Annotated in this window: 110 protein-coding genes and 2 pseudogenes; 17 read left to right on the forward strand and 95 right to left on the reverse strand. The window is 34.1% G+C overall.

Annotation, left to right across the window (positions count from 1 at the left end):
* The 12 genes from BCR25_RS04785 to BCR25_RS04840 all read right to left on the reverse strand — a co-directional run.
* The coding region (locus BCR25_RS04785) for an InlB B-repeat-containing protein (RefSeq protein WP_211272484.1) at positions 1-889 on the reverse strand (889 nt) is incomplete at its 3' end.
* Positions 886-1,782, reverse strand: a complete 897-nt coding sequence (locus tag BCR25_RS04790) for an HNH endonuclease (RefSeq protein WP_139243113.1) — start codon at positions 1,780-1,782, stop codon at positions 886-888. The genes BCR25_RS04790 and BCR25_RS04785, both read right to left, overlap by 4 nt.
* A 306-nt stretch (positions 1,783-2,088) precedes the next feature.
* On the reverse strand, positions 2,089-4,725 hold the full coding sequence (locus BCR25_RS04795; RefSeq protein ID WP_069662481.1) for a YfhO family protein: 2,637 nt from the start codon (positions 4,723-4,725) through the stop codon (positions 2,089-2,091).
* Positions 4,726-4,757: 32 nt separating this feature from the next.
* A complete protein-coding gene (gene lepB, locus BCR25_RS04800) occupies positions 4,758-5,312 on the reverse strand; it encodes a signal peptidase I (protein ID WP_069662482.1) in 555 nt (184 codons plus the stop codon).
* Between the two features lie 44 nt (positions 5,313-5,356).
* Positions 5,357-6,013 (reverse strand): hypothetical protein, encoded by a 657-nt coding sequence (locus BCR25_RS04805; protein WP_069662483.1) that lies wholly within the window; start codon positions 6,011-6,013, stop codon positions 5,357-5,359.
* Between the two features lie 21 nt (positions 6,014-6,034).
* Positions 6,035-7,138, reverse strand: coding sequence for a WxLIP family cell surface protein (locus BCR25_RS04810; protein WP_069662484.1), 1,104 nt, complete (start codon positions 7,136-7,138; stop codon positions 6,035-6,037).
* Positions 7,139-7,342: 204 nt separating this feature from the next.
* Positions 7,343-8,119, reverse strand: coding sequence for a WxL domain-containing protein (locus tag BCR25_RS04815; protein ID WP_069662485.1), 777 nt, complete (start codon positions 8,117-8,119; stop codon positions 7,343-7,345).
* A 72-nt stretch (positions 8,120-8,191) separates the two neighbouring features.
* Positions 8,192-8,977 carry a WxL domain-containing protein gene (locus BCR25_RS04820; RefSeq protein WP_069662486.1) on the reverse strand — a complete coding sequence of 262 codons (786 nt, stop codon included), beginning with the start codon at positions 8,975-8,977 and terminating at the stop codon, positions 8,192-8,194.
* Positions 8,977-9,381 (reverse strand): LPXTG cell wall anchor domain-containing protein, encoded by a 405-nt coding sequence (locus BCR25_RS04825; protein WP_069662487.1) that lies wholly within the window; start codon positions 9,379-9,381, stop codon positions 8,977-8,979. Before BCR25_RS04825 ends, BCR25_RS04820 begins: the two co-directional genes overlap by 1 nt.
* Before the next feature lie 28 nt (positions 9,382-9,409).
* Positions 9,410-10,060: a helix-turn-helix domain-containing protein gene (locus BCR25_RS04830; RefSeq protein WP_069662488.1), complete on the reverse strand. Its 651-nt coding sequence runs from the start codon at positions 10,058-10,060 to the stop codon at positions 9,410-9,412.
* 399 nt (positions 10,061-10,459) lie between these two features.
* Positions 10,460-12,283, reverse strand: a complete 1,824-nt coding sequence (locus tag BCR25_RS04835; RefSeq protein ID WP_069662489.1) for an Ig-like domain-containing protein — start codon at positions 12,281-12,283, stop codon at positions 10,460-10,462.
* A 67-nt stretch (positions 12,284-12,350) separates the two neighbouring features.
* Positions 12,351-13,040 (reverse strand): winged helix-turn-helix domain-containing protein, encoded by a 690-nt coding sequence (locus BCR25_RS04840; protein ID WP_069662490.1) that lies wholly within the window; start codon positions 13,038-13,040, stop codon positions 12,351-12,353.
* A gap of 273 nt (positions 13,041-13,313) precedes the next feature.
* Here BCR25_RS04840 and BCR25_RS04845 point away from each other — a divergent pair, with 273 nt between their 5' ends.
* On the forward strand, positions 13,314-14,186 hold the full coding sequence (locus tag BCR25_RS04845) for a helix-turn-helix domain-containing protein (protein WP_069662491.1): 873 nt from the start codon (positions 13,314-13,316) through the stop codon (positions 14,184-14,186).
* Positions 14,187-14,421: 235 nt separating this feature from the next.
* Here BCR25_RS04845 and BCR25_RS20785 read toward each other — a convergent pair whose 3' ends face one another.
* The 4 genes from BCR25_RS20785 to BCR25_RS04865 all read right to left on the reverse strand — a co-directional run bounded on the left by BCR25_RS20785 (position 14,422) and on the right by BCR25_RS04865 (position 22,691).
* Positions 14,422-17,460, reverse strand: coding sequence for an LPXTG cell wall anchor domain-containing protein (locus tag BCR25_RS20785; RefSeq protein WP_069662492.1), 3,039 nt, complete (start codon positions 17,458-17,460; stop codon positions 14,422-14,424).
* A complete protein-coding gene (locus BCR25_RS04855) occupies positions 17,457-18,875 on the reverse strand; it encodes an FAD-dependent oxidoreductase (protein ID WP_069662493.1) in 1,419 nt (472 codons plus the stop codon). The genes BCR25_RS20785 and BCR25_RS04855 overlap by 4 nt, the downstream gene beginning before the upstream one ends.
* A gap of 481 nt (positions 18,876-19,356) precedes the next feature.
* Positions 19,357-21,009 carry a peptide ABC transporter substrate-binding protein gene (locus BCR25_RS04860; RefSeq protein ID WP_069662494.1) on the reverse strand — a complete coding sequence of 551 codons (1,653 nt, stop codon included), beginning with the start codon at positions 21,007-21,009 and terminating at the stop codon, positions 19,357-19,359.
* Between the two features lie 737 nt (positions 21,010-21,746).
* Positions 21,747-22,691: an LPXTG cell wall anchor domain-containing protein gene (locus BCR25_RS04865; RefSeq protein ID WP_069662495.1), complete on the reverse strand. Its 945-nt coding sequence runs from the start codon at positions 22,689-22,691 to the stop codon at positions 21,747-21,749.
* 546 nt (positions 22,692-23,237) lie between these two features.
* Here BCR25_RS04865 and BCR25_RS04870 point away from each other — a divergent pair.
* Complete coding sequence (locus BCR25_RS04870) at positions 23,238-23,750, forward strand: DUF6933 domain-containing protein (RefSeq protein ID WP_069662496.1); 513 nt, start codon at positions 23,238-23,240, stop codon at positions 23,748-23,750.
* Between the two features lie 62 nt (positions 23,751-23,812).
* Positions 23,813-24,631 (forward strand): annotated as a pseudogene (locus BCR25_RS19785) (transposase); the annotation flags it as partial.
* A 30-nt stretch (positions 24,632-24,661) separates the two neighbouring features.
* On the opposite strand, the gene BCR25_RS04880 reads toward BCR25_RS19785, so the two are convergent.
* The 10 genes from BCR25_RS04880 to BCR25_RS20290 form a co-directional block, all read right to left on the reverse strand.
* Complete coding sequence (locus tag BCR25_RS04880) at positions 24,662-25,063, reverse strand: hypothetical protein (RefSeq protein WP_069662498.1); 402 nt, start codon at positions 25,061-25,063, stop codon at positions 24,662-24,664.
* Between the two features lie 783 nt (positions 25,064-25,846).
* A complete protein-coding gene (locus tag BCR25_RS20930) occupies positions 25,847-26,029 on the reverse strand; it encodes a DUF2568 domain-containing protein (RefSeq protein WP_083242584.1) in 183 nt (60 codons plus the stop codon).
* A 35-nt stretch (positions 26,030-26,064) separates the two neighbouring features.
* On the reverse strand, positions 26,065-26,412 hold the full coding sequence (locus BCR25_RS04885) for a type II toxin-antitoxin system PemK/MazF family toxin (RefSeq protein ID WP_069662499.1): 348 nt from the start codon (positions 26,410-26,412) through the stop codon (positions 26,065-26,067).
* Positions 26,405-26,638, reverse strand: coding sequence for a type II toxin-antitoxin system PemI/MazE family antitoxin (mazE, locus tag BCR25_RS04890; RefSeq protein WP_069662500.1), 234 nt, complete (start codon positions 26,636-26,638; stop codon positions 26,405-26,407). Before mazE ends, BCR25_RS04885 begins: the two co-directional genes overlap by 8 nt.
* Before the next feature lie 556 nt (positions 26,639-27,194).
* Positions 27,195-27,305, reverse strand: coding sequence for a putative holin-like toxin (locus BCR25_RS20935; protein ID WP_379975229.1), 111 nt, complete (start codon positions 27,303-27,305; stop codon positions 27,195-27,197).
* Positions 27,306-27,731: 426 nt separating this feature from the next.
* The gene (locus tag BCR25_RS04895) at positions 27,732-28,511 is read right to left on the reverse strand and encodes a glycerophosphodiester phosphodiesterase (RefSeq protein WP_211272488.1); all 780 of its coding nucleotides are present in this window, start codon (positions 28,509-28,511) and stop codon (positions 27,732-27,734) included.
* A gap of 205 nt (positions 28,512-28,716) precedes the next feature.
* Positions 28,717-30,714 (reverse strand): trypsin-like serine peptidase, encoded by a 1,998-nt coding sequence (locus tag BCR25_RS04900; protein WP_069662502.1) that lies wholly within the window; start codon positions 30,712-30,714, stop codon positions 28,717-28,719.
* 27 nt (positions 30,715-30,741) lie between these two features.
* Positions 30,742-32,010 carry an LPXTG cell wall anchor domain-containing protein gene (locus BCR25_RS04905; protein WP_069662503.1) on the reverse strand — a complete coding sequence of 423 codons (1,269 nt, stop codon included), beginning with the start codon at positions 32,008-32,010 and terminating at the stop codon, positions 30,742-30,744.
* Positions 32,011-32,403: 393 nt separating this feature from the next.
* Positions 32,404-32,910, reverse strand: coding sequence for an Abi-alpha family protein (locus BCR25_RS04910; RefSeq protein WP_069662504.1), 507 nt, complete (start codon positions 32,908-32,910; stop codon positions 32,404-32,406).
* Positions 32,911-33,504: 594 nt separating this feature from the next.
* The gene (locus tag BCR25_RS20290; protein WP_139243112.1) at positions 33,505-33,702 is read right to left on the reverse strand and encodes a hypothetical protein; all 198 of its coding nucleotides are present in this window, start codon (positions 33,700-33,702) and stop codon (positions 33,505-33,507) included.
* 99 nt (positions 33,703-33,801) lie between these two features.
* Here BCR25_RS20290 and BCR25_RS20940 point away from each other — a divergent pair, with 99 nt between their 5' ends.
* Positions 33,802-33,888: a type I toxin-antitoxin system Fst family toxin gene (locus tag BCR25_RS20940; RefSeq protein ID WP_139124527.1), complete on the forward strand. Its 87-nt coding sequence runs from the start codon at positions 33,802-33,804 to the stop codon at positions 33,886-33,888.
* A gap of 131 nt (positions 33,889-34,019) precedes the next feature.
* On the opposite strand, the pseudogene BCR25_RS04920 reads toward BCR25_RS20940, so the two are convergent.
* The 10 genes and pseudogenes from BCR25_RS04920 to BCR25_RS04960 all read right to left on the reverse strand — a co-directional run.
* Positions 34,020-34,394, reverse strand: a pseudogene (locus tag BCR25_RS04920) (recombinase family protein); the annotation flags it as partial.
* Positions 34,395-34,546: 152 nt separating this feature from the next.
* Positions 34,547-35,140, reverse strand: coding sequence for a PBECR4 domain-containing protein (locus BCR25_RS04925; RefSeq protein ID WP_069662506.1), 594 nt, complete (start codon positions 35,138-35,140; stop codon positions 34,547-34,549).
* A 546-nt stretch (positions 35,141-35,686) separates the two neighbouring features.
* Positions 35,687-36,328, reverse strand: a complete 642-nt coding sequence (locus tag BCR25_RS04930; protein ID WP_069662507.1) for a hypothetical protein — start codon at positions 36,326-36,328, stop codon at positions 35,687-35,689.
* 462 nt (positions 36,329-36,790) lie between these two features.
* On the reverse strand, positions 36,791-36,913 hold the full coding sequence (locus BCR25_RS20790) for a hypothetical protein (protein WP_281247198.1): 123 nt from the start codon (positions 36,911-36,913) through the stop codon (positions 36,791-36,793).
* Positions 36,914-36,942: 29 nt separating this feature from the next.
* Positions 36,943-37,476, reverse strand: a complete 534-nt coding sequence (locus tag BCR25_RS04935; protein WP_069662508.1) for a GNAT family N-acetyltransferase — start codon at positions 37,474-37,476, stop codon at positions 36,943-36,945.
* Between the two features lie 107 nt (positions 37,477-37,583).
* Complete coding sequence (locus BCR25_RS04940; protein WP_069662509.1) at positions 37,584-37,763, reverse strand: hypothetical protein; 180 nt, start codon at positions 37,761-37,763, stop codon at positions 37,584-37,586.
* A 98-nt stretch (positions 37,764-37,861) separates the two neighbouring features.
* Positions 37,862-38,044 (reverse strand): hypothetical protein, encoded by a 183-nt coding sequence (locus BCR25_RS04945; protein ID WP_069662510.1) that lies wholly within the window; start codon positions 38,042-38,044, stop codon positions 37,862-37,864.
* A 37-nt stretch (positions 38,045-38,081) separates the two neighbouring features.
* On the reverse strand, positions 38,082-38,765 hold the full coding sequence (locus BCR25_RS04950; RefSeq protein WP_169818984.1) for a hypothetical protein: 684 nt from the start codon (positions 38,763-38,765) through the stop codon (positions 38,082-38,084).
* Between the two features lie 156 nt (positions 38,766-38,921).
* Complete coding sequence (locus BCR25_RS04955) at positions 38,922-39,299, reverse strand: hypothetical protein (RefSeq protein WP_069662512.1); 378 nt, start codon at positions 39,297-39,299, stop codon at positions 38,922-38,924.
* Positions 39,300-39,566: 267 nt separating this feature from the next.
* Positions 39,567-39,836 (reverse strand): hypothetical protein, encoded by a 270-nt coding sequence (locus BCR25_RS04960; RefSeq protein WP_069662513.1) that lies wholly within the window; start codon positions 39,834-39,836, stop codon positions 39,567-39,569.
* 131 nt (positions 39,837-39,967) lie between these two features.
* On the opposite strand from BCR25_RS04960, the gene BCR25_RS04965 reads away from it, so the two are divergent.
* On the forward strand, positions 39,968-40,165 hold the full coding sequence (locus BCR25_RS04965) for a hypothetical protein (protein ID WP_069662514.1): 198 nt from the start codon (positions 39,968-39,970) through the stop codon (positions 40,163-40,165).
* 44 nt (positions 40,166-40,209) lie between these two features.
* Here the strand turns inward: BCR25_RS04965 and BCR25_RS04970 are convergent, their stop codons facing one another.
* From BCR25_RS04970 to BCR25_RS05050, 18 genes are all read right to left on the reverse strand, one after another.
* Positions 40,210-40,563: a hypothetical protein gene (locus BCR25_RS04970; protein WP_069662515.1), complete on the reverse strand. Its 354-nt coding sequence runs from the start codon at positions 40,561-40,563 to the stop codon at positions 40,210-40,212.
* A gap of 51 nt (positions 40,564-40,614) precedes the next feature.
* A complete protein-coding gene (locus BCR25_RS04975) occupies positions 40,615-41,097 on the reverse strand; it encodes a hypothetical protein (RefSeq protein WP_069662516.1) in 483 nt (160 codons plus the stop codon).
* Between the two features lie 242 nt (positions 41,098-41,339).
* Complete coding sequence (locus BCR25_RS04980; RefSeq protein ID WP_069662517.1) at positions 41,340-41,666, reverse strand: hypothetical protein; 327 nt, start codon at positions 41,664-41,666, stop codon at positions 41,340-41,342.
* On the reverse strand, positions 41,663-42,166 hold the full coding sequence (locus BCR25_RS04985) for a hypothetical protein (protein ID WP_069662518.1): 504 nt from the start codon (positions 42,164-42,166) through the stop codon (positions 41,663-41,665). Before BCR25_RS04985 ends, BCR25_RS04980 begins: the two co-directional genes overlap by 4 nt.
* A 40-nt stretch (positions 42,167-42,206) precedes the next feature.
* Positions 42,207-42,776: a hypothetical protein gene (locus tag BCR25_RS04990; RefSeq protein WP_069662519.1), complete on the reverse strand. Its 570-nt coding sequence runs from the start codon at positions 42,774-42,776 to the stop codon at positions 42,207-42,209.
* 29 nt (positions 42,777-42,805) lie between these two features.
* Complete coding sequence (locus BCR25_RS04995; protein ID WP_069662520.1) at positions 42,806-43,417, reverse strand: hypothetical protein; 612 nt, start codon at positions 43,415-43,417, stop codon at positions 42,806-42,808.
* A gap of 31 nt (positions 43,418-43,448) precedes the next feature.
* On the reverse strand, positions 43,449-43,616 hold the full coding sequence (locus BCR25_RS20295) for a hypothetical protein (RefSeq protein WP_169818985.1): 168 nt from the start codon (positions 43,614-43,616) through the stop codon (positions 43,449-43,451).
* Positions 43,617-43,657: 41 nt separating this feature from the next.
* Positions 43,658-44,188 carry a hypothetical protein gene (locus BCR25_RS05000; protein ID WP_069662521.1) on the reverse strand — a complete coding sequence of 177 codons (531 nt, stop codon included), beginning with the start codon at positions 44,186-44,188 and terminating at the stop codon, positions 43,658-43,660.
* Between the two features lie 45 nt (positions 44,189-44,233).
* Positions 44,234-44,887 (reverse strand): hypothetical protein, encoded by a 654-nt coding sequence (locus BCR25_RS05005; protein WP_069662522.1) that lies wholly within the window; start codon positions 44,885-44,887, stop codon positions 44,234-44,236.
* Complete coding sequence (locus BCR25_RS05010) at positions 44,880-45,080, reverse strand: hypothetical protein (RefSeq protein ID WP_069662523.1); 201 nt, start codon at positions 45,078-45,080, stop codon at positions 44,880-44,882. The genes BCR25_RS05005 and BCR25_RS05010 overlap by 8 nt, the downstream gene beginning before the upstream one ends.
* A 37-nt stretch (positions 45,081-45,117) precedes the next feature.
* Positions 45,118-45,645, reverse strand: coding sequence for a hypothetical protein (locus tag BCR25_RS05015; RefSeq protein ID WP_069662524.1), 528 nt, complete (start codon positions 45,643-45,645; stop codon positions 45,118-45,120).
* Positions 45,646-45,708: 63 nt separating this feature from the next.
* A complete protein-coding gene (locus tag BCR25_RS20535; RefSeq protein WP_211272485.1) occupies positions 45,709-45,993 on the reverse strand; it encodes a hypothetical protein in 285 nt (94 codons plus the stop codon).
* A gap of 595 nt (positions 45,994-46,588) precedes the next feature.
* Positions 46,589-48,454 (reverse strand): DNA cytosine methyltransferase, encoded by a 1,866-nt coding sequence (locus BCR25_RS05025; protein WP_069662525.1) that lies wholly within the window; start codon positions 48,452-48,454, stop codon positions 46,589-46,591.
* Positions 48,451-48,693: a hypothetical protein gene (locus BCR25_RS05030; RefSeq protein WP_069662526.1), complete on the reverse strand. Its 243-nt coding sequence runs from the start codon at positions 48,691-48,693 to the stop codon at positions 48,451-48,453. Before BCR25_RS05030 ends, BCR25_RS05025 begins: the two co-directional genes overlap by 4 nt.
* Positions 48,694-48,784: 91 nt before the next feature.
* Complete coding sequence (locus BCR25_RS05035) at positions 48,785-49,045, reverse strand: helix-turn-helix transcriptional regulator (protein WP_211272486.1); 261 nt, start codon at positions 49,043-49,045, stop codon at positions 48,785-48,787.
* Positions 49,046-49,132: 87 nt separating this feature from the next.
* Complete coding sequence (locus tag BCR25_RS05040) at positions 49,133-49,753, reverse strand: hypothetical protein (RefSeq protein WP_069662527.1); 621 nt, start codon at positions 49,751-49,753, stop codon at positions 49,133-49,135.
* 3 nt (positions 49,754-49,756) lie between these two features.
* Positions 49,757-50,362, reverse strand: coding sequence for a thermonuclease family protein (locus tag BCR25_RS05045; protein ID WP_069662528.1), 606 nt, complete (start codon positions 50,360-50,362; stop codon positions 49,757-49,759).
* On the reverse strand, positions 50,359-50,688 hold the full coding sequence (locus BCR25_RS05050) for a hypothetical protein (protein ID WP_069662529.1): 330 nt from the start codon (positions 50,686-50,688) through the stop codon (positions 50,359-50,361). The genes BCR25_RS05045 and BCR25_RS05050 overlap by 4 nt, the downstream gene beginning before the upstream one ends.
* 141 nt (positions 50,689-50,829) lie before the next feature.
* Between BCR25_RS05050 and BCR25_RS05055 the strand changes: the two genes are divergently transcribed.
* Positions 50,830-51,147, forward strand: a complete 318-nt coding sequence (locus BCR25_RS05055) for a hypothetical protein (protein WP_245792215.1) — start codon at positions 50,830-50,832, stop codon at positions 51,145-51,147.
* A 13-nt stretch (positions 51,148-51,160) separates the two neighbouring features.
* Here BCR25_RS05055 and BCR25_RS05060 read toward each other — a convergent pair whose 3' ends face one another.
* The 36 genes from BCR25_RS05060 to BCR25_RS05230 form a co-directional block, all read right to left on the reverse strand.
* Positions 51,161-58,354, reverse strand: coding sequence for a helicase-related protein (locus BCR25_RS05060; protein WP_071879554.1), 7,194 nt, complete (start codon positions 58,352-58,354; stop codon positions 51,161-51,163).
* A 53-nt stretch (positions 58,355-58,407) separates the two neighbouring features.
* Entirely contained in the window at positions 58,408-58,815 is a 408-nt protein-coding gene (locus BCR25_RS20945) for a TnpV protein (protein WP_071879553.1), read from the reverse strand.
* A gap of 743 nt (positions 58,816-59,558) precedes the next feature.
* Positions 59,559-60,509 carry a hypothetical protein gene (locus tag BCR25_RS05065; RefSeq protein WP_069662531.1) on the reverse strand — a complete coding sequence of 317 codons (951 nt, stop codon included), beginning with the start codon at positions 60,507-60,509 and terminating at the stop codon, positions 59,559-59,561.
* Positions 60,510-60,626: 117 nt separating this feature from the next.
* Positions 60,627-61,232 (reverse strand): hypothetical protein, encoded by a 606-nt coding sequence (locus tag BCR25_RS05070; RefSeq protein WP_069662532.1) that lies wholly within the window; start codon positions 61,230-61,232, stop codon positions 60,627-60,629.
* Positions 61,233-61,255: 23 nt separating this feature from the next.
* Entirely contained in the window at positions 61,256-62,296 is a 1,041-nt protein-coding gene (locus tag BCR25_RS05075; RefSeq protein ID WP_069662533.1) for a peptidoglycan amidohydrolase family protein, read from the reverse strand.
* Complete coding sequence (locus BCR25_RS05080) at positions 62,296-63,384, reverse strand: DUF3991 domain-containing protein (RefSeq protein ID WP_069662534.1); 1,089 nt, start codon at positions 63,382-63,384, stop codon at positions 62,296-62,298. The genes BCR25_RS05075 and BCR25_RS05080 overlap by 1 nt, the downstream gene beginning before the upstream one ends.
* Before the next feature lie 50 nt (positions 63,385-63,434).
* Positions 63,435-65,162: a MobP2 family relaxase gene (gene mobP2, locus BCR25_RS05085; protein ID WP_069662535.1), complete on the reverse strand. Its 1,728-nt coding sequence runs from the start codon at positions 65,160-65,162 to the stop codon at positions 63,435-63,437.
* Positions 65,162-65,545, reverse strand: coding sequence for a hypothetical protein (locus BCR25_RS05090; RefSeq protein ID WP_069662536.1), 384 nt, complete (start codon positions 65,543-65,545; stop codon positions 65,162-65,164). The genes mobP2 and BCR25_RS05090 overlap by 1 nt, the downstream gene beginning before the upstream one ends.
* Positions 65,546-65,585: 40 nt before the next feature.
* Entirely contained in the window at positions 65,586-65,867 is a 282-nt protein-coding gene (locus BCR25_RS05095) for a ribbon-helix-helix domain-containing protein (RefSeq protein WP_069662537.1), read from the reverse strand.
* Positions 65,848-66,054 carry a hypothetical protein gene (locus tag BCR25_RS05100; protein ID WP_069662538.1) on the reverse strand — a complete coding sequence of 69 codons (207 nt, stop codon included), beginning with the start codon at positions 66,052-66,054 and terminating at the stop codon, positions 65,848-65,850. The genes BCR25_RS05095 and BCR25_RS05100 overlap by 20 nt, the downstream gene beginning before the upstream one ends.
* Positions 66,055-66,265: 211 nt before the next feature.
* Positions 66,266-67,174, reverse strand: a complete 909-nt coding sequence (locus tag BCR25_RS05105; RefSeq protein ID WP_069662539.1) for a hypothetical protein — start codon at positions 67,172-67,174, stop codon at positions 66,266-66,268.
* Positions 67,175-67,195: 21 nt separating this feature from the next.
* Positions 67,196-69,694: a VirB4 family type IV secretion system protein gene (locus BCR25_RS05110; protein WP_069662540.1), complete on the reverse strand. Its 2,499-nt coding sequence runs from the start codon at positions 69,692-69,694 to the stop codon at positions 67,196-67,198.
* On the reverse strand, positions 69,684-69,992 hold the full coding sequence (locus BCR25_RS05115; protein WP_069662541.1) for a DUF5592 family protein: 309 nt from the start codon (positions 69,990-69,992) through the stop codon (positions 69,684-69,686). Before BCR25_RS05115 ends, BCR25_RS05110 begins: the two co-directional genes overlap by 11 nt.
* Positions 69,993-70,007: 15 nt before the next feature.
* The gene (locus BCR25_RS05120; protein WP_069662542.1) at positions 70,008-71,933 is read right to left on the reverse strand and encodes a pLS20_p028 family conjugation system transmembrane protein; all 1,926 of its coding nucleotides are present in this window, start codon (positions 71,931-71,933) and stop codon (positions 70,008-70,010) included.
* 4 nt (positions 71,934-71,937) lie between these two features.
* Complete coding sequence (locus BCR25_RS05125; RefSeq protein WP_083242586.1) at positions 71,938-74,529, reverse strand: type IV secretory system conjugative DNA transfer family protein; 2,592 nt, start codon at positions 74,527-74,529, stop codon at positions 71,938-71,940.
* The gene (locus BCR25_RS05130) at positions 74,522-74,965 is read right to left on the reverse strand and encodes a hypothetical protein (protein WP_069662544.1); all 444 of its coding nucleotides are present in this window, start codon (positions 74,963-74,965) and stop codon (positions 74,522-74,524) included. Before BCR25_RS05130 ends, BCR25_RS05125 begins: the two co-directional genes overlap by 8 nt.
* Positions 74,966-75,007: 42 nt before the next feature.
* Positions 75,008-75,415: a hypothetical protein gene (locus BCR25_RS05135; protein ID WP_069662545.1), complete on the reverse strand. Its 408-nt coding sequence runs from the start codon at positions 75,413-75,415 to the stop codon at positions 75,008-75,010.
* Positions 75,415-75,951 (reverse strand): hypothetical protein, encoded by a 537-nt coding sequence (locus tag BCR25_RS05140; RefSeq protein WP_069662546.1) that lies wholly within the window; start codon positions 75,949-75,951, stop codon positions 75,415-75,417. Before BCR25_RS05140 ends, BCR25_RS05135 begins: the two co-directional genes overlap by 1 nt.
* Positions 75,952-76,008: 57 nt before the next feature.
* Positions 76,009-78,261, reverse strand: a complete 2,253-nt coding sequence (locus tag BCR25_RS05145; RefSeq protein ID WP_069662547.1) for a hypothetical protein — start codon at positions 78,259-78,261, stop codon at positions 76,009-76,011.
* Entirely contained in the window at positions 78,261-79,355 is a 1,095-nt protein-coding gene (locus BCR25_RS05150; RefSeq protein WP_069662548.1) for a hypothetical protein, read from the reverse strand. Before BCR25_RS05150 ends, BCR25_RS05145 begins: the two co-directional genes overlap by 1 nt.
* Positions 79,356-79,427: 72 nt before the next feature.
* The gene (locus BCR25_RS05155) at positions 79,428-81,284 is read right to left on the reverse strand and encodes an immunoglobulin-like domain-containing protein (RefSeq protein ID WP_069662549.1); all 1,857 of its coding nucleotides are present in this window, start codon (positions 81,282-81,284) and stop codon (positions 79,428-79,430) included.
* The gene (locus tag BCR25_RS05160; RefSeq protein WP_139124524.1) at positions 81,259-82,293 is read right to left on the reverse strand and encodes a hypothetical protein; all 1,035 of its coding nucleotides are present in this window, start codon (positions 82,291-82,293) and stop codon (positions 81,259-81,261) included. Before BCR25_RS05160 ends, BCR25_RS05155 begins: the two co-directional genes overlap by 26 nt.
* A gap of 119 nt (positions 82,294-82,412) precedes the next feature.
* Complete coding sequence (locus BCR25_RS05165; protein ID WP_069662551.1) at positions 82,413-82,793, reverse strand: hypothetical protein; 381 nt, start codon at positions 82,791-82,793, stop codon at positions 82,413-82,415.
* Entirely contained in the window at positions 82,777-82,983 is a 207-nt protein-coding gene (locus BCR25_RS05170; RefSeq protein WP_069662552.1) for a hypothetical protein, read from the reverse strand. Before BCR25_RS05170 ends, BCR25_RS05165 begins: the two co-directional genes overlap by 17 nt.
* 41 nt (positions 82,984-83,024) lie before the next feature.
* Positions 83,025-83,354 (reverse strand): hypothetical protein, encoded by a 330-nt coding sequence (locus BCR25_RS05175; RefSeq protein ID WP_069662553.1) that lies wholly within the window; start codon positions 83,352-83,354, stop codon positions 83,025-83,027.
* 35 nt (positions 83,355-83,389) lie between these two features.
* The gene (locus BCR25_RS05180) at positions 83,390-84,211 is read right to left on the reverse strand and encodes a hypothetical protein (RefSeq protein ID WP_069662554.1); all 822 of its coding nucleotides are present in this window, start codon (positions 84,209-84,211) and stop codon (positions 83,390-83,392) included.
* 71 nt (positions 84,212-84,282) lie between these two features.
* A complete protein-coding gene (locus BCR25_RS05185; RefSeq protein ID WP_069662555.1) occupies positions 84,283-84,786 on the reverse strand; it encodes a hypothetical protein in 504 nt (167 codons plus the stop codon).
* 14 nt (positions 84,787-84,800) lie between these two features.
* Complete coding sequence (locus tag BCR25_RS05190; RefSeq protein ID WP_069662556.1) at positions 84,801-86,069, reverse strand: glucosaminidase domain-containing protein; 1,269 nt, start codon at positions 86,067-86,069, stop codon at positions 84,801-84,803.
* 152 nt (positions 86,070-86,221) lie between these two features.
* Positions 86,222-87,319: a hypothetical protein gene (locus BCR25_RS05195; RefSeq protein WP_069662557.1), complete on the reverse strand. Its 1,098-nt coding sequence runs from the start codon at positions 87,317-87,319 to the stop codon at positions 86,222-86,224.
* Positions 87,320-87,373: 54 nt separating this feature from the next.
* Positions 87,374-87,922: a hypothetical protein gene (locus BCR25_RS05200; RefSeq protein WP_069662558.1), complete on the reverse strand. Its 549-nt coding sequence runs from the start codon at positions 87,920-87,922 to the stop codon at positions 87,374-87,376.
* Positions 87,923-87,943: 21 nt separating this feature from the next.
* Complete coding sequence (locus BCR25_RS05205) at positions 87,944-88,258, reverse strand: hypothetical protein (RefSeq protein ID WP_069662559.1); 315 nt, start codon at positions 88,256-88,258, stop codon at positions 87,944-87,946.
* Between the two features lie 76 nt (positions 88,259-88,334).
* Complete coding sequence (locus tag BCR25_RS05210; RefSeq protein ID WP_069662560.1) at positions 88,335-91,304, reverse strand: SpaA isopeptide-forming pilin-related protein; 2,970 nt, start codon at positions 91,302-91,304, stop codon at positions 88,335-88,337.
* Between the two features lie 162 nt (positions 91,305-91,466).
* The gene (locus BCR25_RS05215) at positions 91,467-92,606 is read right to left on the reverse strand and encodes a V-type ATP synthase subunit I domain-containing protein (protein ID WP_069662561.1); all 1,140 of its coding nucleotides are present in this window, start codon (positions 92,604-92,606) and stop codon (positions 91,467-91,469) included.
* 22 nt (positions 92,607-92,628) lie between these two features.
* Positions 92,629-92,913: a hypothetical protein gene (locus BCR25_RS05220; RefSeq protein ID WP_069662562.1), complete on the reverse strand. Its 285-nt coding sequence runs from the start codon at positions 92,911-92,913 to the stop codon at positions 92,629-92,631.
* Between the two features lie 78 nt (positions 92,914-92,991).
* Positions 92,992-93,243: a helix-turn-helix transcriptional regulator gene (locus BCR25_RS05225; protein ID WP_069662563.1), complete on the reverse strand. Its 252-nt coding sequence runs from the start codon at positions 93,241-93,243 to the stop codon at positions 92,992-92,994.
* A gap of 416 nt (positions 93,244-93,659) precedes the next feature.
* Complete coding sequence (locus BCR25_RS05230) at positions 93,660-94,091, reverse strand: hypothetical protein (RefSeq protein WP_069662564.1); 432 nt, start codon at positions 94,089-94,091, stop codon at positions 93,660-93,662.
* 756 nt (positions 94,092-94,847) lie between these two features.
* On the opposite strand from BCR25_RS05230, the gene BCR25_RS05235 reads away from it, so the two are divergent.
* A complete protein-coding gene (locus tag BCR25_RS05235; RefSeq protein ID WP_069662565.1) occupies positions 94,848-95,789 on the forward strand; it encodes a helix-turn-helix domain-containing protein in 942 nt (313 codons plus the stop codon).
* Between the two features lie 349 nt (positions 95,790-96,138).
* Here BCR25_RS05235 and BCR25_RS05240 read toward each other — a convergent pair whose 3' ends face one another.
* Both BCR25_RS05240 and BCR25_RS05245 read right to left on the reverse strand, forming a co-directional pair.
* The gene (locus BCR25_RS05240) at positions 96,139-97,671 is read right to left on the reverse strand and encodes a primase C-terminal domain-containing protein (protein WP_069662566.1); all 1,533 of its coding nucleotides are present in this window, start codon (positions 97,669-97,671) and stop codon (positions 96,139-96,141) included.
* A 352-nt stretch (positions 97,672-98,023) separates the two neighbouring features.
* Positions 98,024-98,350, reverse strand: coding sequence for a helix-turn-helix domain-containing protein (locus BCR25_RS05245; protein WP_069662567.1), 327 nt, complete (start codon positions 98,348-98,350; stop codon positions 98,024-98,026).
* 376 nt (positions 98,351-98,726) lie between these two features.
* Between BCR25_RS05245 and BCR25_RS05250 the strand changes: the two genes are divergently transcribed.
* On the forward strand, positions 98,727-99,692 hold the full coding sequence (locus BCR25_RS05250; RefSeq protein WP_069662568.1) for a ParA family protein: 966 nt from the start codon (positions 98,727-98,729) through the stop codon (positions 99,690-99,692).
* Positions 99,692-100,213: a hypothetical protein gene (locus BCR25_RS05255; protein ID WP_069662569.1), complete on the forward strand. Its 522-nt coding sequence runs from the start codon at positions 99,692-99,694 to the stop codon at positions 100,211-100,213. The genes BCR25_RS05250 and BCR25_RS05255 overlap by 1 nt, the downstream gene beginning before the upstream one ends.
* 448 nt (positions 100,214-100,661) lie before the next feature.
* Here the strand turns inward: BCR25_RS05255 and BCR25_RS05260 are convergent, their stop codons facing one another.
* The 3 genes from BCR25_RS05260 to BCR25_RS05270 all read right to left on the reverse strand — a co-directional run bounded on the left by BCR25_RS05260 (position 100,662) and on the right by BCR25_RS05270 (position 103,183).
* Positions 100,662-101,168 (reverse strand): hypothetical protein, encoded by a 507-nt coding sequence (locus BCR25_RS05260; protein WP_069662570.1) that lies wholly within the window; start codon positions 101,166-101,168, stop codon positions 100,662-100,664.
* The gene (locus BCR25_RS05265) at positions 101,168-102,481 is read right to left on the reverse strand and encodes a Y-family DNA polymerase (protein WP_069662571.1); all 1,314 of its coding nucleotides are present in this window, start codon (positions 102,479-102,481) and stop codon (positions 101,168-101,170) included. Before BCR25_RS05265 ends, BCR25_RS05260 begins: the two co-directional genes overlap by 1 nt.
* 138 nt (positions 102,482-102,619) lie before the next feature.
* Entirely contained in the window at positions 102,620-103,183 is a 564-nt protein-coding gene (locus BCR25_RS05270) for an SOS response-associated peptidase (protein ID WP_069662572.1), read from the reverse strand.
* A 1,139-nt stretch (positions 103,184-104,322) separates the two neighbouring features.
* Here BCR25_RS05270 and BCR25_RS05275 point away from each other — a divergent pair.
* From BCR25_RS05275 to BCR25_RS05310, 8 genes are all read left to right on the forward strand, one after another.
* Positions 104,323-105,768, forward strand: coding sequence for a hypothetical protein (locus BCR25_RS05275; RefSeq protein WP_069662573.1), 1,446 nt, complete (start codon positions 104,323-104,325; stop codon positions 105,766-105,768).
* Between the two features lie 86 nt (positions 105,769-105,854).
* A complete protein-coding gene (locus BCR25_RS05280; RefSeq protein WP_069662574.1) occupies positions 105,855-106,109 on the forward strand; it encodes a hypothetical protein in 255 nt (84 codons plus the stop codon).
* Positions 106,110-106,405: 296 nt separating this feature from the next.
* A complete protein-coding gene (locus BCR25_RS05285; RefSeq protein WP_069662575.1) occupies positions 106,406-108,643 on the forward strand; it encodes an FAD-dependent oxidoreductase in 2,238 nt (745 codons plus the stop codon).
* 362 nt (positions 108,644-109,005) lie between these two features.
* Positions 109,006-109,464, forward strand: a complete 459-nt coding sequence (locus BCR25_RS05290; RefSeq protein ID WP_069662576.1) for a LytTR family DNA-binding domain-containing protein — start codon at positions 109,006-109,008, stop codon at positions 109,462-109,464.
* A gap of 11 nt (positions 109,465-109,475) precedes the next feature.
* Positions 109,476-109,838 carry a DUF3021 family protein gene (locus tag BCR25_RS20950; protein ID WP_379975251.1) on the forward strand — a complete coding sequence of 121 codons (363 nt, stop codon included), beginning with the start codon at positions 109,476-109,478 and terminating at the stop codon, positions 109,836-109,838.
* A 238-nt stretch (positions 109,839-110,076) separates the two neighbouring features.
* Positions 110,077-110,538 carry a DUF5680 domain-containing protein gene (locus tag BCR25_RS05300; protein WP_069662578.1) on the forward strand — a complete coding sequence of 154 codons (462 nt, stop codon included), beginning with the start codon at positions 110,077-110,079 and terminating at the stop codon, positions 110,536-110,538.
* A 741-nt stretch (positions 110,539-111,279) separates the two neighbouring features.
* Positions 111,280-111,912, forward strand: a complete 633-nt coding sequence (locus BCR25_RS05305) for an InlB B-repeat-containing protein (protein WP_069662579.1) — start codon at positions 111,280-111,282, stop codon at positions 111,910-111,912.
* Positions 111,894-112,852: InlB B-repeat-containing protein (locus tag BCR25_RS05310; protein ID WP_211272487.1), on the forward strand; the 959-nt coding region annotated here is incomplete at its 3' end. The genes BCR25_RS05305 and BCR25_RS05310, both read left to right, overlap by 19 nt.

The raw sequence follows: 112,852 nt of genomic DNA on the forward strand, positions 1-112,852 counted from the left end.
CTGTAGCTGCATTCGTGTCATACCACCCGGCAAATGTGTACCCAGTTCTGGTTGGTCCGGCTGGAACTGTACTGGTGGCGTCATACTCGACTGTTCTGCTTACTGGTAGCAATGCACCAGTTTGTCCGTTTCCATTGAATCTTTGGGTATATGAGTTGCGTTGCCATTGCGCGTATAAGTCTGTGTTGAATATTGGGGCATAGTAGTCATTGATTCTTCCCATCCCGTTTGGACTTGTGCTCCAATATGTAAATGTGTGACCTCTGCGGTTTACTTGAATGCCGAAATTATCCGGATATTGTGTTCCTCTGGGAGCAATTATTGGTTGTGGGTCCTGTCCGTTATCGGCACCGTTGCCGTGGAAGGTTATCTCGGCCGTGGTGTTGAGTGTGGTTTGGATTGTTGTGGTCGTTCCGACTAGTTCATCAGTGAAGTGAAATATATCAGGATTATTCCCCCTCAGTTTTGTGTTTAGATATATGGTGTAGGTAATTATCCCAGGTGGTGATTGTGACACGTTGTATCCATACGCATACCCGCCGGTTTCTAATCTTGTGAACTTTAATCGTGAAGATACTTCGAAGTACATTGCTGCTTGTGCGTACTCGTTTCCCACCCTGTACAATGTTGCTCGTTTGATGAGTGGATTGGCACTGACGTCGATATCGATTTTGTTTCCGTCCCCAGTATCCCGCAGTTGTCTATAAGTGCTCGGCTGATACGGATTTAGGGGTGGTGGTGCCCCTTTCTTGTCCATCGGGTCGCTGATAACTATACTCGCCGATACGTTGTTCTCGTTTGCTAAGATATTTCTTGAATTCTTGATATATCCGATGCCTGCTACTATTAAGCTCACTAGAACTACTCCTATAAGGATACTTTTTTTCATATTATATTTTTCCTTTTTGTTTTTTTATGCTCTCTTTTATGACAATTTTCACACAACCAAATTAGATTTTGTTTATCATTTATATTTCCAAGCGCTCGTCTCGAGTTTATATGATGACAATGTGCTTGAACATTCGATGAAATCAGATTTACATTGCAGCGCTGACACGTATTCTTATCTCGAATATATGCTTGTTCTCGATTAATATAATACAAAAAATTATATTTAGTCCGACTACGAGACGATAATCTAATTTGAGTTTCACTATTTATTGATTGAATATCTTTCAGAGCTGTCTCATACTTTTCTTGGTAATATTTATACGCTTGTCTCCCACACTTTGTGTATGGGGTCATCTCCTGATAAAATGGCTTTTGCTCATATGTTGATCGTGTTAAGCTAGCTTTAGTTATTCCATACCATAGTCCTTCAACTCTAATTCCAAACGTTTTTTCAGTACTATTTGAGTGTCGATGTTTTAAGTTACACAGTTCTGCTAATAAAATTTTGCCTTTTTCAGTCTTTGGACATCTTAGCTTTTTCCATGTATAATATGCACTTCTATTCAGTTGATAATCCATTCGTCGAAAAGCATCTGAACATATGCTTACTTTGTAATAAGAAGTTATTCCTATTATTTTTTGATTAATCAAATGTATTTTCGCTGCCATATCATTAGTTGTAGAGCAATAAATCAATCCTCTTATTTCTTGACACAGCTCTTTCACTTTTTGGTCCATGCGATCTCTTCTTGGATAAGCTTTCCCCACAAAATATGCCCTTTTCCTTCCGGGTTCTTTACGCGGTTTTTCTAACACTAACCCAAATCCTAAAAAATTAATTTTTGTTCTCTTTAAATTTACAAGTTCTGTTTTCTTTTCGGAAATAGTCATTTTCAACCGAAAATGCAAATATTTTAGGAAGTCTTGTATGTCTTTACCACGCGTTGTACAAAGAAAGTTGTAGCTTTCTTTGATACAGTGGAGATCAATTTCGCGCACTATTTCAAAAGAAATCCTTCTTCAATATTAGCTCAGTGCGGCAAAGGAAACGCTCCTTTGAATTCAAGAAAAAAGTTGTCAAATCTTACCGATTTGCATGTGTTTCGACTAACGTTAATAACGCTAACTTATACATAACGTTTCTGCTCCTCGATACATCCTTTAACATAAATGAAAAAATAGTTCCTACTTTTAAATTTAGCCTTTGTTTGTTTTTTTCCTTCTCTCAATAAATAGATAGCTCACAAATAATATAAGAGATCCTAAACCTATAATTTCTCCTAAAAGTAATCCTTGTGGTATAAATACAAACTCAATATTATGCTTTCCTTCAGGAACTTTTACAGTAAGCATCGCTTCCTTGAATGTTGGAATCTCCACTTTTTCACCATCAACATACGCTACCCAGCCTTTATCGTATGGAATAGTTGTTAAAATGACTTTTTCCTCATCTAACTCCACATTTGCACTTGCTTTTCTTCCATCAATTGTGAAATCTACACCTTGCTTCATGACCTTTTTCATAACGTTCGCATAACGGTCTGTATCTAACAATAAAACATCTGGTTGAACAATTGTAAAATCTTGCTTCCCTGATCCTTCTCCATAATCGACCTCAGCTGTTACATCGATTTCCGTTGCGTCTTTATAATATCCAAGATTGTAATACTGCCCCGTCTCAGATACAGAATGACTGTAATCTGTTCCGTTCACGTATAATTTCAAAGAAGGACTTCCTAATTCACGATAATTCACAGGGAATATACTCAAATATGCTTGTTTATTGGCCGGAACTTTCACTTTCCAACGCAAAATCATTCCTTCTTTTTTCTTTTTAGGCTTATATGTAACTAATGTCGTGGCATTGATTTGTTCTTTAGTTTCTTTTACATTTTCAAACAAGTCTTTCTGTAAACTAGTTACGTCAAACAAACCTTCCAAATCTTCTTTTGCCAGTTGGCTTAATAACGTTGTCTGCGTTTCTACTGCACCTTTTTCAAATATACCTTCATCGGTGATAAATCCCAATGGCATAACATAGTCATTTTTATATAGCGTATAGTCCCCTGATTTCCTGATTCCCTTATAACCAAACTTCAATGGATCCTGTTTTGATATATTATATTTGACTCCTAATAACGCATCCATGAGCAACGTGTTATTCGCATAACGAATATTTAGATTTGTTCCAAGAGACCGGAAACCGAGTCCATTTAGGTATTCGGAAGAATGACGATTTCTTATAGAAGAGAAGAACGACACCCCATGATAATCAAAATTCATATTCTCATTGACCGATACAGGTGTCAGATTTTCCATTCGATAAAAGGTAGATTTATTCTCTTCCTTCGTCTGATCTACCAGCGTTTGAATATCTTCATGTGGTTCAGTATAATGTTTCCTTGCTGGATAAACCCACTCGATTGCAATCCCTCTAACAATGCCAAAAGTATTGATCCCCAATTCTAATGATACTGTTATAAGAAATAGAATCGGTATCACATATTTTCCAAATCTTTTCAGATTACGATTCTTCAACGCAAGTAATACAAAATACCCTATTAAAAATACTGCTGTCCATAAAAAACAATTCGTATAAAGATACTCATAATCACCTTGATCTGTCACATATTTTACTAGAAGAAATACAGCACCCAATCCCATAAATACATTTGTTAATTTAGGCAGGTCTTCTTTCGTATAAACATTCCAACCGTATCCAGCTAACAGTAAAACCATGAAAGAAAAGAGAAAGCTAAAACGGAATAAGAACATGTTGGGAGAATGAAATCCATGCCATGCCAAATTTAATGGCTGGAAATAGAAACTGATAAAAATAAATACTCCCAATAAACCATACGCAATCTTTTCTATCCTTGGGATTTTCTTAGTAACAAAGAAAAATATACATCCAATAAGTGGAAGCAATCCAACATATATAAAAGGTGTTGAATACACTTTTGTACTATCATAAACACCTACCATATTTTTAATCACTATATCCCATATACCAGTTGTACTCGTGAATAATCCATTTACCTTTTCAAATGACTCTCCGTTGTTTTTCAAGTCTAAATACACAGGTAATGTGATAAATAACGATCCCCCCACACTTAGCGCTGAAGTCAATACATAACGAACAACTTGATGTCTATATTTCCTATAATCTGTCATAAAACGAGCCATAAAATACAGGAACGAAAAAATACCCGCCATATATGCCATATAAAAATTTGAAACCAACAATAGACTCGTACTAATAAACAGCAATACTATTTTCCCAGAATCCATAACTCGGTGAATACTGACAATTACAACTGGCAGCCAAATCAAAACATCTAACCACATTAAGATCTCTGAATGAGCTACAACAAAACTCATTAACGCATAGGAGATAGCCAAAATCACCTTCCCCCACTTAGGAATTTTGACAAACAATTGATTTGATAAAAAGTAAAAACTGATACCTAAGCTCCCGATTTTTAATAAGGTTAAAAAATAAAGAAAATCTGGTAGCTGAAGATTATTAAAAAACAATACCAGCGGAGTAAATATACCTCCTAAATAATAAGCCATAAATGTCCAATAATTTAGTCCTAACGAGCCTCCCCAAGTATAAAGAAAACTGTCTCCTTCTTTCACCGTGTTATTGAAACTTGCAAAAAAGTTTACATATTGAGAATATGCATCACTTGCTAGTACTGTTCGAATTTCACTTCCCGGATAAATATCTATTCGGGCATAAACAAGGGCCATAATAGCTACGGGCAATATAAAACTTGCACCATACCCTATACCATTCTGTTTAAAAAAATTTATTATTTTCTCTTTCACTATTCTGCCTCCATATTTCTTCAGAATATCTCTTAAAACAAGCCATAGCTTACGACCCCATCAATCATAGAATTAGAAATCAATCCGAACGTACGACTATCTTTTGAATTTCTATGGTTATCCCCTAAAACAAAATATTTTCCTTTTGGAATTTTATTTATCTTTGAAAAATAATCTCTACCTGAATCCGATAAATCTAATATTGTCGCATTATTAGGCAAGTTCTCAAGTGTTACCTCTTTTTGAGAAAAATCCCAAGAACCTTCCGGCATAATAACTAGACGTCCATCAATACTAATTACATAGTCTCCTGGTATACCTACTACACGCTTCACATAAGATTCCTCATTTGACTTCCCTCGGTGTACAGTTAACGTTACTATGTCATATTTCTTCGGGGATACTGACTTATTCACCAATAAATATTCTCCATTTTTCAGCGTTGGATCCATAGATTCTCCTTGAACTACGTACACATGAAATTGTAAAAGGAATAAGATAGCTCCCCCCATAACAATATAAAAACAGGCTGCTTTCATCCATCTCCACAGATTTTTGATTTCTTTTTGATTCTTCTTCTTTTCCACATCTTCTCTCTTTTCTTTACTACGTTCATATACACTCACAGCTCTTACTTAATAGACGATTCCTGAATATTAAATTGCTTGAATATCTTCTTTTGAATATTTTTCATTGCATTAAGATCACTCTTATATGAATCATAGTTCTCTGCATTCTTTAGGGAGTCAAATGGTTGTCCAGTTGTATTTACTCCAAATTCTTTCATTTTTTGGTATAACCTATTCAATGAGCTTTGTGCCTCTTCCCCTAATCGAGAACTAGCTATACGTACACCATAACTCGCCAACCGACCAGAAAGATCATCAATCGTTGCACCTACTTTTTCTGAATTATCTGTTTCAGGAATTTTATCAAACTGAACTTCTAATTCTTTGACTAACACATATCCTTGAAGCAAAGCAGTCGAATCATCTTGATTCAAATGCGTCGATTGATAATATTGACTATAAAACGCACCTCCACCAAGTAAAGCTATAAACATCATACACGCTAAAAAACGAACAATGGATTTTTTTCTTAATTTCTCTATATTTTTACACCGACGCATCCATTGTTTTCTCTTTTTTTTATTTTTAGGCCTCTTTTTCTTTAATGTCCTCAATTGACTATTAAATCGAATAAAGACCACACCATTAACTAGAAAAAATAAGACTAACAGAATAATAACAGCTATACTTACTATGAAAAACCAATCTAAAATTGCCATTCTATTCCTCCAACAGTCTCTTTATTGTTTTTCTTTTGTTTTCTTTCTTTTTCTTCTAGCCTTCCTTTTTGCTTCTTTCTTTTTCTTCCGCAAATTTAAGAAAACCACTATAAATCCTACTACAAACAATACTACTCCTACAATAGCTCCAATAATCAACCAATTAATACCCGTTGACTGAACTAGACTTAAATCTTTCTTATTATATTTTTCTGCATCTGCGTCTGTAATCTTAAACTCTTGAGTCCATGCCCATTTGCCACCTGCTTTTGTTGTAACAACAATGTTCGCTACATAACTTCCTGAAACCATCTTTTCTCCATTTAAACTAACTGGAAAATCAATCATTGAATTAGGCGCCATACGCATTTTAGATTTCTTGGTCTCATATAATACCTCTTTAGATCCCTTTTTGTTGATTTGAACGTTCACCGTCATATCTTCTGTATACACAGGAGATATATTTGAAAAGTTTACAAATACTGCATTTTGAAAATTCTGTAATTCAGGATATACTTTGTTTAGCACCATATCCGGATTTATTCCCTTAAAATCTTCCTCACTAAGTAACATTCCCGTTAAATAAGCAAACTTGTTAACAATCATTCCTTTTTCGGAAGCCGTCTTTTGGCCTTCACTTGTTACTTCTTGTAATTCAATTCCTCCTGATATAACTCCTTTAAACGGTGTCTTAGGTATTTTAAGTACAATATCTAACAGTTGTTCACTTTTAGGCGCCAATGTTACCTCTTTAGGTGCCGTAGCAATGTCCACAAAATCATTAATTAAAGACTCATCTCTCTTTAATTCATTTGGGCTATATTCAATTACGCCGTTTCCATTCGTTTTCGCACCATTTAAGTTGACTGAAATTTTAATTTCTTTCTCTGACGAGTTCATTAACTTCATTTGAACAATCTGTTCTTGTCCTGGAGTAACTCTTAAGTCATAATACCCTACATCTTTATTTTGTTGATTTTCCGGTTGAATGACTTCATAAGAAAAGCCGCCAGCCGCACCTTTGTTTTCTTCTGCTAAAGATACAAGACTGGTACTAAGTGTAATTATAAAGGCAAGTACTATGTAAATTATGTAGAAATTTCTTTTTTTTATTTTTTTATTCATGATTGTCCTCTCTTTTACTTGAAAATTTTATGTCTTTTGACTTCTCTAAAATACATCATTCAACTTTATAACCCATGATGGGCTTAATTAATAATAATCAAGCCCATCATATGGTTAATTTAGGTATAATAATGGGTAGTTTGGGTATCACACTTATTTTAATTTGGGGACATAGTTTATCAATCTCTCTATAAAATATCCTACTTAAATTGCATCTTCAATAGTCCAAGTAATCTCGGCTTGGTATTCTCCACTTTTAAGTCTAGTCGTACCTAATACATTCAAATCAACACTGTCATAGTTACTAGATGCTGCATCCGCATTTGTACCAAATACAATATCTTGAACACCATAACCTTTACCAGCTTCTTTATTGTTTACAAATACCTCTGGTTGGTTTAATGATAATGTTTGTGTTGAAGCCGGTAATGCAGTTGCAGTTGTTGGCAATGTCCCTGGATTAAATCCAGATTGTAAACTGATGTTTTTGTACGTTAAAGTAGCTCCATTAAGTTCTCCCCCAACAGATGAATTCGTAAATTGTTTGGTCAGTTCAGCTTTCACTGAATAATGATTTTCGGCTACAGTTGAGCGAATATCTTGGTAACGCACAAAGTGAGCGATTTTCACATCTTTACCTGTTGCTACCTCAGTTGTTTCAAATGGTACCGCTTTGTAAGTTTTATTTGCAGTATCAGTAGCTACAATACTATGCACATCAAAATCTAAATCTGTTACAGAAATAATTTTACGTGCTGAAGGTGTAGTGTTTTGCGACGGTGATGTGATTGACGGAGCCTGACTTGAAGCACCACCAGGCACATTTGATGGTAACGTAGTTAAATCTTCAGTAAACGTAATTTTCCCTTTCCCTACTACTTCATCTCCTGGTGCCGCCTTAGTGGTTGTTGCTGTTTGTGCTAAAGTTAAAACTGTAGCGGCAACTAATACTCCTCCAAATACTTTGTGTGCTAATTTCATACGTGTTTCCTCCTAAAATTTTTATAATAATCTATATATAACTATCTCAAAAAGATAGATTATATCCTTAATTTATGGTAATTCTGATAAAATCCAAGTGAACGTCGTCTGATAAGACCCCGGAGATTTTTTAGTCCCTCCCGGAACAAACAACTTTAAGCCTCTATTTTGGTGAACTTCCTTGTCATTAAACGTAGAATCAACTATCGGCTTACCGTTCTTATCTACTCTTTTAGATAAAGTATCTTCTACTCCCGCTTCATTTTGATTTGATGCTCCAAAATTAATCAGCCAGGTTCCTTCTCCAGCCCCCTTTGAAGCTGAAGCCAAATTATAAACCTCACCAATATTTTTAATTTCGATTACATCTTTTGAAACTGTCGGTGAATTACTTTTATTATTCCATGAGTTCGTCCATGAATAATCCAATGAAACCATCGCACCATCTAATTCTATATTCTTAGTTTCTTCTTTCAACTGATGTTCTTGACGAACTTGTAGTAACCAACCCGATCCGGTCTCTCTATTATCCGTTATCTGAATAAAATTCCCTCTAGCGGACGTATCATCTAAGAATAACTGAGCATTTCCATAATACGTTTCATTCTTATTACTGATTTTATTTTCAAAGAAGTCAAATTTAGAAATAAAATCTATTCTAAGAGGACCTTCGGTAGCTGGTCCCGGACCGGGATTCACACTTCTATCAGGGAATTCTGGGTCAACAATATCTTGTACATCTTTCACCTTGAACTCCACTTTCCCTTTCTGTACCGAACTATCGTCTGCGTAAACACTGTTTGCAACAGTACAACTAACCAGCCCTACAAAAACAAATCCCAATACTAGTCTCTTCATTAGCGATTTTCTCCCTCTTCATTCTTACGACGCTTCCTATACAAGAAAAACAGACCAGATACGATCAATCCTAATCCACCAATAACAAAACCAGCTCGAACCATTTCACCAGTTGATGGCAATCGGCCTATTGGCTTTCCAACACTACCACTATCGAATGGTTCCGTACTAGCTGAAGAAGTTGGTTCCGTACTAGCTGAAGAAGTTGGTTCCGTACTAGCTGAAGAAGTTGGTTCCGTACTAGCTGAAGAAGTTGGTTCCGTACTAGCTGATTCCTCATAAAATGTTATTCTTCCTTTTGTTTGAACTACCCCGCCATTTGTTGCGAAAGCTGAGCTATGTCCTACAAAAAGGACAACTATTGTCATCAAAAAAGTAATTCCCAAAATAAACTTTCTTTTCATCTTATATCTCGCCTTTCAAATATACTTCTCAACACCTTAATCGGTATCCTTTGGATCTAATTGTTTCAATCAAATGACCAAAACCTGCCCTTCTCAATTTATTTCTCAAGAGAAAAGTAATATTATTAGCATAAAACTCTGTTTTTTCCTTATCCTTCCAAAGAGTCTCTCTAATTTCCTGATATACTACGACCGTATTTCTTTTTTTATACAGCAATTCAAAATACTTATACTCAATCTGTGTTAACATTATACTTACACCATCTATTTCAACAGAAAGACCATCTTCTTCTAACTTTACTTGGTGTGCTCCTTTGTAATTTTCATACTTCTGCTTTCCTTTCTCCAATTTGAATGCATTAGAGATAATCAACGCTACTTCTTCTGGCACATGATTTCGATCAAACAAAAAATGTGTACCCAACTGCAACAAGGCGAGTCTTTGTTCAATGTTCATTTGATTAATGACTACACTAACGCAAACAAATGGATTAATTTTTTTTGTTTTTATTATGTACTCACAAACACTTCCAAAACTAAGTTCATCCGCTCTGATTACAATCGCATCAGTATCAAGCTGATCTTCTGTTGCCACTACACTAAACCCAATATTTTCAAGCGCTGTTACATACGAATAATCTTCACCTCTAATATTTCCACAAACACCTATACTATACACTTCACCTTCACCTCATTCTCTCTTCACAAGAACAATATACATCTTTTCCACAAAATTTATACAAAAAAACAAGTATAAAAATGCGCATTCCTCTATGATGGTTATCGAAGAAAATTAAACACTCTTTAAGTAATATATATTACGCCACATTTTAAGCGTTTCCCACAAATATAAAACACAAAACTAAAGAAAAACATTCATATAAAAAAATATCTTAGTTATAGAAAATATATCTTGGTGTGATTTATCAAAATCTCGAAAAGAAATCCGTTCCCTAGCTACAGGAAACGGATTTCTTTTCGCTCTAACTTCTATTACAATCTCGTGTATTCATAAGTCTTCCTTACACTCAAATTTATCATTTAAAAAAATTAAGGCTCTTATTTGACACTTGTAACATTAAGTGTAACGTCCTCCAATAAACACGTGACCCAAACATTCCTTACCTTCGATTTCCTTAAACGCTAGTCCTAGTGTTTCTCTATCCTTGTCCAAAAATCGTATTGAATTTGGTGTATTATTTCCATTTAAATCAGTCGTTTGACCTAAATAGGTTGCATCAAATAGTTTTTTAGCTAGTTCTTGATCGGTATCATTACCCGTATTCGTCAGTTTTACCGGATATGCTAGCGTCCCATATCTAAACGAATGTCCAGAACTTAATGAAATAGCTGTAGATGCAGGTTGTCCATTCGGTCTTACATAGCTAAACTTTGTAACCAACTCATCTACTCTAACTGCTGATCCAGCTTCTAATAGAGTATTAACTGATATTGGGTTAACTCCATTTTTTTGTCTTTCTACATTTACTAATCGTAAGTATTCCTGTCTAACTTTATTTGCATCACGCTTCCGCGCTAACACTTTTATAGTTACTGGTGGGAACCCACTAACCTTGGGATGTCCGAATGCAACAGTCTGATATCCAAATTTAGAAGTATCGACTGTTCCTAAAATCGTAATCTCATTGAGCGGGATAGGCTGCCCATATTCATCTACAGCCTTCACTATATTATCTAAATAATTCCATGAGCTTCCCCAAGCAATTTCAGTATTTTTCGTAAATATCTGACCTCTACCAAGAACTTCAATCTCAATCGTATCTGTCTTTTTCCCATCCACAGTTTCAGCTGTAATCACTGTCTTTCCAGTACTTTTACCGGTTACTAGACCTGAATTACTTACTTCAGCAACCGCCGAATTACTACTAATAAAACGTACTCTTTGATCGGTCGAATTACTTGGTAAAATAGATGTATTCAGCTGAATTTGACTTTCTCCTATTTTCATATCAATTTTATTCTTCGAAGAATTTAAAGATATACTAGTAACAGGAATCGGTTTTTCTACCAACTTAACTTCAATTGCTTCAAGCTTTTTCTTCTGTCCAATAGTACCAGCTAATTCAGTATTTTTTTTCCAAGATTGCCAGCCGTAATCTTGTCCATGTACACGATAATAAATATCATGCGTTTGTTTTAAGTTTCCAGTCAAATCGATCTTGATAGCTTCAACCTGTTTCTTATTCCCTAAAGTACCACCAAGAGCTCCATCGCTTCTCCAAGTCTGCCAACCATAATCTTGTCCATGTAACTGATAAGTAATACCACCTCCACCAACTACATTAATTTTTAAAGCCTCCATACGTTTATTTTTCCCTATAGTCCCTGCTGTGATCCCATCCGCAACTTGACTTTGCCAACCATAGTCTTGCCCATGAACAGAATAATAGACCTGCGGGGACTTAGCTACTAATCGAATTTCTATTGCTTCTATTTTTTTCTTCTGTCCAGTCGTACCAGCAAGCTCTCCATTTCGTTTCCAATTTTGCCAACCATAATCTTGCCCATGAACGCGGTACAGTATATCGTATTTATTTTTAATGTTTCCGGTTAACTGGATTTTGAGCGCTTCGACTCTTTTTCCAGTACCTATACTTCCACCAATTTCGCCATCTTTTTTCCAACTTTGCCAGCCATAATCTTGTCCATGCAACTGATAAGTAATACCACCATCACCAACTACATTTAGCTTCATTGCTTCTAAGCGCTTATTTTTTCCAGTTGATCCTGCCATTGCACCATTATCCACCTGTTTTTGCCAACCATAATCTTGTCCATGGACAGAATAAGTCACACTATCCGCTGTAGCTGCGTTTGCTTCACCGATTGAACCGACGCTAAATATTAGCATGAATCCAAAGAAGATCCCTATCTTTCTCATAATCATCATTCCTTCTTAATTTTTATGTCTATTGATTTACAGATTTATTTCCAAAACATTCACAATACTACTGTTCTTTCCAAACTACATTATCTGATAGCTTATAACCTTTTGATCTAGTAGTCTTAATTAACTGACCTTCTACCACATTCCTTTGAGCTATCTTGTTTCGAAGCATATGGACAACATTTGCTACCCGTATGGAGGAATCTTTCTTCACTTCCCCCCATAATTCAACTGCCAACTTCTCACTTGAAACTGTTTTAGAGAATTCATTAAATAGACAACTTACAAGTTTACATTCTAATTTAGTTAACTGAATTCTCTGATCTCTAACCTTAAGTTCAAATTCTTCTTTATTAAAAATAATATCAGAATCTCCAGGGTGCCTATCATAACTTTTTATGCTGTTCATTTTTTTTAGTACATTATTTACCGTTGATACAATTTCATCAAAAGACACGTCACCTGAAAAGCAACCCATAGCTCCCAAATTCAGGTACAAATTCTTTTGAGAAAAATCATTATTTTGTGAAACAACCCACGCACATGTATTAGTATTTAACCCAAGTTCTAATAATACCCTAGCTGTAAAATACCCTACATCTCCATCGCCGTCTAATAACACCGCCTTGTATTCAACGATATCCATATCATTTTGATCGTTAATTATCCCTGTAGTATACCCTCTGTCCAAAAAATATTTTTCACTTATATACCCTTTTTCTAGTAGGGTTTTATATACACCTATGTTCATAAATCACCTCTCAGTCTCCAAACTTTAATTAGAATAAACTATAAATAAAAGAAAATAAAAAAAAACAGTATATATATTAACTTGTTATTGTATACTTCATCATTTTTTTCTAAACACTGAATTTTAACTGTATACTCACAAAATTCATTCCAAATTCCTAATGAAAACAGATTAATAATTAATTATCCTCATATTAAATTTATAAAATACTTGATTATTAATTAATTTTATTTATAATTTAATTGAAATAACATAAAAGAAGGGAGTCTAAAAATGAATATTGGTGAAACATTAAAATATTTACGCGAAAATAAAAACTATACAAAAAAAGCTCTTGCAGAAGGTATTGTTTCCGTAAGTTTCTACAGCCAAGTAGAGAGCGGAAAGAGTTCGATTACCATAGAATTATTTTTTAAACTGCTAAAAAAACTAAATGTTACCTTTGATGAATTTTTCCTTATATCAAATGGGTTCAATCTTCCTATTGAAACACAATTATGGAACAACTTCACTACTGCATATTACGAAGAAGATCTAAATAAGTTATATCAGGCAAAGGAAAATATAGAGTTTGAATTACAGAGACAACCCGATCCAGAACATTCTGCATTAAAAATTTATCTACTAACAGCTAATCTTGCTATAAGCCGAACAAAATACGAAACTCCAAAAAAAATTTTTACTGATGAATTATTCCATACTCTGTTTTCTGTAGATACATGGACTCGTTTTGAATTGGTGTTATTCATAAATACTGTTCATTTTTTTGATATAGAATTGATTACTTTACTTTCTCGTAAACTACTAGAGTATGCAAAACAGTATAGCACTGCTCAAGAATATTCCCAGTTATTTAATAGTGCGTTAATTAATTTGATTGGCGCACTATTAAAACATCGCTCTATGGATGACGCAGCATATTTTATCACACTGTTAAATAAACAAAGCAGCAGCCCGAAAAATCTTTACGAACGAAATATGGTTATTTATCTTGACGGTATGAGGCTAATCATATTAGGATCCTTGGATGAAGGAACAAAAAAAGTTACCCAATCTATAGAAATATTTTCCTCTTTAGGTATGACTGGTAGAGCAGAACGATATAGAGCAGAAATGAAAAAATTTTTCGATATTGAAATCCCTTAGGATTTTGAATAGTATTATAAAAAAGCAACCTTACAGAATTTTCAATGTAAGATTGCTTTTTTTATCGATTGATGTGTTAATCCTCACTAACAATTATACTCATCACTGCTAACATTAGTTTTATAATTATTTAGCTTCTTTAGTCCACACCACTTTACTATTTTAATCTATACCTCTACGATATCTAATTCTTCCAAAAATGTTTCACTTCTAAAAATACATAACTCAATAAAAATTATTCTCTCTTCTCTTGTTCATCATCTTCATCTTTAAGGACTTTCTCTATCCTATCTTCTTCATTGATAATATTTTGATTCCTTTTCTTAAATATTCCAATAAATCCTGTAAAAATAATTAGTAGTACTCCAAAAATACGACCAAGCATATTAGTCGTTTCGCCCGTATACGGCAACTTATCCTTCCCTTTTGATATATCTACTCCAAGATCTGTTGACGCAGTTACTTCGGAGAGCCCTGTGCCTGGGTCGGTCGGTGGTGTTACTTCCGGAGTGCCTGTACCTGGATCAGTTGGTGGTGTTACTTCCGGAGTGCCTGTACTTGGATCGGTCGGTGGTGTTACTTCCGGAGTGCCTGTGCTTGGATCGGTCGGTGGTGTTACTTCTGGCGTGCCTGTACCTGGATCGGTTGGTGGTGTTACTTCCGGAGTGCCTGTGCCTGGATCAGTTGGTGGTGTTACTTCCGGAGTGCCTGTGCCTGGATCAGTTGGTGGTGTTACTTCTGGCGTACCTGTGCCTGGGTCGGTCGGTGGTGTTACTTCCGGAGTGCCTGTACCTGGGTCAGTTGGTGTTGTTGCTTCTGGTGTGCCTGTACCTGGATCGGTTGGTGGTGTTACTTCCGGAGCGCCTGTGCTTGGATCGGTCGGTGGTGTTACTTCCGGAGTGCCTGTGCCTGGGTCGGTCGGTGGTGTTACTTCCGGAGTGCCTGTACCTGGGTCCGTAGGTGGTGTTACTTCTGGCGTTCCTGTACCTGAGTCCGTAGGTGGTGTTACTTCTGGCGTCCCTGTACCTGAGTCCGTAGGTGGTGTTACTTCTGGCGTTCCTGTACCTGGATCGGTCGGCGGTGTTACTTCTGGTGTCCCTGTACCTGAGTCCGTAGGTGGTGTTACTTCTGGTGTCCCTGTACCTGAGTCCGTAGGTGGTGTTACTTCTGGTGTCCCTGTACCTGAGTCCGTAGGTGGTGTTACTTCTGGCGTTCCTGTACCTGAGTCCGTAGGTGGTGTTACTTCTGGCGTTCCTGTACCTGAGTCCGTAGGCGGTGTTACTTCCGGTGCGCCTGGTATTGCTGTATTCCCTGTTATATTAGAGAAATAAGCGAATTCTCCGCCAATTTGATAAATATTAAAATTAGTATCTTTTACTGCAATAACAAAATCACTACCACCTTGCCCATTTGAGCCCGTTAAATACCCAGCATATTGCACCCCATTAACAATGATTGGTGCAGCAACAAACTGGTCAAATGCCGTTCCATCTACTGATAACTGCATCATCTTTAGAACAGCATCAAAGTTATAATCCGTTACTTCTCCTGAATGGGTCATAACGGCTGAATTCACGGTAATAATATGATTTCCATAACCACCACCAGAAAAAGTAGATATTTGATTCCAACTAGCCAAACTAGCTGAATCATCACTTATATTTGCATCCACCCCTCCACCTGGGCTAATTGAAGCCTGTGATCCACTATAAGTTGGTGTTGTTGCAACTGCAACAGCTTTAGATTGTTTAGAGACGTTAGGTGTCTGTACTGCAATCATATCTGTTTTCGCATTTTCCGAAACCATTTGAATCGTATTATCACTCTCTGATATATTACTAAATCCAGCCTGTTTATCCTGACTATTTACATCTGTTTGTTGTTCTGTTGCAATCTGGGTTACTGGATCCTCTTTCGAAATATTTTCTTCTGACTTATCTATTTCAGAGTCTGTTGGACTATTTGTAGTGATACTTACAGGTTCTTCAACCTGATCCATTGTATCAGATTCAACCGAAACGCTCATTGCATCTTGTTCTTCGGGAGATAACTCTGCTGCATATACATCATTTGATTCAAACAATCCTTCATGATCTAAACTCACTGTTACATACTCATATTTCAATGATTCAATCACTTGCTCCCTTGCTTGAATTTGATAGTACGTAGTTTCCTCATCCTCTAATTGATTCACAAAATTAACTTTGATACCTATATTAGATTCTTCTGTATTTAACCATGAATCACTATTTTCAAAACTCTTTACGCCATGCAAAGATAAAGATGTTTTTAAACTGTCAATTGTACTGCCAAATTTCACTGATGCTACCAAATAATGTCCGTTGATTTCAAGTGGTAGTCCATGAGTAGACGTCGCAAATGTAAAATATCCATCCGCATGATTCTTCCCATAATCAGTTGAAATAGATTGATCATGGTAAACAGCAAAATATGAAATCCCATCATACCTAATAGAAAAATTTTTCTCCATAGCATCTTCAAAATCATTTTGCATTTCATTAGTCAATAATGCGTTACCATCTTCTGCTTTTATATTTAAAGCAAAACCCGTATCAATTTTCATATTGCCAATAACCATTCCATCATCTGCTGTAAAATTCATGCTTTCAGGCTTTGTTTTAGAAACAAAGCTCAGTGATTTACTTCTTGTACTTTCTATCACTTTTGAATCTTTCCAATTAGCAGAATCCTCATATGCTTTTGTTCTCGAATCATATAAATGTGGAGAGACTAGTTGATAATTTGCCTGAGGTGTAACTTTCACATTCGGGTTAGCTTTGATCATTTGACGATAATCTGTCATTTTCATCACTTGCGGATTGCTTTGAGAAAGAGACGATGTATGATAATACACATCAGCATCTTTAATTGCGAGTATTTGTTGAATGTCATAAACTGTATGACTGTCACTAACGTCAATATCCTCCCCATCATACATAGAGGATAAAGTAGTTCTACTTGGTAATTCATCCATCATCTTAGCAACATATCCAGTTTGTGTCTTTACGCTAGTACTTTGACCTTTTAGCATTAATTGATTTAACTCATCAACTGAAGTATGCTCAATGTCTTTTATAGTATCATCTTCAACGAGACGCTTATCAGATAATGCAGCTCTTCCTGCAGAAACATTCATATTTGGAATTGTTACACCACCTATAATCGCTCCTGCACCTACTGTTAACAATGCTCCTGCTTCAAGTAAGTGTCTTTGCTTTTTCGAAATGTCTTTTTCATCTTTATTACTCATCATGATTCACACTCTCTTTCTTTTTTTCGAACTAACGCGGCTAATATTTTAGTAAATCCTAAAGGATTTTTATATCCATGTTCAAAAAAGAAATCTGTAAATTCTACCTCTGGTACTGTAACACCTTTTTGAATAGCTAAGCTGATAATATTTACATACTGTGAAATATCCACCGTGCCTAAAACTTGTAACCCTAATATCTTTAGTGTTTTCTTCTCATATATCAAATAAATACTAGAGTAATCTTTACTGATATTTTCAGCCTTATGATAATAAGTTCCCGTACTTTCATATCCTGAATTTCCTTTACGCGCTAAATAACGATTCTGATAATGAACTTCTTCCGCATCATAACCAAACTTCTTAGCCTGATTTAATGTTATTCCAGTATTCGCAATTGTAAAACCGTCCATATTAAATTTATAGGTCCCTGTTGTAAACATAATCTCTTTCTTTTTTTCATGGCAATTTATTGCTGCAATCAGCCCTTGACGAAACGCGTCTGAAGCATGAGGATTATATATATTTTCTTTAGTAAGATCCATATAAGTTGTAGAACAATCTCCAATAGCTAAAATAGAAGGATCACTTGTATACATATATTTATCAACAATGATTGCTCCCCTATCACCCGTTTCTACTTGCCCTGCTAATAAAAAGGAGTTTGGACGAAAACCCACAGACATAAAAACACCGTCTGCACTAATTATTTTCCCGTTGGAAGTAAAGACATCGATCCGCGGTCTACTCCATATTTTTTTATCTATCGTATGATAACTATCAACCCGTGTTCCTAATAGAAGAGTGACACCTTCTTTTTCTAACTGTTTCTCTACTTCAAGAGCAGAACCTTCATCTAGATACTTATCAAGAATTCGATGATTTGATTGAATCAAGGTTACGTTAATATCCCTTTGTGCTAAAATACGTGCGATCTCTACCCCAACTAATCCCGCACCTACTACTACTGCTTGATGAGCTTCTGAAATAAAGTTCTCAATAGATTCTGCATCTTTTCTTTCTTTTAATAGAAAAAGTGTTTCATTCAATTTACCGCCCGTAGGAGGAAGATTCGGATACGAACCTGTAGCCATAATTAAACGATCATAGTAAAGATATCTAGGTATCTTATCATTTTCTCCTCGATAAAAAACCATCTTTTTCTTCGCATCGATGCTTATGACTTCAGTTTGTATCTTTAAATTGATTCCTTGATTGATAATCTCTTCAGGAGTCGCATAATTTGCTTGTGAATGAATATTCTGATATCCCATTAAAAATAATGGAATTGTTTGGGAAACAAAGGTTACTTCATCTTTTTTTTCAAACACAATCACTTCATCTTTTGGATGTTCCTCACGAATTCTAATAGCAGCAGCAATACCCGCATGATTCCCACCTATAATAACTATGTTCACAAAAATACCTCCTCGATAGTAATACTCATATACTATTATTTTCACAAATCTATCAATTTAATTTTCATCCTGTTTTTTTGCCTAAATTATATCACTTCCCTCTTTTAATTAGTAGTTAGAGTGCTTCCCTGTTTAAAATCGGAGCTAATTATACTTGAAATCTTGTATTTTAAGAATGAAATATAGAATCAAAAAAACGATTTACCTATAAAGATAAACATCTATCTTACAAATAAAAAACCACCTCAATGAATTGAGGTGGCAAAGGAACTCATCCTTTTCCTATATAAATGAAAAGGATGAGGTGATTGTATAAAAAATACTATCACATTGAATTTACACAATCAACAATAATATCAAAACAAATAGTGAGAACTATTTTCATTTAGAAATCAGGCTATTTATTATTTGAGATCGGAAAATTGTTTGAATCTAGCAACCCTTCCGCCTAATATTCACTATATTACGTGCGTCAATATTGTTACTTCAAAACAATCTCTGCATTTTTATAATCAAATTCTGCTCCTATTGAGTGAGCTTCAATTCCTTTAACATTAGGATTTCTCAAATAGGCTTTAGCCAATTGGAAAAGAGGAGTGATTGGTTCTTCATCCATAATAATTTCATTTGCGTCAATCATTTTATCCCATCTAAGCCCTACATCAGTTCCTAAATTATCATTAATTTCACTCACTAAAGTGTCATACTCTTTATTAGAGTATCCACCATAATTTAGCTGATTATTTGTTGTAAGAAGATTCAAGAAACTCATTGGATCTGGATAATCTGCAGACCATCCTGTTAAAGCAAGATCATATTCTCCACTCTGTAAACGATCTAGAGATACCGCATACGGAACAGAAGTAATATTGATTTTAATTCCTTTCAAGAGCGTTTGTATTTCTTCTTGGAAATACTCTGATAACCTCTTAGCACTTTCTGTATCAGTCACTAACAGCTCTAAATCAATTGATTTTCTATTCAGTTCTTTTTGTACTTTATTCCAGCATTCCTCAGCCTTTTTTTTATCAAAAACCGCTTTAGTCCTACTTGTATTTACAAAATCTTTATCCCCTAACGGTGAAAAAGAAAGTCCCATAGGAACGTACGTATAAGCCGCTTTAGAACCGTTTGATAGAATATTATTTGCTAATAACTCTCTATTGATAGAGTACGAAATCGCTTTTCTAAAGTTCTTATTTTTTAATATCGACTGATCCTTCTTCAAATTAAATTGTAGATAAAAAGTATTTGGTTGTAAAACCGTTACAAAATCCGTATTTTCTTTGTTCTGCTGAGCCAACTCTCCAGATAAATAAGTCTCGTCTACTTGACCGTCCTCATACATACTCAGTGCTGTCCCGGCCTCTTTAACAACGTTAACCTCAATTTCTCTTAATTTAACCTCATCTTTATCCCAATAAGTATCATTTTTTGTGTATTTCCATTCAGTTGAAACTCCCGGACCTTTGTAGTCTTCTAGTACAAAAGCGCCATTATATACCGTATTTTCGCTAGTTTTTGCATATTCATTTCCATATTTCTTAGCGATATCTTCTCTTTGAGGAAAGAAATTAGGAAAAGCAAGCAAATTCTGAAAATATGGGGTTGCCGTTTCTAGCTCAATACCTAATTCATATTTTCCGATAGCTTTGATACCAAGTGATTCTCTCCCAAGCTCCCCACTTATTATTTTAGTTGCATTTTTAATCGGAGAAAACATGTACGCATATTCAGAAGCAGTTGCTGGATCAACAGAACGCTGCCAAGAAAATACATAATCTTTTGCCGTTACAGGTTTTCCATCAGACCATACTGCTTTCTCATTCAGATGGATTGTATATTTTAGCCCATCTTCACTAATTTTAGCCATCTCTTTAGCACCTGCTGGAACAAGCTCATTAGATTTACCAAATCGATAAATTCCTTCGTAAATGTTATATAGAGCCCTATGACTCACTACATCAGTTGCTAAAGAAATATCTACAGTAGGAAGTTCTACAGCTTCTACACGCTTGAAAACTTGATCAACAATTTCTGATTTTGATTCCTCATTATTCTTTTCAAATGTAGAACATCCACCGATTGAAATTATTGATAAGACCAAACTGGAAATTAGTAATATTTTTTTCAAAAAATCTCACCCTTTCAAAATTTCTATTATTATATTTTTTTAATCTATATTAAATCCTTTTTATATAAGATACCTGAGCTAAAATTGACACTAAAAGTAGTTAATGCTTATTGGCTTTTTAATGACCAGTATCCATTACATTCATTTCTGCATCATTTAGCTAAAATCTTATTTTCTTATCATTAATAACCAGTATAAAAGAATCTAAAACAATATACTAGTTATTTTCTACGTTACAATTATTTATTTGATACATACATGACCTATGCTTTATAGGATATTATCCTGCCAAACATTCAGAAAGATAAGTAACACATTATCTTTATATCTAAATTCTTAAACTATCACTGGATTATCTGGTTGAAAAATCATTTTTACTAATTTTCAATTTTAAGATAATAATAAACATCTCCACAAAGAAATGGAGAAGAAGCTCTTCCTTCTTACACTATAAATTTAAAAAACATAATATATTACATCTAAGCAAATAATACGTTATACTTATCTATTTATAAGCAAAAAACCCACCTCTAAAAGGCGGGTCATAAAAAATATATTATTCAAGTAAGAATAAAGGATTGGACACGTTAAGTCTATCATAGGGCGTTTTATCAAACAATAGTAATATTTCGCCAATTAGTGAGAACCATTATCAATTATTGAGTTTTTTACTAATAATTCCTTTTACTTTGGAACAACTAATTCAAAATTAGCGTAATCATCACAATGACGTCAATTTATCTATTTAACTCTCTCTTTAATAGCAATAATGTTAATAGTAATATGCCCACCAAAAAGATTAAATGATTTTCTGAACTTCCAGCTTTTGGCAAATCTTCATTTTTCCCATTTGATCTACTACTAGAACTATTGGACATATCGGTTAAATATATAGTATCTGTTGTGTCTGTCGTAGTACTAGCCGTGGTGCTGGTTGAAGTATCTGTTGTGTCTGTCGTAGTACTAGCCGTGGTGCTGGTTGAAGTATCTGTTGTGTCTGTCGTAGTACTAGCCGTGGTGCTGGTTGAAGTATCTGTTGTGTCTGTCGTAGTACTAGCCGTGGTGCTGGTTGAAGTATCTGTTGTGTCTGTCGTAGTACTAGCCGTGGTGCTGGTTGAAGTATCTGTTGTGTCTGTCGTAGTGTTTCCAGTATCATCTGTAGGAGTAGGAATACCTCCAATTACAGTGATTTCAACAGGCATCCCCTTTTCTCCTTGATGATTACTATTTATTATATAGAAAGTCACAGTAGCACCACCTTCATTTGTATGGTCTGGTACTAAATCAACAGACCAATCGGGAGCTAGTAATATCGTTTCCCAAGCGGAACCATCCCAACTAATTCCACTGCCCGTTGCTTGTGGATTAGACGCAGCAATGATTGCTGCATACAAAGCGTATAGATTAGTTTCATCAGTGATTGGTCCGATATTCAACCAGTTATTGCTAACGCTACCTTGTGCATTGTACTCTCCACCAGGATAATCCTCTGGCTGGGATTGACTGTTTATTTGAACATATTTTTGCCAATTGTAGTAAGCCTCTTGAACAGTAGGATCATCCCAGTGTTCAATAATTGAAATTTGTTGAAGTTGGTCTGCATAATTGGGATTAGAACGAAATACGCTAAAAAACGCCAACACACAGCAAATAATAACAAATATAGCAGTATTTTTTTTCATATAATTCTACCTCCATTCTTTCTTATACTTTCCTTCTATAAATAATTTGATAACATAATCATACCATCATATTCAATAAATTTTAAGAGACGTGCATTATTCAATAAACATTTCATTTTTGATTATTTACTAAATTAAACGGAACTGTTTTCTCAAATATAACTGAATATCTTCTCCAAGATATTTACAAATGGTCAAAAGAGAAATTCTACATCGCTTGCTTAGAACTTCCTTATCAAAAATTCTCGAAGTATTATATTTTTGAGCTGTATCAAGAAGTTATTACTGAATATTCACTTGATACTACAGTTATAAAGAATGAGATAATAGCCATAGGAAAGGTAAAACAAGATTATTATGGTGCAGATAGAACGGAGAATAATTTCACCTTTATTTTCTAATAAAGAGTTACTTCTAACTTATTAGGTGGCAACAGATCTTTTAATCGATACATGAATTACAACCAAAAATGATTTAATTGTAATTCAAATCATTTTCTCTATGTATGTTATACTGTACTCATGATTAAGTCAAAGGAGTTTACGTATGATCATTGTACCTACAAAAAAATCATTACCACTTTTTAGTGAATTTCCAATCTCTACTATTACCTCCAGCTCAACTGAACGATTCTTTTTCTCTTGGCATGCTAATTATTTTACTTTAGACAGGAAAAAAGTTTTAGTTTTGGTAAATGATCTGTCATTTTCTCCAATCGTTTTAGTTGATATTAACGCTAAAAACAAACAACAACTTTCTAGCTATATAAAAGAAGGTATTGAACATATTTTTAGTTATAGTACGGCTAAACAGTATAAAATAAAAAAGTATTTTCTAAAGGCTGGTAGAATGGAAATTTCTTATGCCTATAACCGTTCGATCAGTGGCATTAACAACAACATGATTCAAATGTTGAAATCTTATCCTGAAGACATTGACCTAAATTCACGACTACAGACTTCTGTAATGGAATTCCTCGCTAAAACGCCATATCGTAGTATGACTCCTGAATATTCTTTTAGTATTGATATAGTAAAAAAAGAGTTAGATAAGCTATAGGCTTTTGAACCGACCCCAAAAAGTTAGACCAAAAATCTAATTTTTTGGAGGTCGGTATTTTTATGTCTAAATATAGCTTTGAATTTAAACTAAAAATTGTTCAAGAATACCTAGGAGGGAAAGGAGGAATACAAGCTTTAGCAAATAAGCATGGGGTTAAGGCGATGGAACAAGTGCATAGGTGGATCAACGCTTATCAAGAATTCGGTGAAGAAGGTCTTTTACGAAAACGCCAAAATCAGAATTATTCTGTTCAATTCAAGCTAAATGCGATAGAGTTATATCAAACAAGTGAGCTCTCCTATCGTGAAGTTGCCAATATTCTTGAAATGAATAATCCAATTCTTATTGCCAATTGGATGCGAAAATTCCGAAAAGAAGGAAAGACAAAGAAGCATTTAATGAAAGAAACGCTAGAAGAACAGAATCGCATCAAAGAATTAGAAAAGCAGGTTCGTATTCTTCAAATTGAAAATGCCTTTTTAAAAGAACTGAGGAAGCTGCGAAAACAGGAAGCTCAACAACGACGAGTGAATCAATCGCGCGAATCATCGCAAGTCTCCGAGGACAGTTCAAATTAGTTGAGATTCTTGAAGCATTGAATTTTTCTAAATCAACTTTTATGTATTGGCAAAAACGGTTTGATCAAAAAAATCCAAATCAAGAAATTGAAACAGAGATGCTTCATATTCGTCAAAAGCATAAAAATTATGGCTGTTTACGAATAACGAACGAACCGAGGGTTCCACGTGAATAAAAAGAAAGTTCAACGCTTGATTCGAAAGCTAAGGATTGAAGTCCGATCTTATACATGGAAATCCCGTCGCTATAGTTCGTATCGTGGAAAAGTTGGAACGATTGCCAAGAGCCGAATCCAACGTCTCTTAAAACGACTGCTGCTAAGAGTTTACTTACTTGTATTTTTGCAAGATATTATAAATTGGTTTTACTAGCATATACGCCTCAAAGGCTGCTGCTGAATGGCCTTCAGTAGCTTCTTCATCATTTCCAATACTTTCAAGAAGTCTGATTACTTCTTCCTCATCTTGACAATTATTAATACCAAATGATCCTTGCCAACCATGCATAATAGATTCCATTTCTCTTCTTAAACCAGAACGTATGATTTTCCTTTCTCCTTCTAACGTAAAGGAAAACATATCCTCAGACTCTTTATACATTTGACTTCCAACGGATCTTACTATTTCAATATCTTCTTCTGACCATTTGGAATCAAACACTATCGATCCAGCTAGTGTACCCTTTTTTATTATTGAAATTGTCACTATTTCATCTTCTGTAATGTCGTTCATCTTATTCCCCTCATTTGTATTTCTTTCATCATATCATGTTTGAACAATCTTTTTACTATCAGAAATTAGTCTCTATTATCGTTGATAACAGTCTTTTTATAATCTTTTAGCAATTTCATAAACAACTGATCGACATCCTGCAATAAGCGAAAATCGATACAGATACACTAAACATCTACTTTCAGTCATACGCTACAGCGTCTATAAGACGTGATATAAGCCATTCAAATGTAGTAAAGTCTAAGAGAAATTGTCTTTTCATTTCTATTGCCCCTTTCAAATTAAAAAGCCATCTCTGTTGAGATAGCTAAAAGGGGAGTGCTCTCAATTAAGAGCCTAGGTGAAACATTTTGTTAGTTGGTAAAATAATAATATCATGACACAATATAACTAACAAGTTGATTATGCTGAAGAAGAGTGAGAAATGTTATCATTTAATGCGGGGGAAACCGGTTATGAATATATTCTTTTATAATTATGGAAATTTCTTCTTCTTCTCTGTTTTCTATTTTTCCTTCAATTTCTGGAGTCACATCGATATTCACAGTATCAACATTAGCGAATATCATCACTCAAACCAAATCATCTTTTCTATCGATTGCAAATTCAAAATCAACATATGCTGCCATCACTTCATTTTTATAGACTAGTAAATATACTTCCATCTTTCTTCCTCTTTTATCCTTCTTTCTAATCTTTTTTGGCAATAATTTCACTTTGCTTTTAACTTGTTCCTGGCATTAGAAAACTGACTTGTTATTTCGTCAAATTCACTTCGTATCCCTAGAATTTGTGCTGTATAAGGAGGAGAACATCACACTCGTTTAATACAGCCTTCTGAACCTCCATTCCAAATAAGCAATATGCCACAATTCCAAAAAGTAAACATTTTAACGCTACAAGACACAACCCATCGAGGCAATGGTTTGAAGAGGGGGCACACCAAATGCTCCAAATAACAATCAGATTGTGTCAGATTTATAAAGAACAAACTTTTTCATCTAAAAAAATGGAAAATTGAAGTTTAACATAAAATGCTGCGCAACATTTAAAAATTCTTTCACTTCAATTTTTCCAATTACTTTAACATTTCTATTTCCTTCAGGAGTATAATCTAACGAATAGACCTGCTTGGTATTCACCTTACTATCCTTTTTTAATGCTTCGCTGCTTATCGGTAAAAAGTAAGGGCGTTGCTTTGTTGTAGAAGTTATCGGACAGACTATGATAAGATTAGAGGAAAGATTGTATTCATTGCGACTCATAACTAATGCTGGTCGTCTTTTTTGAATTTCACTACCTTTAGAAGGATCAAAATTTATAGTTACAATATCGCCTTGTTTAATCATCTAATTCAGTACCTTCTGGTGAAAAATTCATTGCTAATTTATCTTCGCTATCTACAAACTCACCTTTGGTCGCATTTTGAAAAAAGTCTTCAGCTTTAGGAATTAATGAAATGATTCCTTCTTCATCTTTATAGTAGTAAAATTCTTGACCTTCTTTCACTGCTAGCTTGCTTGCCAAAGTAACCATGATCGCGTTACCTTGTTTTCTTGCTTTTACTATTTCCATGATATCGCCTCCCTTGTTGTTAACATTATACCACGTAATTACATGTATTTACAACGTTTTCCCAATAAAAATATAACTCAACGTACTTCCGTTAGATTCTGATTAATTTATATGTATAATTTAAAACAAAAAAATGATCAATATGCATCTGCACATTGATCACTTTTAGCTATACTCTATTGAGCAGTTTCTTGATCAATTAATGTAGCACCACAAGGGCGTATTTTTTCAGCCTTAATTGGTATGTCAGAGTACTAAGGTTCAGTAAATTGACCATTAGTAAAGATTGCTAAAAGAAATCACGCTTCACGAGAGACATTGTACAAAATCAAGTGAAAATTTAATTCTTGTGCTTCTGAGAAGGATTCTAAGGCTGTCTCAGATTAACAACTAATACATTTTATACATTCTTAGTGCATTTAAACCCTAACATGTACCAAATCTAATGAAAACATGCTATAATCTACATGAAAAGAGAGAGATGCGTCAACATACCTCTCTAGTGTAGAATTACCAGTGAAAAGCTGGCAGGCTATATTCAGGTTATTAAACCATCTTACTCGACAAAGTAAAAGGATGGTTTATTTTTTTGATTAAATTCCAATACCGCAATCACTAACATTGCAAAACTAATTGCAAGTGTCAATGCTTCGTATACTGACAACACTATTCCTTTCTAGGGACAGATCCATTAATCATAAGGCATCACCCCTTTTTCAAGAGATTTAGCCAACTATCTTTTAATTTTTCTACAATACTTAGTATATCATAATCACAGTAGCCTATCTTTCTTTTTTCGTTGAACTCCATACTTCAGTTGATAGCGTTCAATTTTAAAAAGCTAGTATTATCTGCCAAAAATCAATGTTTTTAGCAGAACTACTTTAAATACACAAAATAAAAATTCTCTATCCTGAATTTTTATTTTGTGTAACTCTATTGAACACTGGAAAATCTTATCAGAGCAATGTTCACAAAACGTTCAGTTGCCTATACTCTATTATGGTTTCGCTTATTGTTAATGGGGGAAGATCTTGAGCATCTTATTAGAGATACACTCATTAACATAAAAATCAATCAAGCTGCTAAATGATTAGTTAACTTTTGTCGGATCAATTTTATCTGTCTCTATGATTGGAACAGATTGCTTTTGAAGTTCCAAGAACCTTTCGTTATCATTTACTCCATACACTTGATAGTTTATTTGTGCTTGATTCAATTTATTTAGCATCTCTTTATCTGCTTGAGAATTGGATATAGACAAAAGTGATTTTTCATATGATTTTACCTGCTTTATTTCATCATCTATATTATTTTTGCTGTCATAAAGCCAAGAAACAGTAGCATCTGGATAACACTTAACTACGCTATCCCGAATTTTCTTATCGCTTAATACAAAAAAAGATCGGTTATAAACTTTATATTTTTTCAGGGTCTGCATAATGGAATACACAAACTTCTCATCTGCCCAATTACCTTTTGAGCCATCTATATTCACTTCTAACTTTGTTTTTGCTATAGATTCCACAGCCTCTTCGAATGTCGGAATTTTCAGTACTTCATTTTTATAATCTGGATATCCTGCTGTTTTGATTTCTAAATCTTTCAGCTCTTTTATTGTAAGTTTTTCTTCTTCACCTGATCCATTTGTGGTTCTATCTAGAGTATCATCATGCATTAAAAAATTAATTCCGTCTTTACTAGTCCTTACATCAATTTCTACACCTGAGTAACCTAAATCATTTGCTTTTTCAATTGCTTCAACCGTGTTTTCAGGAGCAACAATATGCGCTCCTCTATGAGCAATAATCTTTGTTTCTTTTGCTTTTTGGGCAATACATCCTGTTAAAATTAGCATTGTCACTGTCAACATTACTTTTTTCACTATTAAAATCACCTCAGTTAAATCTCAACAAATTTATTTTCAACAAAATCTTGTTTCTTTTAAAATAAAAAGGTATTTGTCTAATAGATAAGAACAAATACCTTTTTGACTTACAGCGTTTTATTATCCATGTCTAATCTGTCTCATATCAACAAGTCTTCACCGTTAGATTCTATAAAAAGTTGTAACAGCATTAATCATTTACTAGATCAATATTTTCTGTACCACTAGAGAATGTCGTCTCTGGATCTAAGTTTTCCTCAACGCCATCGCTAAAGTCTTGCTCTGGAATGCTCTCACTTGTTGTAGTCTCTATTGTTTGACCTGCATTCATCAGACTTCTAACATTAGTTCCTGCTCCTGTATTCAGATAGCCTGACCAAACATTACTAGTATTGTATAGAGAATAATATTTGACTCCATTTCCTAAAGTATACACGTACTTAGCATTATATTTAGTTTTTAATTTGCCAGTTGTATTTCCTTTCTTGCTACTAAAATAAAAGTTTGACCAGATTGTATATCCTTCTTTAGCAATCGTAATTTCCTTATTGTATGCTTCCGCTTTTAACTCTTTTGCTGCATTAGCATTTAAATATCCTGCCCATGAACCATCAAAATTATATAGCGAATAATACTTCACGCCATTTCCTAATGTATAAGTGTATTTTGCTTTATAAACTTTTCCAAGAGCTCCTTTGGTATTTCCTTTTTTATTTGAAAAGTAGAAATTCCCCCACGTGGTGAACCCTTCTTTAGTTACAGTTACATCTTTGTTAAATGATTCTGCTTTAACCTCCTTCGCAGCGCTAGAATTGAGGTATCCTGCCCACGAACCATCACTATTATATAATGAATAGTATTTAACACCATTCCCTAGTGTGTAAGTAAGTTTGGCATTATAAACTTTTCCTAACTTTCCAGTTGTATCTCCTTTTTTACCTGAAAAGAAAAAGTTTCCCCAGAAAGTTACGCCCTCTTTGGTTAACGTAACACTCTTATTCAATGCTTGCGATGCTACTTCTTTAGTTCCCGAAGCATTGATATATCCTTGCCAATTATCATTTTGATCATATAAAGAGTAATATGTTTCACCGTTAAAGTGACTATATGCATATTTAACCTTATAAACTCTTCCTAATTTATCAGATGTATCAGTCTGTTTATTCCAATTAATAATACTCTTCCAAATCGTGTACCCAGAGCTTTTTATAGACACTAATTTATTTTCTTTCCTTGATGGTGGAGTAAACTTAGCTTCTGTAGCCACAAAATTGAACCAAGATTGATTAATTCTTGTTGCAAAATTATAACCTGTACTATTGTTTGGCTGATAATCAGCTTTCAACCCATACGCATTTACACCAAATATTTGATAATTTTTATTGCTATATATTCCAGATCCACTAGATCCTCCCCAGTTATCTAGTTTATATCTAATAGAGTCATTGGTAAGACTTTCATAATTCTTAGTTTCTGTCGCCATTCTTGGTTGTCCTGTAGCAGTATACCAATCTCCGTGAAATCCTGTCAGCGTTATAGGGTTAGTAATTTTAGTTGTTAAACCAAATGAACCCGTTTTTTTTCCAATAGCATCTCTTAACTCGACAACACCGATATCATCTTTCGTTTGTCCATTATTTATCCAACCTGAAGGAACTGTCATTTTTTTCGCAGTTGTCTTTCCGAAATAAGTACCTACAGAATATGGCCCTACCGGATATGCTCCAGGGATAACGGTAACTGATTTTGCCCATTCACGTCTTTCTGTAGAATACAAATTATGACCTGCAGTAAGAACATAATTATTGTTGATAATGTTTCCAGTCCCAACATATGTTCCGTTACTATACTCCATTACCAACTGACAAACTGCCGAATAGGGAAAAATACTTGTATTTGAAACATAGCTTCTGTCATCAGGTCCGAAAATCGTATATGGTTCAATTACATTTTTATCCAAATTTTTTATATCTTCTGGTAATTCAACAATAAGTTCTCCATTATTTGGTAAAGATTCTGTATTGGAATATATTTCTCCTTCAAGTGACTGGATAAACTCTTCGTCTATTTCCAAATTTTCTATAGTATTGTCATTGTGACTAACTTCTTCCGCATTAACCAGTGAACTAGAATAAATGCCAAAATAAAATATTCCCAAACACACACTCATTTTCTTTAATATACTCAAAATACTTTTCTCCTTTGTATTAATAATCTATTTCACTCTCACTCTTCTTTTAATTCTTATCATTATAAATATAGTACTTATACCTATCAATTTTAGAATATACGATTCAGTTTCACCTGTTTTTGGTAAAGTTTCAGTTCTATCCACGGGTTTAGAAGTTCCTATCGTTTGATTTTCGCCCGATTTATTTGAATCAACAACGGACTTCTCTTTAATTTTAAATGGGATAACTTGCTGTATCTCTGGAACTATAATTTCTTTTCCAGGATACCTGGCATTAATCTTTGCAATCGTTTCTTCTGATAATGTAAATGTTGGTAAAATTTGTGTTTCACCAGCTTTTAGAGCTTTCCAAGACCCGTCACTTTTAAGCTCCACATAAGGATTATCTTTTACTTCTTTAAAAGTTCCAGCTAACGGAATCCCTTCAAAATCACCAACACTAATCATTCCGACAGAATTAACTTCCGTCTCAATCGAGCCTGGCGAAAAGTGATAGGTCAATGTAACAGTCTCAACTTTAGCATCTGTAATTTTTACTGGAATCAATTGTTGCATAGCTGGTTTAACAATTGGTTTTCCAGGATATTTGGCTTCTATTTTTGAAAGAGACTCATCAGAAATAATGAAATTAGGTAAAACCTGTGTCTCGCCAGCTTTCAATGCTTTCCATTTCCCATCACTTTGTATTTCTATAAATGGATTATCTTTTACTTCTTCGAAGGTACCTGTTAATGGAATATCCTCAAAATTTCCTATAGTAAATTCACCAGCTCCCCCTACAACAGCTTGAATGGATCCTGGGGAAACATGATAGTCTAAATAAATTTCACCAGCATTATCATTCACTTTTACTTCCAAAACTTTTAGTGCCTTAGCTGGATAGATAATTTCACAATCCGGATACTTAGTTTTGATTGCTTCTAATGTACTTTCACTTAATGCCACACCTATAGTAATTTTTGTATTTCCAGGTTTTATCGCCTTCCAAACACCATTTTCTGTTAGTTCTATATATGGATTATCCTTTATCTCCGTATATACACCTTCTAATTTGATGTCTTCAAAATTTCCTAAATCTAAATTTCCATTCTTACCTACAGATGCATTGATTGAATCTTGCTTTGGTTCAAGATTAATTCCAATTTGTTGCTGCTCAATCGGTTTGTCTCCTTTTAAAAATTCTGTTGACTCTGTTGTCATTGTTGCATGACTACTGTCAAAATTTAGAACTTCATCACTTGAAAAAGTACTTACTAACAAAACACTAAATAATGTCATTAAAAGATTATTCATTCACTATTCTCCTCCTTTATGTTTATTGTAACCGATTAATAAATATAAATATAGCACTTTTTGTATATCCACAAATAGATAACCAGCTATTATCCAGAGCCATTTTTTTAAGCATTGACTTATGAACAAAAAAAATCTATCCTTATCTAAGTATAAAAAGAAGCTGATCTAAAGGAGGATCAGCTTCTTCTTATACTTTTAAAGTCCGGCATCAGCCTTGTTTTTATTATATCTTAGTAGACCCCTGAACAGAAAATCAAAAACCATAACACAAGAAAATCAGACGTCATCAACGCTTAAAAGAACAGCTCACTTGAAAGAATACAACAAAGAATAATTTTGTGATAGCTATTGAAATAAAAAGATTGCTCAGTATTACGAACAAGCAGTTAATTAGATGACACATCCTTTAAAAGCAGAGCCAAACGGAGTCACATCCAATCTTGAAGTGCGTATTTTATTTGTAGTATTTGAAAAGCTACACTTATTCATGAAATCACTAACTCTACTATCTTTTAAGAATATATCTTGACAATCCATATTTTGCTTGGGGTCTATTGAAATAATTCCAAGTCTTATAAGGTTTGAGGTAGCCTGAGAAAGAGCATTGAGTGTATGCTCCGGATCTGGGAAAATGTAAAAATCTTCCAGTAGTGTGAAATAAGCCCCTTTAGGAATATACTCCCCCGCTGCATTCATCACTTGAATTATATTTCCAGCAGTATGTGTACCTACGTTTCTAAAGCTCTTAACAATTTTTGCATCCAGTACAGACATTTGTTTTATAGTTTCAACAAATGCAGGGTGAACAGTATTATCAAAATCAGAATTCATACTAGAGACGATAAGCTTTGCGAACATATTTCGAAGTTCTTCTTCCTCAATATTTAGAAGCTTCAAGGGCGGGGCCTACTACTGATATTTTTGGATCGTGAATTTTCTTAGGGTCAGTTTTGATTAATTCTTGAGCAATTTGCTCTTTGAAAGCTTGTATCTCTATTTCAGTTTGAGTTCTACGCTTTTCAGCGTAACGATGTAGTTTTTCAAAACCAACAAGCAACGAATAAACATGTTGTCTCTACAATAATTTTATAACTTTCTACAGAATAAGGTGATAATTACGAAACAAGTGAAGATCATTATAAAAAATACATGTTCATTCACGGAAGAGCCTTGTTTAATAAATACTTTTCCAACCGTGAGCAACAAACGCTGCTCTTTTTTTATTCCTAAAACAGTCATTTATGATACCTATTAAATAGATCAAAAAACTCTTAAAGGGATAAATAACCGAACAATTGACACTAGACTCATCAAAATGATTGCGCTTTCTAAATTAATAAAGTAAAATACCTTCATAATCTCTTTTCTAAAACTTTTACCACTGTTCTCGCTCACCCCAAAAAGCGAGAACTTTTTTGTTTATTACTCTAACATACTTTATTCTTCGATTTTCTATAAAGTGTAAATTGTATATTCTTAAAGAATTCTCTCTTACAATAGAAAAAACGATACGATTTTTTCAGTTGGAAATAGAATCAGATTATCTTCTATTTTTTCTGCACGACCAATATCATGGCTCTGATCACTTAACTCTATTTTCAAATTATGAACTATGCCATATCTTAGATCATTAGATAGTGTTGTAAGTACATCTGTTGCCCTCAAATCATTTCTCCTTTCACTATTCAAACAAATCTCTTCCCGATAATTATTGGTGATTCGCGTGATTTACGTTATAATAAAGTTTCGCCTATCCTACAGTCTTGCGACTGAAAGGAGGTGTATTTCATGTTCTTAGCTTTTTTCTGTCCCCTTCTTGTTGGGCTGTTAGTAGCTCTTTTTGAGTATTGGCTAAATACTAAAGACAAGAAGTAAAGCGTAATTAGGCGACATTAGTCCACGAAAAACCCCTAGAGTATCCTACTACTCTAGGGGTTCAGTGTATTTCATGTTCTTTTTCTGCACCACAAGTATAGCATTTTTTTTGTTTGAAGACAACATTTCTACTTTTGTGTACGTTCTACAATCATATCTCGTTCAAATTCTGCAAATGCCGAAAAAATTGTAAATGTTAGTCTTCCAGTTGGTGTATTCTCGATTATACCCATATTCAAAATATGAACTTTAATTCCTCTTTTGAAAAGATTTTGAACAGTCTCTAATCCTTGAACAGTTGATTGAGCGAATCGATCTAATTTTGTCACGACTAAAGTGTCACCTTCAGATAATTCTTTAAGCAGCACTTGAAATTCTTTTCGATCGATTTTTGTTCCTGTGAATTTTTCAGTGTAGATTTTTTCGCAACCGGCTTTTTTTAAAGCAACAATTTGAGATTCTAAATCTTGTCCCCAGGTACTCACTCTTGCATAACCAAAAATCACATTTTTTGCCCCATTTCTTACCTTATTTATGATAGCAAGATATGACAGTCTTACAAGCCTTGTTTTACCACACTGCACAAACACTATCAATACTTTTTAAGTTTTGATAGTTAAATAAAAATAAAAACGAGTACCCTACGTTACTCGTTCTTTTAACATTTATTGTAAATTTCAGTTATTGAACTACTACTCAGCTCAGTTTTACTTATTTTAATTACTTCATGAGATTCAGTTAAAGATTTCGATTGACTTTTTTGTGGCTGATTTATTAACGATAATAAAGACTGCGGAACATATCTTTTATTATTCTCTTTACATGTTAACGCAACAATCATTTTGCCTGAACGAATTGCTTTTTCATAATGCATATTGTAAAACATTCCCCCGTCGCATACTCTAACACCTGGAGAAATTAGCATTTCTAATAGAGGAATTACTTGTAACTTTTGACCCGTAGTCCCATCATTTTTAGTAGTAATCCCACGCAGTGAAACTTTATTACTCTTTAGAGCTTTGTAAAATTGAGTAGCACTAAAAGAAAATTTAATTTTTCCATCTTTATCTATTTGATTATATTTAACTCCACATAAATGCATAAAATTCCCAGCTTCAAATTTAACTTTCATTTCTAATATTTTCTTAGTTTTCCTATGTCGGTATGTATAAGTGAACTCATGATTATTGAAGTTGGTGTCATAAATTATGAAAGCCTCTTTAATTATGTCAAAATCTTTTTTTTCAATCATTACCTTCTCCTATAAATAAAGAAGGCAAGCTGAGCTTGCCTTCTTTAAAAGTCTAACATAATTCAGGTTTTTCTGTTGCTCACCAACTATTGGCCCTATGTCCAATATTATATCGAGTTTTTCTGTTGCCCGCCAACTATCGGCCATTACTTCCGATTTCAGTATTGAGTTATTATGATGCCTGACCACCAAGAAACATACATTTGTTTCTAATAAAAGTTTATCATAGAATATAGATAAACTCAATAGATTTTCACTTAATTTCAAGAAGTTTCGATCTTAATATCATATCAACTCTGATTGTAATCAACACCCATAACCCTGACTTGGTGAATCTAATCCTAATCACTTACACAGTTAACTAAAGTAACCGAATTGACTTTCTTTGTAATAGATCACTTTTAACCTCTGTATGTTTTAGTACATATCTATGCCTAAAACGAATGTTTTTGGGATTCGCATATTTTTACAGACCACCTAAACAAGAAAAGCAACACTACAGAATAATTATTCCCATAGTATTGCCTTATATACCTAATTAAAGTATTAATTCCATCGTTCGTATCTTTTGCTTCTTTTATCTTTTATTCTATTTTTAGTGATCAAAGTAAGTTTGACTTCTTTGCAATTTTCTCCAATACTGTCATTTATTTTTAAACTTCTAGGAGTATATGTTTTTCTCCCATCCGAAGAATTTTCTGGAGTCAACTCAATACTATATGAGTTGCTCCCAGGGTACTTAAATATAATAAAATAAATATTATCCCTTTCTAGCCTGAAGTGTTGTGGCCCCTCTGTAATAGTTGTATAGATAGTGCAGTCGATAATATTTAACATTTGATATAAAAATAGGCAGCCAATTAATTTCTCTTGATTTTCATTAAACCATCCGCTGTCGCCTTTTTTTAATTTCTCTAAGTCCCAGTCTCTCTTTAAACCTTCAAAAATTGCTTCACTATGATAGGTTGGCAACCCATAATGGTGATTCCTCGATAATCCCATTAAATGCGGAATATTCGTGTTAAGAAAGTTTATTTTTATTTCAGAAAAATCAGGTAGATTTGTCGAATAAATATATTCAAACTGCGATACATACTTCTCTATTGAATTAACTAATTCACTCATTAAAATAAAGTTTGGATTAATATTTCCATCGAAACTTTCCAACCATTTTTCATCGTAATTCATAATTTACCTCCAAAAAAAAAGAGAGGAAACCTCCTCTCTTTTTCCACGAATTGGTTTCACCCATCGCTAACTATCGCCCTATCTTACCTCAAGGGAAGGTAGTCCCACTAGTATTTTTCTTTCAACTAATAGTCAATTGAAAGCCCGTAGGCGAGTACAAGCCGTAGTCACTAGCCCGTAATTATATACTATTAATGTCTTTCTACATAACTAATATAGCATCTTTTCTCATAATTGTCAAAAGTTTTTACTATAATTTTTTCAATTTAAAAATTATTTCTGAAAAACGATTAACAAATCTGACTGAACGTACTTATGTCAGATTCTGATAAATTTATATGTAAAATTTACACAAAAAAAGTGATCTCTGCGCAGCTGCATATGATCACTTTTTCCTATACTCAAAATTTACACAATAAGGATAAAATAAAAGGATCATTCTGTCCTTTTTTGAAATAGTTTTTAATATCCTTCATTGACAACCGTTCCTATTACTGCAATAAGCAATAGAACAAAAATCACGATCATTGCGATTTCTCCATTTCCGTTCGTCAACCAATCTAATGTAATAAAAAAGTTTTCCATTCCTTTCACCTCTCCCAAAAACCGTCGTTTTAGAATCCTTCATACTCAAAGCCTTCAGAAATAATCAATCGAAAAGGAAGCTGATAGTATTCATTACTTTTTTCTAGCAACAAAAATTTCTCTTTCTTCTTATTTGTGTAATTGCCAACTACCTTCCAATTTTTATGAAACCTTAATGATACCTCGTTATCTATATCAACTTTCACATAAAATTTATTTGCTTTATTAAATATTTTGAAAATGTGTGAGTACATCATTTTCCCTATCCCTTTCCCCCGCATTTCTGTTGCTATACATAAAGAACTTATATACTTGGCTGTACCAAATAATAGCTTAGACTTTGTGATTGTGTATTTTGTTACGTTTATTTCAGAAAAATCGCTCACAATCGCTATGCCTATTAGTAGATTTTCATTCCAAAGACACCAAGTATTATTAATATTTTCCTTATCATAATAGGAATAAACAAAGCCTTGATTCTCATTTACAACGTTCTTCAAATTACTGTTAATTAAATACTCTATTTTGCTGATATCTTTTTTTCGTGCTTTACAAAACCTCACTTATATTCTCCTTTCCCATAAACCATTCTTTTAAGTAGAAGCTGTTAAAATCTATATCATTTATTTTCGTAACAATTTCATCTATGAAATATCTTCCTTTCAGGTGATTAATTGTTCAAGAACTGTCCAATCAAAGTGCGCTGCTTATTTAGTTCTCTTTCTAGTTCCATTTTTTGACTAGTTAATTTCCGAATGTATTGTTCTCTGCTTTTAGTTGGACTCACTTCATATTTGATCAATTGCTTAGTTAATCTTTCGTCCAATTCATCGATTTTATCAGAAATCATGAAATTCTCCTTTCCCAAAAACCGTCGTTTTTACCTAATTGAACAATGCTACTAATTTTGCTATATTAAATTAGTAGCAAAGAATATGGTAGTACATTTTATTTGTTACCTTTGGATCTGCTTTGTGAGCGCAAGGCAGATCTTTCTCTATCCTGATTCATAAATTCTTTGTCACATTCTATTTTCCACTCAGCATCTCCGTTATATGCTCCCTGGACAAACAACATAATCAATACCCCTCCAAAACTACCAAACATCATCCCTGCGATAAATATCATCATTATTCTTTCACCTTTTCTTCTTTATTAAAAACCGTCGTTAATTTGCTATTTCCTTTAGTTGATTTTCTAGCTGCCTAATTTTCAACCAAGCCTCTCTTTTCAGCCGTCTTTCTTCTCTATAGTCTTCTTTGATCAGTACCACATCTTCCTTTAAATATTTGAGTTCTTGAGACAATATCGAAAGCACCAATTCCTTGTAATCTTCACTTACACTTGAATCGATTAAAAGGTTCAAGAATTTATTTTTGTCTTCAGCATAAGTTTCCAACATGAAATCCACTAGGAAATCACTTTTTCCTTTGGCTGTCCTTTTCACTATTTCTTTCATCAACGTCTCTGTATTATAGATTGTCAGACCTTTTTCTACTTGTTTTGCCTTAAAAACTTCTCTGTTCATTGATTTGATCAAATTTCTGAACAGAACATTTTCATCAATACTAAGTTCTTTTTTGCGAATAGGCTTTGTCATCATTGAGATACTGCCCTTGTTGTAAGTGAGTACCCCGATATTTTTAGGAATATCGTTTTTAACTACGCTGTAGAGATCTGTAGGCAAAACAAAATAATTAAAATGTCCCAAAAAAGTAAGTTTATTCTTAGAGTAAAAATCTTGCTTGCTTACCTTTATTTCATAAAATCTCCAAATATTTTCGTAGCCCTTGCTACAATTCCCTTTTAACTCAACCGACAGTGTGTCCACAATGCCTGCTTTACTAGGCATTGTCACTTCCTCTACCAATATATGACCTAGATCGTAACAGTAATGATATAACGCTACTTCAATCTCTTTAGTAAGACTTGTCTTGCTCACTGATTCTCACCTTCTTTCTTGTCCCAAAAACCGTCATTTTAGATATTAACTATTTGTCCGTTACACTCAATACTCCCCTATATAAATTTTGTAATCAACACACAAAGCTTCGATCTTGTACAACCAATAAAATCTGGTTTCGCTAGACTCTGGAGAGTTGTCTAAGAGTCGTCCTGTATAAACTAACGTATCCCCGCGATGTTGTTCTAACTTAGTTATTTTCGTAATACCGATACTATTATTCAAATGCTCTACGACAATCTCACCTTTTTGAAATTCCTTATCAAGAAAATCAATTGAAACATTTTTTGCAGTGAAATCCATCTTGTAGTTTTGATCAGTAATAGGGTTTTCTTTTAGCTTTTCATATTTATTGATCAACTGATATAGCTCTTCTAAACTATTCGCTTGACCCTTTTCTAAAATCAATTCTTTTCTTTTCATGAAATGTCCTTCTCTCATTCGATATTTTAAAAACCTTCGTTAATATAAATCCTCGATAGCACCTTCAGTCCAAAAATCAAAATTATCAATAATATGTATTTCGAAGAAAGATTCTGGATTTGAAATGCTTTTTATCACCGATAAACTAGAGCTTTATTCAGGCGAATCTTGTTTTCTTTTAAAACTTTTATTGTGATTCTTCTTTGCCCCATATCTTTAGGACAAAGAAGAATCACAGTGCTATCTAAAATATTTTCTATTCCTTTCCTATATCTTTCTCAAAGCCAAACGTCTATAGTACCCACTACCTTCAATGTGATATTGAGAACCTTCTACATTTACAGGTAACAGAAAATCCATTTGCCAACCGCTACAAACGATATCATCAACGTCTACATCTACATTGTATTCATCTTCAAGAATATCCAATAAATCATCCATCGAAATCAGTAAATCATTGAAAAAGGCTCTTTCAAAATCACTTTTGAAATATGCTTTTAAACGATTCTTTGCGACACCTATATCTTTATTTTCCATATTTGTAACATTCCTCTCAATATTTTATATCCTAATTATATCAGCATATGCTTATATTGTAAATGCTTTTTATAAGAATATGCTGATTTTTTTCAATGGCTATGGTACACTAATCGTAGGAGGGGTTTTTAATGACTGAATTGAAATCATCTGAAGCTCAAAGAAGGGCTAGCAAGAAGTATGATCAAAAAAACAAAGATAGCAAGCAATATAGAAATAAAAAATCAGCTACGAAAAGTTTCATTTCTATTGCAACAGACGAAGACTTTGCCCTCGTTCAAGGTTGGGTAAATGATCGTTTATTAAAAAACAACACTACTTATGAATAAACGTAGTGTTGTTTTTTTGTTTCCCAAAAACTGTCGTATATAAATCAACATTCTGTTTTTTTTATCGATTCAGCAATCGTCTGACAAGCAAACGTATTGTTTCTATTTTCATCACATTTTAATGTGGTATAAGTAGGAGTCAATTCTTTCTTATTTGAATCATAAGCCACTGTGAAATAATTAGAATTATCAAGAGCCTGACAGACATAAACACCAGCGATCGGGTATTCACTTAAAATAAAATCTTTGGGCATAAACCCCTCATTTCTTAACATTCTACTAATTTCTAGTAAATGTTCTTTTTCTAAACTATCAACTAGTTTTTCTCGTATTTTAGCCTTTGCTAAGCTCGTCCCTTCAATAGCTTTCCAATTGTCGGCATACACAAATTCGCTCATTATTTTTTTCCTTCCCTCCTTTTGCTATCCCAAAAACCCTCATTCAACATATTATTCATAGAGTATTGTTATCGCTTCAATGTATTTAGTCTGATAACTGGATACGCCTTCGTCATCCTCTATAACAAAATTTTCCACTTCAAAAGGAATAATTGTAGTCAAAATATAGTCTCTAGTGGGTTGTTTAATTTTTTCCATTTCATGACTTAGTTCTTCTCCACTTCTCAAATACAAAGTAAGCCATTCAACTAGTGGTTCTTCATTTTCACTTGAATTACTATCATTATTATTAAATTCAAGTGGATATTTATAGAATTCTTCTTCAGATACCCATACACTCCCATAGGTCTTAATGATTTGCTTAGCTTTGTTTTTGTAATTAAGTGGAAAAGTTGAACCTTCCTTTCTATATTTGTTTGAATCGTACACACATACTTCCAATTCATTGTCAACGTGTCTTTCTTTAAAAACTAACGGCAAACCATTAGCAGAATTAATTAAAGCAATCATTCTACTTTTCTTAGTTATATTCATTCTTCTGTTGAGCTCCTTCCCAAAAAACGTTGTTCTATTTTTTATTGTCTTTAGATATGCTCATCCAAGCAACTGTCATGCCAAACAGGATAAATATATTACTCAAAGTTATTTTCTCAATTTTGTTCAAATTTTCTAAGAAAAAGATAGTTCCTGAAAGGAAAACCAATCTGCTTAAGAACTTTTCAAGTGTATCTATCATTATTTCACCTCAACCTCATTTTGTCCTAAAAACCGTCATTTTAAAAATTTAGATCATAGTTACCATTTAATTCAACAATCAAGGACCTACGTAGACTAGAGATAGCAAAAAAATTAGCTGTGTTTTTTACGTTATAAATTTCATCTGTTAAAAATAGTATTGGTGCAATTCCTTCAATAATTTCTAACGGTATGTGTTCTTCTAATATTATTTCCCCATTTTTATCAATATCAAAAATGGTATCCTTATTGTACCTAAATTTATCTAAAACAGGGGACCACGTATCTATGCCATAGTTACTACAATTAACCACTGTATACTTAGCTTTACGTTCCTGTTTAAGTTTTCCTGTAATAAAAAGGTTCATATTTTTTTCTCTTTCCAGTTAAAATTATTTAAAACTTCGTTCAAAAATATATCTGCATTTATTTCAATGTTGACTGCGCTTCCTTTCTTTAATATTTTGATATACTCCTCAAAATTCAGGGTCAACATGTCAATAAAAACTTTTGAGTTCCCACGCTCATTGAATCTATCAAGGTAATATTTTTCAAAGGCTTTTTTACTTGGGTAAATAGCTGTATAACTATATCCACGATCAATAAGCTCGTCTATCACTAGCTCATTTGTGGGACATAGAATCATTATTTGCTCTTCAGTCTGTTTCTCTAAAAAGTCTACATAATTCTTTGGAAAGTCAGGGTTTCTTTTCCGGACATCATCCCTTCCCTTTAATTCTTCATCATGCCAATCCTTTGCAACATCATCGTAAATCCATTCATATTTAAGTGTTTCCAAGTCGATAATATTGGGATTATCTTGAGCTAGTGTTGTTTTTCCCATGCCAGAAAACACAAAAATCAACATCACAAATCATCATCCTTTCATATATCAAAAACCATTGTTTTTAGTTTTTAAGTTTATCCATCGACATATTTTTGAGTAATGAACTAATTGTCCACTTAACTCCATTTGGTCGTATCCCATTATTAATTCTCTCCTGGATTCGCAAAGCAGAAGAATATATATTCCTCAAATCTTGGATATCTCCAGCGATAGTATTATCACATGAAATAATACTATCACTTTGCAAATTAACTACATAAAAAGGTATATCTTTCAATTGTTGTCCGCCACGCAGTATATATGCTAGTGTCGTGTGTGTATTATCACACCAAAACCTACCATATTTATCCATGACTACTCGTACTGGTCTTAAAAAATCTTTAGTTGTTGCCATCTCTAAAATTCTATTAATCTCTTCAGAATGAGTTGCTCTTCTATGAGATCCTAAAACAACTTTTTCGTATCCACAACTTATTGCTTCTCTGTATATTTTTGTCGATAGATCATCTTTTATATAGCAAATATGTTTACATTCAAGTTGTTCTAATGGATAATTTTTTATGAAGCTATCAACTTGATCAAGTGTCAACTCTTTATATTCAATTTTTAAACCATACTTACCTGTTCTCATAATAAATTCCTTTCCCAAAATCGTTATTTTCACGGTACTATCTTAAGTTGATCGCAAGTGTCGTTCAGTATACTTTCAAATACTTGTTCACGATTATATGAAGTAACATGGTACATTCGGTTGTTCTTTTCAAAATAATGAAGTGCATCTTTATTAGCTTGCAGCGCACAATCAAATTTATATTGTAATTCATCACTACTCTTGTGGAATGTCCAGTCTGCTTCATTGTCATTAATTCTCACTTGCTGAATTAATTCTTGTGTTGTATATTCTGTATCATGTAATAAATTTATCATCATTAATTTGTTTAGTTGGTATTCCTTTATTATTTGATCAAAATGTCTAGGATCATATATTGCATGCGCTGATTCAAAAATAAAATTCTGTTTTTCATATTGCTTTTTCGACAATTTTTTAATCGTGTAAGCTATCATTTCTCGGCATGTATCACTAAACTCTAGTTCTTTCCATTTTTCAAACGATCGGTCTCCTCCACTCTGTTTATCTTTCCATGCATCGATAAACGGATCAAAAGGAACCAAAGAATAATTCAAATTGCTATCGTTTAGGACTCTATACATTGCTTTTGCTAATGTTGATTTTCCCACTCGACTAACGCCAGTAATCATTATATTTGACATAAAAACATTCCTTCCCCAAAAACGTCAGTTATCACTCTTCCTTAAAAAGAAACAAATCCATCATTTCCCAAACCAAAATAAATAAAGCGATAAATAATGTATAGTCTATATTGATCTTACTAATCATTGTAGTTAACGAAATCAATACTTGATTTACACTTTCAATACATTGTCTTAAGAAATTTAGAGACGTAATCATTCATTTTCCTTCTTTCTTCGATCTATCAAAAACAGGCTCCTTTATGTTAATTTTATGATTTCATTAGCCATAGTAGTTTTATTTTTGTTATACGGCCTCTCGACTAAGTAGGTGTATAAGTTCGCTTTACCAGAAAGATAATCAATATAATAATCATTATCTTCTACTATTGTGTTAACTTTATATAAGTCCAAAAATGGTGTTTTATCTTGTTCATTCGTTAAGACTAATTTGTTGAAGTAAACCTTATTTCGTTTTAACCACCTTAAAGTAGCATCATATCCATAACTAAATCGTTTTGATAAGATTATAACAGCGTCATATTCTTCACTGATTTGATTAACTTTCTTTATTGCAGCGATATCAGGATCAGCGTTGTCATAAAACAAATCGATTGTTTTTTTGTCCCAAATAGCTCGTTCCTCATCTTCAGTTATTGATAAGGCTTTTGCAACATTATAATCTATCAAATCATGTGGTAATATTGGTCGGCCCAGTTTTGCTGAATAGATAGCACATTCTAAATCATTGCCTGTTAATGTACCATCTATATCTATTGCAATTGTTTTCATGTAATATTTCCTCCTTCTGTATAACTAAACACTTTGTCTGCAGTGTCATTTCTTTGGATCTAATATTTTATAAAGTTTCTCAATCAGTGCACCTGTTTTTATTTTATACAGGGTTCGTTGATTTACTATTTCTTTATATTTTCTCTCAGAAACGCTTTCCACCTCAAAATCAAAAAATTTACACATCCTACAACTATTTTCCGTAACTCCGACTGCATATACGTTTTCTGGTAATTTCATCTGGTGGAAATTATGGTACAAAATATCTTTTAATGCTAAAGTTAATTTTTTTAGGAGTTTTACACTCCCTTGGTACTTCTCGGAAACTGCAATAACATTAATGTATAAATTATTGTCCAAATAACTCTCATTACGACCGTTATATTTAACTCGCAAATCGGATAATGATAAACCAACTTTGTGATAATAATCGTCTTGCAATAAGATATCAGCATTAGCTTTCAACAAGTAACAGCTTATATAAGCAACTGGTCGATTATTTACATAGATCAATCGAGTCAATTCTCCGTAGTTCAATAAATCAATCGCAAAATCCTTTTCTTTTTCCTCTGAAAAAAAAGACCAGTTTTCTTTATCAGTTTTTTGTACGACCGAATACATATCTTTTATGTAGCAAAAATCCTTACTGTACTCAGGTCTAACTATAGTAATGTTCCATTGTTTTTTACCTTTAATCATTTTTAATCCTTCTTTCTTTTCGCCAATTTCTTATCTTTAATATGCCTATTAACGTTAGTAAATACATCAATACAGCTGATAAAAAACTTGTTATCACAGTGAGTTTACTCAAATAAATTATTGCTGCAAATATTATTCCAACAGAAATCAGTATTATTGACCATATTGAATTCATTTCATATTTCTTTTTCATTAACTAGCTTTCCTCCTGAAATTTGAATTTGTTATTACTATTTTTCATATTTTTCGCACCAAAGTTCTTTATCCCAATACATCCTATCTAACTCACTCATGCTCTCATAGGATTCCCAATTTAGAGATTCTTTGTGGACCAACTTTATAAAATCAGTATTATACATAGCTTCTAAACAACGTTCCTTATCTTGCTCGTTAAGTCTGCAATATGCAGCGAATGAAAACCAGGTACTTGGTTCATTTTCTTCGGTTTCTCTTTCCTTATTTACAGCCTTCTTTTTCCAATAAATCGTTAATAATGCGCAAGGCAGTATGAAGATTGTAGCAATTGGCAGCCAGAAATCATGTTTCAATAGACCATAAGAGCACCAAACTAATGTATTCAGTGCCACGAGCTTTTGTGTCCCTATACTAATGATTCTTAACGCTTTTGGATCATGGCGATTCAACCAAATCTGTTTTGCTTGAGGAATCCACAAGATTATACTTGTCACATTTCCTGTGATTCCCAAGACTAGAAGTAACCATTCCAAAAATTCTTGTAAAAAAATACTTTTTATCATAATTCTTCCTTTCATCATAAGAGTTGATTCTAATAGGTACCATAAATAGAAAAAGTACTTACTCTAAACCCACTGAATTGGTTGTTTTTTTAATGAATCAATATTAAAACAAACCCAGCAACATCCTTTATTAAAATTTGTACTATGACCAATGAACTTGATTCTCTTTTTAAAGATCAGAATAGCCAATTTTTCTTTGTGGTGCTCAAACATTTCTGCTCTTTTTTCCGTTTCTAAAGTCGCTAACGGTAACAATAAGGCAAAAGATCTTATTTTACCTTGATCAACCAACTCAAAGCTTCTTTTAATAATTTCGTTTTGAAGACTGAAAGGAGGATTACTTATCATTAAGTCGCATTCTCTAGGTGGCTCTGTAGAAAACTACATCATCAAATAAATGAGTAGCTTTATACTTGAGTTTTAATTCTTCTGCTTGTAGTTTAAACTGACTATCATAGTTGTTGAAGGGTAACCAAATATTTTTGAACGAATATACATCAATTAGTTGGTATATGTTTTCCACTACCCATCTAGGTGTTGCCACATGATCTTTATCAATAATTTTATTCTGTTCATATAGATCCGCTATCCTTGACTCCTCCCTTCATACTTACTAAACGCTTTAAATGGCCTCCAGAAAATACCTAAAGTCCTACTATGGGCCCTCTTCTCTTCATTAAATTTAAGTATGGCTTGTTGTCGCTCGCCTTCTATTGAATCCTCTTGGGTCTAGACCGTTCATTGATGGTTTATAACTTTTCTTTTTTTTGAGCAACTTCTATTATTACCTTTGGATCAGATTTCCCCCTAAGTATTTCTTCAAAAGGGGAAGTTATCATCTGATATATCGATTGTCGACCCGTCACTATTAAATTGATCAACACTTTTACCAAAGTTTGGTAGATCATCTCCATTTTTCTGTTTTCTCTCGAAAGAAGTGATCCTAAGCTGCTATTTCAGATTCAAAGTCTTTATTTAGTAGTTCTATCTGTTCTACAAATGGACCATCTGGACAGTGTTCTGGTAGATTTGCTTTTACTAATGCTTTTGGTATCTGCGGAACCACCATATTTCCAATTCTAGCTACCTGTTTTTGTTTACTGATCGTTTTACCATTTGCATCTCTATCAAGAATGTAAGATTCTGACACGCCTTGAGCTAATGCCAATTCGTGTGGTTGAATCATTCTTAGGGTTATATCTACAATTCGATAATTCACCCCATGTATTTGTATTAACCCAAATCGATCTCTAGTAGGAATTGTATGCAAAGGTGAATCGACTGATTGCCCGTCATCACTCCCATAGTATTTTATTAAAAATGACGAATTTTGTTCTTGAATTGTTCCAGAGATACCGTGTTTTCTCATGAATTCTTCCACCTGGAGACTATTGCCAACATTACCATTCAGCCGACTAATACATTTCAATCTAAAGAGACGAGTCGAACTATAAAACAATGCGGAAATAATATGGCCGACTCTAATCAATTCTTTATCTGATTTAACTTGAGTAGATATTTTTTGAAGTTTGGCAGAAACTAAACTATGGTGATCAACTTGTGTGATTGTATCCATAGGATCTCTTAAGTCAATGCCAGCTCCTTTATAATTCCCTCCATAATGCTTAGAGAGAAATACAGTCATTAACGAATGGTGATTACTTTTCGCAGTGATTGTCCCTAGGGGTTTGTTGATATCAGTTCCTGTACTTTGTCCATAATCTTCCTTAATCCAAGCAGTAGCTAGACCAAATTTATTTCCTCCACTTGTAATTGTTCCAAATGGATTATTTAAATCTAATACTCGTTTTCCTTCTGGATCACCATACCCCATCTGAATGAACGATGGTATACCAGCAGACGATTGATCACTTTTATGTGCTTTAGTTAAAAACGGATCATTATTCTCAACAACAAACTTTTTTAATCCACGAGCAATGCGTTTCATCGTAGATTCTTTTAATGGTTTATCTCTATTGAAGATAGATTTGCTTTCTAGAGAAAAATCAATTACTTCTTTAGCAGCACGATAAGGAAGCAGCTTACCTTCTTGTACTTCCTGACTATCTCGTGGTCCATGCGTAGCCTCTGGCCAAACAATCGGCTCTCCATCTGACCGTGCTATCAGAAAAAGTCTCTTTCTTGTGGTAGGTGTTCCATAATCACATGCCTTCAAGATACGAAACTCCACCTCATACCCTAGCCTTTCCAACGTTTGAATAAATTTTTTAAATATCATACCTTTCTTTTTGGGATCTGGTTCTTCTAATTGATTCTCTTTCGGCACTACTTCTCCTGGTGAAGCCACTCGATTAACATTTTTCCACTCTTTTTTCTTTTCATCATAAACTCTGACAATCTCCTTTGTTTTAACTCGTCCGGTTTCCGGATCTCTAATTGCTCGCAGCTGACCCCAAGTTGTAAATTCCATTACATTTTCTAACATAATGACACGAGGTTTAACTTTGGCTGCCCATCTCATAGCAACCCATGCTAACCCTCTAATGTTCTTACTAACTGGAGTTGCACCTTTCGCAATACTAAAATGTTTACAGTCAGGAGAAAACCAGGCAAGAGCAACAGGCTTACCAGCTGTAGCTTTTATTGGGTCAACTTCAAAAACATCTTCGCAGTAGTGTTTCACGTTTGGGTGATTGGCTACGTGGGTGGCAATAGCATCTTTATCATGATTAATCGCAATGTCGATCGATCGTTTGATTCCACTTTCTATTCCTTCAGTTGCACCTCCACCTCCGCAGAAATTATCTACAAATAGTTCAAGGAGAGCTTTCTTCTTTTTTCGTTTCATTGAAGCATCCCCCTTGATTTTTTTGAGACTGCAGAGTATTTAATCTTTAGTTGTATAATTCCTGATACTAAAGCGGAAAGGATAGATACAACCAGAGCATTTCGAGATAAAAAGTCTACTGGATCAAAAATGTAGTTTCCATAAGTACCCACATGTGCCGAAAAAAGCAGCACGATCAATGTGATAGATACCTGGAGAAAATGTACAGCTAAATACATGAGATTAGTTAAAATCCTCATCTAATTCACTCCTATTCATCTATTATCATTGCCTGCTACTTATATATTTGATATAGTAATTATTAGTAACAGACATAACGTTTTGCGCGTTTTATTTGTTGCTTTGGCGCTTACTTTGTTCGAGCAAAGTAGGTGCTTTTTTTTCCCGGAAAAATAACTCTTCAACCCCAACATCTAATTCTTCCGCTATATCAAATGCTAACTGAAGGGGCGGTATATACTTTCCTCTTTCAATACTCTTCACTGATAATCTTGAAATTTCTAGTCTTTTTGCTAGTTCATTTTGACTCATATTTTTCGCGGTTCTTACTTCTAACACACGATTTACTATTTCTCTTCTAATCTTGGCCAACTCATTTCACCTTCTTTCTTTAAATATCAATGAATGTGCCATCAGCTCTCTCTAATGGCACATTCAATACTTCGCTTTCTAAAAATATTAAAGTGTCATCTGTTGATCTTCTTGAAGTTCTTCTTCCTGATAAGTTTCCAGGTTATTCTGATTCGACTCTTTCACATACACATATTCATTGATTAATTTAGAAAGCTGATCTGACCGCACTGTGTTATTCATATTCACATGAATATCATTATCTAGTGCGTCCTTTAATGGAACTGCATCAAAATGATCTAAGCTATTAACGGACTCGATTTCTCGTGCCAAATCATCACTATTTTCTGCATAAATGACATCAAATGAGTAGCCAGCTTCAGTTACCGTTACATAATAGCTGTTCATTTCGCTCTCGATTTCACCTATTTCTTTTTTTCCATACTGTTTTTCTGACGCTTTAATTTTTTCGTTCAACTCAAGAGTAGTTCCTAAATTTTTAACAATGTTATTAAGAGACTGCATCGACTCGTCCACATGAATATAGCTTTCATCTGTCTTCTGCTGCAATTCATCAAAAATAGTTTCGTTATTCTGATTAGCAAGAGAAGCTTCATCATATCTATATAACTCATCTGATATGTTTTGTCTGATAACTTCTAATTTTTCAACTTCACTTTTTACATTTTCAATCACTTGTTTTAATAATTTTTCATTCGTTATATCCATTAATTAATTCCTCTTTTCATAGTTGTAGCCGTGATTTGTCACATAACCATCAATGCTCCAAATACCGACTTTATTATTTTTTGCTATCTCCGCACTCTTTTCTAGTGTCGATAAAAACCTCACATTATTAGAATCATAAACAGCAACTCTCGCTAGGCCTTCTTTCACAAGAATATCCTGAAGGAGTTCTCCGTCTACAAATACATAAGATAATAGACGCTTGCTATCTGTCATATCTGTTGGATTTCCTTTATCGATCATCAATTCAATAATATTTGCCTGTTCAAGCAGTTCTTTAGTCCGATTACTGGCTTCTTTACCAAACGGTTGAACATCCAACCCCCTTTTCACAGTTTCAGGTGTATCAATTAATAAATATCTAGTAACTACACTTGTATCATTTATGATAAATTCCGTGGTATCACCATCTATAAAACGAGAAACTTCAACTGAAATTTTTGTTTCTTTCGGTAGGTCACTGTACTTATTTTCTTGTACTGTTTTATTGTTAAAGTTGACTTTATCCTTTATCTCCTTAGAAACTTGACTACATCCCGTAGAAAAAAATACAAGTAACAACCCGATAATAATTATCTTAAGCTTTTTCATTTTGCTTTTACTCCTAAGTTAGCTCTATTTGACATTCCTGTTGCTGTTCGAATGATTGATAGTACAAACCACCCTAAAGTAACGATCATCACTAGTTTGCTAAAGAACATTAACAAAGGAAATCCTAAAAAAATAAGAAAACCAATCATCAAGGAATGTTTAAGAATAAGCCCTATCACTGCGAACAACACGCAAAAGAACACTATGACGAAAAAGACTTTTGACCATCCGTTCATGTCATAAAAGATATGATCACTTCCCTGACTGATACCTTTTGATAATTGACTAACTACCATTAAAAATAGAACTTTACTAATTTCTAGCATGATTATTACCTCCTTTTTCTAAAATTATATTCCTTTTCCTCTTCCATGTCAATATAAACATGATTATATTATCGTGTGTTTATTTCCGCATTTTATTGCATCAAGAAAATATTGTTGCTATAATGACCTTGAGGTGATTTTATGGAAATAGAAGTTTTTCTTAATCAACTAAAGAACGACGGAAAAATCAACGATCTATTAGACTATTTTTCAACTGATGAATATAAATCCTACCTCTCTGATTGGTGTAATGAAAATCTTTTAGTCAAACAAGAAGCAATGAAAATCACAGGGCAATCTCTTCGTGGTATTACACAGTCACTAGAGAAGCTGCCAGCTTTCTACTTAAAAGATATTCGAAAAACAAATCAAGGAAATGGACTAACACGTCTTTATTTAAAAAAGGATATCGAAAATTATGCAAAAACAATGAAAAAAGGACCTAAGAAAAAATCTTAGTTCCTTTTTCTTTTTATATTCCCATTACGTGTTCCTGTTCATCTTCCATGTCATACTCAACTTCATACCTTTCTTCTTCTGATTCACTTTCCAACGTCTGTAACTCAATTTGTTTATTTATAGTTGATTGTTCTTTTAGATATTGATCAAGTTCTTCTTGCTGAGGAAAAGGCGCTTCAAGCTCTCTTTGTGCTACTTCCATTTGTAACTTCGTATCTCTGATTTCATCGTTTGTATCATTAATTCGATCATTTATGTGATTAACTAAATTGATTAACCGAGTGATATTCCCTGTTTTCGTGTCTGGAGTAAATTTCGTCCGGTAACTTGATTCACCCCGAAGAGAAAGGGTGTCTTCTCTCATTGTGGTTTTTTCTAAATAAACATCTAATCCGCGATAAGATCCGATTTTAATTTCAGCACTCCCCTTTTCTTTATTCAGATCGTTACCAGTCAGCTGAGAAAAAGCGTTTATCTGAATAAAGGCATCCTCTCTATTATCAATTTGTTTTCCATCGATTTCCATAAAGAACTCTTGTTGCGGGTTAGAATTTATAACAGATAAATCAGCTGAATACTTTTTAAGCTGCTCATCAAGATATGCTAACTTGTTAGGATAAGTTTCTCTTATATTTTTATCCATTCGACTTCTTGCGTTGGCCCACTGCGATCGAATTAGTTGTAAACGGGTAACCTCATTGTCTATTCCCATCTTCTCGGCCAATAGAGGGTTGTCTGTGGCGATTGCTTTCACTTCCGCTGCAGATAGCACTGTTTCGTCTAAATCGTCCATAGAACGGTTTATATTGCTTCCATTCATCACTTGAGCAATATATGTTAGTTTTTGTTCTTGAATTTGCCACAAGTATGAATCAAATGTTCCTTTTGTTACATACCGGAAAATCTCAACAGTTTCATTTTCATTTCCTTGACGTAGGATTCTCCCCTCACGTTGGGTCAAATCAGAAGGTTTCCAAGGACAGTCTATGTGGTGGGCAGCAATCAATTTATTTTGTATGTTTGTTCCCGTACCTAGTTTTTGCGTACTTCCAATAATCACACGAACCTCGCCATTTCTTACCTTTTCAAATAAATCGTCCCGTTGTTTATCTGTTTTAGCATCATGAACGAACGCTATTTCATTTTCAGGCACACCTTTAGAAAGTAATTGATCTTTAATCTCTTGATAAACATTAAACTTACCAGGTTTAGGTGTCCCACTATCAGAAAAAATGATTTGGGTAGAATTTGTGGGTTTGGTTCTTTCCCATACACTAAACACTTTTTCAGAACAAATACTTAATTTTGACTCTGGATCTCGGACCTGTTCTTCATCTATCAATCTCGAATCAATAGCCATTAATTTAGCTTCATTCGTCAGCTTTAGCATATTATCGTCGGAAGGATCAACATGTCCGTTCCGAATATCCTCAGAACGAGTGACAAATTCAGCCATCTTTCTCTCTTGATACAACGACCGTTCAGTTACAATAGTTTGGACTTTCCCTGTTTCTAATTCTGGAACAGGTAATTTAAGCATATCAGCGGTTTGAATATCCGCTACTTGGTGGAACATAGTCATTAATTCAGGTAAATTATGAAATTTAGAGAAACGGTCTCTGATACGATAACCACTACCTTCAGGGGTAATCTCTAAAGTAGACGTTACTTGGCCAAAAGTAGAAGCCCAGGAATCAAATGAGTTTAATCCTCTTTGCTTAAGCTCTTCTGGCTGAAGAAAATACTGCATAACATATAATTCGCTCATAGAATTTGATACTGGGGTTCCTGTTGCAAAAACAACATTCTTTCCATCATTCATTTCCTGAATATAGCGAACTTTACTAAGCATGTCGCTTGCTCTTTGGCTATTTGATTTACCGACTCCAGCAACATTTTGCATTTTAGTGTAAATGAACAAATTTTTATATGCATGTGCTTCATCAACAAATAGACAATCCACACCTAATTCTTCAAATGTTATCACATCATCTTTTTTCGATTCATTTGCTAGTTTCTCTAACTTTGTTTCTAGTCCTTTTTTAAATCGTTCAATTTGTTTAATAGACCATTTTTCTGCGTCAGCAGCCTTCAATTCGGCAATGATACTTAGTGCATCTTTAATTTGACTATTTAGTATAGCTCTTTGTCTTTCTTCACTCAGAGGAATACGCTCAAATTGACTGTGACCAATTATAACTGCATCATAATTTCCTGTAGCAATTCTTGATACAAACGCTCGCCTATTTTGCTTCTCAAAATCTTTTTTGGTTGTAATGAGAATATTAGCATTGGGGTAAAAAGTTAGTATTTCCTTACCCCACTGTTCTGTTAAATGATTGGGAACCACATATAGTGGCTTATTCACTAACCCATTTTGCTTTAAGTACATACCAGCTGATAACATAGCTGCTGTTTTACCCGCACCTACTTCATGAGCCATCAATGCCTTACCACTATATAAAATCCTCGCAATTACATCTTTTTGGTGTGGTCGTAATTCGACTTGTAAATTCATCTCATCGAATGTTAGATTTTCTCCATTGTACTTCCTTGGTCTATTAGTATTGAATCGATCATTATATATATCAAGAAGTTCTCTCGATCTTGCTTGGTCTTGGAACAACCATTTTTGAAATTCATATTCAATATCTTCCTGTTTTCCACGAGCAATCATTGTTTCTTTCGCATTCAGAACATACCTTACTGTGTCTCCATCAACGACTCTATCTTTAATCGTTGCTTTTTGTAGATTTAGGCTTGCTTCAAGAATTTCATAGCCATTAATTCTGTCTGTACCAAATTTTTCTGTTACAAGAACACTATTGCCATTTTTTCCTTTTTCTAACACTCTCCATGACGCATTGTGATCTAAATAGTCTACTCTAATCCGAAACTTGCCTTTAGTCATATACTCTGGAGTTTCAAATAGATCGTGCATAAATTCATCGTAAAATCGTAATGGTATCCACGGGCTACCTATCTGAAATTTGATATCGCCTTCTAACAATCTTTCTGGTTGTGCCTTCTTTAAATCCTCGATTCCTTTATCGATTTGCTTGAGTAGATCAGCATTTTTTACAGCATCACGAATAGAAATCGAACGATCTAGTTTCTCTTTAACATTTCCCGTTAAGAACTCATCTGCAATTTCCCATGCATTAAGGTTCTCTTCAGGGAGAGTATCAAAACTTCGCAATTTTGAAGGATTGAGATAAATCTCACTTCCTAATTCTTCAATTATTTCTTTGAACGTATGGTCTGGATAAAGTTCTTGAACATATTCAAAATCAATATTACGTCTTCGCATCATTGAAATTTGAACTGCATCTATTGCCTTACTTACTGTGTGAATCATTTGTTTTGGTCGTACTGTTGCCTGGTAGAAAATTGGTTGCTTGATATAGCCATCTTCTGTTTCTTTTTCAAGTGATACTAATAACGGATATTTGTTATCCGCTCTTAATATTCTCATATTGACCGGATCATTCATGTATCCACATTTATCTACAAAAGCATCGTATGTCTCATTCAGAATCTTGAGCTTCTCTTTTAGTTCACTTTCCTCATAATCGTATTGCTGAAGGGTCAATACTTCTGAAACAGCTTCTCTCACAGGAATCATTAATTTGATTCTTGTTTGGTTCATTGTTCCTTTATACTCTTCAAATTCTCCATCGACCGTATGGTAAAAGGTTCTACTTCCTACTTTAAAGAAAGAATATTGCTTAGTTTCTTCTGGAACTGTTATCTCGACTAAGACTTCTGGTAATAAGTGTGAGCTTTTTTCTTTTATTTCAATTTTTTCTATTGTTTGATCTTTCAGCACTCGGTTAAAAGCTTCATTTACTTCTTTAATCAAATCTTGATCACTTGGAGGGACAACATCTAATGTTTGCCCTTGAAAGTTCTTTACTCTTATTTCTCCAAGTATTTGTTCAGGGTGTTCAATAAAGTATTCATTCATAAACAAACCAAGGAACTCAGGGTGTTCTCTAGAATTGACCCAGTTTGGTTCCTGATATTCAGCCATCATTTCTTTCATCGTTTTCTTTTGGAAAATTAATATATCAGAAATTACTTCTGTACCAGCTGATTGCTTAAATGCTGTCTTTGGAAGTCTTACTGCACCTATAAAGTTCGCTCGTTTAGCTAAGAATTCTCTAGCACGCATGTCTTTTTTATCCATTGAACCAGCAGAGGTTATAAATAGCAATACTCCCTTTTGGTTTAGGCTATTGATTGATTTTGCCATAAAATAATCATGTACAACAAAATTGTATTTATCATATTGCTGATCTAGCACTTTGATATTATTAAACGGAAAATTCCCGATCACTAAATCCATCTTTTCTTTCAACTTAACTTTTTCAAAACCTGCGATCGACACATTTGCATCCGGATATAATTGTTTCGCAAGCCGTCCGGTTAAACCGTCTAATTCAATACCCGTCAAATTAGCACTTTTCAAATTGTCCGGCAAAGCTTGAAAAAAGTTTCCTGTCCCCATAGCTGGATCTAAAATATTACCTTTAGAAAAATCACCAAAGTTCTCAGCGAATTGATACATAGTTCTAATCAGCTTAGGATCTGTATAAAACGCAGTCAGTACAGTTGATCGTACCCCTGCATACTCTTGATCACTCAGTAAATTTTTCAATCGATTACGTTCGTCTTTCCAATTTGAAAGCTCTTCATCAAAGATTTCAGGAATGCCTCCCCATCCAGAATATTTTGCTAATACGGACTGATCCTCTTTGGTTGCTTGTTGTTGTTGTTTTTCTAATGAGTCTAATAGTTCCAATGCAATAAGATTATCTTGAGCTTTTGCTTTTTTTCCATTCTGGTACAACGTGTCATCAGAACTGTAGTAATTCTTAGATACAAGCAACGTTTCAGACATTGGGTTGTTATCCGTCTGGTTACTCTCTAAAGCTGCATCATATTCAAAATCAAACAGAGACATTTCTTCAGAAGATTCTTCCTCATTGTGTTCTTTTTCAGCAGTTCCTTTTATTGACTCTCGATATTTTCGCCCTTCCTCTGATAGATATTTACTATTAATCTTTGGAACACTCTCATTTAACCTTTCAATCACCCATGGAATTTTAGGAAAATTCATTTCTTGGTGACCATGACTAAAATGGTTTTTCTCTATGATTGTCAAATAACCAATTCTATCATCTTGACTTTTCAACGAAACAAGAGCCTCTGGACTTCCTATTTTGAAATCAATGTACCCATAATAGAAGTCATCTAATGTATATATGTCAGCTGAGTGCTCTCCATCGATAAACTTCAAATAGAATTTATCGAATTGAGCTATGGTAAATTCTTGTTCATTTTTTAAACTTGATATAACTAACAATGGTTCATTTTCAACTTCTATATCTAATGCATTGAGAGAATCATTTGACAAATCTAAGTTGGCAAGGTGCCTCTCTAAAATACTGAGATTCATATCCGATATAGACGTTCCCGGAATACGAGAGTTTATATCTTTGGTCTTTAATATCAACTGTCTTTCAAATAATAAAGCATCTAAAGAAATTTCTTTAGACGTATCTTCTACAAATTGTCTAAACTCATCCATATTTCTTACAGTAATTGTCGAGAATTGTTCAAACTCATACATCTTTTCCTGTGAAACGTCTTCAACTACAGCAAATGCCTTTTCTAGTAAAAAATTAGTTTTTTCAGAAATTGTTCCAGAATGAAAGTTGTTTCTAAATAAAAGATATGTTGCCTCGTCCTGAACAAAATCCATTATTCCTATTTTTATTTCCGGGTTTGCTGCTAAGGGGACTAAGGATAGTTCAACATCTCCACTATTTGTGTTTTCTTCAGGATAGACAGTTTTCAAATATTTCTTATATTCCACTAGTCTAGAAAAGGTGAGTTCTTTCGAGTTTCTACCAAGTCCATTATTTTCTATACCTTTTTCTCGCATTAATCTAAATAATTCATTTTCGAACGAGGTTGTCTCCCCAGTATTATTTGCCATATCCTGAAATATTTCACGCAGTTCTTCTTTACTTCTCGTGATTAAAACGCGATTAAGAAAGTGGACTTCTCTACTCTCCTTAGGATTTTCAACTACAGTAAAAACACCACTATATCCCTCAATCGCCGGGAATGTTGAGCTTAACTTTCCAAAAGATAAATCTAAATAAACAGTAGTAATGTCTTCTCCACCATTCCAAGCAAATCGAAAATGACTATTTGAAGGAAATGCTCCTTTAAAATAGTCGATTTTTCTTTGATTTGGGGTAGCAGAATTATTTTCAACGAGTTGTTCTTGAACTATTGGTTCTTCAATAACTTGAGGTAACTCATCATTAGCTACTTGATTCATTTTTGTTTCAAAAAAAGTAGAAGCTACTCGTGGATCTCCATCCAATCGAATTTCTTCTACTTCATCACTATATGGATTTAAATTCTCTAAGTGCTGCTTCATAAGAGTTAGTTCGGAATCATTTAAAACTGATCCCCTTTCTCTTGTCACTCGATTTTTTGCAACGTATAAGAGTTCTCTTTCAAAAAACAGTCCCTCTTCAGTGATTTCTCTAGTCATCGAATCTATCAAATGATCAAGTTCATCTATACTGTGTACTCTAATCTTATGCAACGGGTCCACTTCAACTATTTTATCTACACTTGGATCTTCTATTACTGCAAAAATTTGCTCGTTAATCAAACCTTCATTGGCTGCTAACTTTAAATCATGTGACGACTGATATATCGAGTGTTCCATAGTATGGAAATTATTCCTAAAAAGAAAGTATACTGCTTTATCTTCTGGAAAATGCATCAACCCGATTTCAATTTCCGGATTGGCCTTGAGAGGAGATAGACTAATCATATTATCTTTCTTTAAGTCAGGATTGGCTAAATAATCAAGGTAATCTCTATAATTCAAAAGGAATTGAAAATCAATTGTACCACCTGAAGTAAAACTTTTGACGGCTTTTGTTTTTTCAAATAACTCCTTTTCAAAAGAAAAAGTATCAACTTCTGGATCAATTATGTCCTCAAAGCATTGTCGAAACTCTGATAAACTCCTAGTTTCAATCCTACTCCCTTTAATTCTAAATAGTTTTTTAAGTGTAGGTATCTCAACGATTTCATATGAATCACTGTGTCCTTGTACATGTGGAAAGTCCCTTTGAAGACTACATCTAGAATTGGAAAGCCAAATGGAGGACATATCACCACTTGGCAATACAAAACTGAATTGTTTATTGTTTGTTAGTGTTCCTTTTAATTCACTGTAATGTCCTGTCCGATTGGTAATGGATTGACTGGAATCGTTTGTAACATCTCTTGAGTTACTATCTCTCTTATTTGGCTCAACAGGTTGTTTAGGTGTTGAATATTCTTCAATTGATCGTTTTCCGTTGGATAAGGATTTTTCTTCAGTCCAGATTTCAGAAGCTGAATTTCTCGACTGATTGCTTGTTCCTCCAGAGAATGAAGATATTCCATCAATGTTCCTTCTGCTAATTTCATGTGATACAGAGGCTGATTTTGATCTTTCAAATATGCCATTGCTATTCTTCCGTAATCTTGCAGCGGTGCCTCGAATTCTTTGTTTGTCGATAGTTGAATTTCTGTTAACTCTAAATCTTCTATCTTGGTACTTTCGCTCATTTGATCTTTCTTGTCCATATGTTTGTTCCTCCTGCTTAGTGAATTCTTTTTCGATTTCCTGTTTAATTACGTATATTTTTGACAATGCATGACGAGTAACTTCGTTGACTACATTTCCTAGGGTGAAAACTTCAATTCCTAGTTCGATATCCATAATCTCATCAAAGTAGTTTTCATCATACACTGGGTTTAACCAAGGGGCTTTAGTAGAAATTGCATATAAAATAGAATTCTCAATCAGTTGCCGATTTTTACTTACATAACCTGTTGTATCCTTTTCTTCGTAGTTATTAACCGCATGATAGATTAAGTCTTCAAATGCATTAAAAAGAGGAACTTCTGAATCTTTCACATCAAAAACAGATTCATAAAACTTAGAAATAACCTTCTTAGCAATAGTTCTATTTCCTGTCCAGCTAGGTTCTTCAAACTTTTTACCATAGGTCTGCGATATATCAAATAAGTGTTTCGCCACTACTTGATCTTGCTGACTGTCAACTATCGCAATACTTTTCTGTCCTTTTCTTGGATAACGATCGATCTTTTTCCACGTATCGAAATCTGCTAAATACGTTGCATTAGGCTTTTGCTTATGAATAGATACTTTATCTATAAAACTATATTTATATAGTTGGCCACTAAATGCAAGAAAAGTTCTCCAATTATCCGAATTAGCTTTAATACTCTTCAAGCTTTCATCATAGATTTCTCGTAGATTCATTCTCACCATACTTCTTACACCTTCTTAGTCAATTTTATTATTATTGATTACCAATTTCTTGAGAGTTTTCAATTTCTACATTTTCATTCCCAGCTGCATACCCTTGGGCCAACTCCATATCTTGAATTCTGTCCAGTCTTCTACTAACACCGTCAGATAATTCTTTTTCATTAGTTAACGAAACAATTGACTCGAGCTCATTCTTTTGTTCATCAGTAATAGACCCACTATAATTGTGCATTTCAATGACCAACGTATCATACATGTTCAAATCAATTTTTTCACTAGTGTGTATTTTTTCAGTGAATCCTCTTTTTTGATTCATCAAATCTAAATATCTTAACGTTTCTATACTCATGTTTGATAGAGAATGGTCAATACGGTCAGCGTATTTTTCATAGCGATCCTTCTCATAATCAAAACCAGATTCAACATCCTCTATTAAATCCCTTAATGAGTAGTCATGATCAATTTCAAGTTTTGGAAGTCCATATCCTTGGTCCCATGCATCTTTAACGCCAACAACATATTGATTTTCTTCAAGCTCTGGATACTTTTCACTTAATTCTTTCTCATTTTCGGCATAAATGATTTCTGTGGTACTTTCTTTCCCATCCTCGATAACAGTGTAAAAGTGATCTATGTTTCTTTCCATCGCTTTGGGTAATTGTTCAGCAGCTGCAACTCCTTTTTCTGTTAATCCATATACATAATAAGTATCATTGCCTGATTCAAAACTTGAATTAGGCTCAGTAATGATTAATCCATTCTCTTGTAAAAATTCGACATCAGCTGACTTAGAAACAGCTACCTCCATACTAGGATTCCCAACTTTAGTCTCAATAGGATACGTAAGATCTTCTGAAGGAATTCCATTTTTATCAACTGTCCAAAAATCGATAGTTCCATCACTAAATTTAAGTCCGGTCAGTTGAACTTGTTCTTGCTTGTTATATCTTTTCGATTCAAATAGTTCTTCTTTTAAGTTCATTTTCAAAATCCCTTTCGTTAAAAATATCATCTTTTTATTTATACGTCAATATAAACATGTTTTTATTTACGTGAAAAAAATTTCCTGAAGGTCGGGTTTGACCTTTTTTGTCTTTTTTTATTTCAGAGTAGTGTCTGTGTCCTCAAGTGAAATATAGCTAAATTCTCTAATTTTGTAATCATTGGCTTTCACTTCTCTTTCACCCAAAAGCTTTACTTTGCTTATATTCTCAAGTTTTTTCTTAACAACATTTCCATCGCTATCTAAAATATCAAACGTTGTTTTTACTTCAGCAATCACTTGGAACTGTTTTTCATTGATTCGATGATAATAAACATCTGATGATTTATAAGTAATATTTGCATAGTTTTGATTGTTGTTATTCAGTTCCTGTACACGGATAAAGTCCTGGTATTTATCTTTTAAATTCTGCGTACTTAGCTTTTCTAAAGCTTTTTGATTGTCACCGACCTTTTCATAGGTAAAAAATGTTTTCAAAAATTCTTCCGTCGTTTGCAGGGCACTTTCCATTTCTTCATACTTTGGATTCGTTATCTCAATTATTTCGATATCCTTGGTTGAGCTATCACTTGTGGACACTTCACCAATTTCAATTGAATCATCCTGGTTCTTTTCATCACTATTTTTGTTAATAAACAAAACCGCTAGAAGAAAAATGAAAAAGATACCTGGAATAATCCACATAAATTTTTTTATCTTCATTCAATTCACCACCTTTAAGTAGTCTATTTAACTCGGTAAAAGAATACTGGAGCATAAGAATAGCCATAGTATCCTTCAAATGGGGTAACCACAACATCACCATCCTGAGGAAATCCTTTGTCGGTTGCAGGGGTACAATGAATAATTGTTTTTCCATTGTCAGTGAAAATGCCAGTATGACCATTATCTCCACCAGAAGAACCTTTAAATCCCCAAACGAAGATATCTCCAGGTTGTACATCTTCCTTAGAAATTGGCTCTAAGTACTTTCCTTCAACTGAATACAACGTATCAGTGCTTCCTAATCCAATAGGAATTCCTGCATGTTCCATTGCCCTGGTTACAAAAGCTGAACAGTCGTAGTATGGAAATGTTCCACGTGGTCCTAATTGTGTATATATGACACCTTTTCTGTGCATTGATTCAGCCCATTCAAGTACTTTTTTAGCTTTCCCACTGGCATTCAAACTGCTATTACTATTTCCATTACCACCAGATTTTGACCAAAGTAAGCTAGCTTCCGGATTTCCACCTAGCATAGTGATAAATTGTTTAATTGCTGGTACCCAATTAGCATTCAAACCCATAGGATCATTGGCAGCACCTACGGGACAATAAACACTCCCTAAAGCCTCAACTGTATGGAGTTTACGTTCGACTATTAGGTTCTTTAGTGTCCTTCCAGTTGCTTCAATCCCTTCATCCAATGTACTGTAATGGATTAGTCCCTCTGAAGTCATTTGCCCAGAAGGATTATTATGCTGCTTTATTGCAAAACTTGTTCCCCAGGCACTCTCATGAATCATAATTGAAGCAAAAATTTCAGGAGTAACACCTGCCTTTTTTGCTTCAGCAATTATCTTATCGGCCTTATCGCTAAACATATTGCACTTTTCTTTGATAATTTTTCGAAATAATTTGTCGTCAAAGCTACTATCTGAAAGTTCTGTGTCTTGCATGGCTACAGTAGCAGAATTCACGAATGGTTGTGTTATCACGGTAACAATCATTAAAAGAAAGAGTGCTGCCGACATAGCTGCTCCAACTATCAACCATTTTTTCATTACGCTTCCACAACCTTTTGAACAGTTGCTTCTCTCTGCTCATTTAGTCTATTTGTTTCTTTCAAGAGATCGTTGTAATCGAAATTTTCAATCGTCTTGTCTACTGATTTTGGAAGCTCAATGTTGATTGCGTCTAGGAACTTATCAGAGTAGCCTTCCCTAGAAAGAAATTTTTTGAAACTTGTAATGTACTCAATTCCTCCTTTATCATTATTGACACATAGAGTCAGCTTGGGTATTACTCGGGCATCACCTCCTGACAGTTTTTCATTTGCCCTCACTACCTTCCTAAAATGCGCCTCAATGGCCGCATGTTTTAATCCACTTCCAGCAACAAAGTCAATATTATGGTCACGCGGTGTTAACAGAAATTCTTTTTTATTTAGCGAAAGAAAACTCATGACTTCTATCGGTGCTTCGAATATCTTTATTTCTTCAGTTGGCATCTTGCTACTTAATGCCGCAAAAAATACCGCAGTCTTATCATTGGCTGGGTGTTGGAACAGAAAATGATCACGCTTAGGATTCATACGTTTTTCAGGTGGAATATACTGCGTACCCTTTAGTTCAATTCCAATAACATCGTTTATATCCATCGTTTCCCGATTGATCATACGGAATACACAATTTTTATGTTGATCTTGCATTAACAGTCCATTTCTTTTGAACAGATTAATAATCTCTGTATCAATCTCTCTTTCAGAACCAAGATAATGAAATACATCAGCAAATGTCTTCGAATGTTTCACTTCTTTGTCATATTCAAACTTGTCATATTGCTTCACTTGAAAGTCTTGCTCAGTCAAAATTTCGGCTTCACTACCTAATATTTCTTTCACGGCATCATTAAAGGTCATGTCATAAATTTGAATGGCAACTGAAATACAACTGGTTGTATGTCTTTCTTCTGCTCCTGTGTTAAAATGCATCATCTTTTTTCGATTATCAAATACCCAACTAGAGTGTTCCGCATGGCGATAATACTCACCCTGTTTTAGAAAAGATTCTCCCTTGGAAACCAAGAACTCTAGAATATTTGTGTTTCTTGCTTCATCCGTCTGTTTCTTAGAAAAAAACTTTTTACTCATTTAATTCCTCCTAAAATTAAAGACACCTAACAGTGTTTGTTAGGTGTCTTCTAAGTTTGATAATTCATTTCTCGAACAAGTTTTTCATATGCTTGTTCATTTCTCCACTGATCAGTTGTATCTTTCAGAACTCTCTTTAATCGATTCAGATCCTGACGTAAATTCATCTCACGTTCCCATTCCTTTTGAACTTGGCTCCATGATTTCTGAGATTCAGTTTTCACTCGTGGAGAAGTTTTTCCTTTACTCAAAACTTCACTTTCTTCGATAATTTGTTCTCTATATGAAATAGTATCAGCTTCAGGTATTCGTTCTTTAATTTGTTCATAGTATTTTTTTAGAGTGACGTCAGCATCATCAAAAAGTTCATCATAAACAGCAGATACTGAACGTTTGTCTCTCTCATCGATCAATGTGAATTCATCAGTAATTTTTTCCCATTCATCCTTGGTAGGTTTTTGTCCTTCAACTTTTTTATGAGGGTTGGCATGTACCTTCTCAAGAGCACGTTGAAAGGCTTCGTCTTCTCTTTTTATTTCAACAGCCATTGATTGTTCTTGATCTATTTCATTTAAAAAATTGAGTTCTTCATCAAATGAAAAAACTTCCTGTTCAATTTTTTCATCAATAAAAGAGACCTCATCAAATTCATCAATCAACTCCTGAATATCAGATCGACTGACATTCGCTTTTTTCTGGTTAACCTCTGTTCCAATATCCATTTCTTTTATTTGATTTAAGACTGCGTTTCCTAATCGAGTATATAGAGTTGTTCTTTTGTTTTCTTTGTCAATTCCTGTACCTCTTTTATCTCCGTATGCTTTGGATACTTCCACCGATACGTATTCCTGACGTTGAATCATTTCCTCATATATATCTGGAAATGATTCACTGATAAAGCGCTCAATGATTCTGTCCAACGGCTCTTTAAATTTGAATTGCTTTGCATAGCCATATTTTCGATACCCCTTTTGTGGAGGAAGTTTTCTAATCACATCCAGTAGATCCGCTTCATATTTTCGGATTGTCATTGACCCTTCATCTGATCTAATACCATTAATGATTTGTTTACTTAATTCATCAATTCTTGCTCTTTCCTTCTCCAAACCTAGTAACTGATTTGCAAATGCACTTTTCATAGCTTTCAGAGTTTTTCTTGAACGATATCCTTGTCTCTCACTTGTAATCTCACCCGTTTCCTCATCAACGATTTTTTTCATTTTACGAAGAGGTTTCGGCTCAACTGTTGCGACATGGACGTGAATATTGTCCGTGTTGTAATGAATTGAAGCGGTCCATATAGCCGAAGTTAGTAAACCTTCTTTATCTAACATTTTATTCATTGCTGCTCGTGTTGCGTCATGAACTTTCTTTTCATCCAGCCAATTTGTTTTTGGATCTAGATAACCATGTTCAATCAACCAATTATTATCAAATGAAAAAACATCTTGCCACATCACGCTACCATTTTCTGACGCTTCTTTAAACTGTGCTTTTAACGCCACCGTATCTTCATGTGTTAGTCGGCTAGAATCACTAGAGAACAATCGAGACGTCTTAGCTGGGTTAGCCATATACTTAACATAGTCCTCTAATGTTTCAGCTTCGTCGTTCTCATATGTGCCCTCTGTTCCCTCCTGATTTACAAATGCGGAATACTTATTGTAAGCCATATTTCGAACCGCTTCATCGCGATCCATGTAGTCCATATATTCAGAAAATGCAGCTGATCCTGGTCGAGCAAATTTACCAGTCATTACAATACCTGGGCTACTCATTATGGATTCCTACGTAATTTTTCATAATGATTAAATACTCTATTTTTTCGATCGAGTTCAACCTGATCTTCTGCTTCTATAATTATCTTGGATTTCTCTTTACTTGTTGGCCGTAGCTCAGGAAATGCTTCATAATTTTGTCTTGTGTTTTCAACTTCATACAACACATTCAGTCGTTGTTCAATGGTCCGTAAAGTCCCTTTTGACAGCCTACGTTCTTCAGATAATTGTTCTCTCAACAGATCATTTTCATTAAGCAGTGTTTGATACTTTTCAGCAAGTAGATTAACCACATCTGATTTACTACCACCATAAGCTTCAAGTAATTTATCCAATAAAGATTTTGCTTGTTGATCTGGAGTAATACTAAATCTCTCACTCATTATGACTCACATCCATTTTTATTTAGTACAATGATTGTTTCTAATTAGTTTTATTCCCAGCTTCAGCTTTCTCAATAATAGGCGGAAGATATCCTAACTCTATATTTTTCATCAGAATCTTTGTATTCAAATCCAAGTGCGCAACTATATCATCTACAATTGCTTTCATCCGTAGTTCGGCATCCAGCACCTCCGGGAACGTGCTAATGTTTCTGATAATGTAGCGGATAAACTCCGAGCGGCTCATTTCATTCAGTCGAGCGACTTCGTCGAAACGAGCAACCTCTTCATCTGTTAACCCTTCAGCTTTTACGATTGCCATCTGCTTTCTCCTCCCTGTGTTTCCCGTTACAACCCGCACCTATTATTACACTGTTCATATTTGATAATTCACTGATCAATTTCTTATTTAGCTTTGCTAGTGGAAGTTGATTTCCTTCATATTCGCCTACTGGATCTCGAACTTTTTTATATTGCTTTGTTGATCTTTTATTCTTCTGGATTTTCATATTGACATCTCCTTCGATCTAAAATGTAGTTTTCAACTACTCAATGCAAGAGCATAAGGCAAAAATGGGTCCAAATTCGGACCCAACCCGACAGTGTCGGGATTTTTTCTAGTACCATGAACACTCCTCTTTTTACAGTTTTGGTGCATACTTTGCAATTTTGGTGCAATCATTAACACTTTTGGTGCATGACATTTACTATTTTGGTGCACTACTCTTTTGAACTTACATCTGCTTTCTGCTGTTCTAACTTACTGATTTTTTCGAGTAACTCAATATTACTTTCTTTTGCAGATTCAATCTTTGTTTTTATATCTGAAATTGTTGATTTTTTAGATTGAATACGATCTTCCGCTTGCTTGATTTCCGTTGCTGTTTGATATTTTTTTTCACTTTCGATGTCAGAAATTTCATCTTCTATTGTCTTTATCTTCTTGTTGAAGTCAACAATCGCTTCTTTATTGTTTTTAATAAATTTCGTCGATTCTTCTATCTCCATGTCCAAGCATTTTATTAAATACATTGTTTCATTTTGGGGTTTCGCTTGAGTATCGATCGATACTTTTTTTCGATTAAAGTAGATTTGAGATTGTGTTATTTTCGCTTTGTCCTTTTCCTTTTTTACTCCAAAATTCTCAAACAATTTACTTGCATCTAATATTTCCACTGCTGAATCATTCTCTGAAATTTCTGCAATATCAATAATTATATTGCGCCAGTTATTTGGGATAGACGACATTTGAATAGTGTAATAGTTCTCCGTTAGTCGAATTATTTTTGCGGGAACTTCTACTTGGTTTTTCTCTTCTCCAGCAATTAAATCTAACTTAGACCTGCTCGCTAAATTACCGTTTACTTTCAAAAAAATCTCCGCATAATTCGTTTCAGGATTATATCCGCGTTCAATCAATGTAAGCGAAACAGAACTCAGACTCACTTGATTTTCAACACCAAGAGGTGTGTCAGTGGAAGCCTCTTCCGCTCCATATAAAATAGTTGGAACAGCGAATACTAGGCCTAGAATGATCGTCAATCCAAACAATAATTGATACGTGAATGACGTGTGTTCTTGAAAGAAAACCACCACACCATCAAACAAATTCTTTATCTTTATTACCATTTCACACCTCCAGTTTATCTACTAGTGTCCACCCGTAAACACCCGCTGCTCTTCTGCTGACAAATCAATTTTCATTGAAATATTTCCTTTACCTGCGATACAAAGAATTACTTCTCCCAGCTCCAGATTGGGTACTTGATCAAGCTCACTTTCTCTTAATGTACTGTCAAATGCATCTTTCAAATTCTTCTTAGAGTCAGCATCTTGGGCCATTATAAATTTGTATGTTGAAAGTTTAAATAGCTTCTTAACTTTGTCGTTAAACGCTCCTGACGCATTTTCAGAAAGGACATCTGAAATATCATGAGTAGCTATTCCAAGTCCTCCGTATGCTTTCCTAGATTCACGATCATATCTATCTAGCAAGTCGATTGCATCCATGTTCTCTTGACGGGTAATATTGTGGAATTCGTCTAACATCATCATTGTTCGAATAGCTTCTGACTCATCCTTTTGTCCTGTCTCAACTAGATATTTTTCACGCATCCCACGTTGCATACTCAAATTCCAAACTAAAAACAATAAGTTAAAAAACTGTGCGTTGAATACATCTCTTCCAAGATTCAACAACTTATCCAAGTTAAACGCCACAGATCGATAAAAATTCAAATCAATCGTTGTGTGGCGATTGAAAATTGCTGAATGGTGTTGAATCATGCTGTCAATCGTTGTTGAAATTTTGTCTAGACGTTTAGATTCAAATGGTGAAAGAGTTGTCCTAACATTCCCTTCACTGTCATACAAAAGATTGTCAACGTAAATCTGAAAATCTTCTAGTAATGGATATTGATCAGCTTCATATTGAGTGATCCGATCCATTAACATGTTGTTCTTTTTAAAGAATTGTTTGTAAAAAGAATCTAAATATTTACTTAAACCATTCTTCAAATCTGCATTGTCTTCTCCGTACATATTTATGAAGATTGTTTTTAGCTTATTCAAGTTTACAGAGTAACTATTATCTTCATCAATCTTATTCGTATCCTCATCCACAACTGTTGCAAAAATCTGAAATGGATTACTTGTTCCATTTCCTCCGGAAGCATCAACCATCAATCCGTCGTAGTGATCCATGAACGTATCATACTCTTTACTAACAACAAAATAATACGTATAATTCCCTAACAGGTGATTAGTACTTCCTAACTTTTTGAATGTTGACGACTTACCTGAACCAGGGACACCTAATAAAACAAAATTATATGAGAGTCGTTTCCTGTCCTTATGAAAAGGATCAAATATTACTAGTCCCCCTGTATTACTAATTCCAAAATACACACCTCTAGGGTCAATAAGTTGGCTATGATTTAGCGGATAACTTGTTCCTAAATCTGTAGTCGTTAATTCTTTTCCTGTTCGTCTACGACGTCTTTTTTGTGCTGTCTGAGAGCTAAAGAGAGCCTGCCACTCATACTTTTCTTCACCTAAAAAGAATCGTGCTTTATATCCCTTAAACGAAATTTTTGTATCGATTTTTTTAGCTTTTTCTCGTACTTCTTTTTTTGTTTTCCCTGGAATGTAGTATCGAATCGTAACTTCTTTGACACTTTCATTGGACGTCAGCATGTCTTGTAACAAACTTTCTAGTAAGCTTTTCTCGATTGCTGAATTCATTCGAATTTCACGATTATTTCCGTTTTTCGCGTTGTCCTCGTTATCCCCGATTCCTTTTGTAATATTCTGTTTTGTTTTGGTAGCTTCTAGGTGAGTAATATCAACTGTAGTGATTGTTCCAGGTTGACGAAAGATTGTTTCACCCCAGTAAAAGCGTTCTTTCTTGGAGTATTTAAATAAGTGATAACACCCGACATAGCCATTACCTGTTTTAACCATAAGGTCATCTTTAAAAGTAATTCCACTTTCAGGCATTACTTCACTCATGAACGATCGATCTTCACCGTTCTTGTTAATGTTTTCTTTTCTTGATATGGCATCAGTAAAATCAGGCGGGGTTTCTCCAAGATTATTTAACTGATAGATTATCATTTTTTTCTGAGACAAAGGAAGTTCATTCACATGAATAAATGTATTATTTACACTTAATACCTCACTTCTATGTCGTTCAAGTTCAGCATTATCTTTACCAAAAATTTGAATGTAAACAACATTCTGAAGAATCTTATTGTGAGCCTCGTTTAGTTCCCACACTTTGTGATCCCGTTGCTCCAATAAGTAATCAGTTTCTAATCCAGAAGAACGTTCATACATATATTCAATTTGCTTTTTTGTGTCTACAGCGTAACCCATAAAAATCAATTTAATATCTCCAGTTATCGCTCTAAACAAATTAACGAGCCCTTTTAAAGCGGCTCGTTGGTTATCTTCGGTTTCTTTCTTAATCGCATAATTTTCAAGTATCAAATAATCCGTTACACCATCTCTAGTTACAATACAATCTTCATTGTCTATCCTAATATGGTTCATTACTTTCAATACGCTGTTCGGGATATGATACTTCACTTTGATCTTCTTTTTTTTCTTTTCAGGTTCATTTATTTCTACTGTCTCGTCAACAATCATCTAATTCATCCTCCATATCGTACATAGAATCCGGAGAATAAATAGTATAATCTCGTTTGAGCAATTCTATCATTGTCTGTATATTTTTCATTCCTGGAGACACAGGAGACGGTAGCATCCACACCAACGAAAAAGCACCTAGATAAATTCTAAAAAGCATTCTCAACGGAGGATAAACCATATCTGCTAAATTCCCCATACCGAACACTACAATTAGAATAACAATCGCCAAATCTGTCAGTGAATACACACCCCGGAATTTGATTTCTGAACTAATTTTATCTGGTCGTGTGAACATTCGAATGTTCAGCTCCTATCCTTCTTTTATCTTTTTCAATTCTTTGATCTCAGCTTTAAGTTTTTGTTTTTTCAAACGATGTTGTCGATATGCTGCACCACTATTGAAGCTTTCAGAAGCTTTATCTATTCTGTTCATTCGTTGATACCTTCTTTGGTCATTCATATCATATCCTAATGTTCTATTCTTCATTTGTTGACGTAATGGATTAGTTTTATTTAATTTATACAATTCATCTTCTTTTTGACGAATTTGATCATCAATATCTAATGGCTCAGATTCTTTAGTCTCTTTTTGATTATCTTCTTTCTGTGCATTTAACGGTACTGCTGAATGATCAGGTGGCGTATCTTTTTCTTCGTTTGAACTATTCACTCCTTCATGCTTAGGAGGTTCACTTTGTTCTGCATCTGTTCCCATTTCAGACTGTGAATCAGGATTTATTGAATTATCATTTACTGAAGTGCCTTCTTCATCTGTAGGTGGCTCAGATTCATCTAAACTTTGTGAATCATCAGTTCCATTTAATCCATCTTTTTCATTATCAGGAACATCTTCCCCTGCTTCATCCGTTCCAGTTTCCGGAGAATTTTCATTGCCTCCATCCTGAGTAGCAGGTTCATTGATACCTTTGTCGAATCCATCTTCTTGCCCTTCATCTGGCTCTTCATCTTTATTCTTACTCTCTCCATTTATTCCTTTTGTCCCCTCTCCTGAATCATCTGTCAATGCATCAGCAGCAAACCCAGCACCAAATGCACCAACGTCGCTTAATGCTCCGGCTGCTGATTTGGCAACATTTCCTACAGCTTTGGAGCCAGCTCTGGCTAGTTTTGATCCTCCCAAAGCTCCGGCTACAACTGCTGCTGTTGATTTCAATCCAGCATCAATCCCTGTAACCTTAGCAAATCCGTTTGGCCCATCCATTAATGCCCAAGCAGCACCAGCCATCGCTACAATATATGTCCAAAAATCAAAGTTTAGTGATTTGATTACGGACACTGATATCAAATAGATCTGATACAAAATCGGAACATACACAATCAATGCAAGACTTCCTGCTATTTCAGAGAAAATCGCTTTGACACGCTGTAATCCCATAATATCTGCCGGAGCCGCTGTTATTAGCAACACATAATCTCCATACATTTTATTGATTATGATCGCAAACTTAAAGCTTGTAATCGTAAGTGCGACAATTGAAACAAGCATAGTCAAATATATCTGCAAAAATTTAACATTATTTCGATAATAGTTTGTTGCAAACATATCTCCTAACCAACCAGCCACTCCAGATGGTGCAGGTATATCTTGTGGAGAATCTTTTCCTTTATTGGACGTATAAATATACTTTTTCAAAGGGTCTCCATTTCCAATTTTTTCTGGCTTAGTCAGTTTTTCAGACATTTTAATTTGACGCTCACTTGAATAATTATTGAATGACTTTCCATTCTTCAATTTCCACCCATCTTCTGAAACTGCCCTTATATCGGTCGTATTATCGAGTATAATCGCCGTTCCTGGCTTTTCGAATTTCTCCGTCACACCACCAAATACACCTTGAATCATTGTTGAAGTAGTTGTAAAAAGAAATGGCAACATCATCGTAAGAATAACTACAATCAATAGGTTCATTGGAACCTCTCCCGGACTTTTTACTTTGTTCACCATTAATAAAATGAAAAATCCAACCAAAGCTAAGGTTAACAACCCCCATTTTATTGGTTCTAAGTCTTTAATTAGCTTTTCTAAAAGAGGACTATGACCAATATCTAAAAGCTTGATTAAATTACCCATAATTGAGCTGACTCCGTCCAATATACCGCCTAATCCTTTGGCAATAGACATTCCAATTTCTCTTAGCCCATCCCAAATAGGATTAGCACGTGTCAAGTAGCTATCATAGTAGTTAAGGATCTTAAGTATTTCTTTTTCTGTCATATAATCACCTCATTCCCCCAGTTTCAATTAAATCAATAACTTGTTGAAACAGTTCTTCTCGGCCTACGTTTGATAGCCAATTCTTCAAATCAATGATTGTACTGTTCCCTTCCAGTAAAGATTCATATTCTGAAATGTATCTAGGTTTATCCTCGTAATACACACGAACACATCTGGATATCTTTTTAACAAAAGGATACGGGAAACCTTCCCAAATTTTTTGTTTCTGTATATCACTTCGAATGTAGTCATCAAATATTAGTTCCAATTCACTTAACACTTCATTTTGGTACATTAAAATAGACGATCCTTTAGGAGAATCCTCTTTCAATGGCATATTCTCTTGTTTGGCAGGTTCCTGTTTTCTTATCTCTAAAACTTTAGAAGGACCAGTCTCTTCTAAAGTTGTATCGATAAATTCTTCTGATTCTATTTCATCTAATTCGGATTCTTCCATAATCGCCTTTCTACGGGCCTCTTTTAGTGGAATTTCCGATACATCAACTTTATAAAGTAAGTCGTCCATCCTAATACGAGTGTGTGGTGCGTCGTCATACAGTTCTTCTATATCATCCCAACTGCATTCTTCATAAGGTAAGTACTTCCAAGCCTCCTCCATTTTCGTATCATCACGATTATAAATAGGGTAAATGTTTTCAATTACTTTACCTTTCAAATCGTGTGTTTTCATCGAACGAATCACTATTGTTCGCCCAAATGGGATTCGAGCCAACTCATCTTTAGTTACCATTGGAATTCGTTCAACAGAATCAGTAAGCGTCCGATCAGTTTCTCCTGGTTTCCCTTGTCTGGATAAAGAAAGGTTCGCTCTATTTCCTAAATCATCAATAATCGTCTCTCTAGTTTTCTTAGATTTTGTTTTTACGACAATTATATTTCCACAGTTTGATAAAATGGTAGCGGCTTCCCCTTCACCATATTTATCAACCTGCTCATAGTTCTGCATAACAAAAACATGAGAGATACCAACTTTTAATCCATCGGTCGTTTTTGCACCTTGTTCTGGAACCTTTACCATATTCCCAAATTCCTCATCTAAGTAACAAACTCTTCTTTTCAATTTTCTGTTCGGTTGACGTAACCCTTTTTTATTCAATTCCTTAAAACTTTGATCTATAAAGTTTGCAGCGATCGCATGATTTGATTTATCTTGGTCACTGACAACAATAAATACGGCCATCGGCTTTTTGCCAAATCCAAGATCCATATAATCAAACGACGTTTGAGCCATTAACTTGGCATTACCAGTTCGTCTGAAAGCTTTCATATCCGACAACATATTCGTTACTACATTCCCAATAGTAGCTGCTGCAGGCGCAGAAGCTTTAATATCTTGATATGAAATTCTAGCTGGGTGTCCTTCTGGTAATTGAGTAAAATAAAAATCAAGGACTGCTTTACCTTTGAACTCGGTAAATAAAACAGTCCTTTTTTGCTTATCCGGCTCTGCTGCGACAAGTATAGGGTGATCTACATGAGCAATTCGATCACCATTCATTTCAGCGATCATGTTCAAAATCGTGTAAACATTGATTAGTTCTGGTCGATCTAATAATAAAGCTTCCTCCATCAATGCCTGGGTTCCTGCTGAAAATAGGGCAATACTAGAATTCTGCCAAATCTTTTCCTTTGCATTATCATCATTAAAGTAGGAATAACACAATGTTGCTAGCTCCGCCTGTGCTTGATCTAGTCCTTTATTTCGTTCAACTTCAGTCTCTCCAAACAAATATTGTTTGTAATAATGTGCTACTAGCATAAGCGGATTTGTTGAATCAGATACATATGTATCTATCAGGTTTAAGAGTTTAACTACATATCCACGCTTCTCTAGTAATTTTTTCCATTTTAGATAAAGCTCTCCAGATGGATCATGAATAACCATTGATACTTTGTCCAAGACTTTTTTCGTCCGACTTAAACCGTCAATAATTTTTTCTACACCAAAAACACCTTTACCAGCTCTTGTTTCTCCTACAATTGCGGTATTGGTGCTCTCATCTGCAATATATTCTCTAACTCGTCCTTTTTCCAAATCTTCCAAGCTTCTAGGAGCCGTCCCAATTGGAATACCAGCAGGACCATCATAATCATCTAGATTGTCTGTAGCCATTGTTTCATATTGGCTATCAAGTTCTTTAGGATATGACCATCTTGACGTTGCCTCTGTCATATGTTCTTCTAAAGGCATGAATCCTTTTCTCAGCTTATACATATGCTTAACTTCAAAAAAGTATAGTACCAAAATTAGCAATACATAGAAAACAGTAGTAAACCCGCTTGAAAAAGGAAATCTAATAAAATAAACAGGCTGCCACAATCGCTCCCAATTTGCACCTGAAAATAATCCTTCAGAAAAGACGTCTGTTAACAGATCAAAAAAAGAAAATACGTAATTTACAAAAAAAGGGGTTATAGCCATTAGTAGGATACTTAATGGAATAAGTATTCTTCGTAACCCTAAAAACCGTTCAGCGTTCTTATACGGCGTTTTATCGGCATTTCTCCACGTCTGCTTCCCAAGCTTTGATTCTTTGAAGGGACGAATCATGCTTCTAAACTTCAACTTACTCATAGCTTAGTATTCGCTCGTTCTGTTCGAGCATTTCCATTGTTTGAATTGGCATTTTCGTATGCCCGTCCTCTGCTTCCTTAACCTGGTTCACAGTAGGTTCATTTTTTTCATATTGTACTGGAGATTTCTCTCGTAACAACTCAAGTTCTGCGTATTCTTTAGAAATTAATACATCTACAGCTTGTTCGTCTTCTTTGATTTCAGATAGTTCTTTAATTTCTTCTTCAAATCTTTTTTCTTGTAATTCGACATGATACTCTTCAAGTGCTCTAATCCTAAGTAATATTTTTTCTTGCCAGCCGTGCATTTCATCAATCAATGCAAACTTGCTTATTTGCTCATCATTTAAAGTTTTCATAGTCCTTAATTTGCGATAAATCTCATTAAATAGCATTTTGTTTCTTTCCATTGTTATTTCTTTTTTAGATAACTTCAATATGAAAAACTCCCTTCTTTACAATAACTCTTTGCTTTGATATTAAGGTTTAAATGGATTGTCAAGGGATAACAGAACACTGCCCTTGTCTTGACTACAAATTGTGACTGGTACAGCCTGAAATTCTTCAACAGTTTTAATCATAAAATTCTGAAACAGACGGGACGGAATGACTTCGTTCACATCGTCGAAATATTGACATATGAATTTTTCATCGTCACTAAGTATTCCGACAAATTGGTATGAATGTTCCAGTTTAATGAAAATCTCTCCATTTCCAGTGATAAATAGAGTATCTTGATTCACTGTAACTGTATCCACTTTAGCAACAAGATACCAAGTCTGGGTTCTTCTAATTTGAAACTTGTCTTTCGACGTAAAGCACATATCACTTAACTCTCTAGAATCAAGAAAGGATATCTTTGTCCCTTGGAATTCGTTTTTATTCATCAAAGGTTTTCTCCTGTTCGAAACTTTGAGTGAACTAAAAGAAGTTCCTTAACCAGTGATTCAGCTTTACTTTTAACTTCTTTCATTTCTAATACTTTAGAGTAGCGATCTTCTTTCTCATTTATTGTATTCAAATGAATGATTATTGCATCTAGGTTATTAAGATAGACCTCAACACTCTGCTCGTCATTTTCCAATTTTAATTCTTCTTCAAAATGAGAAGTTAACGTATTGATTTGTCTAACCAAGCCATTTACATAATGCATTTCTTGATACAACACTTGATAATCACGCGATATTTCTTGTACATATCTTGGATTTTCAATTTTATTAAACTTTTCAACTGACTCTAATATTTCTGATTCAGTTATTTTCTGCTCCAGACGTAGCATCAAGGCTTTTCTAATTTCCTTTTTTCCTTGCTCATTCTCAATATAATAATCAAAATGTTTTTTACTCATTTTTTCTTCATATTTGAAGTTATACCACGCATAGAGAACAAAAAAGACAATTATCACTGCAACAAAAAGAAGCATACTCACACGATCCTTTCTATAAAAAAGAAGATAGCCTTAGACTATCTTCTAACTAATTCACACCATTGATATTTGACATTCCTCTTCGCATTCTGAATTTGTTTGTGTCTCTTGAACTTCAATTTCCTGTAACAGTTCAGTAAACTTCAAATCAAATTCTTGGATTTGGTCAGCAGTGGGCTTCATGTATTCTTTTTCTGGATCTAAAGCTGCTTGTATAAAACCTGTCTCTTCATGATATGCAGTTGAATCGGCCACCTGATTTCCGTACGGAATTGCATCAACTTTTACGACAAATTCTCTTCCTTCTACTACATCTAAAACATAATCGTTCACTCGCAACCCTTTACTCTGATCTCTGACCAATTCATCTTTTAGAATTTTCACTATATCATCTCTCCCAGCAGTTTCATAGTTTACAATAATATCTTCATACACATGCATTTCTTCATTTGATTTATCAATCTTTTTCAATGCCTCAGCAAAACTTTTCACTTCAACTGTTGGTTCTGGATCTCCATGAGAAAATGAATCCCCTATTGAAAGAAATTTATCAGTAAATTTTTGATCAAAAGGATAGTTTAATGTTTTTTCGGCTTCCTCTTCAGTTAAATTATGAATCCTACCTAAAATTTCTGAACCTTTTCCTGTTTCCGCCAGGAATAAGTTCTTAATTTCAACAGTATTACCTGTCTCTTTAAATTTATTCCCTTGAAGAGTCATTTTATAACTACCCCCTAGCGAATAAACAGTAGGCGTTTTTATTGATTCTTTCCCTTCTGCTTCTCGTTCACCAAGTTTTTTTATTGCGTCTTCATATGCATGTTCATCAACATTCGTCACAATAAATCTAACTTCTTTCCGTTCCTCATCCGTTAACTTTTTATCCAAATCCTGAATATTCTGTTTGGTTTTCTCTGATAATTCACCTCTTTTATCAATTTCTTCCATAATTGATTCGTTTTCCTTTTCGAAAGAAGTTATACTTTGTTGCTGGCTTTCAGAATAATTCATTAGCTCATCGTTTTCATATAATGCTTCTGATAAATTTGAAATCGTGTCCTGTAAAGAAATGAGCATATATCGTTGTTGTAAATATTCCCTTTGCTCAGAAGTTAACTGACTTAACGTATTTACCAGAGATTCTTGATTTTCCAGCTGAAGTTTTTTCCCTTCTTGAATAACTTCTGAAAAGTTATCCATATGGATCTTACCTGGTTCAGCACCATGAATACTTGTTGATACATATTCATGATAAATTGCTTTCAGTCTTTCTACTTGATCAACACTTAAATGATTTTGTTGTACTGCTAATAAGTCACGTTGCTCATTGGATCTGCCTTCTACAGTATCAGAATACGCATTCATTAACTCTTCTCGAAAGAATTCGTTAAACGTATCTAAATATGTTTGTTCTTCTTTTGATAATGAATCATAAATCGCAATAAATTGATCTTTTTTCTCCTTGTTTTCTTGAAGAACAATTGACTGTTTTGGAAATTTTAAATAGTCTTTCAATCGATCTACTTCTTTAAAAATTGGGTTTACATCAAAATCAAAGGGTGTAAATCGGCTGACTTCCGTCTTATATTCATTTATAGATTCATCAACAAAATCATTGATTTTCTTTAAGGTATCAGAAGAAAACGCCGTTTTAATCGATTCTGCTTCATTTAAATATTGAATGTCGCCTGTTTTATGAAAAGAATTTTGATTCGATAAGTAAGCCATCACGTCCCTATCTGGGTACTCTTTCGTTGTAGGCAATTTATAAAAATCGCCTTCTCTTTCGTCAAATCTGTACTCAGTATCCAAAATGAATACTTCCCACCGCTCTGGATCAAGAGCTTCAGTCAGAGAAGGAAACACTTGATTTTTCATATAATCTGCTGTCTTCATGTTTGACAAATCAAGCGCATATTCCCGATATTCATGGTACGTATACTCAAAATTATCAAGTGTTAATTTTTCAATACAAGCTTGAATTTTTTCATTGTAGCTCTCATTGATTGATTGAACCATATCTCGTAATAATGGCTCTTCCATTCTTGAAGGAGCTGTTAATTCAATAGGTGTGTGTAGATACAATTCTTGCTGTGTTTCTACACCAATCAATGCACCTCTTAAAGATTCAATATATCGTTCATTGTCCCTAATCTCTTCCCTCCTAAAAAAACGACGGAAAATGTTTCGTTTCAAATATTTCTGCACATTTTCAGATTTATCTAATTGTTGATTCCCAACTTTAGTATATTTTTTTAGCCATTCTTTTTGAATATCCTGAACATTGATCGTATATTTGCTGCTCATTATTTATCCTCCGTTCTAACTAAAGTGTCCGGTGCATTTGCAGCTGCCCTCAGAACTCCCGAAACAGTCTGACTGAACATATGAAAAGTTACTTTAAATGGGGAATATCTCAAAGATAAAGTAACAGTTTGGTCTTTCTCTGTTTCAGGTTCAGTAGTCATATCCTTAATAATCTGTTTCTGGAACCTCACATTTCCATAGTGAGTTTCTTCTAAAGAGTACAATTGAAGAAGTGACTGCCACTTTTCAGAAATTACTAATAAAGAATTAAGTTGCTCTTGAGTTAATCTTTGGCCACTTAAAGGTTTTAACTCATAAACAGCTTCTCGGAAAATTCTTTTGTACAGATATATACTCAATGATAGAAAAAATATTGAAATAAGCTTCACAAAGAATTCTTCATACAAACTGTTGGGAATTGAAGTAGCTGTTACTAAATCATACGTTTTAGGGTTGAACGCTTGATAATAGAACATTGCCAGATATGAAAAAAAACAGTAACCAAATCGCTTGGTATGTTTCCATTCCCCATGTTGAGCTAAAGACACTCTTTCTATGCAAGCAAGAATCAAATAAACCATTATCATTAATGTTATGAACATCTCAACTTCTTTTAATAACACAGGAAAAAAAGACTCCATCGTCTCTGAAATAGCCTTTGATTGGAAAATTCCTTGTTTAATAAACGCTAAAACTAAAACCCATGCACTTGCTTTCAACATACACTGAATAATAAAACGATCAATTACCACCACATTGAACATTTGAATAAGCCAAAAACTAATTGTTTTAATGTTTGCAGTGAATGGTCTCCATGAATTGATAATAAATCTTTGTTTGACCTCATGATAGACGATAGTTATTTCATCCTTATTCTTAATTAACTCTTTTGAAAACTTTTCTGCTAGATAAACGTTTCCAATTGACAGTGCTAGTTTCCCTACAAACCAAAGTTTCTCAAAAATCAAATGGATATTGGCTTGCTTTAACTCTTTATCAACAAATCTACAGAAAAAAATCAACAAGACGAACGTGAATGCTATTTCTAAGATTGTAGTGACCAACACAAAATACTCAAACTTATTACGTTTCATTAAATATCTCCTTTCATACAAAAGGACTTCCTTTTGGGTAAGAAGTCCTTTTAGTATACATATTTTAATTGTTTACTCGCTTTTTTCATTTAGAGGAGCTTGTATTGATTCATTTTCTTTTGAGATAGCGGTCTCTGCATCCGATTCCTTAGAAGCTTTTTTGGAAGATACCGTAGTATCCTGTTTAATATGTTCATCTAAAGGTTTCACTACATCTGGTTTCATAACTAGGCTAGAGATAGTGTTAATGAATGAATCCATTTTTGTTACTGTAGCCTTAACTGTAACCTTTCTAGTGTATATTTCTGATTGTTGACCATGACTATCTTTGACTTGATACGTTAAGATATATTCTCCTTCTTTAGTTGTATCCACCACTCCTGTTATTACAATTTCTGAAGCTGGAATTATTCCATCTTCGGTATCTGTAACCGAAATTTCAGCTAATGGATCAAATGACACATTTAATTCAACTTCTGTATCTAATACTCCATGAATGACTGGCCTGTCTCCTAGGATCGTGATTTTAATCTCTTTTCTCGTTTCCTTACCCATACTATCGATTGCGATGTAAGTCAATGGATAAATACCAGGTACTTCTACATCAATTTCTGAAAATTGTTGCTGATCCAGCTTAACATCTACAGAAAGTCCAAGTTTATCGTCCTCTCTATCGAGTGCGTTTACACTTGATAAAAGAAGTTGTTCTGTTAAAATAGTTCCCACAGAGAATTCAAGATCTTCTACACCATTCAATACAGGACCTTCATTCTCTACGGTAACAATACGTTTACTAAACTCAGATTCTTTACCGAACCGGTCAGTGACTTTATAAGTAACGTAATATGTTCCTTCAGTTGTCACATCAACCGTATTTTCGATTACATTTTCTTCTGTTAAATCAATTTTTTCACCATTAAACGCAATTGCGGTGACTCCTGTTAATGGGTCAAAGTTTTGATTAATTTCATGAGAAATTTCCGGTGCATAAATCGTTGGTGCTTCATTGATTACTCTAACTGTTAACGTGATAGTTGTAGTAACACCATAACTGTTGGTAACAGCATAATCAGCGCTGTAAACACCTTCTTTTTCATTATTAATAGTTGAGCTTATCAATTCAACATTTACTGTTAAATCGCCATCCAGTTCATCAAATGCTTGTACATAATTCTTAAAATTGAATTCATTACCAATAACTAGCTCAACTTCATTAGAAGTTAAATTAATCACTGGCTTAGACGCCACGAATACTGGAACAGTTGCAACTGCTGTTTCTCCATATTTATTGGTTGCAACAACAATAAAGCTTTGAGAACCTACAGCATTCAAATTTAAATCACTTGTATCAACAAAAATCTGCACATTTGGATCTAAAGTGTCTTCAACAGAAAAATATGCATAGGGATCAAAGTTTTGACCTTTTACTATTACAATTCCATCTTGAAAATGAATAACTGGGGTACTTTTAACAGCTGGCGGAATAATTGGTTCAATCGGTACTTCCGGTTTTTTAACTGGATCTGGATTTTTCGTTCCTGTTACAGTTGGAGTAAAAACTGGCAGAGAAGTAGCCGCTTTTTCTTCTTTTTGTTGATTGATCACCCTGGCTACTGTTTGCAATTCCCTAGGAGATAATGAAGAACTATTAGATATGCCCGTTCTTGGAAAATCAGTCTTTGGCACTACGCCATATTTATCATAAGTTTTCTGAACGGAGTCTTTCTTTTCTTTTTCCCCTTGCTTCGCTTTCGGTTTAGATTCTTTAGAGTCATTATTCTCTATTGTTTTGGTGATTTTTGGGTTAGGAGCTTCAGTATCCAATAGCAGGTTACTAGCAATAACTCCTGTTGCTAGCAAGGTACCAAATAGAAGCAACCCAATTCCTGTGTATAGTTTCTTTTTACTGATTTTCTTTTCCTGATTCATTTGGTAAAAGTTCCTTTCCTAAATTTTCTAGCTTATTCAGCCATATTTTTTGATTTTCAACATCTTTTTCTTTCTTGTAGTGTTCAATCATTTCTCGACAAAGTTTAGCTGTATCAATCAATTCTCCTAAATCAGAATCCTTCAATTTTTTTTGAATTTCCTCTGCTTCAGACAAATTACTTTCTTGTATCGCTTGTATCGCTTTTACTTTGTAAGAATATGAAAGTTCTCGATCAATAACATCGCTTTTAAGCTTTTTATTTAGTATTTCAGCTTCCGATAACTTCCCTAACTCAATATACGCATGAGCAAGCATTATTTGCCTATCTTCAGATAAATCTGTTAAAGGTGATTCAACTACTTTATCCCATTTTTTTTCATAAAAAGCGAGTTCAAAAGCACCTACGTCCGTTGGGTATTCTTTTTGGAAGTCCTTCAATTCAGAAAATAGGTTCTCTTCGGTTAAATACGAAACAATTTCTTTCTTCTTATCAGGATACTCATTACAGGCTTCAATAAAGTTTCCCTTGTCTAGCAAATCATCAAATCTATTTTTTACTACCACTGCTTCTCTATCTTGTGCAGACGAAAAATAGAACTTAACTCCGACAAAAAAAGCAACAAGCATAAATGAACTACAAATTCCGACCAACACAATTTTTTTATTTACCGGAAAGAAAAAATTAATGTTCTTCTTTTTAAGTACTTTTTTTTCGTTGCTCTTCTCTGGAACAATTTCTTCTAATACCTCACTTGCTTTTTCCTCAATAGGTGGTGAAAAGCTTGTTTGAGTGAGAACTTGTCCTTTTACTTTTTCAAGACTTCTATCTAATTGATCTAGAAGTCTTTGCCCAGTTCTTTTTTTAATTTGATTATTAGTCATTCGATCATGTATCTTAGAAGAGATATCTTCATGAACAGATAGCTGATCAATCTTAATAAATTTTCCTTTATAAATATCTTTACTATTTTTGCTTAATAAAAATACAACAAACTGATTTTCTTTCAATTCATTGCTAAGTAACTCAAATTCTGGATATAGGTACTTTGTTTTTGTTAATCTAGGAGCATTAGTCTCTAGAACAGTCACCTCAATTATGGCCATCACCACCTTCTATTTACTGTGTCTTAATTTCCCAATGATTGAATGAAGCTGACAATTGCACCTACAATGGAGATACCAAATAGTGACGCACATACTCTAAAAATGATACTTTTAGCTTTTTGAGATATTTCTTGATTTGGAATCATATTGAATAGAAAAGCCCCAACTAAAACTGCAGTAGCCACCCCAGCTGAAATGTTGGTGACTAAACTGGTGATATCTTTGGTGCCCTTATTAATTGATGTTTTAATTTGCTCTTGATTCGCAGCCATCACAGTATCTGGTAAAATCATTAATACTCCAACTGCCAAAAAAAATACAGTTGCTACTACAAAAATATTTTTGAACACACCAATTCTTTTTTTTCTCCGTTGTAATTTTTCTAAACTAGTTAGTTCCACCATTATTATTCCCCCCTTGTGGCTTATTATTTTTTTCTTTAGAAGCCCTAAGGCTATTAAGAATTATTTTTTGATTCTCTGAGATAATTTGGTTATGCCAGGCAGTCATTTCTGCTTCATAATCTTTTCCTAGGGATTCCAAAATAGCTATTGCTAGCTCCTTAGTTTCCCTCTGTTTTGTTGTTAATCCCATCGTCTTTTTCCTTTCTACAAACGCAAAAAAGAAGAGCAGTTTTAAATCCCTAAACTAACTTCTTCTCTGTTTTGATTGTTAATACAACTTTCTTGCTTTTCTTTAGAGGACAATTGATAGTATTCTTTTTCTACTAGAGAATTAATCATCTCCTCATCACAACGGGTCGATTCCCACTTCTCAATTTGTTCCGTTGTATCTAGATCTTCAAATATTTCTAATTCTGTCAATGCACTAACTCTCATATCCATTTTGTCAAAAGCTGACGATTTTTGATCAAACTGAACGATTTTTGATCTTTCAGCATACGTCAACCGTTCTCCTTTGACAAAACTCTTATATTGCTCTTTTGCTTGTTCTTGATCTACCATGATTTTCACCCCCTCTCTATATAGAGTGAAATCATCTAACTAGGTGAAACTTTTTTCCCTACAACTCTTAATTCTTTTAAAAATGCTAACTCATCCAAATATTCAGCAACTGGTATTTTTTTCACCCAAGCTTTCTTAAATCCAAATCCATTCCACATGTACCCTGCTTGACTAAGCTGCTCTTTTACATGAAATGCTCCAGTAACTGCTAGATAGTAATGGAAAGAGAATAGTGCATCGACCGGGCGCATTATTTTTATCTCTAATTCTGGATACAAGCTTTGCAAAACTTCTTTTTCATTGACAGCTTCGGACTCATTTGGATATTCTTTTTCCCAAGCTTTTGCTTGTGGAAACCATTCATATCCCCGACGATTCAACAGATTTCTACATTCATATGAATTAGTAACATGTAGTGTTCTCACTAATGCAGATTCTTGAACCTCATACTTCCAATAATCCAAGGAGCCAAAATACTTCTCCAAGTTTTTCAGATCAGCTGAATCATCACCAGAAGCCCATATATCTCTTTTGTCTATAAGACCCAATGAAAGTGCTGTTAGCAAAAGTGGGTGAAGCCGTTCGTAAAATGATTTTTTGTGTCCAGATTCTCCTAAATCCATAAACTCAATATGGTGGGTCATCTCATGTAGAGCAACAATCAATATAGCTCCAGGTGGTCTTGTTAAATTGAACAACTCTATTTTTCGCTCATTGTAGATATATTGACCATGCTTACTTTTTAGTTCTTTTCCAGTAATAGATAAGTAAAAGTCTTTGTAGTAGTCTACTTTTTCAAACGTTAGTGCGACAATCTTTAGTAGCAGCTCTTTCAACTGCCTTTCTTCAGCGTTCATACACTCCCTCCTTAAGCAGTGATTCATTACAAAATCTATTTCCAAATGAGTTAAAGCCTAATGAATATGTTTTACGTTTTCAAGAACGTAGTAAAGAACTCCTCCCCTTCATTTATTTCACCGAAAGGAAGTAATTCGGTTTGCATAACCGGAAGTTGCGAGTACGGTTGTAATGGAAGCCAATACCACCTTTTATCTTTTTTTAGGAACGCTACACAGGGTGCTTTGTTCTTCAATAGAATGAATCCATTTGTTCCAATACTTTCTGCGATAGACAAACATTCATTTTCCACATTTGTAAAAGATGGTCCACTAATTGACTGCGTAAACACTAAATATGAAGTTTCTGATGGTGGGCGTATATGATAATATGTGTCCCTTTTTACGTTAACTTCTAGCTCGGGCTCAAAAAATAATAATTGATCATTCGTTTTTGCTTCGATTGTGTATTGTACTATTCGTTCTTCAAGTTTATTTTCCGATAACATTTTAAACCCTTTAATACTCGTTTCTAAATTAGCAGCCAACTCTATATATGAAATAGAAAAACAAAATTCAGGAGGTTTATTTATCATAAATTAGCCTCCAGTTATTTTGGTGTAATATACATCAGCATGCCCACATATTCCGCAGAAATGGTACGAGTAGAAACAACGCCTAAACCTACCGCATTCATTTCAGAGATCAAAATAGAACCGTCTTCATTAACTTTCTCAAGAAACGCAACGTGCCCGTATATTGGATCTGCACCTAAAACACCTGGCGCAAACGAAACAGCTGTGCCAGCTTTTGGTGTATTGCTTACTTCATAACCCCTTGTAGCGCCTGTAGCACCCCAATCAGCCCCATTTCCCATATCTAAATCAACATATCCTCCTAACTGGGTAATACGGTTATACGCATACTGCGTACAATTCAAAGGAGCATAACTATTGCCTTCGTCATAATTCACATTATTGTACGGTTCAAAGTCGCCACCAGTACCGATTTCACCTTTTTCATGATCGTACTGAGTCAGATTATAGGTCTCAATTAACCCATTCAATTTTTGATTGTAAAGAGTATCTGTCGCATACACTCCTGTTAATGCTTGTGTAGCGTTCTGATAGGTCTTAGCAACGTCTTTCCATGCACCTTTATAAATTGTCGGATTCCACTCTACGCCGTCTGTAAGTAGCGTTGAATAGTCTTCAAACGATTCTTTCGCACTTGGATATTGACAAAAAACAGAGTTGATTTGGTAGTAATTACCTGATCCATCGTCTTCAAACGTTAGGAATGTTACTGATTGCCCTTTATACTCACCCTTAATGCCAAATAAATTATTGTATGGCTCTTGAGCTAACTGACTACTTCCTGAACTTGATTCTAAAATTGCTTGAGCGATCATAATACTGGCAAATAAGTTTTTTTCTTTCCCTACCTTTCTTGCTTGATCCCCTACTTTTACAACAAATTCTTCTGTGGTCTGATTCTTTTCAAAATGAATACTTTCAGGTGTTACAGTGATTGTAGTTTCATTTTCGACAACTGGTTCTTGGGGTGATTCATAGACAGGATCAATTTGATTTGTTGGTGTCGTAACTGGTTGTTCCTGTACAACTGATTCTATTATTTCCTCGCTCGATTCCGTAGTTTCCTTCGGGCGACTGGATTCTATTGTACTTTCTGACGATTCAATCGACTGACTAGACGTTTCTTTTGTCGGTGTTTCACTGGTATTCGTTTCTTCAGGAAGTCCAACTGCACTATCACTTTCAATAATTAGATTCCGATCGACATTTTCCGCAAAACCAGGTACAGGGAATGTACTAGAAAAAATTAGTATCGCTGAAAATAGGGTTAATACTTTTTTCAAAATTCATATCCTCCTTTTTTATACTGCTACTAGATAGCTAGGTGCTTTCAATCGGGAGATTTCCCGTTCCTCTCCTTGTAAAATAAATAATAGAAAAGCGACAAACTCATTTAAAAGTTTGTCGCTTGTTTTTTTATATTTTTTTTGTATTGTTAATAGCTCTTATGATCACTTTCGAAGTGTTCACCCTCCACTATTTGATCAATGATTTCACCATCGAATAAAAATTTGAGTCGGTCAAAGACTGAAAAACTTTTAATCTTTTGAAGTTGCTGCTTCACATTATCATTTTCTTTCTTTAAATTATCTGCTTTGGTTTTGTATTCGTCTTTATCTGCTTTTTTAGCTTCCTCTAACTCTGTATGAAGCCTATCTAGCTCTGAATTACATGATTGCATTTTTTCTTGTAATTCAATATAGGTTACTGATAGTTGTTCTTTCTTCTCCTGATATAGAGTTAATTGTGTCGCTAACTCTGTTAATTCGCTTTGTATCTTATTTTTATGTTTCTCCAATTGGTTGATCTCTCGTTCAAAGTTAGCCATTTTAATATACCTTTCTTCAAATTCTTCTAGAACGTTAGTTTGATTAATGAATTCTCCATACAGAATCGTTGATTCTTTCTTTAATTCACCTACAATGCAAGTGACCAACTCTCTATCTGAATAATAGTTATACTCTTTTATCAGTTCCTTTATCTTTTTTGGAACCTTCACTTCAAATACTCTAGCACCAATTTTTTCTAATTGAGCAGTTTTAAATTCATCAACCTTGTGTGTTACTTTTACTTCTATTGCTAAGCAACTATTCCAACCATAAAACAAAGAATATGGAAATGTACCATTCAATTGCACCAATATATCGATTCTAAAGTACTTTTCTTTTTCAAGTGCTTCTACCATATATTCAACATGACATTCTTTTATATAGAGAGTTATCGGTCTTTCTACTTTTTGATTGTAAGGGGCTATTTTTATTTTTCCAATTTTACTAAGCCCCTCTTGAAACAATCGGTGTTCTCTCGTCATTTTTTTAGGTTTATCTAGAAATTCAACTTTTTCGGTTGGATAGTAATGAAAAGAAGGAGTCTTCTTATTCCTCGAAACAAATACCCTTCTTTTATATTTTCCTTTACTATCATAATAGATAGACTTTTCAGTATCACTCTTTCTTTCAATTGCTTCTACAGCACTGATAAGTTGGAGCGTGCCATCTACAAAAAGATACGCAAATGCTTTCTGTACTGCCATATTTTCACCCTAGTCATTTTTCTATTATTATATCAAAGTTCAAAAATATTTACATCAAGTAATCAAGCTTTTTAAAAAAAAGTCTTGCATATGAACTAAGGTATCGATTGGATAATTTGAACGAATACGATTTGAATACACAAATTCTAAAGTAGAACCATACAACCTATGATAAAGTAACCTTTCTAACCATGAATCTTTTTCAGAATCTTCAATAAAAATGATTGCGCTCGTCTCTTCATACATAGAAACAAGATATGTGACCAATCCTTCATCATAGTCATTTTCTATATCCAATCGATTCAAGAAAATCACTTCTGTTTTCTCAGAGATTTTTTCATTAAATGTACCTGATTCTCTTACATTTCTATACAGATCTGCTGTAGAAATAAACTCATTACCTAAACCACAAGATATTTTTCCTATTTCGACAGTATTGAATCGTTTAGGATAATCTGTACTTACTTGTTTTAAATCTGATTGACTGACTCCTAAGGAAAAAACATTATACACCTGAATAGATCCGCAATAGATACTGATCAAATAAGATACATAGCTATCTTTTCCATAAAACAATTCAGTCTTTTTTCTGACTGGAAACATTGCCTCCTCCCCCCTTTACATTTAGATAACCACTATGATCCCTCTATTGGATCGTATGATCCGAGTATAGGAAACAATTTGAACTCGCCCACTGGGATAGATAATCCCAAAAGTCTCTATTTTCTGCTTTGCACCAGACCGCTTGTAATAGACGTCTGAACGCCGTAATATACTAGATTTAACAATATACAGACTCGTTTCACTCTTTCTTTGATAGGCCCTTTTCGTATCCAATTCTCGCTGAATGAATCGATTCGGCACGAATAAATAGCCTTTATACGCTTCTAAATTCAGGTCGTCAATCGTTACACGCTCCCTTTCATTCGTTCTGGTCATGACTTTTTCCTTTCCTGCATAGTAAAAAAGCGATAAACCTTATCGAAAAGTTCATCGCTTAAATATAGTAATAGTGTTATGCTAATTCGGCTTCTGCTTTCTTTGATACAAAGAAATACCCCACAACCGTTAAGATCATTAAACCGATCATAGCGAATGTTGATTGAATCATTTCACCTGTACTAGGGAATGATCCTTTTGTTGGAGTACTTTGTGCTGGTGTAGTTGGTGTTTTAGGTGTTTTTGCTGTTACTGTTTGATCTTTGTTTGTCAAATCGTAATGACGGCCCACTTCTTTAGTCTTTTCTTTATCCTCATAGATAATGTGAGTCGCTACCAGTTCTTGACCGTCTTTCAATGTGTTCTTTGGCAAATCAAGGAAAACTGTAAATTCTTCTTCTTTAGAATCAAACTTACGTTGGTGTTCTTCTTTTGAAATGACCGTTCCTGTTACTGAGTCAATATATTGTGTTAGAATAGTTAATTCTTTATTTGTTGGAACATTTGAAGCTTTCACTTTGTCTGCTAATTTGTTATCAACCGTAGGATCAATTACTTTCCCTCCGTCAACAGTAGCAAACAATGTCTCAATCTTCAATTCTGGTTTTGTCCAGGTAACCGTTTGGTCTTGGTCATTAAGATCATCATGCTTAGCATATTCTTCTTTTTTCTCTTTATCGTTGTAAAGATACTCTAAAAATACTGTTTTTGTATTTTCCTTAATTGTATTTGCAGGAATAAAGGTTTCTACTACATGAGTACCGGCTTGTTTGTCAAATGTAATTTGACCTTCAATTTCTTTAATAATTTTTCCAGTGCCTACTTCAACTATTTTAGTTACTAGCGTTTTTTCTTTTCCTACTTCTACGCCTTCATAATGAATGCTATCGTAAAGAGTGTTATCTACTGTAGGATCAAAATCTTTCTCGCCATTTTCGCCATGTGCCTTTGTTCCAATCTTAGGCATAATTGGCATATTTTCCCAGTCAATAGTCATATCTTGCCCGTCAGTAACTGTAACAATACGTGTATCTGTATCTCCAGTTACTTGTCCAAATCCATCCGGACGTTTTACTTCCGTAAATGTATACGTAGCTGTTCCTTTGTCAGCTAACACTTTCAATAATGAACCAGTTGTTTCTGTTGTTAACTTGAATTTCACATCATTTGTAACACCTTGAACCAAGAATTCTGCCCCAGCCAAGTTTAATCCAGATAAATCTAATGCATTTTTTTTGTTAAAAGTGATATTTGTTGTTTTTAGTTCATTATCAATTTCGCCCTGATCAAACAAGACTAATTTTTCAGTATTGTTTCCATAAGGGATAGAAAATTCTGTTTGAACAGCCGAAGGATCACGGTAGTTTTCAGGCGTATTAGTTTCCACTAATTTGTATTTATTTTGACTACCAATATACAGTTCTAAATTTGAACTACCATTTCCGTCTTTATCTGTGACGATATGATCTACTACTTCTCCTTGCTTACCTACAATGGTCTTACCATCAGGTAATGTGTGATCATTTACTCGAACAAGATCAAACTCACGGTTGGCCACAGGATTTCTATCGTATATTGGTTTACCTGCTTCCCATGTTTCTTGTGGATTATAAACTTCTTCAAATTTTTGGAAGATTAGTTTTCCTTTTTGAACCTTGTTTTCGATTGCAACTTCGATTGTTTCGCCAGCAACGATTGTAAATTGGATTGGCTTATCTAAAGCTACATAACCAGCTGGTGTTTTCACTTCTGTTACTTCACCAATTGTTCCAAAATCATAGTCTTTACTTTCTGCAGTATATCCATCAGCTTTCGTTTCAAGTTCTAATGTTTCACCATTAGAAAGTTTCACTACAAAACCGACAGCTTCCATTGGAAGATTGCTGATTTCTGAAGTCTTTTTCAACTTGAACTTTCCTTGTCGTGCAAAGAATGTCGCTTGAACATTTTCTACCTTCAGCGGATCTTTCAACCAACCTGCTTTGACAACTGATTGGGCATCTACATTTACAGGTTCAAAAATCAAAGCAGCTGGATTTTTTTGATTTGTGTTTACAGTGAAATCTAGTTTTTTAGTGTAATTCGCTGGAGCTTTTAATCGGAATTTCACATCTGAAGAGACTGTTTTTGTCCCTGATTGACCACTAAACGTTTGACCATTATCAAGTTCCACAGTTACTTCTTTATCAAACTCATTTGTTGGAATATCGTATGTGACATCATGACCATCTGACACAGGTGTATACCAGTCAGTAATTTGTTGTTTATTTTTTTGATCAAACGAAGCTGTTTGAACTTTATTATTTATTGAGAATTTTCCAGTTGGCGCATCCTTATCTTTCGCTTTTTGAAGTAAGAAAGCTACATTTGGATCAGACGTAAGAACTGGTTGTGTTAAATCAACTCCTTGATAGCTATGCCCTAGATATGCATTTAACGCCACAAATACATCTACGTAATTTTCATTCGGTTGATCCCACCCTTTTTGAAGTGCGTAATAAAGAATATTGTATACTCCTTCATCATGATATACTTTTTTAGCGTATTCTACATTAACTGGAAATGGACTATCAGGCTTGATACACCAAACAGCTCCAGATTCTTCACCAGTAACATCAATATATGGAGTTGAAATGTACATCGTATCACTATAATATTTTGTTAGCTTTCCAGTACTATTACCGATTTCTCTAAACAACGAGATCATTCTTTGATTAAATGTGATCTGATCACCCTCAGCTGTAAATCCACTAGAAACTAATGGTTGCGACGCTAAAAAGTTATCAATCGCATTGTTTGTTGGCGGAGCGATTGAAATTTCAGGAATTTGTACTTCTTGAACTGGTTCACTTTCATTTGTTGCTTCAACTGACGCTGAATTTGATTCCTCAGTAGTTGATTCGGTCGTCTCTTTGATACTAGTATCTTCTGTACTTGGTGTTCCTTCTGTCGCTAGCGCTTGAATAGGTGTTAACGCTACTTGTCCTAACACCATTGCTGTTGTTAAAACAGTTGCACATTTGCTAAATACTTTATTGAATTTCATAAGTTCTCCTTTTTATAGAATAGTTTTTTTAATGGATAGAATTTAACTTTTTTTGCTTCGCAGGTGATCGGATCGTTTTCAATTTAAATTCCTCTCTTCCTCAATAAAAAAAGCCGATTAAGTATATGTACTTAATCGGCTTACATCTTTAATATTATTTTTTTACCATCCACCCCATTCAGTAGTTCCACCACTTAAAGGGTTATCTTCCGAACCTTGAATGTCACTCATGTCAACATGACTTGATCCATTGCCACCATTATCAGCTGGTTGCTGTGGTGTAGTTACAGGTGTTTCTTGTTGTGCTGGTGCTTGATTCTGCGGTTGTTGGTAATTTGTATCCGCATTCCCTTGCGATACATAACCGCCAGTATCAACATTTCCACCTGCTCCGGTGTAATCAGCTGAAGCAGCCGCACCTTGATCGGTTGCCGCTTGTGTGTCTGCGGTGGCAACCACATTTTGTTGTTGCTGTGATTGATCAACAGCTGCTTCTTCTTTTACTTCTGCTTGTTTTTTCTCTGTTTCAGCTACCTTTTTATCAATAGCAGCTTTAACTTTTTCCAGCTGTTCATTTAACGCTTTTTTAGTTTTAGTATTCTTGATTTTTTCTGTTTCTACTTTGGCGATTTCATAAAGCTTTGTATCAGTAGAGATTACTTTATCTTCTTTAAATACTTTGTTAACGGCTTGTTTCGCACTATTAATTTGCTTTAGCTGATTTTCTGCATTCATTACTAATTCAGAAATAACCTTATCAAACGTTGTTTGGTTTTTGTCTTGTAAAAAATCTATTCTTACTAATTGAATAGGCCCCTTTTTCAAGTCGTCTGCAATCGCTAAGTCTTTTGTTACTTTGGATCCATTCAAGGCCATACTCTTGTCGTCAAACTGATAAAGCTTGTTTACTGCATTTTGTGCTGCATAATTCTTTTCAATTTTTTCTAATAGTTCTTTGGTATCAGTTTCTTCACTAGCATAAGTTTCTCTATTCAGTTTCTTTAGGTCGATTGAAATAGAAGATACTTTTTTAGTTGCTTGATCAAATTCATCTTGTAATTCCTTAATTTTCTCACTAGTCACGTCTTTAGCCAGGAATTCATTGTCCTTTGAATCCAATAATTTGTGTAATTCTTTTGTTATATCCCTTAAAGTACCTCGTTCTTTATCTACAACTTTTTGAGCGTCCTCTATTTTTTGTTTTGATTGACTGTTCGCGTAAACACCGCCCCCAACTGCAAATACTGCGATAACTCCAACACATGTAATCATCAATTTCGTTTTTGTTCTTAACTTTTCCATTTCTAAATTCCCACCTTCTTTTTTATATAAAGCCCTTCTCTTTACGCCATGAATGTAAAGTTGTACTACTTATATTTAAATGAGACGCAATTTGTTTGATAGGTACTCCTTGACTTCTCAACCGGTGATATTCTTCCTCATTAATTGTTCGTTTTGCATAATCAGGAGAATATTTAATGAGCTGTTGACCAATAGTCGTTATTTGTTTATATAATTCTGTTTCAGGCTTTTCATGCCACTTTGGATCGATCGTCATTAAAGCCAACATTTCTAACCGTAAACGCTTTTGTCTATCTTTAAACGCCATGTTCTCACTTCTTTACCGTCTATTTTTCACTGATTATATCATAATGTAGTTAATCAGTAACATGCCTTTTTGTTCATTCTATATAGAATTATTTTCTTGCGTACTTTCGTCTAATTTTTTAAACGTAAATAATTGTTCGATCGGCACGTCAAACACATCAGCTATATCATGTGCTAACAACAATCCTGGATTGTATCTATTTCTTTCTAATTGAATAATTGTTTGACGTGATACCCCTACCTTGTCGGCTAACTCTTGTTGAGTCATACGTTTTCTTGCTCTCCACACATGTATACTTGCTTCAAATTGACTATTTTTCTGTTTAGACATTTTGTCATTCCTCCATTTTTCTACTTAAATACTGTTTGAATCAATCTTTATAGGTATTGTACCTCTTTTTTATTTCTTCTAAACACTTTTTGTTTACCAGTTTAACAGGACTAAATTATTTGCACGTTTTATAGCAACCGTAAACGTAAACTCTAGCAAAGCAGGATATTTTGCTCCTATCATCGCAAAATCTTTGCATGTATGTGACACACCCGTCTCTCGACTCTGGCAATTTCTCAAACCCTTTATAAGTCACGCTGATTGATTTGAGGGGGCGTCCTAAACCCAATAAAACTATTCAATTAGTTAAAAGATTGCGATACAATCAATCCATTATCGATTGACAGTACTAGAACCTTTTGGTGTAAAGCTATTTGCTAGAAAACTAGCAAACAAAAAGTGTTTAGTTTGATCCACTACTGAAGCTGTTTTTTCTTTTTTCCATATTTTTGATAACAGTACATTTTTTCTCTTTTAATCCAATTGTAATATTCAAGTGCTTCTTGTTCATGGTAAGCTCTAAGTTCTTTACTCATTGGTTTATACCTTGATATGAGTGATCTTTGCCAAACGCTATTATCTTTTGCAACTAAGGAGGCTTTTTCTGTAGTTCTAACAGCTACGATCTTTCCTTCAGAATCAAACACTAATTTAATTTGATCATAGATTTTGGGGATCTCAACCGCTGAACCCAAGTCTACAAATTGCTGTAGTCCATTTTCGTAGGTAATTATTTGCCTGAAGGCCTTTCCTTTACATATCCTGTAAAAATGACGGTTGAACAACTGTACTCTACCACTTTCAAGTCGTAGAACTATTTTTTGTGTAAGTGTCATTCTCTGTTTCATAGTTTTCTCCTTCCAAATTAGTTTTGACAAGCTAACGAGCAACAAAAAAGAGGGTGAGACACATTTCACTGTATCTCACCCTCCACTGTTACAACTATCACAACCGTTATCTATTACAAATACTTTAAAGAAAAGCATACGCCTACAAAACGCCCTCACTTTTTGATATAATGAGGTCACGAAATTTCCCGTACTAGTTTTGAAATAGAAAAACTAAGTTTTTCTATCTTTTTCCCTAAAGTATTGCTATAATAGGACGTTGTGACACTAGTTGCAACAGGGAGCCGCGGACAGTTTCATGTGGTGCTTACATGAGTCTGTTCAAACTGTAATTCCGTTTGACCTATTAATTGGATTGCCGTCCTTTTAGTAGGGAGGAATTATAGTTTTGGCTCTTATTCTGTTGTTCGCTAACTTCTCAAAGCTAACTGCACTATTTCTCTAATTTGTGTCTAAACAATATCATAATATTTCTTAACTTGCAACTAATCGTTACATTTTTTAGACTAATACAACTACAAATAACGGTACAATAACCAATGCAACCAATGTCATTCTCTTTCCCCCTAGCTTTGTTACTTACATTACAAAATAATTATTCTGTACCACAAATTTACCATACATAGCTGAAAAAACAATACGTTATACGAAATTGATATAAAAAAAGGGCATATTTCCGCCTTTAGTAATATATTTATTTCTTTCGAATCAAAATTTATACGTTTTTTATATAAACTTAAAAAAGGAGTTAATTACATGAATATAGCTGAAACTTTAAAATTTTTTCGTCAAAAAAAGAACCTTAGCCAATCTGAGGCAAAGCCTAAAGATATGAGTCAGCCTGCTTACTCAAGTATTGAAAGAGGTGACCGTTCTATAACCATGAAGGAACTACAAGAATATCTTGACAATACAAGTATCTCTCCAAATGAATTTTTTTCTTTTTCAGATTTCGACAAGAAACAAAATGAGTTCAAAAAAGTTTTTTATACCCTTTCAGCTAGTGTATCAACAAATACTGATACAGCAGCAAAAAAAGAGTTAATAGATTACTACAACTTTTTTAACGAAAACAAATGGACTAATCAACGATATTTAGCAAATTATATCTCTATAAAACACTTTTACAGCCAGTATCTGAATGAAATAGAACAGTTTAACTCTATTGAACTTGATTTAATATTTGATAATTTATACAACAAACAATCTTACTTTTACTATGATTACCAAATACTTTCAAGTGTAATTGGCTACCTACACCCTGCAAAAGCGGAAAATATACTAACAAAAATGATTCCACTTAGTTATATAAATCAACGTGATACAGCCACCATTTCCCAAGCTTATGCTGCTCTTAACAACATTATTTCAGTATCAATTTATTCCAATATGTTCAAACAAGCCAAACGATACCTTGAAATCGCTGAAAAAAATAATATGGGATTTAATGAATATAAATTCAAGCTAGACCTAATGTATCTTGAAAACTTATTACTCTACTTAGAAACCGGCAAATCAACCTACCTATCAAAAATTGATGAGTACAAAGATATTATTAAAAAACTCGGAATGACTCACCATTTAAAACAAATTGAAACAGAAATGAAACTACTGACTTTTGAAAAAAACCCACAAAAACTCCTAGAAAAATACAATGTAACATTAATGACCCCTTCAGAATACAACATCAATCAATAAAGATAAACACAACATACAAATCCCATTGTTGTAGGGAAGCCGAATTTCTCTACAACAATGAAAACTCCATGCATCAATTCATCAGAACATAACCATAAAAAGAAATTGCCCTCTCTGCTAACCTCTATACCGTAAAATGTAAATTCTAATAATATGATTTTAAAACGTTGAAATCATAAAGCTTTAAGATTCATATAAGAAATCTTAGAGCAAAAGTTCGTTCCATTTGATATCGGAAACCCTAAAGTAAACTAAAGCATAAAATGTCAGTCTCTTAATACCTGCTCCCCCTGTAAACAAAGGAGAAAGTATCCTAGATATAATGTATTGGCAGTGTGCATGTTTAAAATTATCCAGGCTCCCATAGATTTGTTTGCTTCCTAACTAGCCCTATTTCTTTGCTTGTTGCTGATGGTTCAAACAACTTAGCTAGTAGCATATCTGCCTCTTTAAAAAAGGTTCTGATCGCGTTTTTATACGCCTTTTTAACCGTCTGATTTACTACAATCACGGTGCGAATTAGCGCTTTTCTTGTTGCAACCACTAACCCACCGCCACGACCGGATCTCACTTTCACAAAAATTTTGCCTTCTGTTTTTAACTCATTGATTGCTTTATCTAGTGATCTCTTTGGTATACTCTTATCCTGGTATTTTATAGCTGCTTGCAGTTCTGCCTTTGTTAAATCAATTTCTGGTCTGTATCGATAGCATTGTGTCTCTAGGTATTCTAAAATATCTGTTTTCCATTCATGAACGTGCGATCGTTTGCGTTCTGATCGATCTTTTTTAAACTTATGCCATGCTGTACGCTTTTGTGTGAATAATTGATCTTCAGAGAGTGATTCTAAGCTCCAGTTAGACAGAAGCTCTAGTACATAGGCTTTATTAGCACCTCTGTAACGTCCCGAATACGCACTTCTAACGATTCTTTTTACTTCAGTATCTTTCATTGATCGATTCAATTTTTCGTTTAGCTCGTCTAAAAAATCATAACATTCTGATCGTTCTTTTTGTGAAGAATAGCAAGCCAATGCAAGCGTAAAGAAAGCATTGTTTCTGCCTAAATGCCCTTTTCTACCGATGATTTCCGGATTTTTAAGCAGCACGTCGACCCATTTTTCTTGTATTTGCTGTACTTCTTCAGTTACTGAAGGTAGTAGCTGAAGAAATGTTTTTTTCTTAGTGGCAGCCGGTTGATATTTCATTGACCATGAGATCAGTTGCTGCATGTCATAGGTCATTGCATGATAGAAATAAGCAATATTATCAGTACGTGGTATACGAGCAATACCAAAATGGTTACAGCCTAGATCAACTGAAGGTAATATTTCAGCAAAGGCTCTCCGAAGATTTTCCGAAATCCGTTTGGCCACTTCGATCGACGCATAATTATTTTTTGAAGAAATATACCAAGCACTCTCTAAAATAAAGTATGCCTGATAGCCCCCAGGAGTTTTTAAAATCAGCGTTGGGATCAAATCTAAATCGAGTGCAGCATCAAGGATCATTTGATAATCTAGTTTTTCCCCTGGTGATCGATCAAAATCAATTAAAAAAGCATTGATCTGTTTTAAATTCTCTTCAGAGTGTCCTTTTACGATCGTTCTGTTTGGATCTGTATAGGTGCCGTAACTATAAACATTTGGTGTCCAGTGTGTAAAACAGTCTTCATTTTCCCACAATGCTTCTTCTGAAGTGAGAACGATCCCACGTGAAGCTGTCATATTTTCTTTGGATCTAAACCCAAAAATAGCACCCTTTTCCCCTTCAGGTTGCTGAATAAATGGACGTAGCTTACTATTTTTATATTTATATTGTCTTAATCCCCCCTTCAAAAGGGTAGCATAAATAAGATTTAGGTCTTGATCCAGTAAGTTCATTTTTTGGGTTCCTTTCCAAAAAAAGAGGACACAAAATAACCTTTGTGTCCTTACGAATACGGGATTCATCAATTTTATCACCAAAAAACTAGCCTAACAGCCATTTTTGCGCAACAAATAAGCCTAAATCTATTGTATTTTTTGTCAAAATTTGCTATAATATACTCAATAAAGTGAAGGCGAAAACACTTATCAAATTAAAATTTATAGAAATTGAGACTAAGGAACACATAATTTGGGTATGTGATTTCTAAAAATTAATCTGACTACCAATCAAATTAATTTTAGGTCTCTTTTTTATTTTAAAATTAGATTAACTCAACTCTAAAATTTTGTAAACTGTTTTTTTATTTTATAATTCCAACATTTCATCGATTCTATTTCTAAAATTTTGTAATTCTTCGTCCGTTCTAATACTTAGGATGGTTGCTCTAGCTTGTTCTAAAGCATATTCGTGCTTTGATAAAACAAGCTCATATTTCGCAGTAATCATTTCTTCTAATCGATCCAAAGCTTCATTTCCGAAACTCCGAGTTCCATTATCAAATTCTCTAACATAACTGGGAGAAAGTCCTATTGCTTTTGAAAGCTCAACCCTACTTACATAATAGTTTTTGACCAGAAACTTTAATAAAAATCGATCATATTCATTTCTAAACTGCTTACCCCCTTCTTCCATAACTTCCCTCCTTTTGTTGTTACAAACAACAACAATTCACAAGATTAGATTACCACAAAAGTTAGTTGTAATCAATTCTAAACCATCTTCTATTTTCTTGCCATTCCAAAAAATGTATTGGTAATAGGCTTTATTAGCATTATTAATGTAATACATTACTATTACTAATCTATTTTTTAAAGTTATACAATAGTAATACTTTATTATTACAGCGTTATTACACATTTTTAATTCCATTTCCATGTTCGTTGTTGTTTTTAACAACAGATTATGGTATTCTATTTTTGTAAGTAACACAATCTATTCTTAATAGTAATATATTATATTTATACAAAATTACTTTTAAAATTAATCTATATGAAAGAAGGAGAGGAAAATGGCAGTAGGAATTACCGTTGCAGCAAACAAAGGTGGAGTTGGAAAAACTCTTATCACTATTAATATCACAGGCGCTCTTAGAAAGGCATTCCCAAACGCAAGAATTCTTGTTGTTGATACTGACGCTCAAGGAAATACTACGAAATCTTTTAGAGTAAAAGTAGCTAATGATCAAAATACAATTTATGATGTTTTTATGGGGACTGCTTCAGTTGAAGATACGATTGTTGGTACATATGATAGTAACATTGACGTTCTACCGGCTAACTCTGATAATAACTATCTAGAGTTTGATAAAATGGAAGAATTTCGAGATACAATTTTGGAATGGTTCGTTTCACTAGTAAAGAAATTTAAAAACAATATTTCTGAATTAATGACTATTGAGGGGCTTAAAAAGAAAATGACAAACATCATCGATCCTAGTGCTAACTATTTTAATGCATTAGCTGGATCATTTGATAATGTTCAAGAAGAATATGACTTCATTATTTACGATACACCGCCTGAGCTGAAGCAAGTTACTTCTTCTGTACTTTCCATTGCAGACGTGGTAATAGTACCTTATGAACCTGACTTGAATGGTGTTGACGGGGTTACACACTTAATTTCAAGAGTACTGACACTTAAAGAAAAATACAATCCAGAACTCAGAATTGGTGGTGTTTTAGCAAACAAGGTTTACAATACTAATCTGCATGCAAAAATGATTAATTCAATGATGAAATATACTAATCGGAACAATTATCATTATTTTGATACTGAAATACCAAGATCTATTACTTTTGCTGACAAATTAGTTAGGAATGGTCTACCGATTACAATGAACGACCCAAACAACAAATTTGCTCAAAATTTTTACAAGCTAATTACTGAAATGAACAGACTTGGTTTATTAAGTAAAGACGGGAAAACATTAGAGATACCTGTACAATTATATCAAGAAAGTGAGGTTGAAGAATAATGGCTAGAAGAAAAAGAGCAGCTGGAAACTTTAACTCTGCATTTGACGAAGAACTAGAAAATGTAGAGACTCCAGAAGACGATCTCCAAAATGATACTCAACAGAATCTATCCAATGAAACTGTCGTTGAAGAAGATCTATTGTCTACTAATGAAGAGACTCCTACAAAAGAGACGATACAAGAAACTGTGCCCTCTTCAGAAAGTTCAAATAAATTTGGGTTGGTTAGAGAAACTCAGAAGCACCTCTCAGAAATGATACCAAGAACTTATAAGCTACGTCAGGACACTGTTGATTCCCTAGAAAGCCTTGTTTACAAAGATAAAAAACGCAGTAGAAAGATACCTGGTACAAAAGGTTTTATCTCCGATTTTGTTGATAATGCAATATGGCAACATTTTCTTCAACTAGGGCTTATTACAGAAGAGGAAGCTAACAAGCATGTTAAGGATTACAGTAAATACCCCATTAATATTGATAATTTTAATGACTACATGAACGAAATTGAAGAAGACTATTAATAGTCTTCTTTTATTATATTTGCAAAGGTAATGTATTACTAATATATTACCTTTACAAATATAATAAAAAGAAAATAGAACGTATTTCTACACTTTTTTAATCAACACAACAATCAGTGCAAATACACTGATATTCACTAACGATTTACATTTTCATCATCTCAAGATCTCCTCACTTAAGCCATAATCAATTTTGATTAAGATATTGCTAATTAATTACTAAAGATAATATATTTACAATGGTAATACATTAGTAATATATTGGTATTAGAAAGCCATTCAAAATTTGGAACCCTCCTACATTTATCATAGCTATAAAAAAGCTGTTTACACAGTAAAATACAGTCAAGATACAATCCTCTTGCGAAACCGAATATATTTATAATGGTAATATAATAGTAATGTATTACCTTTATAAATATATTTTCTTGATAATCATTTCGTAGTTTTACTCTATCCACTCATTATCATTGAAATATTCGTTAAACGCAGCATCTATTAACTCTTGATCAGATTCATTATTAACATCAACATTATTAGTCCCGAAAGGAGACTCCTCTAGAACGTCTGGATCTTCTGACCACTTTCTAAAGTCATGTATCTTAATATATCGTATATCCTCGTAATCCAAATAGTGATCACCAATCATTACTACATCTAAATCACAAAAGCCTCTGAAATTCCCCCATATAGGCTCCTTAACGCGTCCCAATTCGTCTAAGCTATTTAGTTGTATCTCTAATATCTTATTATGCTTTATTGAACGTTCTAGGCAGTATTCTATGTACTTCCTATCTTGTTGAGGAATACGTTCTAAATCTCTACTAGACTCAGCTGAAGACTCCTTGATTCCTTCTTGTAGTTCTCCAATAGCAAAAGCCGTATCCCATTTATAAGCCATCCCACGATCACGATATTCGTTATAATCAAAAAACTCTTTTTTTGTCCTTTTCATCATTGCACCCCAACATTTCCGCCAGCGTGTCCGGCAACTAATCCTGATCGAGATACTGCGGTCGCACCATCAAGTAGGGAAGAAGCATGTATCAACGATTTAAACCCATATTTTTTCCGGATAGTATCGATTAAAAAGTCTAAGCGTTGCTCACTAAATTCTTCTTCGGGATCTGAAAATAAATCCAGCTGAAGGGAATCCGTTTTTGCTAGTTTTGAGTATGAAATACCAACGTGTCGTACATCTTGGTCGTTGTATTCTGATCTAAAAAGTAGAAGTACATATTCAGAGAGGATCTTAGTATTGTTTGATAACGGTATTTTCATTTGTTTGCGCCATCCGGATCTACCTTGTCGGTCAATATATCCTTTTGAATAGCCGACTGATACAGCTACACATCCCGTTTTTAAATGACTGCTGCGTAACCTGGTAGCAACTTGATCTGCAATCTCTCTTAAAACAAGCTCCAGCTGATCTTGCCGAGTATAATCTCTTGGTAGTACCTGGCTATTGCCTATTGACTTATCAACTTTGGCAGCTGGCTTTCGTTGGTCCAAAAAACTACGATCGATTCCCCAGGCGTGTGCATACAGCTGTAAGCCCATCACACCAAATTCTCTTTTCAATCGATAGGGATCAGCTTCAGCAATTTCTTTTATAGTCCTGATACCCAACCAATTAAGCCGCTTAACAGTGCGAGTTCCAATACCGCAGAACTCAGTCATTGGGTGGATACTCCAAACTTTTTCCTGTAGGTCCTCATAACGCCACTCTGCGACAAAATCCTTGCTGTGCTTTGCTCCATTATCCAAGGCAAGCTTGGCCAACAGAGGGTTGTCACCAATTCCTACTGTTACATATATACCTGTTTGATCTTTTACTTTGTGTTGGATCAACTGAGCCATTTCATAAGCATTTTTACAGCCAAATAATTTAAGTGAGTTCGTCACATCAAGAAACGATTCATCGACGCTAAAGACGGCGTGATCTTCGTCTGCTACAAATGATTTATAAATTTGATTGATCTCAACGTTTTTGGCCATATAGTAGGACATTCGAGGAGGGACAATCAATAGGTCTTTATGGTACGGGACTTCGCTTGACCGTGTTACATTGGAAATACCTAATACTTTTTTGGCAAGGGGAGAAGCAGCTAATACTAAACCACCTGAATTCTCTGCACCGCTCATTACTATCAACATTGTTTTGAGAGGGTGTAAGCCACGTTCCACACATTCCACGCTCGCATAAAATGATTTACAATCTATACAAAGGATATCTCTACTAGGCTCTTTGCTGTAGTCAAATTTCATTTACCTCACCTTTTTTATACTGACATTGTACAACAATTATACGAACATTCGTTCTTTTTGTCTAGCCTCAGAAACTCTACCAAGAGAAAAAAAGACTTATGCATTCGGCATAAGTCCATTACATTTCTGATTTATGAGTCAAACTACGCTCTTTATCAAGTCCGGCATTGATTCTTTTAGATAATCTTCAGCAAACTGATCATCGTACAACCAGCGATCGATCGTCTCTCTTTCTAAAATAACCGGCATACGATTATGTATTGCTTCGATTGATTTATTGGCTGCTGTTGTCAAAATAATACTTCGGTTTCCATCCTCGAATCTCTTGTAAAACCCTGCTAAATAGAGAATTTCAGAACCTTTTTCTCTGAAGAGGAATTTTCTTTTCTCCTGGTCCCACTCATAAAAACCGGAAGTGGGGAAGACACAACGGGTGTTGCTAAATGCTTTAGCAAACATTTTCTTTTCAGTGACTGTCTCTGATCGAGCATTTATGATTGATTGAGACTCTTTAAACCCATGAAAACCCCAAGCCATCGCTTCGACATCGATATCGTGATCAGACGTGCCGACTAGTAAAGGGACTGTGTTCGTTGGAAATATTTCTCCAGTCTTGATCTCCTGGTTCTTTGCTTCTATTTTCTTGATAATCTCCTCTATCTCTTTAGAGTCTTTAGGATCTAACAAAAACCTTCCACACATAAAAAAATCCTCCTGTCTGTAGAATAACTTATCATCATTCTACAAGCAGAAGGGGTGATTTGCTAAAATCTTGATTTATTGCTATTTATCAGCGACAAAGTAACCAAATGCTTCCTTACAATCTTAAATATTTTCAATTGAAAACATACAACCCTACTTGTCTAGTCGAAAATTTGAATCCGGTTCATATAAAACTTTTCTTTTGACAGTGCTTCCAAAATGTTTTACTATCAAGTTAGAATGTACCTACCAGTATATTCGTCATAATCATCATGCCGTCTTTGTCGTCGAAGACGGTATTTTAACATATTTTTGTAGGGACTCCTATCAAACAAAAACTTATAAAAATATCGATAATAGATAAAACATTATTAATTCCTCTCTCCTCATAATGAAGAGATTTTTTTGATAATATTAATACTCCAGTACATTTCAACTGAATCGTTTAGGTGTTGCTGTCTTCGCAAAAAAAGGCAAAAGTATATGCTATAAAGCTTGAAAAATTTAAATTTAACTAGTTAGGGTGTAACTGCAAGGAGATAGTTTATAGCTATCTCTTTGTTTTTTTGTTGTTGTCTTTTTTCAATAATGAACATTTTTTTCTTTTTAGTAATATTTTTATCACTTGCACATAGTTTCATTTAAATTACATAAAGAAGTTGTGTTTGGAACTATCTATTGTCTATATTTTTTTGTAGAGCGTTGATTGTGTAGAAATACTTTCTTCTACGCCAGTATAATTAGAGGGAATAGAATACCAAGCTCAGTCCTAGGAGTGAAACGAAAGTCTTTTTCTTAAAAAGGTATCTCTTCAGTGAGTAATTATTTTTTGCATAAAGAGAACTTCTATAACGAATAAACATTTAAAAAAAGCTATTAGACAAGTTAGTAAAACAAGCCTGAAAGGCTAACGCTAATATCGGAACCTCCATGTTTAAATATATTACCATAAGTAATATTCTACTAAAAGAACAACCTTTATACAGAAAAGAGTCTTAGAATAGTCGTATTATATATCGTTTTCATGAAAAAACGATATATAATACGACTAATTGTTTAGGGAATAGGAATCAATAGGCAAATTGTTATCATATAAAAACGTGACGTGCGTTTGAAAATGTAAAGGAGAACGTTTAGAAATGGAAAAAATAAAAAAATATATTTTACTAGGAATGTTTGTTTTCACTGGAGCTGTTTGTTTATTTCAGAATGATTCTAAAATATCTTATGGAGCTGATGAACCAGAGTCTTATGATTACGAAGCTCCATCAATAATTAATTCAGATGACCCGAGTACAAGAAAGGCAATAGCAAGTCGATCGATAGAGAGTCAGAATATATCTATAAAGTACTTATTAATAAAAATTAAAGATACAAGCTCAGAATCATTACCATTTCCAGATTCTGAGTATCGAATTTGGTATACAAGAAATGTAAACGGTATTAATAAGATATTTATTATCCATGAAGGAGTGACTAATAATAGAGGGGAGATTAACGATGTTATTCTACAAAATATTCCTTCTGATGTGACCACTTTAAACATTCGAATGATCATGGGAAAAAGCACAAGAGGATATGTTCAAAATACCAGCAATAAAACGTATGGTGTTGTTTACTCTCTTAAAGTACCAACAGATCGAACGATTGATATCAATACTAGCTCTACATTTGGTGTAACGGCAGAACAAAAATTTTACGCATTTCTATCTGCAAAAATAAATTATTATTTCTATGATTCTCAAAGAGAGCTTAAGGATATTGTAGACTTTGCAAAAGGTATCGATGAATCGAATATAGAGTTAAAGTACAGTGAACCAATTAATATTATTTTTGAAAAAGGTTTTGAAACAAATAAAGGAAGTTATTATAAAGGCTCCGGGCATAATAACTCAAATATTCCAGAAATAGTTATTGCGGATCAAGTAGCGACTAAAGATCAACCAGAAATATTCAAAACAGCTAATATCAAACATAATATTCTTCATGAATGGTTACATTACCACATGGGTAAAAATGCAGATATTCAAGCAGGAGCATATATAGGACATTATGGATACAATTCAGATTTTAGAATCAGTTATAAAGAAGGTATCTGTCTCCTTTTTGGAGATATGTATGCATACGATTATCATTATCCTTATGCAGGCTATGAAACGATTATTCAACGTCTGCCAAAAGCAAAAGGACGTTCAACAAACACAACAGTATATTTAGTACTAGCCGATTTGGTGGATACAGAGGCAACAAAATCAAGTGATGAAAATGTAAGTGTCGGTCGGAAATATAGAGATGTGAAAAAAAATGGTTTAACTGACTATGAGGAACGTCGGTTGAATCTGGGATTAATGTATAACCTTGCTATGAAAACAAAGCCAAAAACAATGGCACAGTTTCTTACAGCATACCAACAAACATATATCTATAATGGAAATGAGTCCGAGAAACAAGATTTTAAAGAGCTTCTTGAAATTAATACACTGTCTATCAAAAACAATAACTTTACGTTAAAACCTGATCCAGAATCAAACGATTATAGTATTTCCTTAACGGAAGAAGATATTATTGCTGGAGAAAAATGGTAATTCAAACCTGAATATTGCATGTTTACTTGTCTATATGCGGAGATGTTTGGACCATAAAAATAATTGGCTGAAAAGAGGAAAAAATAATGAAAAAAGTTAATTTTGTAATTGTGTTTTTATTATTAATTGTTTTTGTATCATTCATTACTTTTTTAGATCAAATGTATTCCTTTCTAGATAGTATTGCATATATTCTTATTCCTAGTAGGGAAGAAGAATATATCTCTGTCAATTCAATTAATAGAGATCTGATTCGAACAATTCCAATGATGCTATTTACAGGAGTTACTGCGATTTTTGCATTTAAGAAAGGACTACAACTGTACAATAAAGGAAATTAGGCGTACTGAATAAAGAGCAAGAACAGACAAATTTCAAGTCTAGGAATTATTTTAGATAAAGGTGAACATCGATTTATGTTGATAAGTGAATTATCTAGAAAAAAAGGTTGAATAGTTGTAGTCAATCCCCCGACTGTACAAAAACTTATTTATAATTTTTTTGTATGTATAGCTCTTATGCATTACCCTCTTATACCCAATTTGGACCCTGTTATTCCTTTCCTATATCGAATGACAAAATATATTGTTATTCTGTTCAATGTACAAAATATAACATTTGAGAGGAGTTTTTTATTTTGATTAATTATGATGTCATTATTGTAGGTGGAGGGCTAGGCGGTTTAACAGCAGGTGCTAGACTTTCGAAAGAAGGAAAAAAAGTATTATTACTAGAACAGCACTTTATTGTTGGGGGATGTGCAACTGCATTTAAACGAAAAGAGTATGTAATGGATGTTGGGCTACATGAAATGGACGGATTAAATCAAGATGATACACTGAAAAATGAATTATTTAGTGTTTTGAATTTAAAAGAAAGAATAGATTTGGTGAGTATTCCAGAACTATATGAAGTAATTTTACCAAATGGAGAGAAGTTAAACGTCCCTCATGGTGAAATGCAACTTAAGAATTTTCTTGTATCACGTTATCCAGAAGATGTTGCTGGAATAGACCTGTTTGTTAAAACTATCAAACAAGTTCAAAAAGAGTTTGGGCGCATACCTACAGAGGGTATTAAAAGAACTTTAAGTTTTCCGATTATGCCACTTTTTATACCATACTCAGTTAGTACTTCATCTATTACTGTAGGTGATTGGATGGATCGGCATATAACTAACGAAGAATTAAAATTAGTTTTAACCGCTAATCTAGGGTATTACTCTAATGATCCATATACGATGAATATGAATTATTTTGCAGCTGCAAGTGCAGGATACTTTTTGGGAGGTGCATGGTATATAAAAGGAAGTGGGCAAAAACTTTCTGATGAACTTGGGAAAATTATAGAGGAGAATGGTGGGCAAATCCTTACTAATAAAAGAGTAAATAAAATATTAGTTAATAATACTCAAGTATTTGGGGTGGAATTTGAAGATACTTTTAACAATTATGGAAAAACTAGAGTGTATGCTGATGCTGTTATATCTAATGTTGCACCAGAAATAACAGCTAATATGTTGCCAAGACCATTAAGTAATAAATTAACTATAAAAACAAAAAAATTTAATCCTGCAACAAGTTTAATTACGATTTATTTAGGATTTAAAAAATCTAATTTAAAAGAATATGGAGTTAAATCTTATTCAACATTTATTCAAGGTAATAAAGTAAACAAGCTGAAAGATTTACCTGCAAGCTACGATGCATATTTTGATAGTGATAATAAAGGATTTGTTTTTGTTGATTACGGACAAATTGATTCACACCTTGCACCTGAAGGAAAAACCTTTGCTTGTATTTGTACAACGGATAAATTAAGTAATTGGGAACATTTATCTCCAGAAGACTATAAAAAAGAGAAAAAACGAGTTGGAGAAGCCCTATTAGAAAGATTAGAAATCCATTATCCAAATATTTTAGAAACTTTAGATTATATGGAAGTTGGAACAGCTAAGACGATTCAAAACTATCTTAAAACCCCTAACGGAACTCCATATGGGTATGATCAAACTATTAAACAAGGGCCAATAAAAAGACCACATTTGAAATCACCGATCAAAGGATTATATTTTGCAGGAGCTTGGTCTTTTCCAGGAGGAGGGTTTACAGGAGCCTTGGCAAGTGGGAATATGTGTGCAAAACGAGTTTTAAAAACTTCCAAGTTCACTGATAAAACTATCGTAACATTAGAAGATCAAAGAATAGTTAAACTAATAAATAAAAAAGAAATTGCCAAAAATACTATTGAATTAACTATTGAAAAGCCACGTAATTTCCACTTTGTACCTGGACAATATGTTGAGCTTAAAATAAATCATCCAAGATATGTTGATTTAGATGTATCACATAGAGCCTTATCAATAGCCAGTCATCCGGATGAAGAATATTTAAAATTCACAATGAAATATAGTGATTCTTCTTACAAAAAATCAATTAGAGAAATGAATATTGGAGATCAATTTACTATTTTTGGTCCAATGGGTGATTTCAGTTTGAAAAATATTCAAAAAGATATTACATTCTTAATTGCAGGAGTTGGTATTACGCCAGTCATCCCAATGTTAAAAGAATTATCTAAACAAGGGTATGATAAAACAGTGACTATTCTTTATACAAATTCTTATACGCAAGATATTGCATATGGAGAAGAATTATCTAAAGATTTTGGATTTGATATTAATTTACAATTTATCACGACTCGAGAGTTAGGTGGAGAAAGAATTAGCCTTACAACTTTGACGGATAATATTAAGTTTATACAAAACAATGATTATTATTTAGTCGGAGGAAGAATTTTTGGTGAAACTATGGCTGCTTTATTGGAGAAATTAAAAATTGAAAAAGCTAATATTTATGCAGATAATTTTTATTAATGGCCGATAATCAAGAAATGATTGGATAAATATCAATAAAGTAGACAGAAAAAAAGAATATTTTAGTCGAATTGCCAATAAATTTCTTCTTTCAAATTTGGAAAGAAGAGGTCAATTGCTGAACATGGTCTTCTAAGATTATAAAATTCCTCAATATATTTAATCGTATTTTTTATAATTGGACATACGTTATCTTCCGTACGTTTTTGTGTCTACTTATAAACAGTATATCATTAATAAAACTGTCTACTTTATTAGTATCTATCCATATATACTCAATTGTAAATAATAATGAATAAAGGAGAGATAGCAGTGTAACTGTTTTTATAAAATATGTATAGTTACACTGTGTGCTAAGTTATATGAATAATGTGCCTATATATTTAGATGTGTCTACGGAATTTGAAGACCTTGAAATTGTAATTCGAACCAATGATAGAAAAACAGGGGAACAGCTTCGACAGTATCTAGGCGAAGTTAGGCGTAGAAAAATAAAGATACAGATTAAAGGCAGCGTTGTTATTATTTATGAGGACAAGATTCTTTTTGTTGAAAGCTATCTGAAGAAAATAAATATTGTAACTGCTAAGGAAACATATGTAATAGATGGGCCTATGTATGTTTTTATGGATATTTTAAATGACATGCATTTCCGTCAAGTTTCTAAATCAATGTATATCAATGTTCAATATTTAAAAAAAATAGAAAAATCGTTTTCAGGAAACTACGTGGGATATTTGAAGGAAAGTTCGCTTCAAATATCTATTTCTAGAAGATATGTAAAATCTTTATTTGAGTTTTTAAGGAGCGTATATAGATGAATCGTTTTCGTATGTGTATTATATATATGGGGATTGGAGCGATATTTTTATTAGTATATTATGGACTAACGGGTGCTATCCCTAAACGGTCTGAAATTATTGTAACACTTGTTGCTAGTTTTACATCGGGACTCCTTACTTTTATTTTGTATATCGAGAAATTGAAGTTTAACTATGCTCTTATATTTCATTTTTTTGTTATGTATAGTTTGTGGACCATAACTAGCCTGTATAATCGATGGGTATCTATCTCCAGTGTAGATTTTTTTAAGCACTCTTTAATTTTCATAGGTATTTATGTTCTTGTTTGGTGTATTATATACAGAATAGAACAAGCAGAATTACAGCGAATAAATGATTTTTTAAATCAGTAGTTGAATGCATATGAGACGATAAAAGCGTAATTTATAGCATGAGTGGAGTAGTCTTTACAGATAAATTTAGAATATTCATCGATTACTGATACATCCCAATTCATGAACAGATGAACTATAGAACCGAAAGACTGATTGAGAATTAATTCTGGTCTGTTATGTACTTTCAGAATTTACGGATGTCAATTTTTTCTTTATCACATTTTTAACAGCTACATTACCAAGGAGGGAGCTTCTTATGGATAATATCAAACAATTTTTAGTTGATGCAAAACAAAATACATATGCGAATAATACTGGCCATACTGGCAGCTCACGTCCAAGCAGTTACGATTTGAAGTATTTTCAAGGTGACTTTGTTTATTTGGATTCTTATGTAGGTACACATTCTTTTTCGGGTCAAGAAATTATCTGGTATAATTCAAAACCTGTATGGTCTATGAATTATTATGGCGACGTTCTGAGCAGTGATTTTAAAAGTTCTTTTTTGAAGTCTGCGCTTATGTTTCCGAGTTTGGAACTTCCTTGTAGAGGGAAAACATTCTATCGTCAGGATGATTACACATATATTATGGAAGTTGATGGTGAGTTCAATAAGTTTTCGGGTTCAGAAAAAATCTTTTTCAAAGACTTATTAACCTACGAACTATTTTTCCATGGTGGAAAAATAATTGATAACCATTTTGATTACTTGGGATGAATGACTGATAACAAAATACGCTACCTTGAAATTGTCTGTACCGGAAAACAATTTCAAGGTAGCGTATTCAATTTGTAAATCATAGCCTTAATATATTCTTCTGAAATAGGTATCATATCAGTGCGTTGGGGTAGGCACTCCGGTATCAATCCATTCGTTCCACTTTACTTCTTGTTTTTGTATTTAGCCAATACTCAAATAGAGCTACTAATACCCCGAAAAGTCTCCATAGTAATTTTAATTACGGCTCTTTGTCAATTAATATTGTTAAAGGATATCAATTAGTATTATTCCTAGAGAAATTTTTTCTCAAATCTTTATGTTCTTTGCAAAGCGCTGATCCTGTAGAAATAATGTTTTTGCATTATTAAAAGAACTACTGTAATGAATAAATATTTAAGATAATTATTAGCCAAGTTAAGTAAGAAAGCCTTAAAAGTCAAGGTGAATAGCGGAGCTACCATGGATGCGCGCATTACTAAAAGTAATATATATATAAATGTAATGTTCAGCGGCAAAGAAAAGTATATATAGGAAGGGCCATTTAGATAGCTTCTCGCATGTCGTTTTTATAAAAAAAAGATATACAATATAACTAGCTAGGGGAATAGTATTCAATAAAATTCATTGTTTCCATACAAAATGAGTTTTTTATAAATAATAAATGGAAATTACAACAATGGGAATTACAGATGAAAAAAATAATGGATGAGATGATAAGAATAGAAGAAGGAGAAAGCTATGAAAAGGAATATTTTATTAGGATTATTCTTGATGGGTTTAATAATAGTAGGATTAGGATATGTTAAGGATTCAAGTAATATTTCAGCGAATGAGACAACAACGAGTCAATCGACGGCGAATGTCACAGAAACAACGGAAGAATCATCTACGGACAAGCAAATCCCATATATACCACGCCCTAACCCACGAGCCGACTATGCAAATTATTGGTTTATGTCTTCATACACACCAACAACATTTAACTGGCACGCAGATTTTCCAGATGCATTTTGGTACAACGTTTACTTCGCTAAAGGAGTTACATCCTTAGCGTCTGGAGACGATGGCAAACAAAACTCGTGGATCGATGGACGCGTTGATATGACACAAGATCCGCAGAACGGGTACATCATGATGTCCGCCGATACCTCAACCGGGCGTTCATTCGAGGTTAAATTTCAGGCAGTACGATATACGCTAACCTTTAATGGAAACGGACACACGGGAGCAACAATCCCAGCTAGTAGCAGTCAAATCGAGAGTGAAGTCATTTCGTCGATACCAACGAACGGTCCAACCAAAACCGGACACACATTTGCTGGGTGGTATAACGCAACAAGCGGGCGTCGTATATGCCTCCAGGAAATTTAACGCTGTACGCGAGATGGACGAGAAACAACTACACGCAATCGTTCAACGGCAATGGACACACAGGAGGAACGATACCAGGAACTAGAACAGTAGCATACGATGCCACAAGTACGGTCCCGGCGGGACCAACCCGAACGGGATACACATTTGTTGGCTGGTTCGGTGGAGCGAATGGCGCATCAGGAGCGCAACTCACAACGAGTTTCAAACAGTTAGCATATAACATAACGTGGACCGCAAGGTGGCAGGCAAACACATATACCGAATCATTTTATCGTTCAAAGGTAGTACCAAATACAGCAGGTTACAATGACCATACAAAACCCACAAATAAATGGCTAGAATCATTAACTAGTCTGACACGAACGGTCACCTTCGATCAGACTTACTCTGCCCCGGTGTATACGACGCCACCAGGTTATACATTCTTAGGGTGGTATGAGGATATTGGAACCATAGCAGATGCATCAGGCGCAAAAATCGGGGAACAATTTCCAGCAACTCCGTATGCCTTTGGGAAATTCACCAATGCCGGCAACAAAGCAATACACTATTTACTGAAACCAAATAAATATGCATTGACACTAGATTTCAATGGGAATGGAACGGGCCCCCGAACGCAGGATGTGTATTATGATAGTGAGTATAATATAAATGGATCATTTCCATATCCAAAAAGGATAGGCTATATTTTTGAAGGGTGGCATACTGCAGCAACAGGAGGAACAAAGGTAACTGATACAGAACTATATACGGCGACAAGTGATACTACCTTGTATGCACAATGGACAAAAGATCCGTATGCTATTCGGAAAACAGATGATCCAACAGAAGACATAGAAATAGATGAAACAAAAGACAATGCGGTAATCTTATCAGGCAATAAAAATGAGTTGAGAATCGATTACGTCCCAAGCTATGATTTTAGACTAGATAAAAA

Origin of the sequence: Enterococcus termitis (assembly GCF_001730305.1) — a bacterium.
Lineage (GTDB): Bacteria > Bacillota > Bacilli > Lactobacillales > Enterococcaceae > Enterococcus_L > Enterococcus_L termitis.

Coding starts and splice junctions, on each gene's coding strand:
- BCR25_RS05025 (WP_069662525.1), bottom strand. CDS start 48,454: ATGAAACGAAAAAAGAAGAAAGCTCTCCTTGAACTATTTGTAGATAAT.
- BCR25_RS05005 (WP_069662522.1), bottom strand. CDS start 44,887: ATGATTAAAGGTAAAAAACAATGGAACATTACTATAGTTAGACCTGAG.
- BCR25_RS05280 (WP_069662574.1), top strand. CDS start 105,855: ATGAAAAAAGTTAATTTTGTAATTGTGTTTTTATTATTAATTGTTTTT.
- BCR25_RS04895 (WP_211272488.1), bottom strand. CDS start 28,511: ATGTTGACAGTGACAATGCTAATTTTAACAGGATGTATTGCCCAAAAA.
- BCR25_RS05185 (WP_069662555.1), bottom strand. CDS start 84,786: ATGATAAATAAACCTCCTGAATTTTGTTTTTCTATTTCATATATAGAG.
- BCR25_RS04865 (WP_069662495.1), bottom strand. CDS start 22,691: ATGAAAAAAAATACTGCTATATTTGTTATTATTTGCTGTGTGTTGGCG.
- BCR25_RS04930 (WP_069662507.1), bottom strand. CDS start 36,328: ATGAATTACGATGAAAAATGGTTGGAAAGTTTCGATGGAAATATTAAT.
- BCR25_RS04810 (WP_069662484.1), bottom strand. CDS start 7,138: ATGAATAAAAAAATAAAAAAAAGAAATTTCTACATAATTTACATAGTA.
- BCR25_RS05275 (WP_069662573.1), top strand. CDS start 104,323: ATGGAAAAAATAAAAAAATATATTTTACTAGGAATGTTTGTTTTCACT.
- BCR25_RS04885 (WP_069662499.1), bottom strand. CDS start 26,412: ATGATTAAACAAGGCGATATTGTAACTATAAATTTTGATCCTTCTAAA.
- BCR25_RS05105 (WP_069662539.1), bottom strand. CDS start 67,174: ATGGTAATAAAGATAAAGAATTTGTTTGATGGTGTGGTGGTTTTCTTT.
- BCR25_RS05265 (WP_069662571.1), bottom strand. CDS start 102,481: ATGAAATTTGACTACAGCAAAGAGCCTAGTAGAGATATCCTTTGTATA.
- BCR25_RS04955 (WP_069662512.1), bottom strand. CDS start 39,299: ATGAAAAGAAAAGAATTGATTTTAGAAAAGGGTCAAGCGAATAGTTTA.
- BCR25_RS04980 (WP_069662517.1), bottom strand. CDS start 41,666: ATGAACCTTTTTATTACAGGAAAACTTAAACAGGAACGTAAAGCTAAG.
- BCR25_RS05170 (WP_069662552.1), bottom strand. CDS start 82,983: ATGGGATTAACAACAAAACAGAGGGAAACTAAGGAGCTAGCAATAGCT.
- BCR25_RS05015 (WP_069662524.1), bottom strand. CDS start 45,645: ATGATAAAAAGTATTTTTTTACAAGAATTTTTGGAATGGTTACTTCTA.
- BCR25_RS05225 (WP_069662563.1), bottom strand. CDS start 93,243: ATGTCTAAACAGAAAAATAGTCAATTTGAAGCAAGTATACATGTGTGG.
- BCR25_RS05080 (WP_069662534.1), bottom strand. CDS start 63,384: ATGAGTAAAAAGTTTTTTTCTAAGAAACAGACGGATGAAGCAAGAAAC.
- BCR25_RS05195 (WP_069662557.1), bottom strand. CDS start 87,319: ATGGCAGTACAGAAAGCATTTGCGTATCTTTTTGTAGATGGCACGCTC.
- BCR25_RS05040 (WP_069662527.1), bottom strand. CDS start 49,753: ATGGATATAACGAATGAAAAATTATTAAAACAAGTGATTGAAAATGTA.
- BCR25_RS05090 (WP_069662536.1), bottom strand. CDS start 65,545: ATGAGTGAGAGATTTAGTATTACTCCAGATCAACAAGCAAAATCTTTA.
- BCR25_RS04970 (WP_069662515.1), bottom strand. CDS start 40,563: ATGAGCGAATTTGTGTATGCCGACAATTGGAAAGCTATTGAAGGGACG.
- BCR25_RS05260 (WP_069662570.1), bottom strand. CDS start 101,168: ATGAAAAGGACAAAAAAAGAGTTTTTTGATTATAACGAATATCGTGAT.
- BCR25_RS04870 (WP_069662496.1), top strand. CDS start 23,238: ATGATCATTGTACCTACAAAAAAATCATTACCACTTTTTAGTGAATTT.
- mobP2 (WP_069662535.1), bottom strand. CDS start 65,162: ATGAGTAGCCCAGGTATTGTAATGACTGGTAAATTTGCTCGACCAGGA.
- BCR25_RS05055 (WP_245792215.1), top strand. CDS start 50,830: ATGGAAATAGAAGTTTTTCTTAATCAACTAAAGAACGACGGAAAAATC.
- BCR25_RS05030 (WP_069662526.1), bottom strand. CDS start 48,693: ATGAGGATTTTAACTAATCTCATGTATTTAGCTGTACATTTTCTCCAG.
- BCR25_RS05125 (WP_083242586.1), bottom strand. CDS start 74,529: ATGAGTAAGTTGAAGTTTAGAAGCATGATTCGTCCCTTCAAAGAATCA.
- BCR25_RS05210 (WP_069662560.1), bottom strand. CDS start 91,304: ATGAAATTCAATAAAGTATTTAGCAAATGTGCAACTGTTTTAACAACA.
- BCR25_RS20940 (WP_139124527.1), top strand. CDS start 33,802: ATGTTCTTAGCTTTTTTCTGTCCCCTTCTTGTTGGGCTGTTAGTAGCT.
- BCR25_RS05115 (WP_069662541.1), bottom strand. CDS start 69,992: ATGTTCACACGACCAGATAAAATTAGTTCAGAAATCAAATTCCGGGGT.
- BCR25_RS05070 (WP_069662532.1), bottom strand. CDS start 61,232: ATGAAGATAAAAAAATTTATGTGGATTATTCCAGGTATCTTTTTCATT.
- BCR25_RS04950 (WP_169818984.1), bottom strand. CDS start 38,765: ATGCCTAGTAAAGCAGGCATTGTGGACACACTGTCGGTTGAGTTAAAA.
- BCR25_RS04905 (WP_069662503.1), bottom strand. CDS start 32,010: ATGAATAATCTTTTAATGACATTATTTAGTGTTTTGTTAGTAAGTACT.
- BCR25_RS05060 (WP_071879554.1), bottom strand. CDS start 58,354: ATGTCCTCCATTTGGCTTTCCAATTCTAGATGTAGTCTTCAAAGGGAC.
- BCR25_RS05300 (WP_069662578.1), top strand. CDS start 110,077: ATGGATAATATCAAACAATTTTTAGTTGATGCAAAACAAAATACATAT.
- BCR25_RS20785 (WP_069662492.1), bottom strand. CDS start 17,460: ATGATGAGTAATAAAGATGAAAAAGACATTTCGAAAAAGCAAAGACAC.
- BCR25_RS04985 (WP_069662518.1), bottom strand. CDS start 42,166: ATGTTGATTTTTGTGTTTTCTGGCATGGGAAAAACAACACTAGCTCAA.
- BCR25_RS04805 (WP_069662483.1), bottom strand. CDS start 6,013: ATGGCAATTTTAGATTGGTTTTTCATAGTAAGTATAGCTGTTATTATT.
- BCR25_RS05120 (WP_069662542.1), bottom strand. CDS start 71,933: ATGACAGAAAAAGAAATACTTAAGATCCTTAACTACTATGATAGCTAC.
- BCR25_RS05230 (WP_069662564.1), bottom strand. CDS start 94,091: ATGAAACAGAGAATGACACTTACACAAAAAATAGTTCTACGACTTGAA.
- BCR25_RS04880 (WP_069662498.1), bottom strand. CDS start 25,063: ATGAACGACATTACAGAAGATGAAATAGTGACAATTTCAATAATAAAA.
- BCR25_RS05250 (WP_069662568.1), top strand. CDS start 98,727: ATGGCAGTAGGAATTACCGTTGCAGCAAACAAAGGTGGAGTTGGAAAA.
- BCR25_RS05155 (WP_069662549.1), bottom strand. CDS start 81,284: ATGAATCAGGAAAAGAAAATCAGTAAAAAGAAACTATACACAGGAATT.
- BCR25_RS20790 (WP_281247198.1), bottom strand. CDS start 36,913: ATGGAAAACTTTTTTATTACATTAGATTGGTTGACGAACGGAAATGGA.
- BCR25_RS04965 (WP_069662514.1), top strand. CDS start 39,968: ATGACTGAATTGAAATCATCTGAAGCTCAAAGAAGGGCTAGCAAGAAG.
- BCR25_RS05240 (WP_069662566.1), bottom strand. CDS start 97,671: ATGAACTTACTGGATCAAGACCTAAATCTTATTTATGCTACCCTTTTG.
- BCR25_RS20295 (WP_169818985.1), bottom strand. CDS start 43,616: ATGATTACGTCTCTAAATTTCTTAAGACAATGTATTGAAAGTGTAAAT.
- BCR25_RS05045 (WP_069662528.1), bottom strand. CDS start 50,362: ATGAAAAAGCTTAAGATAATTATTATCGGGTTGTTACTTGTATTTTTT.
- BCR25_RS04940 (WP_069662509.1), bottom strand. CDS start 37,763: ATGATTTCTGATAAAATCGATGAATTGGACGAAAGATTAACTAAGCAA.
- BCR25_RS05175 (WP_069662553.1), bottom strand. CDS start 83,354: ATGGTAGATCAAGAACAAGCAAAAGAGCAATATAAGAGTTTTGTCAAA.
- BCR25_RS05145 (WP_069662547.1), bottom strand. CDS start 78,261: ATGAGCAGCAAATATACGATCAATGTTCAGGATATTCAAAAAGAATGG.
- BCR25_RS04825 (WP_069662487.1), bottom strand. CDS start 9,381: ATGAAAAGAAAGTTTATTTTGGGAATTACTTTTTTGATGACAATAGTT.
- BCR25_RS05290 (WP_069662576.1), top strand. CDS start 109,006: ATGAATAATGTGCCTATATATTTAGATGTGTCTACGGAATTTGAAGAC.
- BCR25_RS04975 (WP_069662516.1), bottom strand. CDS start 41,097: ATGAATATAACTAAGAAAAGTAGAATGATTGCTTTAATTAATTCTGCT.
- BCR25_RS04945 (WP_069662510.1), bottom strand. CDS start 38,044: ATGATGATATTTATCGCAGGGATGATGTTTGGTAGTTTTGGAGGGGTA.
- BCR25_RS04925 (WP_069662506.1), bottom strand. CDS start 35,140: ATGATTGAAAAAAAAGATTTTGACATAATTAAAGAGGCTTTCATAATT.
- BCR25_RS05215 (WP_069662561.1), bottom strand. CDS start 92,606: ATGGAAAAGTTAAGAACAAAAACGAAATTGATGATTACATGTGTTGGA.
- BCR25_RS04845 (WP_069662491.1), top strand. CDS start 13,314: ATGAATATTGGTGAAACATTAAAATATTTACGCGAAAATAAAAACTAT.
- BCR25_RS05245 (WP_069662567.1), bottom strand. CDS start 98,350: ATGGAAGAAGGGGGTAAGCAGTTTAGAAATGAATATGATCGATTTTTA.
- BCR25_RS05140 (WP_069662546.1), bottom strand. CDS start 75,951: ATGCTTCTTTTTGTTGCAGTGATAATTGTCTTTTTTGTTCTCTATGCG.
- BCR25_RS05255 (WP_069662569.1), top strand. CDS start 99,692: ATGGCTAGAAGAAAAAGAGCAGCTGGAAACTTTAACTCTGCATTTGAC.
- BCR25_RS05235 (WP_069662565.1), top strand. CDS start 94,848: ATGAATATAGCTGAAACTTTAAAATTTTTTCGTCAAAAAAAGAACCTT.
- BCR25_RS05220 (WP_069662562.1), bottom strand. CDS start 92,913: ATGGCGTTTAAAGATAGACAAAAGCGTTTACGGTTAGAAATGTTGGCT.
- BCR25_RS05010 (WP_069662523.1), bottom strand. CDS start 45,080: ATGAAAAAGAAATATGAAATGAATTCAATATGGTCAATAATACTGATT.
- BCR25_RS04990 (WP_069662519.1), bottom strand. CDS start 42,776: ATGAGAACAGGTAAGTATGGTTTAAAAATTGAATATAAAGAGTTGACA.
- BCR25_RS05000 (WP_069662521.1), bottom strand. CDS start 44,188: ATGAAAACAATTGCAATAGATATAGATGGTACATTAACAGGCAATGAT.
- BCR25_RS05165 (WP_069662551.1), bottom strand. CDS start 82,793: ATGGTGGAACTAACTAGTTTAGAAAAATTACAACGGAGAAAAAAAAGA.
- BCR25_RS05180 (WP_069662554.1), bottom strand. CDS start 84,211: ATGAACGCTGAAGAAAGGCAGTTGAAAGAGCTGCTACTAAAGATTGTC.
- BCR25_RS05110 (WP_069662540.1), bottom strand. CDS start 69,694: ATGATTGTTGACGAGACAGTAGAAATAAATGAACCTGAAAAGAAAAAA.
- mazE (WP_069662500.1), bottom strand. CDS start 26,638: ATGGAAATAGTAAAAGCAAGAAAACAAGGTAACGCGATCATGGTTACT.
- BCR25_RS05065 (WP_069662531.1), bottom strand. CDS start 60,509: ATGAACTTAAAAGAAGAACTATTTGAATCGAAAAGATATAACAAGCAA.
- BCR25_RS20945 (WP_071879553.1), bottom strand. CDS start 58,815: ATGGACAAGAAAGATCAAATGAGCGAAAGTACCAAGATAGAAGATTTA.
- BCR25_RS04995 (WP_069662520.1), bottom strand. CDS start 43,417: ATGTCAAATATAATGATTACTGGCGTTAGTCGAGTGGGAAAATCAACA.
- BCR25_RS05305 (WP_069662579.1), top strand. CDS start 111,280: ATGAAAAGGAATATTTTATTAGGATTATTCTTGATGGGTTTAATAATA.
- BCR25_RS04820 (WP_069662486.1), bottom strand. CDS start 8,977: ATGAAGAGACTAGTATTGGGATTTGTTTTTGTAGGGCTGGTTAGTTGT.
- BCR25_RS05095 (WP_069662537.1), bottom strand. CDS start 65,867: ATGGCAATCGTAAAAGCTGAAGGGTTAACAGATGAAGAGGTTGCTCGT.
- BCR25_RS05100 (WP_069662538.1), bottom strand. CDS start 66,054: ATGAAAATCCAGAAGAATAAAAGATCAACAAAGCAATATAAAAAAGTT.
- BCR25_RS05075 (WP_069662533.1), bottom strand. CDS start 62,296: ATGAAAAAATGGTTGATAGTTGGAGCAGCTATGTCGGCAGCACTCTTT.
- BCR25_RS05135 (WP_069662545.1), bottom strand. CDS start 75,415: ATGAATAAAAACGAATTCCAAGGGACAAAGATATCCTTTCTTGATTCT.
- BCR25_RS04815 (WP_069662485.1), bottom strand. CDS start 8,119: ATGAAATTAGCACACAAAGTATTTGGAGGAGTATTAGTTGCCGCTACA.
- BCR25_RS05270 (WP_069662572.1), bottom strand. CDS start 103,183: ATGTGTGGAAGGTTTTTGTTAGATCCTAAAGACTCTAAAGAGATAGAG.
- BCR25_RS20535 (WP_211272485.1), bottom strand. CDS start 45,993: ATGATAAGTAATCCTCCTTTCAGTCTTCAAAACGAAATTATTAAAAGA.
- BCR25_RS05205 (WP_069662559.1), bottom strand. CDS start 88,258: ATGACCAGAACGAATGAAAGGGAGCGTGTAACGATTGACGACCTGAAT.
- BCR25_RS05200 (WP_069662558.1), bottom strand. CDS start 87,922: ATGTTTCCAGTCAGAAAAAAGACTGAATTGTTTTATGGAAAAGATAGC.
- BCR25_RS05150 (WP_069662548.1), bottom strand. CDS start 79,355: ATGAAACGTAATAAGTTTGAGTATTTTGTGTTGGTCACTACAATCTTA.
- BCR25_RS04960 (WP_069662513.1), bottom strand. CDS start 39,836: ATGGAAAATAAAGATATAGGTGTCGCAAAGAATCGTTTAAAAGCATAT.
- BCR25_RS04790 (WP_139243113.1), bottom strand. CDS start 1,782: ATGACTATTTCCGAAAAGAAAACAGAACTTGTAAATTTAAAGAGAACA.
- BCR25_RS04840 (WP_069662490.1), bottom strand. CDS start 13,040: ATGAACATAGGTGTATATAAAACCCTACTAGAAAAAGGGTATATAAGT.
- BCR25_RS04835 (WP_069662489.1), bottom strand. CDS start 12,283: ATGAGAAAGATAGGGATCTTCTTTGGATTCATGCTAATATTTAGCGTC.
- BCR25_RS20950 (WP_379975251.1), top strand. CDS start 109,476: ATGTGTATTATATATATGGGGATTGGAGCGATATTTTTATTAGTATAT.
- BCR25_RS05050 (WP_069662529.1), bottom strand. CDS start 50,688: ATGCTAGAAATTAGTAAAGTTCTATTTTTAATGGTAGTTAGTCAATTA.